Origin of the sequence: Pseudomonas parakoreensis (genome assembly GCF_021602155.1) — a bacterium.
Lineage (GTDB): Bacteria > Pseudomonadota > Gammaproteobacteria > Pseudomonadales > Pseudomonadaceae > Aquipseudomonas > Aquipseudomonas parakoreensis.
Window position 1 is genome coordinate 57672 of record NZ_BQHY01000009.1, and the last position, 115343, is coordinate 173014.

The 115343-nt window shown below is 58.3% G+C and carries 105 protein-coding genes, 2 pseudogenes and 1 riboswitch (2 of these 108 cut by a window edge); of the genes and pseudogenes, 53 read left to right on the plus strand and 54 right to left on the minus strand.

From position 1 onward, the window contains the following. The 5 genes from L6D63_RS15515 to L6D63_RS15535 form a co-directional block, all read right to left on the minus strand. A protein-coding gene (locus L6D63_RS15515; RefSeq protein WP_047297060.1) for a sarcosine oxidase subunit alpha crosses the window boundary here: on the minus strand, positions 1-582 show its start. The gene continues 2436 nt to the left of window position 1, outside the view; 582 of the gene's 3018 nt are visible here — the first part of the coding sequence; it begins with the start codon at positions 580-582; its stop codon lies off the left edge, out of view. After that, positions 579-908: a sarcosine oxidase subunit delta gene (locus tag L6D63_RS15520; RefSeq protein ID WP_003228964.1), complete on the minus strand. Its 330-nt coding sequence runs from the start codon at positions 906-908 to the stop codon at positions 579-581. The genes L6D63_RS15515 and L6D63_RS15520 overlap by 4 nt, the downstream gene beginning before the upstream one ends. A gap of 14 nt (positions 909-922) precedes the next feature. Next, complete coding sequence (locus L6D63_RS15525; protein WP_003206307.1) at positions 923-2173, minus strand: sarcosine oxidase subunit beta; 1251 nt, start codon at positions 2171-2173, stop codon at positions 923-925. 20 nt (positions 2174-2193) lie between these two features. Then, on the minus strand, positions 2194-3447 hold the full coding sequence (gene glyA, locus L6D63_RS15530; RefSeq protein ID WP_131670556.1) for a serine hydroxymethyltransferase: 1254 nt from the start codon (positions 3445-3447) through the stop codon (positions 2194-2196). A gap of 284 nt (positions 3448-3731) precedes the next feature. After that, complete coding sequence (locus L6D63_RS15535) at positions 3732-4442, minus strand: TraX family protein (protein WP_131670557.1); 711 nt, start codon at positions 4440-4442, stop codon at positions 3732-3734. A gap of 126 nt (positions 4443-4568) precedes the next feature. Between L6D63_RS15535 and L6D63_RS15540 the strand changes: the two genes are divergently transcribed. Together L6D63_RS15540 and L6D63_RS15545 are read left to right on the plus strand one after the other, a co-directional pair. Then, a complete protein-coding gene (locus tag L6D63_RS15540; protein WP_047297063.1) occupies positions 4569-5609 on the plus strand; it encodes a threonine aldolase family protein in 1041 nt (346 codons plus the stop codon). 167 nt (positions 5610-5776) lie between these two features. Next, positions 5777-6601 (plus strand): SDR family oxidoreductase, encoded by an 825-nt coding sequence (locus tag L6D63_RS15545; RefSeq protein WP_131670558.1) that lies wholly within the window; start codon positions 5777-5779, stop codon positions 6599-6601. Positions 6602-6702: 101 nt separating this feature from the next. Here the strand turns inward: L6D63_RS15545 and gbcB are convergent, their stop codons facing one another. Then, positions 6703-7803 (minus strand): glycine-betaine demethylase subunit GbcB, encoded by a 1101-nt coding sequence (gene gbcB, locus L6D63_RS15550; RefSeq protein ID WP_041069889.1) that lies wholly within the window; start codon positions 7801-7803, stop codon positions 6703-6705. Between the two features lie 282 nt (positions 7804-8085). Here gbcB and gbcA point away from each other — a divergent pair, with 282 nt between their 5' ends. Then, positions 8086-9378 carry a glycine-betaine demethylase subunit GbcA gene (gene gbcA / locus L6D63_RS15555; RefSeq protein WP_047297065.1) on the plus strand — a complete coding sequence of 431 codons (1293 nt, stop codon included), beginning with the start codon at positions 8086-8088 and terminating at the stop codon, positions 9376-9378. Between the two features lie 115 nt (positions 9379-9493). Here gbcA and L6D63_RS15560 read toward each other — a convergent pair whose 3' ends face one another. The 9 genes from L6D63_RS15560 to L6D63_RS15600 form a co-directional block, all read right to left on the minus strand. Continuing rightward, positions 9494-10738, minus strand: coding sequence for a metallophosphoesterase family protein (locus L6D63_RS15560; protein WP_047297066.1), 1245 nt, complete (start codon positions 10736-10738; stop codon positions 9494-9496). A 25-nt stretch (positions 10739-10763) separates the two neighbouring features. Further along, a complete protein-coding gene (locus L6D63_RS15565; protein WP_131670559.1) occupies positions 10764-12632 on the minus strand; it encodes a c-type cytochrome in 1869 nt (622 codons plus the stop codon). Between the two features lie 198 nt (positions 12633-12830). After that, positions 12831-16283, minus strand: coding sequence for a GMC oxidoreductase (locus L6D63_RS15570; RefSeq protein WP_131670560.1), 3453 nt, complete (start codon positions 16281-16283; stop codon positions 12831-12833). 1041 nt (positions 16284-17324) lie between these two features. Then, a complete protein-coding gene (gene etfB, locus L6D63_RS15575; RefSeq protein ID WP_047297069.1) occupies positions 17325-18095 on the minus strand; it encodes an electron transfer flavoprotein subunit beta in 771 nt (256 codons plus the stop codon). A gap of 15 nt (positions 18096-18110) precedes the next feature. Next, entirely contained in the window at positions 18111-19331 is a 1221-nt protein-coding gene (etfA, locus tag L6D63_RS15580) for an electron transfer flavoprotein subunit alpha (RefSeq protein ID WP_131670561.1), read from the minus strand. Beyond that, positions 19331-21280, minus strand: a complete 1950-nt coding sequence (gene dgcB / locus L6D63_RS15585; RefSeq protein WP_131670562.1) for a dimethylglycine demethylation protein DgcB — start codon at positions 21278-21280, stop codon at positions 19331-19333. Before dgcB ends, etfA begins: the two co-directional genes overlap by 1 nt. Before the next feature lie 145 nt (positions 21281-21425). Continuing rightward, positions 21426-23486 carry a dimethylglycine demethylation protein DgcA gene (gene dgcA / locus L6D63_RS15590; RefSeq protein ID WP_095668140.1) on the minus strand — a complete coding sequence of 687 codons (2061 nt, stop codon included), beginning with the start codon at positions 23484-23486 and terminating at the stop codon, positions 21426-21428. Between the two features lie 15 nt (positions 23487-23501). Next, a complete protein-coding gene (locus L6D63_RS15595; protein WP_007926354.1) occupies positions 23502-24032 on the minus strand; it encodes a DUF5943 domain-containing protein in 531 nt (176 codons plus the stop codon). Positions 24033-24110: 78 nt separating this feature from the next. After that, positions 24111-25088 carry a dipeptidase gene (locus tag L6D63_RS15600; protein WP_131670563.1) on the minus strand — a complete coding sequence of 326 codons (978 nt, stop codon included), beginning with the start codon at positions 25086-25088 and terminating at the stop codon, positions 24111-24113. A 234-nt stretch (positions 25089-25322) separates the two neighbouring features. Here L6D63_RS15600 and L6D63_RS15605 point away from each other — a divergent pair, with 234 nt between their 5' ends. Next, entirely contained in the window at positions 25323-25724 is a 402-nt protein-coding gene (locus L6D63_RS15605) for a lysozyme inhibitor LprI family protein (protein WP_027610649.1), read from the plus strand. 45 nt (positions 25725-25769) lie between these two features. Here L6D63_RS15605 and L6D63_RS15610 read toward each other — a convergent pair whose 3' ends face one another. Further along, complete coding sequence (locus tag L6D63_RS15610; protein ID WP_047297073.1) at positions 25770-26735, minus strand: tyrosinase family protein; 966 nt, start codon at positions 26733-26735, stop codon at positions 25770-25772. Between the two features lie 233 nt (positions 26736-26968). On the opposite strand from L6D63_RS15610, the gene L6D63_RS15615 reads away from it, so the two are divergent. Next, positions 26969-27385 carry a DUF3010 family protein gene (locus tag L6D63_RS15615; RefSeq protein WP_095668139.1) on the plus strand — a complete coding sequence of 139 codons (417 nt, stop codon included), beginning with the start codon at positions 26969-26971 and terminating at the stop codon, positions 27383-27385. A gap of 143 nt (positions 27386-27528) precedes the next feature. On the opposite strand, the gene L6D63_RS15620 is transcribed toward L6D63_RS15615, so the two are convergent. Further along, positions 27529-28473 carry a GlxA family transcriptional regulator gene (locus L6D63_RS15620; protein WP_095121415.1) on the minus strand — a complete coding sequence of 315 codons (945 nt, stop codon included), beginning with the start codon at positions 28471-28473 and terminating at the stop codon, positions 27529-27531. Positions 28474-28665: 192 nt separating this feature from the next. Here L6D63_RS15620 and L6D63_RS15625 point away from each other — a divergent pair, with 192 nt between their 5' ends. The 6 genes from L6D63_RS15625 to L6D63_RS15650 all read left to right on the plus strand — a co-directional run bounded on the left by L6D63_RS15625 (position 28666) and on the right by L6D63_RS15650 (position 34154). Continuing rightward, on the plus strand, positions 28666-29610 hold the full coding sequence (locus tag L6D63_RS15625) for a choline ABC transporter substrate-binding protein (protein WP_047297076.1): 945 nt from the start codon (positions 28666-28668) through the stop codon (positions 29608-29610). Between the two features lie 75 nt (positions 29611-29685). Then, the gene (cdhC, locus tag L6D63_RS15630; protein ID WP_007962632.1) at positions 29686-30573 is read left to right on the plus strand and encodes a 3-dehydrocarnitine:acetyl-CoA trimethylamine transferase CdhC; all 888 of its coding nucleotides are present in this window, start codon (positions 29686-29688) and stop codon (positions 30571-30573) included. A gap of 156 nt (positions 30574-30729) precedes the next feature. Then, positions 30730-31695: an L-carnitine dehydrogenase gene (locus L6D63_RS15635; RefSeq protein WP_131670564.1), complete on the plus strand. Its 966-nt coding sequence runs from the start codon at positions 30730-30732 to the stop codon at positions 31693-31695. A gap of 179 nt (positions 31696-31874) precedes the next feature. Next, entirely contained in the window at positions 31875-32351 is a 477-nt protein-coding gene (locus L6D63_RS15640) for a thioesterase family protein (RefSeq protein ID WP_121187573.1), read from the plus strand. A gap of 23 nt (positions 32352-32374) precedes the next feature. Next, complete coding sequence (locus tag L6D63_RS15645) at positions 32375-33538, plus strand: gamma-butyrobetaine dioxygenase (protein WP_131670565.1); 1164 nt, start codon at positions 32375-32377, stop codon at positions 33536-33538. Between the two features lie 352 nt (positions 33539-33890). Beyond that, on the plus strand, positions 33891-34154 hold the full coding sequence (locus L6D63_RS15650) for a hypothetical protein (protein WP_007962640.1): 264 nt from the start codon (positions 33891-33893) through the stop codon (positions 34152-34154). A 114-nt stretch (positions 34155-34268) separates the two neighbouring features. Here the strand turns inward: L6D63_RS15650 and gbdR are convergent, their stop codons facing one another. Together gbdR and L6D63_RS15660 are read right to left on the minus strand one after the other, a co-directional pair. Continuing rightward, a complete protein-coding gene (gene gbdR / locus L6D63_RS15655) occupies positions 34269-35372 on the minus strand; it encodes a choline metabolism transcriptional regulator GbdR (RefSeq protein WP_007949927.1) in 1104 nt (367 codons plus the stop codon). 541 nt (positions 35373-35913) lie between these two features. Next, entirely contained in the window at positions 35914-37290 is a 1377-nt protein-coding gene (locus tag L6D63_RS15660; protein WP_041063379.1) for an L-serine ammonia-lyase, read from the minus strand. A 436-nt stretch (positions 37291-37726) separates the two neighbouring features. Between L6D63_RS15660 and L6D63_RS15665 the strand changes: the two genes are divergently transcribed. From L6D63_RS15665 to choV, 3 genes are all read left to right on the plus strand, one after another. Continuing rightward, positions 37727-38674, plus strand: coding sequence for a choline ABC transporter substrate-binding protein (locus L6D63_RS15665; protein ID WP_041063381.1), 948 nt, complete (start codon positions 37727-37729; stop codon positions 38672-38674). A gap of 66 nt (positions 38675-38740) precedes the next feature. Beyond that, positions 38741-39586, plus strand: a complete 846-nt coding sequence (gene choW, locus L6D63_RS15670; RefSeq protein WP_041063383.1) for a choline ABC transporter permease subunit — start codon at positions 38741-38743, stop codon at positions 39584-39586. Then, positions 39583-40761, plus strand: a complete 1179-nt coding sequence (choV, locus tag L6D63_RS15675) for a choline ABC transporter ATP-binding protein (protein WP_041063385.1) — start codon at positions 39583-39585, stop codon at positions 40759-40761. Before choW ends, choV begins: the two co-directional genes overlap by 4 nt. Before the next feature lie 197 nt (positions 40762-40958). On the opposite strand, the gene L6D63_RS15680 is transcribed toward choV, so the two are convergent. Then, the gene (locus L6D63_RS15680) at positions 40959-42899 is read right to left on the minus strand and encodes a BCCT family transporter (protein ID WP_230679398.1); all 1941 of its coding nucleotides are present in this window, start codon (positions 42897-42899) and stop codon (positions 40959-40961) included. Positions 42900-43384: 485 nt separating this feature from the next. Between L6D63_RS15680 and betI the strand changes: the two genes are divergently transcribed. The 9 genes from betI to yccS all read left to right on the plus strand — a co-directional run bounded on the left by betI (position 43385) and on the right by yccS (position 57353). After that, positions 43385-44005 (plus strand): transcriptional regulator BetI, encoded by a 621-nt coding sequence (betI, locus tag L6D63_RS15685; RefSeq protein ID WP_041063389.1) that lies wholly within the window; start codon positions 43385-43387, stop codon positions 44003-44005. Between the two features lie 62 nt (positions 44006-44067). Next, positions 44068-45540: a betaine-aldehyde dehydrogenase gene (gene betB / locus L6D63_RS15690; protein WP_047297082.1), complete on the plus strand. Its 1473-nt coding sequence runs from the start codon at positions 44068-44070 to the stop codon at positions 45538-45540. Positions 45541-45720: 180 nt separating this feature from the next. Beyond that, positions 45721-47424 (plus strand): choline dehydrogenase, encoded by a 1704-nt coding sequence (betA, locus tag L6D63_RS15695; RefSeq protein WP_047297083.1) that lies wholly within the window; start codon positions 45721-45723, stop codon positions 47422-47424. A gap of 256 nt (positions 47425-47680) precedes the next feature. Beyond that, positions 47681-49123: a TldD/PmbA family protein gene (locus L6D63_RS15700; RefSeq protein WP_131670566.1), complete on the plus strand. Its 1443-nt coding sequence runs from the start codon at positions 47681-47683 to the stop codon at positions 49121-49123. Continuing rightward, a complete protein-coding gene (locus tag L6D63_RS15705) occupies positions 49123-50460 on the plus strand; it encodes a TldD/PmbA family protein (protein WP_131670567.1) in 1338 nt (445 codons plus the stop codon). Before L6D63_RS15700 ends, L6D63_RS15705 begins: the two co-directional genes overlap by 1 nt. 140 nt (positions 50461-50600) lie before the next feature. After that, a complete protein-coding gene (mdtD, locus tag L6D63_RS15710) occupies positions 50601-52040 on the plus strand; it encodes a multidrug transporter subunit MdtD (RefSeq protein WP_047297086.1) in 1440 nt (479 codons plus the stop codon). A gap of 334 nt (positions 52041-52374) precedes the next feature. Beyond that, entirely contained in the window at positions 52375-53712 is a 1338-nt protein-coding gene (dbpA, locus tag L6D63_RS15715; protein ID WP_230679399.1) for an ATP-dependent RNA helicase DbpA, read from the plus strand. A gap of 146 nt (positions 53713-53858) precedes the next feature. Further along, positions 53859-55037 (plus strand): BaiN/RdsA family NAD(P)/FAD-dependent oxidoreductase, encoded by a 1179-nt coding sequence (locus tag L6D63_RS15720; RefSeq protein WP_131670568.1) that lies wholly within the window; start codon positions 53859-53861, stop codon positions 55035-55037. 132 nt (positions 55038-55169) lie between these two features. Then, positions 55170-57353 carry a YccS family putative transporter gene (yccS, locus tag L6D63_RS15725; RefSeq protein WP_131670569.1) on the plus strand — a complete coding sequence of 728 codons (2184 nt, stop codon included), beginning with the start codon at positions 55170-55172 and terminating at the stop codon, positions 57351-57353. Between the two features lie 127 nt (positions 57354-57480). Here the strand turns inward: yccS and L6D63_RS15730 are convergent, their stop codons facing one another. After that, the gene (locus L6D63_RS15730; protein WP_047297090.1) at positions 57481-58218 is read right to left on the minus strand and encodes a substrate-binding periplasmic protein; all 738 of its coding nucleotides are present in this window, start codon (positions 58216-58218) and stop codon (positions 57481-57483) included. A 257-nt stretch (positions 58219-58475) separates the two neighbouring features. On the opposite strand from L6D63_RS15730, the gene L6D63_RS15735 reads away from it, so the two are divergent. Continuing rightward, complete coding sequence (locus L6D63_RS15735) at positions 58476-58928, plus strand: GNAT family N-acetyltransferase (RefSeq protein WP_047297091.1); 453 nt, start codon at positions 58476-58478, stop codon at positions 58926-58928. Positions 58929-59051: 123 nt separating this feature from the next. Here L6D63_RS15735 and L6D63_RS15740 read toward each other — a convergent pair whose 3' ends face one another. The 3 genes from L6D63_RS15740 to L6D63_RS15750 all read right to left on the minus strand — a co-directional run bounded on the left by L6D63_RS15740 (position 59052) and on the right by L6D63_RS15750 (position 62078). Then, the gene (locus L6D63_RS15740; RefSeq protein ID WP_003229005.1) at positions 59052-59348 is read right to left on the minus strand and encodes a winged helix-turn-helix domain-containing protein; all 297 of its coding nucleotides are present in this window, start codon (positions 59346-59348) and stop codon (positions 59052-59054) included. A gap of 71 nt (positions 59349-59419) precedes the next feature. Continuing rightward, on the minus strand, positions 59420-59911 hold the full coding sequence (locus L6D63_RS15745; RefSeq protein WP_131670570.1) for a M48 metallopeptidase family protein: 492 nt from the start codon (positions 59909-59911) through the stop codon (positions 59420-59422). A gap of 43 nt (positions 59912-59954) precedes the next feature. Continuing rightward, complete coding sequence (locus L6D63_RS15750) at positions 59955-62078, minus strand: putative bifunctional diguanylate cyclase/phosphodiesterase (RefSeq protein ID WP_131670571.1); 2124 nt, start codon at positions 62076-62078, stop codon at positions 59955-59957. 334 nt (positions 62079-62412) lie between these two features. Here L6D63_RS15750 and L6D63_RS15755 point away from each other — a divergent pair, with 334 nt between their 5' ends. The 3 genes from L6D63_RS15755 to L6D63_RS15765 all read left to right on the plus strand — a co-directional run bounded on the left by L6D63_RS15755 (position 62413) and on the right by L6D63_RS15765 (position 64402). Further along, positions 62413-63081: a polysaccharide lyase family 7 protein gene (locus L6D63_RS15755; RefSeq protein ID WP_047297095.1), complete on the plus strand. Its 669-nt coding sequence runs from the start codon at positions 62413-62415 to the stop codon at positions 63079-63081. A 487-nt stretch (positions 63082-63568) separates the two neighbouring features. Beyond that, positions 63569-63931, plus strand: coding sequence for a DUF6124 family protein (locus L6D63_RS15760; RefSeq protein ID WP_047297096.1), 363 nt, complete (start codon positions 63569-63571; stop codon positions 63929-63931). Between the two features lie 219 nt (positions 63932-64150). Continuing rightward, positions 64151-64402, plus strand: a complete 252-nt coding sequence (locus L6D63_RS15765; RefSeq protein WP_041063421.1) for a helix-turn-helix domain-containing protein — start codon at positions 64151-64153, stop codon at positions 64400-64402. Positions 64403-64464: 62 nt separating this feature from the next. On the opposite strand, the gene fba is transcribed toward L6D63_RS15765, so the two are convergent. The 6 genes from fba to tkt form a co-directional block, all read right to left on the minus strand. Next, on the minus strand, positions 64465-65529 hold the full coding sequence (fba, locus tag L6D63_RS15770) for a class II fructose-bisphosphate aldolase (protein ID WP_003229012.1): 1065 nt from the start codon (positions 65527-65529) through the stop codon (positions 64465-64467). A 252-nt stretch (positions 65530-65781) separates the two neighbouring features. Continuing rightward, the gene (locus L6D63_RS15775; RefSeq protein WP_047297097.1) at positions 65782-66114 is read right to left on the minus strand and encodes an MliC family protein; all 333 of its coding nucleotides are present in this window, start codon (positions 66112-66114) and stop codon (positions 65782-65784) included. Between the two features lie 57 nt (positions 66115-66171). Next, on the minus strand, positions 66172-66393 hold the full coding sequence (locus L6D63_RS15780) for a hypothetical protein (protein WP_131670573.1): 222 nt from the start codon (positions 66391-66393) through the stop codon (positions 66172-66174). A 34-nt stretch (positions 66394-66427) separates the two neighbouring features. After that, positions 66428-67591, minus strand: coding sequence for a phosphoglycerate kinase (locus tag L6D63_RS15785; protein WP_131670574.1), 1164 nt, complete (start codon positions 67589-67591; stop codon positions 66428-66430). Positions 67592-67617: 26 nt separating this feature from the next. Continuing rightward, entirely contained in the window at positions 67618-68676 is a 1059-nt protein-coding gene (epd, locus tag L6D63_RS15790; protein ID WP_047297099.1) for an erythrose-4-phosphate dehydrogenase, read from the minus strand. A gap of 156 nt (positions 68677-68832) precedes the next feature. Continuing rightward, entirely contained in the window at positions 68833-70830 is a 1998-nt protein-coding gene (tkt, locus tag L6D63_RS15795; RefSeq protein WP_121187600.1) for a transketolase, read from the minus strand. Between the two features lie 258 nt (positions 70831-71088). Between tkt and L6D63_RS15800 the strand changes: the two genes are divergently transcribed. The 4 genes from L6D63_RS15800 to L6D63_RS15815 all read left to right on the plus strand — a co-directional run bounded on the left by L6D63_RS15800 (position 71089) and on the right by L6D63_RS15815 (position 75702). Further along, positions 71089-72084 carry an ArsR/SmtB family transcription factor gene (locus L6D63_RS15800; protein WP_047297101.1) on the plus strand — a complete coding sequence of 332 codons (996 nt, stop codon included), beginning with the start codon at positions 71089-71091 and terminating at the stop codon, positions 72082-72084. An 18-nt stretch (positions 72085-72102) separates the two neighbouring features. After that, positions 72103-73293, plus strand: coding sequence for a methionine adenosyltransferase (gene metK / locus L6D63_RS15805; RefSeq protein WP_027610621.1), 1191 nt, complete (start codon positions 72103-72105; stop codon positions 73291-73293). 243 nt (positions 73294-73536) lie between these two features. Continuing rightward, the gene (gene ligB / locus L6D63_RS15810; protein WP_131670575.1) at positions 73537-75213 is read left to right on the plus strand and encodes an NAD-dependent DNA ligase LigB; all 1677 of its coding nucleotides are present in this window, start codon (positions 73537-73539) and stop codon (positions 75211-75213) included. Between the two features lie 93 nt (positions 75214-75306). After that, the gene (locus L6D63_RS15815; RefSeq protein WP_047297103.1) at positions 75307-75702 is read left to right on the plus strand and encodes a DUF1090 domain-containing protein; all 396 of its coding nucleotides are present in this window, start codon (positions 75307-75309) and stop codon (positions 75700-75702) included. Positions 75703-75882: 180 nt separating this feature from the next. Here the strand turns inward: L6D63_RS15815 and L6D63_RS15820 are convergent, their stop codons facing one another. Next, entirely contained in the window at positions 75883-76332 is a 450-nt protein-coding gene (locus L6D63_RS15820; RefSeq protein ID WP_095668124.1) for a c-type cytochrome, read from the minus strand. 128 nt (positions 76333-76460) lie between these two features. Between L6D63_RS15820 and mltA the strand changes: the two genes are divergently transcribed. Further along, the gene (gene mltA, locus L6D63_RS15825) at positions 76461-77645 is read left to right on the plus strand and encodes a murein transglycosylase A (protein WP_131670576.1); all 1185 of its coding nucleotides are present in this window, start codon (positions 76461-76463) and stop codon (positions 77643-77645) included. 138 nt (positions 77646-77783) lie between these two features. Here the strand turns inward: mltA and L6D63_RS15830 are convergent, their stop codons facing one another. Then, the gene (locus L6D63_RS15830) at positions 77784-78167 is read right to left on the minus strand and encodes an MAPEG family protein (RefSeq protein ID WP_095668122.1); all 384 of its coding nucleotides are present in this window, start codon (positions 78165-78167) and stop codon (positions 77784-77786) included. 39 nt (positions 78168-78206) lie between these two features. Then, positions 78207-79040 (minus strand): EamA family transporter, encoded by an 834-nt coding sequence (locus tag L6D63_RS15835; RefSeq protein WP_131670577.1) that lies wholly within the window; start codon positions 79038-79040, stop codon positions 78207-78209. Between the two features lie 151 nt (positions 79041-79191). Here L6D63_RS15835 and L6D63_RS15840 point away from each other — a divergent pair. Beyond that, positions 79192-79704: pseudogene (locus tag L6D63_RS15840) on the plus strand (cation:proton antiporter domain-containing protein); the annotation flags it as partial. Between the two features lie 153 nt (positions 79705-79857). On the opposite strand, the gene L6D63_RS15845 reads toward L6D63_RS15840, so the two are convergent. From L6D63_RS15845 to L6D63_RS15855, 3 genes are all read right to left on the minus strand, one after another. Further along, positions 79858-80985 (minus strand): nucleotidyltransferase-like protein, encoded by a 1128-nt coding sequence (locus tag L6D63_RS15845; RefSeq protein ID WP_095023257.1) that lies wholly within the window; start codon positions 80983-80985, stop codon positions 79858-79860. Then, a complete protein-coding gene (locus tag L6D63_RS15850) occupies positions 80969-81613 on the minus strand; it encodes a Cap15 family cyclic dinucleotide receptor domain-containing protein (protein ID WP_095023256.1) in 645 nt (214 codons plus the stop codon). The genes L6D63_RS15845 and L6D63_RS15850 overlap by 17 nt, the downstream gene beginning before the upstream one ends. A 326-nt stretch (positions 81614-81939) precedes the next feature. Then, positions 81940-82194, minus strand: a complete 255-nt coding sequence (locus L6D63_RS15855) for a hypothetical protein (protein ID WP_011167585.1) — start codon at positions 82192-82194, stop codon at positions 81940-81942. Positions 82195-82968: 774 nt separating this feature from the next. Between L6D63_RS15855 and L6D63_RS15860 the strand changes: the two genes are divergently transcribed. Continuing rightward, positions 82969-83790 carry a hypothetical protein gene (locus L6D63_RS15860; protein ID WP_070414817.1) on the plus strand — a complete coding sequence of 274 codons (822 nt, stop codon included), beginning with the start codon at positions 82969-82971 and terminating at the stop codon, positions 83788-83790. Positions 83791-84060: 270 nt separating this feature from the next. Here L6D63_RS15860 and L6D63_RS15865 read toward each other — a convergent pair whose 3' ends face one another. The 5 genes from L6D63_RS15865 to arsN2 all read right to left on the minus strand — a co-directional run bounded on the left by L6D63_RS15865 (position 84061) and on the right by arsN2 (position 87871). Next, positions 84061-84813, minus strand: coding sequence for a hypothetical protein (locus tag L6D63_RS15865; protein ID WP_153338151.1), 753 nt, complete (start codon positions 84811-84813; stop codon positions 84061-84063). 423 nt (positions 84814-85236) lie between these two features. Next, positions 85237-85668 carry a hypothetical protein gene (locus L6D63_RS15870; RefSeq protein ID WP_227496826.1) on the minus strand — a complete coding sequence of 144 codons (432 nt, stop codon included), beginning with the start codon at positions 85666-85668 and terminating at the stop codon, positions 85237-85239. 75 nt (positions 85669-85743) lie between these two features. Then, positions 85744-86916, minus strand: coding sequence for a DUF3800 domain-containing protein (locus L6D63_RS15875; RefSeq protein WP_131670581.1), 1173 nt, complete (start codon positions 86914-86916; stop codon positions 85744-85746). 61 nt (positions 86917-86977) lie between these two features. Continuing rightward, positions 86978-87346, minus strand: coding sequence for a hypothetical protein (locus L6D63_RS15880; protein ID WP_131670582.1), 369 nt, complete (start codon positions 87344-87346; stop codon positions 86978-86980). Positions 87347-87418: 72 nt separating this feature from the next. Next, positions 87419-87871, minus strand: coding sequence for an arsenic resistance N-acetyltransferase ArsN2 (arsN2, locus tag L6D63_RS15885; protein WP_131670583.1), 453 nt, complete (start codon positions 87869-87871; stop codon positions 87419-87421). Positions 87872-88011: 140 nt separating this feature from the next. Between arsN2 and L6D63_RS15890 the strand changes: the two genes are divergently transcribed. From L6D63_RS15890 to L6D63_RS15920, 7 genes are read left to right on the plus strand one after another with little or no spacing between them, the layout of a single operon-like run. Next, positions 88012-88434 (plus strand): arsenate reductase ArsC, encoded by a 423-nt coding sequence (locus tag L6D63_RS15890; RefSeq protein WP_131670584.1) that lies wholly within the window; start codon positions 88012-88014, stop codon positions 88432-88434. Positions 88435-88442: 8 nt separating this feature from the next. Beyond that, complete coding sequence (locus L6D63_RS15895) at positions 88443-88787, plus strand: metalloregulator ArsR/SmtB family transcription factor (RefSeq protein WP_007247283.1); 345 nt, start codon at positions 88443-88445, stop codon at positions 88785-88787. 24 nt (positions 88788-88811) lie between these two features. Then, entirely contained in the window at positions 88812-90095 is a 1284-nt protein-coding gene (locus tag L6D63_RS15900) for an arsenic transporter (RefSeq protein ID WP_131670585.1), read from the plus strand. Between the two features lie 16 nt (positions 90096-90111). After that, positions 90112-90582: an arsenate reductase ArsC gene (locus L6D63_RS15905; RefSeq protein ID WP_131670586.1), complete on the plus strand. Its 471-nt coding sequence runs from the start codon at positions 90112-90114 to the stop codon at positions 90580-90582. A gap of 47 nt (positions 90583-90629) precedes the next feature. Further along, positions 90630-91343, plus strand: coding sequence for an arsenical resistance protein ArsH (gene arsH / locus L6D63_RS15910; protein ID WP_131670587.1), 714 nt, complete (start codon positions 90630-90632; stop codon positions 91341-91343). 20 nt (positions 91344-91363) lie between these two features. Then, the gene (gene arsC / locus L6D63_RS15915) at positions 91364-91786 is read left to right on the plus strand and encodes an arsenate reductase (glutaredoxin) (RefSeq protein WP_131670588.1); all 423 of its coding nucleotides are present in this window, start codon (positions 91364-91366) and stop codon (positions 91784-91786) included. A gap of 37 nt (positions 91787-91823) precedes the next feature. Next, positions 91824-92897, plus strand: a complete 1074-nt coding sequence (locus L6D63_RS15920; RefSeq protein WP_131670589.1) for an ArsO family NAD(P)H-dependent flavin-containing monooxygenase — start codon at positions 91824-91826, stop codon at positions 92895-92897. Between the two features lie 26 nt (positions 92898-92923). Here the strand turns inward: L6D63_RS15920 and L6D63_RS15925 are convergent, their stop codons facing one another. Beyond that, complete coding sequence (locus tag L6D63_RS15925) at positions 92924-93475, minus strand: arsinothricin resistance N-acetyltransferase ArsN1 family B (RefSeq protein WP_131670590.1); 552 nt, start codon at positions 93473-93475, stop codon at positions 92924-92926. Between the two features lie 1022 nt (positions 93476-94497). Between L6D63_RS15925 and L6D63_RS15930 the strand changes: the two genes are divergently transcribed. Then, positions 94498-95913 carry a methyl-accepting chemotaxis protein gene (locus L6D63_RS15930; RefSeq protein WP_372242222.1) on the plus strand — a complete coding sequence of 472 codons (1416 nt, stop codon included), beginning with the start codon at positions 94498-94500 and terminating at the stop codon, positions 95911-95913. 323 nt (positions 95914-96236) lie between these two features. Here the strand turns inward: L6D63_RS15930 and chrA are convergent, their stop codons facing one another. Next, the gene (chrA, locus tag L6D63_RS15935) at positions 96237-97457 is read right to left on the minus strand and encodes a chromate efflux transporter (protein ID WP_372242223.1); all 1221 of its coding nucleotides are present in this window, start codon (positions 97455-97457) and stop codon (positions 96237-96239) included. Positions 97458-98048: 591 nt separating this feature from the next. Here chrA and L6D63_RS15940 point away from each other — a divergent pair. From L6D63_RS15940 to L6D63_RS15950, 3 genes and pseudogenes are all read left to right on the plus strand, one after another. After that, positions 98049-99536: a SulP family inorganic anion transporter gene (locus L6D63_RS15940; RefSeq protein WP_131670592.1), complete on the plus strand. Its 1488-nt coding sequence runs from the start codon at positions 98049-98051 to the stop codon at positions 99534-99536. Between the two features lie 11 nt (positions 99537-99547). After that, the gene (locus tag L6D63_RS15945; protein WP_131670593.1) at positions 99548-100399 is read left to right on the plus strand and encodes a universal stress protein; all 852 of its coding nucleotides are present in this window, start codon (positions 99548-99550) and stop codon (positions 100397-100399) included. Between the two features lie 92 nt (positions 100400-100491). Continuing rightward, positions 100492-101025, plus strand: a pseudogene (locus tag L6D63_RS15950) (NUDIX hydrolase). A 112-nt stretch (positions 101026-101137) separates the two neighbouring features. Here L6D63_RS15950 and nhaA read toward each other — a convergent pair. The 6 genes from nhaA to L6D63_RS15980 all read right to left on the minus strand — a co-directional run bounded on the left by nhaA (position 101138) and on the right by L6D63_RS15980 (position 105567). After that, complete coding sequence (nhaA, locus tag L6D63_RS15955; RefSeq protein ID WP_106115699.1) at positions 101138-102340, minus strand: Na+/H+ antiporter NhaA; 1203 nt, start codon at positions 102338-102340, stop codon at positions 101138-101140. Between the two features lie 310 nt (positions 102341-102650). Beyond that, positions 102651-103181 (minus strand): inorganic diphosphatase, encoded by a 531-nt coding sequence (ppa, locus tag L6D63_RS15960; protein ID WP_131670594.1) that lies wholly within the window; start codon positions 103179-103181, stop codon positions 102651-102653. Positions 103182-103183: 2 nt separating this feature from the next. Beyond that, positions 103184-103537, minus strand: coding sequence for a DUF190 domain-containing protein (locus tag L6D63_RS15965; protein ID WP_131670595.1), 354 nt, complete (start codon positions 103535-103537; stop codon positions 103184-103186). A 10-nt stretch (positions 103538-103547) separates the two neighbouring features. Continuing rightward, positions 103548-103931: a fluoride efflux transporter CrcB gene (gene crcB, locus L6D63_RS15970; RefSeq protein WP_017337059.1), complete on the minus strand. Its 384-nt coding sequence runs from the start codon at positions 103929-103931 to the stop codon at positions 103548-103550. Positions 103932-104069: 138 nt separating this feature from the next. Further along, positions 104070-104131, minus strand: a riboswitch (Fluoride riboswitch). Positions 104132-104275: 144 nt separating this feature from the next. Further along, the gene (locus tag L6D63_RS15975) at positions 104276-104611 is read right to left on the minus strand and encodes a hypothetical protein (protein ID WP_131670596.1); all 336 of its coding nucleotides are present in this window, start codon (positions 104609-104611) and stop codon (positions 104276-104278) included. Positions 104612-105084: 473 nt separating this feature from the next. Then, the gene (locus L6D63_RS15980) at positions 105085-105567 is read right to left on the minus strand and encodes a helix-turn-helix domain-containing protein (protein ID WP_131670597.1); all 483 of its coding nucleotides are present in this window, start codon (positions 105565-105567) and stop codon (positions 105085-105087) included. 230 nt (positions 105568-105797) lie between these two features. On the opposite strand from L6D63_RS15980, the gene L6D63_RS15985 reads away from it, so the two are divergent. The 3 genes from L6D63_RS15985 to L6D63_RS15995 all read left to right on the plus strand — a co-directional run bounded on the left by L6D63_RS15985 (position 105798) and on the right by L6D63_RS15995 (position 107152). Then, entirely contained in the window at positions 105798-106190 is a 393-nt protein-coding gene (locus tag L6D63_RS15985; RefSeq protein ID WP_131670598.1) for a DUF6957 family protein, read from the plus strand. A 65-nt stretch (positions 106191-106255) separates the two neighbouring features. Next, a complete protein-coding gene (locus L6D63_RS15990; RefSeq protein WP_236170355.1) occupies positions 106256-106678 on the plus strand; it encodes a hypothetical protein in 423 nt (140 codons plus the stop codon). Positions 106679-106768: 90 nt separating this feature from the next. After that, positions 106769-107152, plus strand: coding sequence for a hypothetical protein (locus tag L6D63_RS15995; RefSeq protein ID WP_131670600.1), 384 nt, complete (start codon positions 106769-106771; stop codon positions 107150-107152). Positions 107153-107193: 41 nt separating this feature from the next. Here L6D63_RS15995 and L6D63_RS16000 read toward each other — a convergent pair whose 3' ends face one another. Together L6D63_RS16000 and L6D63_RS16005 are read right to left on the minus strand one after the other, a co-directional pair. Continuing rightward, the gene (locus L6D63_RS16000) at positions 107194-107802 is read right to left on the minus strand and encodes a hypothetical protein (protein WP_131670601.1); all 609 of its coding nucleotides are present in this window, start codon (positions 107800-107802) and stop codon (positions 107194-107196) included. Then, positions 107792-108922: an XRE family transcriptional regulator gene (locus L6D63_RS16005; protein WP_131670602.1), complete on the minus strand. Its 1131-nt coding sequence runs from the start codon at positions 108920-108922 to the stop codon at positions 107792-107794. The genes L6D63_RS16000 and L6D63_RS16005 overlap by 11 nt, the downstream gene beginning before the upstream one ends. Positions 108923-109157: 235 nt before the next feature. Between L6D63_RS16005 and L6D63_RS16010 the strand changes: the two genes are divergently transcribed. Together L6D63_RS16010 and L6D63_RS16015 are read left to right on the plus strand one after the other, a co-directional pair. Continuing rightward, positions 109158-111146: an ATP-binding protein gene (locus tag L6D63_RS16010; protein WP_131670603.1), complete on the plus strand. Its 1989-nt coding sequence runs from the start codon at positions 109158-109160 to the stop codon at positions 111144-111146. A gap of 126 nt (positions 111147-111272) precedes the next feature. Beyond that, on the plus strand, positions 111273-111920 hold the full coding sequence (locus L6D63_RS16015) for a transglutaminase-like domain-containing protein (protein ID WP_131670604.1): 648 nt from the start codon (positions 111273-111275) through the stop codon (positions 111918-111920). A 31-nt stretch (positions 111921-111951) separates the two neighbouring features. Here the strand turns inward: L6D63_RS16015 and L6D63_RS16020 are convergent, their stop codons facing one another. The 3 genes from L6D63_RS16020 to L6D63_RS16030 form a co-directional block, all read right to left on the minus strand. Further along, complete coding sequence (locus L6D63_RS16020; RefSeq protein WP_131670605.1) at positions 111952-112428, minus strand: hypothetical protein; 477 nt, start codon at positions 112426-112428, stop codon at positions 111952-111954. After that, positions 112425-112634, minus strand: coding sequence for a hypothetical protein (locus L6D63_RS16025; RefSeq protein ID WP_127649286.1), 210 nt, complete (start codon positions 112632-112634; stop codon positions 112425-112427). Before L6D63_RS16025 ends, L6D63_RS16020 begins: the two co-directional genes overlap by 4 nt. A 191-nt stretch (positions 112635-112825) precedes the next feature. Continuing rightward, positions 112826-113506, minus strand: coding sequence for a competence protein CoiA (locus L6D63_RS16030; protein WP_033898335.1), 681 nt, complete (start codon positions 113504-113506; stop codon positions 112826-112828). Between the two features lie 547 nt (positions 113507-114053). Between L6D63_RS16030 and L6D63_RS16035 the strand changes: the two genes are divergently transcribed. From L6D63_RS16035 to L6D63_RS16045, 3 genes are all read left to right on the plus strand, one after another. Further along, positions 114054-114461 (plus strand): hypothetical protein, encoded by a 408-nt coding sequence (locus L6D63_RS16035; RefSeq protein WP_038448081.1) that lies wholly within the window; start codon positions 114054-114056, stop codon positions 114459-114461. 18 nt (positions 114462-114479) lie between these two features. Then, complete coding sequence (locus tag L6D63_RS16040) at positions 114480-114695, plus strand: hypothetical protein (protein ID WP_007246723.1); 216 nt, start codon at positions 114480-114482, stop codon at positions 114693-114695. A 518-nt stretch (positions 114696-115213) separates the two neighbouring features. Continuing rightward, on the plus strand, positions 115214-115343 hold the 5' portion of the coding sequence (locus tag L6D63_RS16045; RefSeq protein ID WP_010203399.1) for a hypothetical protein. It continues 38 nt past the right edge of the window; only the first 130 of its 168 coding nucleotides appear in the window; it begins with the start codon at positions 115214-115216; its stop codon lies beyond the right edge, outside the window.

Genomic DNA, 115343 nt, shown 5'->3' on the forward strand with positions numbered 1-115343 from the left:
CGCACCGCTGCGCGCAGCGGCCAGGGCAGCCGCCAGACCGGCAGGGCCGGCGCCGACGATCAGCACGTCGCAGTGCTGGTTCATGTAGTCGTAGGTGTCCGGATCGACTTCGGTCGGCGAACGGCCCAGACCGGCTGCCTTGCGAATGTACTTCTCGTACGTCATCCAGAACGATTGCGGGTACATGAAGGTTTTGTAGTAGAAACCCGGCGGCATCAGCTTGCCGCCGACCTTGCCAAGAATCCCCATCATGTCGTTGTTGACGCTCGGCCAGCCGTTGGTGCTGGTGGCGACCAGGCCTTGGTACAGCGCCTGTTGCGTGGCGCGCACGTTGGGGATCTGCGTGGCTTCAGTGGCACCGATCTGCAGCACGGCATTCGGCTCTTCGGCACCGGCGGCGAAGATCCCGCGGGGGCGCGAATACTTGAAGCTGCGGCCGATGATGTCGACGCCGTTGGCGATCAGTGCCGAGGCCAGGGAGTCGCCCTCGAAGCCTTTGTAGCTCTGACCGTTGAAGGTGAAGCTCAGCACTTTATTGCGGTCGATCCGTCCACCGTTGGACAGGCGATTGGTCTGGCTCATACCTTCTCTCCCAGCGCCGTCGTGGCTGTTTTTGCCGTATCAGCCTTGTCGGTGAATTGCGGCTTGGTGCCGATCTTGTAGGTTTCGAGAATCTCGTAGGTCACGGTGTCGCGGGTGACGTTGAAGTACTGGCGGCAACCGGCGACGTGATCCCACAGCTCGTGGTGCAGACCGCGCGGGTTGTCGCGGAAAAACATGTAGTCGCCCCACTCTTCATCGGTGCAGGCGTTCGGATCCAGCGGACGCGGAATATGCGCCTGACCGGATGCGTGGAATTCCTCTTCGGAGCGCAGTTCGCCGCAGTGAGGACAGAAGATATGCAACATGGGAATTTCTCCTGTTAGTGGGCGACGGCAGCAGCGCCGTGTTCGTCGATGAGTGCGCCGTTGTGGAAACGGTCGATGGAGAACGGTGCTGCCAATGGGTGCATTTCACCCTTGGCCAGACTCGCGGCAAACACGTTGCCCGAGCCAGGTGTGGCTTTGAAGCCGCCGGTGCCCCAACCGCAGTTGAAGAACATGTTCGGTACCGGGGTTTTCGAAATGATCGGGCAAGCGTCCGGCGTGGTGTCGACGATGCCGCCCCACTGGCGGTTCATGCGCACCCGCGACAGCACCGGGAACATCTCGACGATGGCCTGGATGGTGTGCTCGATCACCGGGTACGAACCGCGCTGGCCGTAGCCGTTGTAGCCGTCGATACCGGCGCCGATCACCAGGTCGCCCTTGTCAGACTGGCTGATGTAGCCGTGCACGGCGTTGGACATGATCACGCTGTCGATAATCGGTTTGATCGGCTCGGACACCAGCGCCTGCAGCGGGTGGGATTCGATCGGCAGACGAAAACCGGCGAGCTTGGCCATGTGTCCGGAGTTGCCGGCGGTGACCACGCCGACACGCTTGGCACCGATGAAACCCTTGTTGGTTTCAACGCCGATGCACACGCCGTTTTCCTTGCGGAAACCGATGACTTCGGTCTGCTGGATCAAGTCCACGCCCAAGGCGTCGGCGGCACGGGCAAAGCCCCAGGCCACGGCATCGTGACGGGCAACGCCGCCACGACGTTGAACGGTCGCGCCCATCACCGGGTAGCGGGTATTCTTCGAGCAGTCGAGGTACGGGATCTCGTCCGCCACTTGCTTGGCGTTGAGCAGTTCGCCGTCGACGCCGTTGAGGCGGTTGGCGCTGACCCGACGCTCGGAATCACGGATGTCCTGCAGGGTGTGGCACAGGTTGTAGACGCCGCGTTGGGAGAACATCACGTTGTAGTTCAGGTCCTGGGACAGGCCTTCCCACAGTTTCATCGCGTGTTCGTACAGGTGCGCCGACTCGTCCCACAGGTAGTTGGAGCGAACGATGGTGGTGTTGCGCGCGGTGTTGCCACCGCCCAGCCAGCCCTTCTCGACCACGGCCACGTTGGTGATGCCGTGTTCCTTGGCCAGGTAGTAGGCGGTCGCCAGACCGTGCCCGCCACCGCCGACGATGACCACGTCGTAGACCTTCTTCGGCGTTGGCGTGCGCCACATGCGCTGCCAGTTCTCGTGGTGGCTGAGGGAGTGTTTGAAGAGGCCGAAGCCCGAATAGCGTTGCATAGTCATTTACTCCAAACCGCTCAGCGATAAACCGGGTAGTCGGCGCACAGAGCCGCGACGTTCTTGGCCACATTCGCTTCAACGTCGGCGTCACCGAGGTTGTCGAGGATGTCGCAGATCCAGCCGGCCAGCGCTTCGCACTGGGCGACCTTGAAGCCACGCGTGGTGACGGCCGGGGTGCCGATGCGCAGGCCCGAGGTCACGAACGGCGACTGCGGGTCGTTCGGCACGGCGTTCTTGTTGACGGTGATGTGCGCGCGGCCAAGGGCGGCGTCAGCATCTTTGCCGGTCAGGCCCTGACGGATCAGGCTGACCAGGAACAGGTGGTTGTCGGTACCGCCGGACACTACATCGTAGCCACGTTTGATAAACACGCTGGCCATCGCTTGAGCGTTGTCGATCACTTGTTGCTGATAGGCCTTGAAGCCGGGCTCCAGCGCTTCCTTGAAGCACACCGCCTTACCGGCGATGACATGCATCAGCGGGCCGCCCTGGGCGCCGGGGAATACCGCGGCGTTGAGCTTTTTCTCGATCTCTTCGTTGGACTTGGCCAGGATCAGCCCGCCACGTGGACCGCGCAGGGTCTTGTGGGTGGTGGTGGTGACCACGTCGGCATACGGCAGCGGGTTCGGGTACAGGCCAGCGGCGACCAGACCGGCGACGTGGGCCATGTCGACGAACAGCAGCGCACCCACTTTGTCGGCAATCTGGCGGAAGCGCGGAAAATCCAGTGTTTTCGAGTAGGCGGAGAACCCGGCAACGATCATCTTCGGTTTGCACTCGACGGCCAGACGCTCGACTTCGTCGTAATCGATCAGCCCGGTGTCGGTGTTGATCCCGTACTGCACGGCGTTGTACAGCTTGCCCGAGGACGACACTTTGGCGCCGTGGGTCAAGTGACCGCCATGAGCGAGGCTCATGCCAAGGATGGTGTCGCCCGGCTGGATCAGCGCCAGGTACACGGCGCTGTTGGCCGAGGAACCGGAGTGCGGCTGGACGTTGGCGTAATCGGCGCCGAAAAGCTGCTTGGCGCGTTCGATGGCCAGCGCTTCGACTTTATCCACATGCTCGCAGCCACCGTAGTAGCGCTTGCCCGGATAACCTTCGGCGTATTTGTTGGTCAGGCCGCTGCCCTGCGCTTGCATCACGCGTTTGCTGGTGTAGTTCTCCGACGCGATCAGCTCGATGTGATCTTCCTGACGTTGCTCCTCGGCATTCATCGCCGCCAGCAGTGCATCGTCGTAACCCTGGATCTGGTCTTGCTTGCTGAACATCGCGTCTCTCCCAGCGGCGTCGGTGCGCCATTTCGTCTTGGTCAGGCACGCGGCTTGCGGAGGTGCCCTTTGATGCGATGGTATGGCCGGCGCAGACAGCCCAGATGCCTACGGACGCCACACAAAGGTGCGTTTACGACATGACGGGAAATGGTCTTGCCAGACTCGATCTCGAAAACACTGAAGAACCCTGTGGGAGCTGGCTTGCCAGCGATGGCGAGAGCACATCTGGTATTGATGACGACTGACCCACCGCTATCGCTGGCAAGCCAGCTCCCACAGGGTTATGCGGCGACTTGGCGGATAAGTAGCAGCAGGAGGAAATGTGCAGGATAGAGGGCATAGCCCCAGCGTCGCATTGGCGGTGACTGAAGATGTCGCGCATGTCGCAACAGGAACATCCCGAGCAGTGGCGCAATCAGACACGCCGCGATACCAAACACCGCCACGTAGTTACCGAACTGCGCCGCCTCATACAGCACCCGCCACTGATTGCCCGCCAGACACACCAGCCCCGGCAGCACGCCAAAATACCAGGGGCGACGGATCACCCACAGCAGCGCCAGCGGCAACAGCACGCCAAACATGCCGAACATCAGCCACTGCGCAAACAACGCCGCCAGCAGCAAGGCGCCCGCGCCCAAAAGCCGCGACAACAAGCTGCGATCCTGCCAGCCCCGCGCCACCAGCAATCCGAGCGCCAGGGTGGGCATCACGTTCAAGGTGTCGGGATCAGGAATGTACAAACGGTAGGGAATTTCACTCACAGCGCTGAACAGCAGCAACCAGCCCAGATAGCGCCATTCGGTCTTGCGTGCGCCGTCCCGCGTCAGATTCGCCGCCATCGCCAGGCAGAACCACGGAAACGCCAGACGCCCCGGCACATACAGCCAATCGGCGCTGATCCCGACATATCGCAGGTGATCGAGCAGCATGCTCAGCAGCGCCAGCCACTTGAGCAGATCGAGTGCGCCGTCGCGCTGGCTCAGGTGCATAATCGGCTCGCATCCTTGTAAAGTTCTGACAGCGACATCCCGTGTGCTCCCCGGAAGATCTTCGGTAAAGTGCGCACCCTCATTGACCACGAGCCTTCACAAGAGTCTCGACCACGGAAGCCGGCCATGACCGACAAGAGCCAACAATTCGCCAGCGACAACTACTCCGGTATCTGCCCTGAAGCCTGGGCTGCCATGGAACAGGCCAACCACGGCCACCAGCGCGCTTATGGCGACGATGAATGGACCGCACGCGCGGCCGACCATTTCCGCAAGCTGTTCGAAACCGACTGCGAAGTGTTCTTCGCCTTCAACGGCACCGCCGCCAACTCGCTCGCGCTGTCGTCGCTGTGCCAGAGTTACCACAGCGTGATCTGCTCGGAAACCGCTCACGTCGAAACCGACGAATGCGGCGCCCCGGAATTCTTCTCCAACGGCTCGAAACTGCTGATCGCCGGTACCGAAAACGGCAAGATCACCCCGCAGTCGATCCGCGAAGTCGCGCTCAAGCGCCAGGACATCCACTACCCGAAACCACGGGTCGTGACCCTGACCCAGGCCACCGAAGTCGGCAGCGTCTACACCCCGGAAGAAGTCCGTGCCATCAGCGCCACCTGCAAGGAACTGGGCCTGCACCTGCACATGGACGGCGCGCGCTTCTCCAACGCCTGCGCGTTCCTCGGCTGCTCGCCAGCCGACCTGACCTGGAAGGCCGGCGTCGATGTGCTGTGCTTCGGCGGCACCAAAAACGGCATGGCGGTGGGTGAGGCAATCCTGTTCTTCAACCACAAACTGGCCGAAGACTTCGATTACCGCTGCAAACAGGCCGGGCAACTGGCGTCGAAAATGCGTTTCCTGTCGGCACCGTGGGTCGGCATCCTCGAAAACGACGCCTGGCTCAAATACGCCCGCCACGCCAACCACTGCGCGCAATTGCTGGCCGAGCTGGTCAGCGACATCCCGGGCGTGGAACTGATGTTCCCGGTGCAGGCCAACGGCGTGTTCCTGCAACTCTCGGAACCGGCCATCGCCGCACTGACCGCAAAGCACTGGCGCTTCTACACCTTCATCGGCAAGGGCGGCGCGCGTTTCATGTGCTCGTGGGACACCGAAGAAGAACGTGTGCGCGAATTGGCCCGTGACATCCGCGAAGTGATGTCCGCCTGATTCTTCCTCTGTAGGAGCTGCCGCAGGCTGCGATCTTTTGATCTTGATCTTAAAAACAAAATCAAAAGATCGCAGCCTGCGGCAGCTCCTACAGGGATTGCGATGCTCCTTGGTCTACATTGTCTGTCGAGCCCTCCGCTCACATAACAACAAGCAGGAGCATCGGCATGTCGCTACAAGGCAAAACCCTGTTCATCACCGGCGCCAGCCGTGGCATCGGGCGTGAGATTGCGCTGCGGGCCGCGAAGGACGGGGCCAATATCGTGATTGCGGCCAAGAGCGCCGAAGCCCATCCGAAATTGCCGGGCACCATCCACAGCGTCGCCGCAGAAGTCGAAGCGGCCGGCGGCAACGCCCTGGCGCTGCAACTGGATGTACGTGATGAAGACGCGGTGCGCCATGCGCTGGCCCAGGCTAACGAGCATTTCGGCGGCATCGATGCGCTGGTGAACAATGCCGGGGCGATCAAATTGACCGGTGTGCAGCACATCGAACTCAAGCGGTTCGACCTGATGCACCAGATCAACACCCGCGCCGTGCTGCTATGCAGCCAGGCCGCCCTGCCCTATCTGAAGAAATCCGCCGGACACATCCTCAACCTGTCGCCGCCGCTGAATATGGCGAGCAAATGGTTCGCCCAATACAGCCCCTACACCGTGACCAAATACGGCATGAGCATGCTGACGGTAGGCATGAGCGAGGAATTCGCCAGTTACGGCATCAGCGTCAATTCGCTGTGGCCGCAGACGATGATTGCCACGGCGGCGATCGAGTTTCAGCTGGGGAACCGCGAGTCGTTCAAGCAGGCGCGCCTGCCTTCGATCATGGCGGATGCGGCGCATGTGATTCTGAGCAGCAGCGGGCGACAGATCAGCGGACGGTTATTGATAGATGAGGAGATTTTACGCGAGAGCGGCGTGACCGAATTCGATCACTACCGATTTGATCCGGACAGCACCGCCCCCCTTATGCCTGACTTGTTCGTCGACTGAAAATACCTACCCCTGTAGGAGCTGCCGAAGGCTGCGATCTTTTGATCTTGTTTTTAGGATCTAAAGATCGCAGCCTTCGGCAGCTCCTACAGGGATCCGGCTCAGAATTCGATTCTGACGTCGCCTTTCGGCACGCTGCAGCACGACAGAATGTACCCCTCGGCCTCGTCGTCCTCGGTAATCCCGCCGTTGTGCTCCATCTCTACTTCGCCGCCCAGTTTCATCACCTTGCACGTGCCGCAGATCCCCATGCCGCAAGCTTTCGGGATCATCAGGCCCAGCTTGGCCGCCGCCGCATGCACGGTTTCGCCCGGGGCCACGCGAATGCTCTTGCCGGAAGCGGTGAACTCGACCTGATGCAGATCCGCCGCATCGATTTCCGGTGCTTCGGCCGCTTGTTCGGCTTGCTCCACTGCATCGGCGCGAGCTTCCGGTGGCGTGGCGCCGAAGGATTCCTCGTGATAACGCGACATGTCGTAGCCGGCGGCTTCGAGCAGGCGCTTGACGGCGGTCATGTACGGCGTCGGGCCGCAGCAGAACACTTCACGCTCGAGGAAGTCGGGAACCATCAGCTCCAGCATCTTGTGATTGAGGTAGCCGCGATAGCCGGCCCACGGCTCGCCCAGCCCGTGTTTCTCGCAGATCAGGTGCAGGCTGAAGTTGTCGATCCGCGACGCCATGTGCTCCAGCTCGCGGTGATAAATGATGTCTTTCGGCGAGCGGGCGCTGTGGATAAAGGTCATGTCGACATTGGCGTTGGTGTCGTAGAACCAGCGCGCCATCGACATGCACGGGGTGATCCCCACACCACCGCTGAGATACAGCACTTTCGGGCTCGGGAAGTCGATGGCATTGAACAGCCCGACCGGCCCGTGCACCGCCAGCTCCTGGCCTTCATGCAGGGTGTCGTGCAACCAGTTGGAAACCTTGCCGCCCGGCACGCGTTTGATGGTCACCGAGAAGCTGTACGGCACCGACGGCGAACTGGAAATGGTGTACGAACGCATGATCGGCTGACCGTCGATTTCCAGCTCCAGGGTTACAAACTGCCCAGGCTTGAAGAAGAACAGGATCGGCTGGTCGGCCATGAAGCAGAAGGTGCGTACGTCCCAGGTTTCCTGGATGACTTTGACGCAACGGACGATGTGTCGGCCATTGGCCCAGGTCTGGGTGGTGACCGGATTCAGGAAGCTGTTGGACATGCTGTTCTCCACGGCCGACTGTCGGCCTTCATGTGGCGATTCTGCGTATAGCGTGAACCGCCCGTTTACCTATCCGCGACATCGGCATACTTATCGCGACCAGCCCCTAACCACCGGGGGTTACGCGTCGGGAACAGATTGCACCATGTCGCCCATGGATAAGGTTCCGGGCAGCGCCGGCCCCACACTCGTCTCACACCAAGACAACTTCTTTACACCTTGCGTAGCAACCCTGATCAGCCACTTTCGCCGGCCACGCAGATGGCCTTGAGGATCACATTGATGGACACCGCAAAAATCAGCCTGGGCGACCCGCTGGAACCCGCACGCAAGGCCACCGCACAGATGCTGCAGGAGCGCGAACGTACCTTTTCGCTGCCGCAGCCGTTCTATAATGATGAGCGCCTGTTCGATATCGATATGCAGGAGATCTTCCAGAAGGAATGGTTGATCGCCGGCATGACCTGCGAGATCCCGGCCAAGGGCAACTACATCACCCTGCAGATCGGCAAGAACCCGATCATCGTCATTCGTGGCGCCGAGGGTGTGGTGCATGCGTTCCACAACGTCTGTCGCCACCGAGGCTCGCGCCTGTGCACCAGCGACAAGGGCAAGGTTGCCAAACTGGTCTGCCACTACCACCAGTGGACCTACGAGCTGGACGGTCGCCTGCTGTTCGCCGGTACCGAGATGGGCGCCGACTTCGACATGAAGCAGTACGGCCTCAAACCGGTGAACGTGAAGACGGCCGGCGGCTACATCTTCATCAGCCTGGCGGAAAACCCGCCGGCCATCGATGACTTCCTGTCGACGCTGAACCACTACATGGAACCGTACGACATGGAGAACACCAAGGTGGCGGTGCAAACCACCTTGATGGAAAAGGCCAACTGGAAACTGGTGCTGGAAAACAACCGCGAGTGCTACCACTGCGGCGGCTCGCACCCTGAATTGCTGAAAACCCTGCTGGAATGGGACGACGTGACCGACCCGCGCGCCGATCAGGCGTTCAAGGATCACGTCGCCGCGTCTGCTGCTGCCTGGGAAGCCGAGAAAATCCCTTACGCCCACGCCAGTTTCGGCCTGCGCAACCGCATCGTGCGCATGCCGCTGCTCAAGGGCACCGTGTCGATGACCCTGGACGGCAAACAGGGCTGCGCCAAGCTGATGGGCCGGATCAAGAATCCGGACCTGGGTTCGATGCGCATCCTGCACCTGCCGCACTCGTGGAACCACTGCATGGGCGACCACATCATCGTGTTCACCGTGTGGCCGATCAGCGCCCAGGAAACCATGGTCACCACCAAATGGCTGGTGCACAAGGACGCCGTCGAAGGCGTGGATTACGACGTCGAACGCATGCGCCAGGTGTGGGACGCAACCAACGACCAGGACCGGCGTCTGGCCGAAGAAAACCAGCGCGGGATCAACTCCACGGCTTATCAGCCGGGGCCGTACTCCAAGACCTATGAGTTTGGCGTGGTCAACTTCGTGGACTGGTACAGCGAGCGGATGCTGAACAACCTCGGGGCGGAGCCAGCGCCGTACCTCAAGGGCGTGCCTGTCCAAGGCTAAAAACATCGCTGGCAAGCCAGCTCCCACAGTGGTCGATGGTGTTCACAGATACCGTGTACACCGCAAAACCTGTGGGAGCTGGCTTGCCAGCGATGGCGTCAGAACATTCACCGCCTCACGTCGATGACCACCTCAAACTGCCATCCTCCCCAATAAACTCCTCAAAAATCTCCTCCCCCACCAACCTGATTTTCGCGTAGCCGTTCAACACCCGCAGCGGATAGTCCGGATCGTTCGCATCCTGCGTCTCCGAAAACAGCACCCGCGAATGGCCGTTCAGCTCGCTGGTGGTGCCGTAGGGAATCGCTCCGTGTCCGGCGCAGCGCGCATGCAGTCCACCTTGTGGCGCATAGACGATGCCGTTGTGCAGATGCCCCCAATACCAGTAATCCGGCTCGCGCCCCAGCGCATCACACACCGGTTGATACAGCGCGGTCTTGTGGTGCCCGGTGATGTCGAAGCCCTGATGGTGGCTGAGCACCATGAGTTTCTTGCGTTTCGGCAGGCCCTTCATCCACTCGATCTGCGGTTTGTTGAGGGTGCCGTCCATGTACAGGTTCATGACATCCGAAGCGTACGCGGTGTCCAGCCCGACAATCAGCCAGTCGTCGTTGATCAGGGCAAAGTAGCTGGTGCCTTGCTGCCGCGGAAAACGCGCGGCCAGTTCCTTGAAGTAACCGTGGGCGCCGCTGTACATCTCGTGATTGGAGTTGAGGGTGAACGAGCCGTGGGTGCCCATCGGCCAGCCGGCCATGTCGGTGTCTTCCTGGGAGTGGCTGCCGGCGTAATAAACATCCCCCAAATGAATGGTGAAATCAGCGTTCGCCAGTTGCATCTGATTGGCCACCGACACCGCCGGCGCGTGGCTGTTGAACGGCCCGGTGCCCCAGTCACCGGCAATCGCCAGCGTCACTTCGCGATCCATGGTCACCATCGCCGGGTCAGTGCCGAAAGTCGCGTGATGGCGCAGGTTTTCGATCCACTTGAGCAGCGCCTCGCTCCACAGCAGATCCAGCAGTTCCCATTTGCGACATCCCAGCAGCGTGCCGTCCTTGAGCACCTTGGTCTGCAATTGATCGGGCGATTGCGGCAACGGCGTGGCATTGCCGATGCGCAGGATCGACAGACCATGGGACAACTCCCACGGCACCGCCGGTTCGTCGTCCGGCAGCTCGCCATTTTTCAGCACGTATTGCGCCTGATCGTGGCCGCGCTGCAGCAGCTTGATGATTGCCTGAAACTCCTGCGGCTCCAATTCGCTGATGAGCTTCATCCAGGCCATTTCCATGCGCGTGAACAAGCCGTGAATGCGCACCTTGACCTTGTCGTATTCATGCTTCAGATGACCGACCGCTGACATGGCGTAATCCTCTATCCGTAAGGGTTCACAGGGTTTTCATGAATTCGATCAACGCACGCTTGTCGTCGTCCGACAGCGTGGTGCCATACAGGTGACCGCTGTTGTGGTTGCCCTCCAGCCGCGTGTCGTATGTGAAATCGGCCGAGGCTTTGGCCTGGGCACCCGTGGTAACGAAACCGACGTTGACCGGGTCGTAGACGTCGGAACCGGTGATGAACACCACCGGGCGTTTTTCCGGCGGTTGCAGCAGGTCCCACAGGGTTGGCACCGAACCGTTGTGCAGGTACGGCGCGCGCAGCCAGATGCCGTCGGTCGGCGTGTTGCTGTAGCTCTGGGTCTTGCGATACGCGCCGAAGTCGAACGGCGGTTTCTTGAAGGTGTGGAACGCCGTCACCAGACCGGTGGTGAATGAGTCCAGCCGATGTGGATCGGTGCCGAGCTGATCGATGTTGGTGGTCACTTGCCCGGTGTCGGCGCGACCGAAGTCGTGGCACGCGGCACAATTGGCGTCCCAGAGTGGTTTGCCCTGGACGACCTTGGCCTGATCCAGTGCCCACGGCCACGCCGGTGCCTTGTGCCCGAGCAGCCAGTTGGTCACCCGGTTGAAGCTTGGCGGCAGCACCGATTCCGGGGTCGCGCCCACGGCCATTGCCGCGGCGTAGTTGCGTTCGTGGATCTTGTTGTTATTGCCGTCCCAGTGCAGGTACATCGACTCCCGCGGTTTCTGGTTCCACACTTGCGGCAGGTCGACGGTGCCGATGGTCGAGTCATCCGGGAAGCCGAACACCACCATTTTCGTCGGATTGAAGGTGTCGGTGCGGCCCGGGCCCTGTTGCGGACGCAGCTTTTGCCAGGCGTAGGCCTGTTTCTGTTTGAGCAAAGCGCTTTTCGCCATCGGGATGATCAGGTAGCGGTTGTAGAGCTTCTCGAAAAAGCCCAGCTGGAACTTGCCGTTGATCGCCGCCATTACCGCATCGGTGGTGAATGTCGGATCGCTGGCGCAATCGTAGGCGAACCACTGGAAGGCCTGCAGTTGCAGGGTGTTGGCCGGCGCGCTGGGCACGTTGACCGCGACGTCGCTGGCATTGGCCCGATAGGATCCTGTGTGACACAGCGCGCAGTTCGGTTCCACGGTCGGGTAGCCGATCTGCCGTTTGGCCATGCCGATCGGCAGGTCCTTGCCGTTCTCATAGAGAAAGCCGAAGACCTCCCAGCCGCCGGGCTTGGGCAGTTTTTCCGGGCACATCTGCGGCAGTACGGCGAACAGGTAATACGGGATCCGCGCTTCGATACCCAGGCCAATCGCGGCGTATTTGTAGTGATCTTCGTCGGACGCGTATTCCTGCTCAGGCACAACCCGCAGCATCTGGTACCAGGTCTCGTAACCGATAAACCCCAACACCGCGACAACCACCAGCGTGCCGACCTTGAAGGCGTGACGCTGCCATTGCCGCGCCCAGGCCGCGCGCCACTCGCGCCAGCCGTCGCACAGCAGCTCCCAAGGCCGGTTCGCGGGCGTGGTGCCGAGGTACAGCAGAATGCCGAGGATCAGGAAAAAGCTCAGATCGCCCAGCAGCATCGGCACGAACACCGAGCCTTGGCTGCTGGTGTTGATCAGGTAAATCCAGAACACCACGGCGATCAGCCGCGTCAGTACGCACAGCCAGGAATGCACCACATAGCGCGGCGCGTTGAAGCCCGACGGCATGTAAAACACGCTGATGCCCACCAGCAGCATCCCGGCGTTTTCCAGCCACGGGTCGGAGAGTTGCGGCGGCAGACCGACCACCGATGTCAGCAACCCCGGCGCAAACAGCGCCGGGATCGCGAACACCATGTTCATCGCAATGCCGAGCCAGATGAAGCGTTGAAACCAGCGGATGTAGCTGTCCATGTCTTCCATTTCCTTGTGCAGACCTTGGGAGAGTCCCTCTGTGTGATGGGCTTTTGTGGCGAGGGAGCTTGCTCCCGCTCGGCGGCGAAGCCGTCGTAAACCCGGCAAATGCGGTGTTTCAGGAAAACCGCACGCTCAGATTTTGGGGCCGCTTCGCAGCCCAGCGGGAGCAAGCTCCCTCGCCACAGGAAAACCTCATCAACCGAGGGCCGTTTTCTCCAGGTGCTCAAGGATGATCGGATACACATCCACCACCGCGTTCTTGCCGAACATGCAATCGATGTGGCCGTAACCCGGCACCACATGCCGGCTGTAATGTTCCGGCCCGTGGACTGCGCAGACGCGCTGGTAGGTCTTGAGCGTGCTTTCCGGCAGGTAACACTGGTTCTCCGCGCCGCTGATAAAGCAGATCGGCATGGTCAGCCGCTCAAAGTGCGGCATGTACACATCGTTGCCCTTGAAATCCACCAGATGCCCTTTGCGCACGATCAGCGCCAAATGCTCGAAAGTCTCGATGTTCGACTCGCCGAACAGTTCGTGCAGGTTGTCGTGCAGGGTTTCGTTAAGGGTGTCGTGGCGATACAGCGAGGCGTACATGAAGGTGATGCGGTGGCACACCGGGTTGGTGCAGTAGCCCTGCGCTTCGATCCGCGCGTAGCCGTTGAGGGCCTTGTCATAGAGCCGGTTGAACCAGTTTTCCTTGCTGTCGGCGTAAGCGGTCATCGATTTGATACCGATGGCGTCGAGCATTCCCGGCAAGTGCAGACCCGCCTTCAGTCCCGTGGCCGTGGCGACCACGGTGTCAGCGGCAATCTGCGAGCAGACCACCGAACGCACGCCTTGCAACCCCGCCAACAGCGACATGAAGAACGTCGTCGCGCCGTAGCAATGCACCACGCATTGCACGTCTTTGGCCTGGGTTTCTTGCTGAATTTGCGCGATGGCAGCCTTGAAGTCGTACTGGGCGATCTGGTCGCCGTTCCATTCTTTCTTGCTCGCCGGCAGCAGAATGCTCACCCGGAAATCCAGCAGCCACACGTCGTAATCGTGCTTGCACAAATACTCCAGCAGGTTGGTCTGGATGGTGTCGGTGGAGAAGATATTCGAACCGACACCCAAGCCATGCACCAGCATCACCGGGCCTTTGCTGCCGGCCTGATAACGGGTCAGGCGCAGTTCGACGCCGTCCTCGGTGGGGAAGAAATGCACCGCCGGGGTTGGCGCATCCAGCGGCCGTTTCAGCCGTGGCGGCGCGTCGGGATTGAAGTATTTGTCCCCTGCAAACACCCCGCCGTAACTCTCCCAGAGAATCCCGGCGAAGAACTTGCCGAAGCGCGCCAGGCCTTCGATGCGCTCACGCTCGTTGCGCGCGTTGAGCACTTTCATGGTAGTCATCTGCTTGGCGAAATCGGTCGGATGAATGTGCATCACCCCGGAGCCGATCACCTCGCCCGACTTGTCCGGCCCGCGGTACAGCGTCACGTACAGGGTGCTGGTGTCGTGCCAGATATTCAGCACGCCGTTGTCTTCCGGCACGGTTTTGAAAGCGCTGAAGAAATAGTCGGTGCCGTCCTCGGCGCTCAGCTTCATGTCGTATTTCATGTGCCGCGTATCGACCTGCTGCTCGAACTGTTCGAACAGGTTGAACACGCCGTTGCTGGCGGTCAGCGGTTGCGGCGACAGCGCCGGGGCATTGACCGTACCGACAATGGTCGCGGCGTGCTCCGGCTCCTTGATCATCCGGTTGAGGTCGTTGGCGGTGATGGTCAGGGTGAAGTCGATCGGCGAGTTGTCCGCCTCACCGCGTTTGGCCGCCGCTTCGTAGACTTTCAGATCGGTGCTTTGTGCGGCGGTGAAAGCGCGGGAGAAATAGCCCTTCATGGTTTCGGTGAACTGCACGCCGAGGGTCGGCGGTGCCACCTGTTTGCGCGGTGCCGAGGGCAGTGTGTAGTCGATGTGCCAACCGCGGTCAGCGGCGAGCAGGCCCATGTTGCGCTCGCTCACGGCAGAGATGGTCAGCAGCGGATTGACCGCCAATGATGTCGGAATCACCGCGCCGTCCGTCACGTACAGATTGGCGTAAACATCGGTGCCACTGGCGCCGCTGAACACCTGACCCTTGTGATTGACCACGCCCTGCCCGGCGTCTTCACCCATCACGCAACCGCCCAGCGGATGCACCGAAACGATGCTGTGCTTGAGCAGCTGGGTCCAGATCGGGTTCTCGACCCAGACCCCGCCGAGTGCCTTGGTGCTCTGGTACAGCCGCTCGTTGCCGAGCTTGAAGTTTTCCTGCTCGCCGACACCCGGCCAGTCGATGCGCAACTGATCCTTGCTGTCGAGCAGCATCCGGCCCTGGCCACTGTCGTGGCTCATGATCAGGTAGGTCTGCATGTTGTGCAGCGCGCCGTAATACGGGCCGCGCAGGAAGCTTTCGGCCTCGCGCTCCTTGTAGCCAAGCTTGCCGCTGAAACTGTCGTCGGTGGCCTTGCCGATCATCTCGGCAAACCCGGCCATCGCCGGCACCATTGGCCGGCCGAGCGCGCCGGGGATCGAACCTTCCTCGATGACCATGCGGCTGCGCCAGTCACCTTCGGTGCGCATGTCGATGACCGAGGTGATGCACGGGCCAACGGGGTGCAGTTCCTTGGCCGAATGCGCGCCGAAGCCGATGCCGTTGATAGTCTGCTCGCAGTTGTGGCCGAAGCCGAGGATGTCGCCATTGCCGCTCATGTTCTCGCCGAGCTGGCCGGACATCACCAGGCCTTTGTCCCGCGAACGCAACAGAATCTCGGTGGAACCCAGGGTGCCGGCAGACACCACCACGATGTCGGCTTTCACGAACAGCGTCGGTGCGTCGAATTTCTCGCGCCCACTGTCGAGGTACTGGAAGTGCACGATCCAGCCATCGCCGGCGCGCTCCAGATGACGCACTTCGGCCTGGCAGAAAATCTCCGCACCGTGATTCCAGGCATCCGGCAGGTAGTTCATCAGCGTGGTGTTCTTGGCCTTGTTGTTACAGCCCGAGACGCAGTCGCCGCACTGGTTGCACGGCAACTGTTCAACGCCGACGTGGTTGAGATTGTTCGGCAGTTTGTCGAATGTCACGTTGATCGGTGGCTTGTAGAAGTGCGCGCCTTGCTTGAGGTAGTCAGCGGACTTTTTGTTGGCGTCGAGCTTGGGCAGGTTCGGTGCACTGTTCGGGTACGGATTGGGTTTGAGCATTTCCCGGGCGCGGGCGTAACCGTCCTTGAGCAAGGTATCGCGGTGTTCGCGTACCGCTTGCGGCCAGCGCGGGTCGTCGAACACCCCGGGCTCTGGCTCCAGTGCCACGTTGGCGTTGATCAACGACGTACCGCCGAGGCCACAGCCCACCACCACATTCTGCTGGGCATTCACGTGCAGATCGAACAGGCCGGTGCGCGAGCCAATGTGGCCGTCCGGGTCGTGGATCTGCAACTCTTCAGTCGCGGCAATCATGGTGTTGGGGTATTCACCGGGCTGAATTTCCCGCCCGCGTTCAAGCAGGCACACCTGCTTGCCGGCCCGGGACAGCCGCGACGCAGCAATGCCGCCGCCATAGCCGGAGCCGATAACGATCACGTCATAGTGTTCCTTGATCTCGCTGATGGGCGTTGCGATGCGTGTCATGAAGGTGTTCCTCTCTCAGGCAGATGGGGGGCAACTCTGCGGTTGCCTGCAATCAATGGGCGAACGGGCACCTGGCCTCCGGGCGAGCCCGGCGACAGCACAACGGTCGGAACAGCAGGTCGCTACAGACGAGCGTGTTGATTGGCCGCACGTCGTAACGTGCGCTTGCGGGGCGTGGGGGGATGGCGGTGTGGGCGGCTATCCATCATGCGTTCTCCCAGAACCTGATGTGGATAAGTGACGGCTGTCCTTGTGCCATTGCAGTGAAGACAGCGCAGGAATCGAAGTCAAGGCCGCGCCTTAGAACTGTATGAAATCTGATCAATTGCCGTTTGGACTATACCCGGCAAGGCCTGCAGGGTTTGGCGAACAAGTTATCCACATAGCCATGCACAGCAAATGGGGGTAACTGTGGATGAACCGAAAAATAACGGGCTGACTTATGAAGAAAAATCGTGACTTATCCAGAAGGATGGTTTGCACGAGTGATTGAGTGTTTTTTGATCAAGTCTCTACATGCCACGTTTCATAAGGCCTGCAGAGGATGGCGAACACGTTATCCACAGAAGCGCCAACAGAGTTCGGGGGTAACTTTGTTGCAGCTGTGGAAAAGCGCTGAGTGCTGCGCAATTCGTGGGATTGCGCGGGAATTATCAGCTTTAAAAGCCTAATCGATCATTTATTGAGCAATTCTCTACAAGCCATGTTTCATAAGGCTCACAGCGTATAGCGAACATCTTATCCACAGAAGCGCCAACAGAGATTGGGGGCAACTCTTGAAGTTATTCAGGAGAAAATGCTCTGGAAAACCGTGACTTAGGCTGGTTGTTTTTTGATCTCGGGCCTGGAGGGCTTGAACGGCGTGGGGTACAGGGATGGGCGAACACGTTATCCACAGATCCGCCAACAGGGATTGTGGGTAAACAACACCAAATCGTCGAACCACATCCTGTAGGAGCTGCGGCACGCTGCGATCTTTTGATCTTGATCTTGAAGATCTAAAGATCGCAGCCTCGTTTCACTCGACAGCTCCTACAGGGGTCAGCGGACGACGCCTTCTTCAATCAGCAGTTTGAGGATCGCTTCAGCGCCGGCCTGCGCGGTGACGCCTTTAAGCACTTGTCCCCCACCGCCACTGGCCTTGGCCGTCGCCGCTTTCATCCGGTCCGCACCGCTCTTGGCCTTGATCACCTTCAAACGTTTCGGCCGTGGTTTGGCCGGTTGCAAGGTGGCGACGGTCAGCAGTTCATCGTCCAGCACTGCCACATCTTCGGCATTGAGCACACCCCGCCGCGCCGGGCCGTAGGCGCTCTGGCGTGGCTTGGGTGCAGCGTTATCCACAGTTGCCAGAAACGGCAGCTTCACCTTGAGACGCCGCCGCTGCCCACGGGGCAAGGCTTGCAGCACCAGCGCCGAGCCGTCGCTGATCGATTCGACCTGCGCCAGTCCTACCACCAGCGGCCAGCCCAGTCCTTCGGCGAGCAGGAACGGCAACATGCCCGAGCCTTCGCCGGTTTCCGCCTGCGTGCCGGTCAGCACCACCTGGGCGCCGGCATCGCGCAGATACGCGGTCAGCGCCGGCAACGCGTCGGCGCCAGCGGGTTGCTCCAGCACGTGCATCTGCGCGAGTCCCATGCCCAGATAGGCGCGCAGCGCCGGTTCGGCAACGTCCCCGGCGTGCAGCACTTGCAGGTTATCCCCAGCCAGTTGCAGGCCCAGTTCCACGGCGCGCGCGTCCTGTTCGGCACGGCGTGGCCGGCCCGAGGTCGGGTGGGCGCCGATGGAAACCAGGCTGATGACATTGGTGTTCATAACTGTGTCCTTCCCTTAAGCCGCATCGCGCTTGGCGTCGTTGCGGTAAGCCGCTACCGCCGCGATCAAGGCTTGAAGAATCTCCGCGCTCTCGCCGATCACCGACAGGTCGGCGCGTTTGATCATGTCGCACCCCGGGTCGAGGTTGATCGCCACCACCTTGTCGCAGGCACCGATGCCCTGCAGGTGCTGGATCGCCCCGGAGATACCCACAGCCACATAAACCCGTGCGGTGACCCAGGTGCCGGACGCGCCAACCTGCCGGTCACGGGCCATGAAGCCATCGTCCACGGCCACCCGCGAGGCGCCTTCGGTGGCGCCGAGCGCCGCCGCCGTCTCGTGGAACAGCGCCCAGTCCTTGACCCCGTTGCCGCCGGAGAAAATGAACTCGGCTTCGGCCATCGGAATCGCCGCCGGGTCCACCGCCACCGCACCCAGATCCTCGATCCGCGACAGGCTACGCGCCACCGTTGTGGATAACTCCACTGGCAGGGCTTCGTGACGGGTTTCGCTGACCGGTTCGGCGCATTCGGCAGCAGCCAGAATCAAGCGGGCGACCGGCCGCGCCAGGTCTTGCAAGCCCGCGCCAGCGCGCCCGATGCATTGCTGATCCTTGACCTGCCAGACCCGTGTGGCCGGGCGATCGCCCAGTGCGGCAGCAAAGCGCCGACCGAGTTCACCGCCACCGCTGCGGCTGTCCGGCAGTAGCCAATGGCGCGGGTTGAACTGGTTATCCACAGCGCGCAAGCCCTGTACCCGTTGTTCCGGTGCATAACCGCTGAATTGGTCGCCCTCCAGTACCAGCAAACGATCGACGCCGGCCGTGGCGAAGGCGCTCTCTTTGTGTTCGCCAAACACCACCGCCAGCACCGCACCGTCCTTGCCGGCCAGTTGGTGAGCCAGGCCCAGCAGGTCGCGGTCGTGGCTGCTCAAACGCCCACCGACCATGTCCGGCACCACGCTGATGTAGAACGCCGGGGCCGGTACCTGATGCAGCGGCAGTTGCACTTCAACCGTGGCCGAGCGTTTGACCGCCCCGCCCTGTTGCGCGCCGCTGCGGTCAATACGCTTGATGCCGTTGGGGCCGATGAAACCGATGCCGTGCAGGTTCTTGCGGATGATCCCGTTGGGGCCCATCCAGCTGTGTTGCGCCGGTTGCATGGCCGCGTGCAGCGGGTGCAGACGGTTACGCGCAATCCATTCGGCGCGTGGGTCGCGGCGGATAATGTCGCTCATCAGTGGGCCTCCGCAGGTTCACGTTTGGCCGGCGTGGCAGGCTTGTCTGGCGCGGCATCTTCAAGCAGCGCGTCGGCCACCAGTTCGGCGATGTCCTTGATCAGCGGACGCGGTTCGACCACGCCTTCGAGCATCGCCGTGCATTGTGGACAACCCACCGCCACCAGCTCGGCGCCGGTCTCGCGGATGTCTTCCATGCGCATGTCGGGAATCCGCTGCTTGCCCGGAATGTCAGTGATCGGCGCACCGCCACCACCGCCGCAGCAGCGCGAGCGGAAGCCGGAACGCTGCATCTCTTTGACCTCGATGCCGAGGGCGCGCAGCACTTCACGCGGCGCCTCGTACTCGCCGTTGTAACGACCGAGGTAGCACGGGTCGTGATAGGTCACGCTGTTGCCTTTGTGCTGACCGAGGTTCAGCGCACCGGCCTGAATGATTTCCGCCATGTAGGTGCTGTGGTGCTGCACCAGGTAGTTGCCGTCGAACGCGCCGTACTCGTTTTTCAGCACATGGAAACTGTGCGGATCGCAGGTGACGATGCGGTTGAAGCGGTATTTGGCCAGGGTCTGGATATTGCGTTTGGCGAGCAACTGGAACGTCGCTTCGTCACCGAGACGCCGGGCCACGTCGCCGCTGTCGCGTTCTTCGAGGCCGAGTACGGCGAAGTCGATTTTCGCGGCCTTCAGCACTTTGACGAACGCACGCAAGGTGCGCTGGTTGCGCATGTCGAAGGCGCCGTCGCCGACCCAGAACAGCACGTCAGTGGACTTCTTCTCGCTCAGCAGATTGAGGTTCAGGTCCGCCGCCCAGTTCATCCGCCCACCCGGGGCAAAACCGCCGGGGTTGTCGGTGGCGATCAGGTTTTCCAGGACTTCGGCGCCCTTGTTCGGGGTCGCGCCTTTTTCCAGCGTCAGGTGGCGGCGCATGTCGACGATCGCGTCGACGTGCTCGATCATCATCGGGCATTCTTCGACGCAGGCCCGGCAGGTGGTGCACGACCACAGGGTTTCGGCATCGACCAGACCGTTGACGATCGGTTGATGCGGATTACCGCTGTGCTCACCAATTGGCTTGCCCGGATACGGACTGCCAGCAAACTTCGCGTCAGTGCCGCCAGCCAGGCCGACGACCATGTCCTGAATCAGCTTTTTCGGGTTCAGCGGCTGGCCGGCAGCGAACGCCGGGCAAGCTGCTTCGCACTTGCCGCACTGCACGCAGGCGTCAAAACCGAGCAACTGGTTCCAGGTGAAATCCTTGGGTTTTTCCACACCCAGCGGCGCCGATGGATCGTTGAGGTCCAGCGGTTTCAAACCGGTGGAACGACCGCCGCCAAAGCGCTCGGCGCGACGGTGCCAGGCCAGGTGCAGGGCACCAGCGAAGGCGTGCTTCATCGGCCCGCCCCAGGTCATGCCGAAGAACAGTTCCGACACGCCCCACAAAACGCCGAGCCCGAGAATCGCTGCCAGCAGCCAGCCGCCGAAGTTCTCTGGAAGGATCCCGGCCACCGGCAAGGTCACCAGAAAGAACGACGCCGAGAACGCCAGCAGGCTTTTCGGCAGACGCATCCACGGGCCTTTCGACAGCCGTGCCGGCGGGTTGAGCCGACGCCGATAAACGAAGATTGCCCCGACGAACATCAACGCCGTCATCAACAGCAGCGCGTAGCCGAGGATGCGGTTATGCAGGCCGAAACCGTGCACCAGAATCGCCAGCACAATCGACGCCACCGCACCACCGGCCGTGGCCACGTGGGTGTTGGCGATGTATTTGTCCCGCGCCACCACGTGGTGCAGGTCGACCATGTAGCGCTTGGGCATGGCGAACAGGCCGCCGATCAGATCGACCTTCGAGGCCCGGCCCCGACGCCACATGGCCACCCGCCGCAACGCGCCCAGCACCGCAAGGGCCAGGGCTGCGAACAACAGGATTGGAAGAAGGGTGTTCAACATGGTGAAGCTCCCACCAGTACAGCCTGGAGAAACACGGTCTTTGCGTAGGAGCTGCCGCAGGCTGCGATCTTTTGATCTTGCTTTGAACAACAAAAGTCAAAAGATCGCAGCCTTCGGCAGCTCCTACAGGGTTGTGTGCAAGCCGTCAGAAGTCTTTGCAGAGGCGCAGGGCGTCATAGATCGCAGCATGGGTATTACGCTGCGCCACGCAGTCGCCGATGCGGAACAGCAAGTAGCCGTCACCGGTGCTGCTCAGCGAAGGTTGTGGCTGGATCGCGAACAACGCTTCGACGTCGATCTGGCCCTTGTTGCGCGAACCCTCTTTGAGCGCGTAGTAGATTTCCTCATCCGGACGCACGCCGTTCTCCACCACCACCTGATCGACCACCCGCTCCTCTTTGGCGCCGGTGTACTCGTTCTCCAGCACCGCCACCAGCTTGTCGCCTTCGCGGTAGACCTTCTCCAGCATCATGTCGCCGGTCATGATCACTTCTTTCGGGTACATGCTGCGGTAGTAGGTCGGGAACGACGTACCGCCGATGGCCACGCCCGGTTTGATGTCGTCGGTAACGATCTCGACCTGGCTGCCCTTGTCGGCGAGGAAGTCGGCGACCGACATCCCGGTGAACTCGCAAATGGTGTCGTAGACCAGCACGTTCTTGCCCGGCGCGACCTTGCCGTCGAGCACGTCCCAGCTGCTGACCACCAAGCCTTCGGCGGCACCCCAGTGTTCGTTCTGCTCAAGGTATGGATGACCACCGACGGCCAGCACCACGATGTCCGGACGCAGATCCATGAGGGTGTCGGCATCTGCGGCAGTGCCCAGACGCAGGTCGACTTTCAGGCGCGCCAGCTCCAGCTGGAACCAGCGGGTGATGCCGGCGATCTGGTCACGCTGCGGCGCTTTCGACGCCGTGGTGATCTGCCCGCCGATGAATTCTTTCTTCTCGAACAGGGTCACGTCGTGGCCACGTTCGGCCGCCACACGCGCAGCTTCCATCCCGGCAGGGCCGGCACCGACGATCACCACCTTGCGTTTCGGCCCGGTGGACTTCTCGATGATGTGCGGCACGCCCATGTATTCACGGGACGTCGCGGCGTTCTGGATGCACAGCACGTCCAGACCTTGGTACTGACGGTCGATGCAGTAGTTGGCGCCGACACACTGTTTGATCTGGTCGACCTGGCCCATCTTGATCTTGGCGATCAGGTGCGGGTCGGCGATGTGCGCGCGGGTCATGCCGACCATGTCGACGTAACCGCCTTCAAGGATGCGCGTGGCCTGGTTCGGGTCCTTGATGTTCTGCGCGTGCAGCACCGGCACCTTGACCACTTCCTTGATTCCGGCCGCCAGGTGCAGGAACGGCTCCGGCGGATAGCTCATGTTCGGAATCACGTTGGCCAGGGTGTTGTGGGTGTCGCAACCCGAGCCGACGACGCCGATGAAATCGAGCATGCCGGTATCGTCGTAATACTTGGCGATCTGCTTCATGTCTTCGTGGGACAGACCGTCCGGGTGGAACTCGTCGCCGCAGATACGCATGCCGACGCAGAAATCGTCACCGACCTCGGCGCGCACTGCCTTCAACACTTCCAGACCGAACTTCATCCGGCCTTCGAAGCTGCCACCCCATTCATCGGTACGCTTGTTGACGCGCGGGCTCCAGAACTGGTCGATCATGTGCTGGTGCACGGCCGACAGTTCGACACCATCCAGGCCACCAGCCTTGGCACGGCGCGCGGCTTGCGCGTAGTTGCCGATCACCCGCCAGATTTCTTCCGGCTCGATGGTCTTGCAGGTGGCGCGGTGCACCGGTTCACGGATGCCCGACGGTGACATCAAGGTCGGCCAGTGGAAGCCGTCCCAACGTGAGCGTCGGCCCATGTGGGTAATCTGGATCATGATCTTGGCGCCGTGCTTGTGCATGGCGTCGGCCAGATTCTGGAAGTGCGGAATGATCCGGTCGGTGGACAGGTTCACCGAACTCCACCATTGCTGCGGGCTGTCGATGGCGACCACCGACGAACCGCCGCAGATCGCCAGGCCAATGCCGCCCTTGGCTTTCTCTTCGTAATATTTGACGTAGCGCTCGGTGGTCATGCCGCCGTCAGTCGCGTAGACCTCGGCGTGCGCGGTGCTGAGCACGCGGTTGCGGATGGTCAGTTTGCCGATCTGGATCGGCTGGAACATTGCTTCGAAAGCCATGGCGGGTTCCTCGACTTACAACGGCTTGACGGTGAACAGGCCGTCGTCATGGCCTTCTTCGGAGCCACCGTAGACTTGCTCGGCAACCGTACGAATCTTGCTGCCGCGAGCGGCGAGAATCTGATCCATGGCGCCGGCAAACCAGCCGGTGAACATGTAGTCGACCTTGCGCCCGACCTTGCCGTACACGTAGACGAACGCCGAGTGTTCGAGCTTGACGCTGGCGGTGCCTTTGTCGAGGTCGATGTCCTGAATCTTGAACAGGCCCCAGCCGCGTTGCGACAGGCGCTTCATGTAGTGCTCGAACACCGCGACGCCTTCCAGGCCGTGGCATTCCGCTTCTTTTTCGCACCAGTGCCAGGCGGACTTGTAGCCGGCCTTGTAGAGGATTTCGGCATAGGCGTCGGCGCCCAGCACTTCCTCGATGCCCATGTGGTTATTGACGAAAAAGTGGCGTGGCACGTAGAGCATCGGCAGGGCGTCGGAGGTCCAGACACCGGTTTCGCTGTCAACTTCGATTGGCAATTGCGGGGCGATCTTGGCCATGGAAACTTAACTCCAGAAAATTCGGTTTGTTGCCCCCGGCACGGACGGCCGGGGGAAAGGATTCAGAAGTGCGGCGGCTTATTCGCCCCAAACGTCCTTCAAGACGTTCACCCAGTTTTCGCCCATGATCTTGCGTACGACACGCTCGGAGTGGCCGCGCTTGAGCAGGGTTTCGGTCAGGTTCGGGAACTCGCCGACGGTGCGGATGCCCAGCGGGTTGATGATCTTGCCGAAGCTGGTCAGACGACGGGCGTAGCCCTTGTCATGGGTCAGGTATTCGAAGAAGTCCTGGCCGTGCCCCTGGGTGAAGTCGGTGCCGATGCCGATGGCGTCTTCGCCGACGATGTTCATGGTGTATTCGATAGCTTCGGCGTAATCGTCGATGGTCGAATCGATGCCCTTGGCGAGGAACGGCGCGAACATGGTCACGCCGACAAAACCGCCGCGGTCAGCGATGAACTTCAGTTCGGCATCGGACTTGTTGCGCGGGTGCTCTTTGAGACCCGACGGCAGGCAGTGGGAATAGCAAACCGGCTTTTTCGATTCGAGGATGACTTCTTCTGAAGTCTTGGAACCGACGTGGGACAGGTCGCACATGACGCCGACGCGGTTCATTTCGGCGACGATCTCACGACCGAAGCCCGACAGACCGCCGTCGCGCTCGTAGCAGCCGGTGCCGACCAGATTCTGCGTGTTGTAGCACATCTGCACGATACCGACGCCGAGTTGCTTGAACACCTCGACATAGCCAATCTGGTCTTCGAACGCGTGAGCATTCTGGAAGCCGAAGAGGATGCCGGTCTTGCCCTGCTCCTTGGCGCGACGAATGTCGGCGGTGGTGCGCACCGGCATTACCAGATCGCTGTTTTCGCGGATCAGCTTCTGGCTGGCGGCAATATTGTTCACGGTCGCCTGAAAGCCTTCCCACACCGACACGGTGCAGTTGGCCGCCGTCAGACCGCCCTTGCGCATGTCTTCGAACAGCTCGCGGTTCCATTTGGCAATGATCAGACCGTCGATAACGATGCTGTCGGCGTGTAATTCGGCTGGGCTCATCAGGCGTCCCCTTATTGGCGATTCATGCGCCGAATCGTCTGCCGGCGCTTTGGGGCCAGCATATGCCTCGGTGCCGGGGCGACCGGGTGCAAAAACGACAGGGGAATTGCCGAAAGCGTCAATCCGCGACAAAGGGTCGCCAGGCGCTGCGATCAGCTACCTGTTCAAGCCCGCCAGCTTGAGCCAGAATCTGGCGCATCTTGGATACACCACTGGATTAGAGCGGCGACAACCATGAAATCGATCTTCCTGGCTTTGGCACTGATGGCGACCGGCGTACACGCCGCCGAAGAGACCGACAACAACCCGTGCGACGCGGTGGAAAACGACGTCCAGACCCTGGAATGCTCGACCTACAGCCGCAGCACCGCCGAAGACCTGCTCAAGGACAACTACGCCAGCCTCAACGAGCGCATGCAGGCCACCTACGGCAAAAACGCCGCGCAACTGGCCGACATCACCGCCAAACTGAAAACCGCCCAGCAACAATGGCTGAAAACCCGCGACGCCGATTGCGCCGTGGAAGCCTTCCCCGCCACCGAAGGCAGCAAGGCTTTCAAGATTGCGCAGAATGACTGTGTGGCGCGGATGAGTGACGAACGGTCGGAGTTTTTGGAGTCGATTGGGCAGGAGTGAAGGAACACTCCCGCCTCGTCAGGCCAGAGCGCTCGTACAACAACGTCAGTGCGCCATGAACGGTGATCTGAACGGACTTTTTTCCAGCGGCTTGCTCGGCGCATATTCATAGCCGAGCTCGGCAATACTCATGACGTCCCTCACCCGCCGCGTCCAGGGCTTGAGCGTATCGTCATAGTTGTGACCCGACGGCCCGCCGGACAGCGGTGTGTAATGTGGAGTCCAGTCAGGATTGTCGACTTGCATCTGTGCCTGCCAATCCGCCCAGACCTTGTCGATAAAGCAGTGGTGCAGAAAAAACACCGGATCTTCCGGAGACGTCATCGCAAGCATGTTTCCGCCAATCCACAAATGCACCCGGTTATGCAATTGCGACCCCGGAGTGGTGACCTGCGGATCGCCTCTCTGGGTGACCCAGCCCTCCAGTCGATTGCGAAAGCCCCGGGTGTAGGGTCCGGCATCATACGGTGGCGTGTCGTATAGCCACTCGCGCATTGCCATTGCCAGGTCAGCCGGGGTTGGCAGCGAAGTCACCCGTTGTCCGAACTGACGCTTGAGGCCTGGCTCCGTCTCACCGTTTTCCGGGTAGGCTGGCACAGGCCACTTGCCATTCTGATAGGCAAACGGGCCGGTTTTTACCCGGTCGTGATCATTCTTGTCGCCATCGCCGCCCATCCACTGACTCGACCAGATCGGCGAATTCAGGGGGTCGGCCGCATCCTCGGTCCAATCCCAATATGGCAGGGTCACGCTTTCGTCCAAAGATTGCAGATCAAGCTCAAGTTGCATCAGCATTTCCCGGTGCCAGGGCAGAAATGCCGGCCCCAAATGTGCCCCGTTACGGTATTCCGGATCATGCGGTTCGTCTGGGTGAACCGTTGGGATCATCACACCATGATGCCAATGAACGTATTTGTCGTAATGCCCCCTGCGCTTGAGCTCCAGCAGACAGTTGATGAAGTTGTCGCGCTCGGTGGTGGTTAATGCACGAATGTTTTTCCTGATGTTCATTAGTCACTCCTTGTCTGTTGGATGCGGGTGTTCAGCCATGATCCGGGATGATTCCCGCCCCTATCTAGGAGGTGTTTCGCGGCAAGGTCTACTGTCAGAACTGTCAGGTAGGCCGATGTTTCCGACAAGCGGCCGATCTGTCAGAACAGTAAAAGCCGACTCTTGCTGCATTGGCAGATTGCAAAAAAAACGACCGGACCTATAGGCTGCCCTCTTCATTCAAAGGAATTCCCATGAACATCTGCGGCATCGAAATCAAAGGCAGCGAAGCGATCATCGCCGTGGCCTCCCTTGACGGTTCGGCCTTGAGCCACGTTGCACTGAGCACCAAGAAAATCGCCCTCGACGATGATGACGAGGCGGCCAACGTCAAACGCTTCGCGGCGCAGGTGGCGTCGTTTGTACGCGAGCATTCGATTGACCGGATTGCGATCAAGAAGCGCAGCAAGAAGGGTGAGTTTGCCGGTGGGCCGACCACGTTCAAGATCGAGGGGGTGTTTCAGTTGCTGGAGGGGTGTGAGGTGACGCTTTTATCGCCGCAGACGATCAATGCGCAGGCCAAGAAGCACAATTTCGAGCTGCCGGGGACGCTGAACAAGTATCAGCATGAGGCTTACAAGGCGGCGTGTTCGGCGTTGGTGAAGAAGTAACGCGATTCCCGACATCACATTGAAACCTGTGGGAGCGGGCTTGCCCGCGATGGCGGTGTGTCAGGCAATAACAATGTTGAATGTGCTGGACTCATCGCGGGCAAGCCCGCTCCCACAGGGTTCTATGACGTTGCTAAAACCCTTCAGGCCTGAGCGGTACGCCGGTCTTCGCGGGGGCAACGGGCGAAGCGTGCGCGGTAGCTGCGGGTGAAATACGACGGCGATTCAAACCCGCAGGCGATGCTGACCTCCAGCACGCTCATATCGGTCTGGCGCAACAGCTGCCGGGCCTTTTCCAACCTCAAGCGCAGATAGAAATTGCTCGGCGTGTCATTCAGATGCAGCCGAAACAAGCGCTCCAGCTGCCGCCGCGTGACCTTGATCGATTCCGCCAGTTGCAGCGTGGTCAGCGGTGGTTCGCTGTGCTGCTCCATCTCGCCAATCACCTGCACCAGCTTCTTGTTGCTGATGCCGTAGCGCGTGGCGACTTCCATGCGCTGGTGGTCCTTGCGCGGACGAATCCGTCCCAGCACGAACTGCTCGCTGACCTGGATCGCCAGTTGCGGGCCGTGGGCCTGGGCGATCAGATCAAGCATCAGATCGATAGACGCCGTGCCGCCCGCCGAGGTGATGCGCCGCCGGTCAATCTCGAACAGCTCCTGGGTCACGCTGAGCTGTGGATAAGATTCCTTGAACGCATCGATGGCCTCCCAGTGCAGGGTCAAGCGATGGCCGTCGAGCAAGCCGGCTTCGGCGAGGACGAAACTGCCGGTATCGATGGCGCCCAGGGTCACGCCTTCGTTGTCCAGCCGGCGCAGCCAGTGCTCAAGGGTTGGCGTGGCGAACTTCAGCGGTTCGAATCCGGCCACCACCAACAGCGTCGCACCTTTCTTCAGCGGCTCCAGCGCCGCGTCGGCGTTGACCGACATGCCATTGCTCGCCAGCACCGCCCCGCCATCGGCGCTGAGCACGTGCCAGCGGTACAACTCGCCGCGAAAGCGGTTGGCCACCCGTAGCGGTTCGATCGCCGAGATGAAACCGATGGCGGAAAAACCCGGCATCAGCAGAAAGTAGAAATCCTGGGACATGTGCGCACTCGGTTAGCGGGTAGCGTGGATCGTTGATACGCCGATTGTCGTCAGCGTTCAAGAGCACAGGTCGCTACAGTGCAAGAGCCAGTCGCCGCAGTGCGTTTTTACGGGGGCATTGCTGCGTAACTTGGCATCACCGGCGCATCAGACGCCGGGAACCACAATAAACGACCTGCCGAGGAACCCGACATGAAACGACTGATCAGCAGCTGTGTTCTTGCACTCAGCGGTACCGCTTTCTTGAGCGCCAGCGTCATGGCGGCCGAACCTGCGTCGTGCCAGAACGTGCGCATGGGCGTCGTGAACTGGACTGATGTGATCGCCACCAGTGCCATGACTCAAGTGCTGCTCGATGGCCTCGGCTACAGCACCAAACAAACCAGCGCGTCCCAGCAGATCATCTTCGCCGGGATTCGCGATCAGCGGCTGGATCTGTTCCTCGGCTACTGGAACCCGCTGATGACCCAGACCATCACCCCGTTCGTCGACGCCAACCAGGTCAAGGTCCTGCCGGCGCCAAGCCTGAAAGACGCCCGCGCGACCCTCGCCGTGCCGACTTATCTGGCGGACAAGGGCCTGAAGACCTTCGCCGACATCGCCAAATTCGAGAAAGAACTGGGCGGCAAGATCTACGGCATCGAGCCGGGCTCGGGCGCCAATACGCAGATCAAGGCGATGATCGCCAAGAACCAGTTCGGCCTCGGCAAATTCCAGCTGGTCGAATCCAGCGAAGCCGGGATGCTCGCCGCTGTCGACCGCGCCGTGCGCCGCAAGGAAGCCGTGGTGTTCTTCGGCTGGGCACCGCACCCGATGAACGTGAACGTCAAGATGACTTACCTCACTGGCAGCGAGGACGCCCTCGGCCCGAACGAAGGCATGGCCACGGTGTGGACGGTCACCGCGCCAAAATACGCCGAACAGTGCCCGAACATCGGTCGCCTGCTGAGCAACCTGACGTTCACCGCCGAAGACGAGAGCCGCATGATGCAACCGCTGCTCGATCACAAGGACGCGTTCGAATCGGCCAGGCAATGGCTCAAGGATCACCCCGAAGACAAGCAGCGCTGGCTGGAAGGTGTAACCACCTTCGATGGCAAACCGGCCGCTGAAAACCTGCAATTGACCAGCAAATAAAACACCGGAAATCAACGCTTCGCAGCCCCGAACAGGGCTGCGAACAGACCCATCACGCCTGAAGGAAACCGCACCATGAACCACGACGTCATCATCACCTGCGCACTCACCGGTGCTGGCGACACGACCGCCAAGAGCCCGCACGTGCCGGTCACCCCGAAACAGATCGCCGCGGCTGCCGTGGAAGCCGCCAAGGCCGGCGCCACGGTGGTGCACTGCCATGTGCGCGACCCGCAGACCGGCAAGTTCAGCCGTGACGTGGCGCTGTACCGCGAAGTGATGGAGCGCATCCGCGAGGCTGACGTCGACATCATCGTCAACCTCACCGCCGGCATGGGCGGTGACCTCGAAATCGGTGCTGGCGAGCACCCGATGGAGTTCGGCCCGAACACCGATCTGGTCGGCCCGCTGACCCGTCTGGCCCACGTTGAAGAACTGCTGCCGGAAATCTGCACCCTCGATTGCGGCACGCTGAACTTCGGCGACGGCGACACCATTTACGTCTCGACGCCGGCGCAACTGCGCGCCGGCGCCAAGCGCATCACCGAGCTGGGGGTGAAGGCCGAACTGGAAATTTTCGACACCGGCCACCTGTGGTTCGCCAAACAGATGATCAAGGAAGGCCTGCTCGACAACCCGTTGTTCCAGCTGTGCCTGGGCATCCCGTGGGGCGCTCCGGCGGACACCACCACCATGAAAGCCATGGTCGACAACCTGCCGGCGGACGCGGTGTGGGCCGGGTTCGGCATCGGCCGCATGCAAATGCCGATGGCCGCACAAGCGGTGCTGCTTGGCGGCAACGTGCGGGTCGGCCTGGAAGACAACCTGTGGCTGGACAAAGGCGTGCTGGCCACCAACGGCCAACTGGTCGAACGCGCCACCGAGATCCTCAGCCGCCTCGGCGCCCGGGTGCTGACCCCGGCCGAAGGCCGCAAAAAAATGGGCCTGACCCAGCGCGGCTAAATCTCAGCCCCAAAAATGGGGCCCTGACTGCACCCCAATTTCACCTGTAGGAGCTGCCGCAGGCGGCGATCTTTTGATCTTGCTTCAAACAATCAAAATCAAAAGATCGCCGCCTGCGGCAGCTCCTACAGGAAACACCTTTTTCAGGGAGTTCTTATGAGTTTTATCACCAACATCAAAACCTTCGCCGCCCTCGGCAGCGGCGTCATCGGCAGCGGCTGGGTCGCCCGCGCCCTCGCCCACGGCCTTGACGTGGTGGCCTGGGACCCGGCGCCGGGTGCCGAAGCGGCGCTGCGCAAACGCGTGGCCAACGCCTGGGGCGCACTGGAGAAAAACGGCCTGGCGCCTGGCGCCTCGCAGGATCGGCTGCGTTTTGTCGCGACCATCGAGGAATGCGTGCGCGATGCCGACTTCATCCAGGAAAGTGCCCCGGAACGCCTGGAGCTGAAACTGGAACTGCACAGCAAAATCAGCGCGGCGGCCAAACCCGATGCGCTGATCGGCTCCAGCACTTCCGGCCTGTTGCCGAGCGAGTTCTACGAGAGTTCGACCCACCCTGAACGCTGCGTGGTCGGCCACCCGTTCAATCCGGTTTACCTGCTGCCGCTGGTGGAGGTGGTCGGCGGCAAGCACACCGCGCCGGAAGCTGTGCAAGCGGCTATGAAGGTTTACGAGTTCCTCGGCATGCGCCCGTTGCATGTGCGCAAGGAAGTGCCAGGGTTCATCGCCGACCGTTTGCTCGAAGCGCTGTGGCGCGAGGCGCTGCACCTGGTCAACGACGGCGTGGCGACGACTGGCGAGATCGACGACGCGATCCGTTTTGGCGCCGGACTGCGCTGGTCGTTCATGGGCACGTTCCTGACTTATACGCTGGCCGGTGGTGACGCGGGGATGCGTCACTTCATGTCGCAGTTCGGCCCGGCGCTGCAGTTGCCGTGGACGTATCTGCCGGCACCGGAGCTGACTGACAAGCTGATTGACGATGTGGTCGATGGCACCAGCGATCAGCTTGGCCGCCACAGCATTTCAGCGCTGGAGCGCTATCGTGATGACTGCCTGCTGGCGGTACTGGAGGCGGTGAAAACCACCAAGGAAAAGCACGGGATGAGCTTCAGCGAGTAATCGCCTTCCCCTGTGGCGAGGGAGCTTGCTCCCGCTCGGCCGCGAAGCGGTCGTAAAACCAGCGAATGCTGTCTGACCGACGCACCGCGATCAGAGGTTTTGGGGCGGCTGCGCAGCCCAGCGGGAGCAAGCTCCCTCGCCACAATGTGTATTGCGCCAGCGATCTATGGAGTTCAACCATGCCAACCCTCACCACCTACCAAACCACCATCATCCCCGACTGGGTCGATTACAACGGCCACCTGCGCGACGCCTTCTACTTGCTGATCTTCAGCTACGCCACGGACGCCCTGATGGACCGTCTCGGCATGGACAGTAACAACCGCGAGGCCAGCGGCCACTCACTGTTTACCCTCGAACTGCACCTGAATTATCTGCACGAAGTGAAGCTCGACGCCGAGGTCGAAGTGCGCACGCAGATCATCGGTCACGACAGCAAACGCCTGCACCTCTATCACAGCCTGCACCTGGCCGGCGACGACAAGGAACTGGCCGGTAACGAGCAAATGCTGCTGCACGTCGACCTCGCCGGCCCGCGTTCGGCGCCATTCACCCCGGATACATTGAACCGTCTGCAAGCCATCGTCGCCGAGCAAGTCGATCTGCCCGCCCCGGCTTACATCGGCCGCGTCATCGCCCTGCCACCCGCCCGCTAATTCCTCCCACGCAAGGAGCCACTATGCACACCGCTGCCGCTGTTGCCGATTTCCGCAGTTATCCGTTGATCAGCGCGCTGAGCGGCGTGCAGAACCTGACGGATCGCGTTTCGCTGGCCTGGGCTGATGGCCGTGTCAGCCCGTTTCACCATGTCTGGTTGCGGGACAACTGCCCGTGTGAACAGTGCGTCTACACCGTAACCCGCGAGCAGGTATTCGAGATCGTCGATGCCGCGCCGGATCTGGCTCCCGTTAACGCGCACATCGACAGCGACGGCTGTCTGCAGATCGACTGGCAGGACGGCCACCACAGTCGCTTTGATCCGGGCTGGCTGCGCGCCCACGCCTATGACGACGAGTCCCGCGCCGAACGTCTGGCGACCAAACCCCAGCCCTATCTGTGGCGCAGCAATTTGCAGCTACCGGCATTCGACTATTCAGCGCTGATGAACGACAACGGTGCGCTGCTGCAATGGTTGATCGCGGTGCGCGACATCGGCCTGACTCAGGTGCGCGGCGTGCCCACCGAACCAGGTTCGCTGAAGCTGATCGCCCAGCGCATTTCATTCATCCGCGAGAGCAATTTCGGCGTACTGTTCAACGTGCAGTCCAAGGCCGATGCCGACAGCAACGCCTACACCGCTTTCAACCTGCCGTTGCACACCGACTTGCCGACTCGCGAGCTGCAACCAGGGCTGCAATTTCTGCATTGCCTGGTGAATGATGCCGAAGGTGGCGAGAGTATTTTTGTCGACGGTTTCGCGATTGCCGACGCGTTGCGTCAGGAAGCACCGGAGCTGTTTCAGGCACTGTGCGAAATCCCCGTGGAGTTTCGCAACAAGGACCGCCACAGCGACTATCGCTGCCTGGCGCCGATCATTGCACTGGACGCGTTGGACCGGGTGGCGGAGATTCGCATGGCAAACTTTCTGCGTGGCGCATTCGATACGTCGGTGGAGCAAATGCCGCTGCTGTATCGGGCCTATCGGCGCTTGATCGCCATGACCCGTGAGCCACGTTTTCGGCTGATGCAGCGACTCAATCCGGGTGAACTGTGGTGCTTTGATAATCGCCGCACGCTGCATGCGCGCAATGCGTTTGACCCGGCCACCGGGGCGCGGCATTTCCAGGGCTGCTACGTCGATCGGGATGAGTTGTTGTCGCGGATTCTGGTGTTGCAACGCTAGACCGCTAAAAGCAAAAGATCGCAGCCTGCGGCAGCTCCTACAGGGGATCGCATTTCAACTGTAGGAGCTGCCGGAGGCTGCGATCTTTTGACTTTCATAAAATTAAAAAAAGCCCCGATGCAAGCCGTGACAGGATCGGGGCAGAGGGTACTGTTGAGGAGCTGCCAGTCGAGGGTGACCAAACCGTCTGTAGCGAGCTAAGGCCAGTGTGCCCACTCCCCTTGGCACTGAGTTAGCCGAAAACGACCTGTTCATAGCCGTCGCGGCCACTGCGACAAATCACCCTTGCCGTGCCTGCGCATGCCCACCAGAATCGAGCCACGACCTCCATTGCCGAAGAAGGAAGCGCGCCATGATGTATGCCGATTTGATCGATCAGGAAGACCTGTTGGGCCAGCTCAAGGCGTTGGGTTTTCAGGTGCCGAGCGGTTCGACCGCCGAGCAGGCCTGTGAGTGTGCGGTGCGTGGTCTGGACAATGTTCGCGCGTTTGAACTGCGCAAAATGGTCAAGGACATGTACACCAGCGGCGCCAGTATTCAGCCTGCGGTGCGTCAGGCGATCGACAAGCAGTTGTTGCCCGCGTTGGCGGATTATCAGCAAAGCCACAGCGCCTGACAGACCGTCATCGCTGGCAAGCCAGCTCCCACAGGGATTTTCGGTGTGATCAAGATATCTGTATCACCGCAGAACCTGTGGGAGCTGGCTTGCCAGCGATAAGATCGACGCGGTCTACAGCCTTACGCTGGCAAACGTCGACTCATTGCGCGCCTGACTCAACGCCGACATCGGCCCCGACAGCGGCGACATCACGATGGCCTGCGGCAGCGGCAGCATCGCCACTTGCTGCGTGGTGTTGGAGCCTACGCGTTCGTCACGCGGCGGGATACCGAAGTATTCGCGGTAGCATTTGGAGAAGTGCGGCGTCGACACGAAACCACACACCGAGGCCACTTCGATGATCGACATCGGCGTCTGCTTGAGCAGTTGCCGGGCGCGGATCAGGCGCAGCTTGAGGTAGTAACGCGACGGCGAGCAGTGCAGGTATTTCTGGAACAGGCGCTCCAGCTGTCGACGCGACACGGCGACATACACCGCCAGTTCGTCGAGGTCGATCGGCTCTTCGAGGTTGGCCTCCATCAGCGCGACAATTTCCTGCAGCTTCGGCTGGTTGGTGCCGAGCATGTGCTTGAGCGGCACGCGCTGGTGATCCTGCTCGTTGCGGATGCGCTCGTAGACGAACATCTCCGAGATCGCGGCAGACAGTTCGCGACCATGATCGCGGCTGATCAGGTGCAGCATCATGTCCAGTGGCGCGGTACCACCGGAACTGGTGAAACGGTTACGGTCGAGGGTGAACAGACGAGTGCTCATCGCCACACGCGGGAAAGCTTCCTGCATCGCCGCCAGACATTCCCAGTGCACGCTGCAATCAAAACCGTCGAGCAGACCGGCGCAAGCCAAGGCCCAGCTGCCGGTGCACACCGCGCCCAGACGCTTGGACTGACGCGCCTGGCTCTGCAGCCATGACACATGTTCACGGGTCACGGTGCGTTGGATACCAATGCCGCCGCAGACGATCACGGTGTCCAGGGGCGGGGCTTTGTGCATGGAGGCATCGGGGGTGATTTGCAGACCGTCACTGGCCCACACCTGTCCGCCATCGACGGTCAGGGTGCTCCAGCGATACAGCTCACGACCGGACAATTGGTTGGCCATGCGCAGGGGTTCGACTGCGGAGGCCAGAGAAATCAGCGTGAAATTGTCCAGCAGCAGAAAGCCGATGGATTGAGGCGCACGGTTCTGGGGTTGGGCCCCGGAGTTGAACGACGTCATCGCGGTATCTCCTCACACAAAGCGGGTGATGGCCTCAGGCGGAGGCTCTTGTTATTGCCGGCGTTCTCACGTGGGAGACGGGCTTTGTTATGACAGAGCAAATGCCATGCCTAAAATTGAATGGCCGTTCAATAACTCCTGAAAACGACGTCGCGACGTGTCTATTCAAGACGTCGGCCAACAGCTGTTTCGAAGTGCCATCAGCGGCGGTGAGCGCCCTGCCCCGCTGCCTGTGAGCAGATCGGTAGCACTTGTGGGAACTGGCCTGCGCGCAGTTTGTGGGGAGTGTCACCGCAGGCACGGGTGACGGACGGTAGGGAGTGCGAATGGCGCACTGCGAGTGGGAAAAGGTCTTATCTGATTGCGACGCGCTAAAAGGTGGCGCCTGCGGTTATGTGTGTTCCGTTAGCGAGCAGTTTTGACTGGTCTGGCCTCATCGCTGGCAAGCCAGCTCCCACAGATTCTGTGGTGATACAGAAATCGTGATCACACTGAAAATACCTGTGGGAGCTGGCTTGCCAGCGATGGGAGCGATACGGTCTCAGCACTCAACCGCGCTGACCGCCAAACCACCGCGCGAAGTCTCTTTATATTTGTCATGCATATCCGCGCCGGTATCGCGCATGGTGCGGATCACCCGGTCCAGCGAGATGAAGTGCTGACCATCGCCGCGCAAGGCCATCTGCGCCGCGTTGATCGCTTTCACCGCCGCAATCGCATTGCGTTCGATGCACGGCACCTGCACCAGTCCACCGACCGGATCGCAGGTCAGGCCGAGGTTATGTTCCAGACCGATTTCCGCCGCGTTGCACAGTTGCTCCGGTGTCGCGCCCAAGATCTCCGCCAGACCCGCCGCCGCCATCGCGCAGGCCGAACCCACTTCACCCTGGCAGCCGACTTCGGCACCGGAGATCGAGGCGTTCTTCTTGCACAGAATCCCCACCGCCGCCGCACCCAGAAAGTAGTCGACGACGTTGGCGTCGGTGACCGCTTCGCTGAACTTCATAAAGTAGTGCAACACCGCCGGAATGATCCCCGCCGCGCCATTGGTCGGCGCCGTGACCATACGCCCGCCCGCCGCGTTTTCTTCGTTGACCGCCAAGGCGAACAAGTTGACCCATTCCATCGCGCTCAACGTCGAACCGATCACGTTGGGCTTGTTCAATTCCTGCAGGTTGCGATGCAACTTCGCCGCACGCCGACGCACATTCAAACCGCCGGGGAGGATGCCTTCGTGCTTGAGGCCCTGCTCGACGCAATCCTGCATCGCCCGCCACAGTTTCATCAGCCCGGCGCGGATTTCTTCTTCGCTGCGCCAGACCTTTTCGTTGGCCATCATCAATTCGGCGACGCGCAGATTGTTCTTTTGGCACAGCTGCAGCAGTTCCACCGCGCTGGAAAAGTCATAAGGCAATTCGGTGCGATCCAGATCGACCACACCGCTGGATGCCTGCGCCTGATCCACCACGAATCCGCCGCCGACCGAATAGTAGGTGTCACGATGAATCTCGCCGTGATCGCCTTCGGCAATCAGGGTCATGGCGTTGGGGTGGAACGGCAGGTTCTCGTCGATCAGGCGCATGTCGCGCGCCCAGACAAACGGCACCGACAAGCGGCCGTCCAGAAGAAGCGTGTGGGTTTCACGCAGGGCCTGGATTCGCGGGCCGATCTGCGACGGGTCGATTGCGTCCGGCCACTCGCCCATCAGGCCCATGATCACCGCGTTGTCGCTGCCGTGGCCGATACCGGTGGCCGACAGCGAACCGAACAGTTGCACTTCTATACGCCGCACCTGTTCGAGCAGGTGCCGGTCGCGCAGCGATTCGACAAACAGGGCCGCGGCGCGCATCGGGCCGACGGTGTGGGAACTGGACGGGCCGATGCCGATTTTGAACAGGTCGAAAACGCTGATAGCCATTGCTGCAGAGCTCCTGAGGATGCCGTTCCCGGGCATTAAGCGCCCGCTGGCGGAGCTGCTACGCTCAAGCTGCGATCCGCCGGAATGCCCGCATCATCAGGCTTTTGTCAGGTCGTCCGGCGTCTGACACCGACGCACTCATGCCCACCAACGCCGTGCCGGTTTGCTCCCGTGTTTTCGCCGTTTTTATGCGGTTCAGATGGCCAAACGGGGTAGAAAAAAGCTGTAAACGACGTCACTGACACTGGATGCGACCATCCCTGTACTGGATACGACCCACCCTGTAGGCGTCAGATTTTCACTGGTACATGATCGTTATGACTCGATTGCAAGGCGCCGTGGTAGAGCTGTCTCCAGAACGCCATCCAACCGCAACCTATAAGTGCGGTGGTCCACAGTCGGAACACTGCCAAAAAAAACACCAAGGAGTCCATCCATGAAAGGTTCCCCGTCGTTGTTGTTGGCCGCCATGCTGAGTCTGCCGTTACTGGCTCACGCTGCAGAACCCGCTCAGTGCAGTACCGTGAACTTCTCCGATGTCGGCTGGACCGACATCACCGCCACCACCGCCACCACTTCGGTGGTACTCGACGCCCTCGGCTACAAGACCAAGACCACCATGATCTCCGTGCCCGTGACCTACAAGTCGCTGGCCGACGGCAAGAACATGGACGTGTTCCTCGGTAACTGGATGCCGACCATGGAAAACGACATCAAGGCCTACCGTGATGCCGGCACCGTCGAAGTGGTGCGCACCAACCTCAAGGGTGCCAAGTACACCCTCGCCGTACCGCAAGCCCTGTACGACAAGGGTCTGCATGACTTCGCCGATATCGCCAAATTCAAGAAAGAGCTCGACGGCAAGATCTACGGCATCGAGCCCGGCAATGACGGTAACCGCCTGATCCAGAGCATGATCGACAAGAACGCGTTCGGCCTGAAGGACGCCGGTTTCAAAGTCGTCGAATCGTCCGAAGCGGGCATGCTCTCGCAGGTTGACCGCGCACAGAAACGCGACACCGCCGTGGTCTTCCTCGGCTGGGCGCCGCACCCGATGAACAAGCGCTTCAAGATTCAATACCTGACCGGCGGCGATGACTTCTTCGGCCCCGATTTCGGTGCTGCGACCGTGGCGACCAACACCCGCAAGGGTTACACCACTGAATGCAGCAACGTCGGTCAGTTGCTGAAGAACCTGGAGTTCACCGTCGACATGGAAAGTACTCTGATGGGCAACATCCTCGACGACAAGATGAAGCCTGAAGCGGCCGCCAAGGCCTGGCTGAAAAAGAACCCACAGGTGCTCGATACCTGGCTCGCTGGCGTGACCACCATTGACGGTAAACCTGGCCTGGAAGCCGTGAAAGCCAAGCTCGCACAGTAATTGCCTTACGCCGGGCGAGTTCGCTCGCCCGGGCTGTTTATTCCTTGCATGCGGACGTTCACTACCATGCTGATTGATCAGAAAATCCCTTTAGGCCAGTACATCGCGGGCTTCGTTGAATGGTTGACGCAACACGGCGCCAGCACCTTCGACGCAATCGCCGTGACACTGGAAACGATGATCCACGGCGTGACGTTTGCGCTGACCTGGTTCAACCCGCTGGTGCTGATCGGCCTCATCGCCCTGCTGGCCCACTTCATCCAGCGCAAATGGGGGCTGACGGTGTTCGTCATCGCCTCGTTCCTGCTGATCCTCAATCTGGGTTACTGGCAGGAAACCATGGAAACCCTCGCCCAGGTCATGTTCGCGACCCTGGTCTGTGTGGTCATCGGCGTGCCGCTGGGCATCGTCGCCGCGCACAAGCCGATGTTCTACACTTTAATGCGTCCGGTACTCGATCTGATGCAGACCGTACCGACCTTCGTTTACCTCATTCCTACCCTGACCCTCTTCGGGCTGGGTGTGGTGCCGGGCCTGATCTCCACGGTGGTGTTCGCCATCGCTGCGCCGATCCGCCTGACCTACCTGGGCATCCGCGATGTCCCGCAAGAACTGATGGACGCCGGCAAGGCCTTCGGCTGCTCGCGTCGCCAATTGCTTTCACGGATCGAACTGCCTCACGCCATGCCGAGCATCGCGGCCGGCATCACCCAGTGCATCATGCTGTCGCTGTCGATGGTGGTGATCGCGGCACTGGTGGGCGCCGATGGACTCGGCAAACCGGTGGTCAACGCACTGAACACTGCTGATATCGCCCTGGGCTTCGAAGCGGGCCTGGCGATCGTACTGCTGGCGATCATGCTCGACCGTATCTGCAAACAACCCGACGCCAAAGCAGGGGGTGACGCATGAGCATAATTCGCTTTGATAACGTTGACGTGATCTTCACCAAGGATCCGCGCGAAGCACTGAAACTTCTCGATCAAGGCTTGACCCGCAGCGAGATCCTGAAAAAGACCGGGCAGATCGTCGGCGTGGAAAAGGCCAGCCTGGACATCAACAAAGGCGAGATCTGCGTGCTGATGGGCCTGTCCGGCTCCGGCAAGTCGAGCCTGCTGCGCTGCATCAACGGCCTCAACACTGTGAGTCGCGGCAAGCTGTTCGTCGAGCACGAAGGCAAGCAGATCGACATCGCTTCCTGCACCCCGGCCGAGCTGAAAATGATGCGCACCAAACGCATCGCCATGGTGTTCCAGAAGTTCGCCCTGATGCCGTGGCTGACAGTGCGCGAGAACATCAGTTTCGGTCTGGAAATGCAGGGCCGGCCGGAAAAGGAACGGCGCAAGCTGGTCGACGACAAGCTCGAACTGGTGGGCCTGACCCAATGGCGCAACAAGAAACCCGATGAACTCTCCGGCGGCATGCAGCAGCGGGTCGGCCTGGCCCGGGCGCTGGCGATGGACGCCGACATTCTGTTGATGGACGAACCGTTCTCGGCACTCGACCCGCTGATCCGCCAGGGCCTGCAGGACGAACTGCTGGAACTGCAACGCAAGCTGAGCAAGACCATCGTGTTTGTCAGTCACGACCTCGACGAGGCGCTCAAACTGGGGAGCCGCATCGCGATCATGAAGGACGGCCGGATCATCCAGTACAGCGTGCCGGAAGAGATCGTGCTGAACCCGGCGGACGACTATGTGCGCACCTTCGTGGCCCACACCAATCCGCTCAACGTGCTCTGCGGTCGCAGCCTGATGCGCACGCTGGACAACTGCAAACGCATCAACGGTTCGGTGTGCCTCGACCCGGGCGGCGACTCGTGGCTGGACCTGGCCGAAGGCAACACCATCAAAGGCGCACGGCAGAACGGTTCGGTGCTGAACCTGCAGAACTGGGCGCCGGGCCAGGCCGTGGAAGGCCTGGAGCGCAAACCGACGCTGGTGGACTCGAACATCGGCATGCGTGACGCGCTGCAGATTCGCTACCAGACCGGCAACAAACTGGTGCTGCACGACAACAACCATGTGGTGGGGATTCTGGGCGACAGTGAGCTGTATCACGCGTTGCTGGGCAAGAACCTGGGGTAAGAACCCCGCACACAAAAACGCCGCGAGAGGATCGCGGCGTTTTTGTTGGTACAGAAATTGACTTGATACATGGACAACTTTGGCGAGGGAGCTTGCTCCCGCTTGAGTGCGCAGCACTCACAAATTCTTGGGGTCGCTTCGCAACCCAGCGGGAGCAAGCTCCCTCGCCACAAACAGCTTCGCCATTAACTTAAGGTTTAGCTATACACCCGGCCAAGGAGCTGCCGATGGCTTTCAAACTGATCGAGCACATCGCGTGTGATCTGATCCTGCGTGAAGCCCATCAGGTCGTAGTCCTGGCTGCCGTTGTGCAGGTACACCTCGGCACGGTAATAACGCTGGCGCGCCTCATCGGACTGGGCCGATTCGGTCGGGGTCGCCAGGTAACCGTCCAGGCTCACCTCGTAGACGAAAGGGTTGCCCTCTTCCATCTCGACGCGCACGCCCATGCAGCGTTTGGACTTGCCCAGCAGCGTCTGCACTTGCAGACCCTGTGCACGCATTTGCGCGGCCGCATCGTCCAGCGCAGGGCTGACCTGCTTGTCCATGAAGCGCTGCACCACCGATTGGCTCGGCTGCAGATCCAGTTGGGTCAGGCGCTCGCTGAAACCGCGACGACCGCGCTCAGCCAATTGCGCCTGCTCCTGTTCGATCTGCACGTCCTGACGCATCGCCTTGTGCAGGCCGAACATGAAGAACACCAGCACCACCGAGAACGGCAGCCCGGCCAGCACCACCATGGTTTGCATGGCTTCGAAGTTACCGGCGAACAGCAGACCGATAGTCACCAGCGTGATCACCACCGACCAGAAGATCCGCAGCCAGTGCGGCGCATCTTCATCGACGTTGCCGCCCTTGCAGGACAGATTCGCCATCATCACCGCGCCGGAGTCGGCCGGGGTCAGGAACAGCACGAAGCCAACAAAGATCGACACACCGATGACGACTTTCGACGCCGGGTAGTGTTCCAGCAACTGGTAGATCGCCATCGACGGCTGTTCCAGCGCCGTCTTGCCGAGTTCCACCGCGCCCTGGTTCATCACCAGATCCAGTGCCGAGTTGCCGAAGATCGACAGCCACGCCAGGGTGAAGCCCAGCGGAATCAGCAGCACGCCAGCCACCAGCTCACGCACGGTACGACCACGGGAAATACGCGCGATGAACATGCCGACGAATGGCGCCCAGGAAATCCACCAGGCCCAGTAGAACAGGGTCCACAGGCCCAGCCAGCGGTCGGACTTGGCGCTGTCGCCTTCATAGACGTACAGGTCGAAGGTCTTCAGCACCACGCCGTTGAGGTAATCGCCGATGTTCTGCACAAAGCCGTTGAGCAGGTGCAGGGTCGGGCCGAACAACAGGACGAAAATCAGCAGACCGCTGAACAGCACGATGTTCAGGTTGGACAGGCGACGGATGCCGTTTTCCACACCGGACACGGCAGCGATGGTCGCCACGGTGCTCATCACGATGATCACGATCAGCAGGTTGGTGTTGCTGTGCTCCATGCCGAACAGGTTTTCCAGGCCGGAGGACACTTGCAGCGAGCCGATCCCCAGGTTGGTCACCAGACCCAGCAAGGTCACGAACATGCCGAAACCGTCCACCGCATGACCGGCGGCGCCCTTGACCCAACGCTCGCCCACCAGCGGATACAGCGCCGAACGCAGGGCCAGCGGCTGGTTATGACGGTAAGCGAAGTACGCCACGGCCAGACCGACCAGTGCGTAGATCGCCCAGCCGTGCAGGCCCCAGTGCAGGAACGTCAGTTGCACCGCCTGACGCGCAGCCAGGTTGCTGGCCGCTGCGCCTTCCGGCGGATTGAAGTAATGGTCCAGCGGCTCGGACGCGCCGAAGTACAGCAGCGAAATACCGATACCCGACGAGAACAGCATCCCCGCCCAGGCGCCGTAACTGAAATCCGGGGTATCGTCCTTGCTGCCCAGTTTGAGTTTGCCGTAGGAGGAAAACGCCAGGCCCACCACAAACACCAGATAGGCGGCGATCACCACCATGTAGTACCAGCCGAAGCTGCGCGACAACCAGGCCTGAGCCATACCCAACATTCTGCCGGCCTCTTGCGGGGCGATGATCAGAATGGCGGTCAACAACAGAATCAACGCGGTCGAGGTGTAAAACACCCAACCGTTGACCGTCACCTTCTCGGGCGGGGTCTTTATTAGCGAGGCAGAACTCATGGCACAAATGCTCCAGGCAGTGCGAGAGAAGAACACAAGGCAACACGGAACCCGACCAATCGGTTAGTTGGCAGCCGACCGGCGGGTGATATAAAGACACCCCGAAAAAAGCCCGAACCTGCCGAAATGGCGTTGCGAATCGCTTTCGTAGCCAAAGCTGTGCGGACGTTCATCCGAAACCTGGCCCCGAGCGTCTTGCCCATTCAACACGTCCATCGAATAGCGAACCGCGCCATGCCCCACGCAGGTTTCAAGAATTTCCGGAGGTCGTTTTATCGCCATTTACAAGCAGAAAAAATCTGTAGGCAGCGACGATTTGTCGCAGATCTTATTCTTTGTTGATTGAACGTTCAATCAAAACAAAATAGACTGGCCCTCAATCCGATCGGCGTTTATCGCCCGTCGGAAGGCCTAAGGAGATGTGCAAGATGCCCAAGGTCGGTATGCAACCCATCCGCCGCCAACAACTGATCGAAGCCACGTTGCAGGCGGTCGATCAGGTCGGTATGGGGGACGCCAGCATTGCGCTGATCGCCCGTTTGGCCGGTGTCTCGAATGGCATCATCAGTCACTATTTTCAGGACAAGAACGGCCTGATTGCCGCCACGATGCGGTATCTGATGAATGTCCTCAGCGAGAACGTCACCGCGCGCCGGCAGGCGCTGGCAGACAGCAGCCCACGGGCGCATCTGCAGGTGATCATCGAAGGCAACTTCGACGCCAGCCAGGTCAATGGCCCGGCAATGAAAACCTGGCTGGCCTTCTGGGCCACCAGCATGCACCAGCCGTCTTTGCACAGGTTGCAGCGGATCAACGATCACCGTCTGTATTCCAACCTGTGCTGCGAGTTCCGCCGTGTGTTGCCGCTCGAAGATGCGCGCAGCGCAGCGCGTGGACTGGCAGCGTTGATCGACGGTTTGTGGTTGCGCGGCGCGCTGTCGGGAGACGCTTTCGACACCGCGCAGGCGCAACAGATCGCTTACGAATACATGGATTTCCAATTGGCCAAGCAGGTGAGCCAGAGCACACAGAAAACGCTCGGTACCTGAACCGCCACCGCAGTTTCAGCGCGGTGGTCGACGCCAACCACTAATGCACTTGCGAGGACACTATGGCCCGTTTCGAACTGCAAAAACTCTACATCGATGGCGCGTACTCCGACGCTGGCAGCGATGCCACTTTCGAAGCCATCAACCCGGCGAACGGTGAAGTCCTCGCCAAAGTGCAACGTGCGACCAAGGAAGACGTCGAGCGTGCCGTGGTCAGCGCTGAAAAGGGCCAGAAAATCTGGGCCGCGATGACCGCCATGGAGCGTTCGCGCATCCTGCGTCGCGCCGTCGACATCCTGCGCGAGCGCAACGATGAACTGGCTGCTCTGGAAACCCTGGACACCGGCAAAGCCTTCTCCGAAACCAAGTACGTCGACATCGTCACTGGTGCTGACGTGCTGGAATACTACGCAGGCCTGGTGCCGGCGATCGAAGGCGAGCAGATCCCGCTGCGCGACACGTCCTTTGTCTACACCCGTCGCGAACCGCTGGGCGTGGTCGCCGGTATCGGCGCGTGGAACTACCCGATCCAGATCGCGCTGTGGAAATCCGCACCGGCCCTGGCCGCTGGTAACGCGATGATCTTCAAGCCAAGCGAAGTCACCTCGCTGACGACCTTGAAACTGGCCGAGATCTACACCGAAGCCGGCCTGCCAAACGGCGTGTTCAACGTCCTGACCGGCAGCGGCCGTGAAGTCGGCACCTGGCTGACCGAGCACCCGCGCATCGAGAAAGTTTCCTTCACCGGCGGCACCGACACCGGCAAGAAAGTCATGGCCAGCGCTTCGGCTTCGTCGCTCAAAGACGTGACCATGGAACTGGGCGGCAAGTCGCCGCTGATCATCTGCGACGACGCCGACCTGGATCGCGCCGCCGACACCGCGATGATGGCCAACTTCTACAGCTCCGGTCAGGTCTGCACCAACGGTACTCGCGTGTTCGTACCGAGCCACCTGAAAGCCGCTTTCGAAGCCAAGATCGTCGAGCGCGTAGCGCGCATCCGCATCGGCAACCCGGAAGACGAAAACACCAACTTCGGCCCGCTGGTCAGCTTCGCCCACATGGAAAGCGTGCTGGGTTACATCGCCAAGGGTAAAGAAGAAGGTGCCCGCGTGCTGTGCGGCGGCGAGCGTCTGACCGACGGCGAATTTGCCAAAGGCGCCTTCGTTGCACCGACCGTGTTCACCGATTGCACCGACGAGATGACCATCGTCCGTGAAGAAATCTTTGGCCCGGTGATGGCGATCCTCTCCTACGAGACCGAAGAAGAAGTGATCCGCCGCGCCAACGACACCGACTTCGGCCTGGCCGCCGGTATCGTCACCAAAGACCTGAACCGCGCGCACCGCGTGATTCATCAACTGGAAGCCGGTATCTGCTGGATCAACGCCTGGGGCGAGTCCGACGCCAAAATGCCGGTGGGCGGTTACAAGCAGTCGGGCGTAGGCCGTGAAAACGGCATCAGCTCGCTGACCAACTACACACGCATCAAATCGGTACAGGTCGAGCTGGGCGATTACGTCTCGGTGTTCTAAGCCCCGAGTCTTGTATTGCCTGCGAGGGCCTCTTCGCGGGCAAGCCCGCTCCCACAGGTTTGGAGTCGTCCCTCAAATCTGTGGCAGCTCCCAATCCTTGTGGGAGCTGGCTTGCCAGCGATTCGAGTGCGCAGCACTCGCTGAGGTCCTGCCTGACCACATCTAAAGAGGGTGCATTCAATGTCCCAAGAGTTCGATTACATCATCATCGGTGCCGGCTCGGCCGGTAACACCCTGGCGACCCGTCTGACTGAAGACGAAGGCGTCACCGTGCTGCTGCTCGAAGCAGGCGGCCCGGACTATCGTTTCGACTTCCGCACGCAAATGCCGGCCGCGCTGGCATTCCCGCTGCAGGGTCGTCGCTATAACTGGGCGTACGAAACCGATCCGGAGCCACACATGGACGGTCGCCGGATGGAATGCGGTCGCGGCAAGGGCCTCGGCGGTTCCTCGCTGATCAACGGCATGTGCTACATCCGTGGCAACGCGATGGACTACGACGGCTGGGCGAAACTGCCAGGCCTGGAAGACTGGACCTACCTCGACTGCCTGCCGTACTTCCGTAAAGCGGAAACCCGTGACATCGGCCCGAACGATTACCACGGTGGCGACGGCCCGGTCAGCGTGACCACGCCGAAAGCCGGCAACAACCCGCTGTTCCACGCCATGGTTGAAGCCGGCGTGCAAGCCGGTTACCCGCGCACCGAAGACTTGAACGGCTACCAGCAGGAAGGCTTCGGCCCGATGGACCGCACCGTGACGCCGAACGGCCGTCGTGCTTCCACTGCCCGAGGCTACCTCGACGTCGCCAAAAAACGCTCGACCCTGACCATCGTTACCCACGCCCTGACCGACAAGATTTTGTTCGAAGGCAAGCGTGCGGTCGGTGTGCGTTACCTGGTCGGTTCGGCGGAAGAGCGCGTTGAAGCCAAGGCACGCAAAGAAGTTCTGCTGTGCTCCGGCGCCATCGCTTCGCCGCAGATTCTGCAGCGCTCTGGTGTCGGCCCGGCAAAACTGCTGGAAAGCCTCGACATCCCGGTCGTCCATGACCTGCCGGGCGTCGGTGAAAACCTGCAGGATCACCTTGAGCTGTACCTGCAATACGCTTGCACTCAACCGGTCTCGCTGTACCCGTCGCTGCTCTGGTACAACCAGCCAGCCATCGGTGCCGAGTGGCTGTTCAACGGCACCGGCATCGGCGCCAGCAACCAGTTCGAAGCCGGCGGTTTCATCCGTACGCGCGAAGAGTTCGAATGGCCGAACATCCAGTACCACTTCCTGCCGGTGGCGATTAACTACAACGGCAGCAACGGTGTGAAAGAGCACGGCTTCCAGGCGCACATGGGCTCCATGCGTTCGCCAAGCCGTGGCCGCATCCAGGTCAAATCCAAGGACCCGCGTCAGCACCCGAGCATCCTGTTCAACTACATGGCCACCGAGCAGGACTGGCAGGAATTCCGTGACGGCATCCGCCTGACCCGCGAAATCATGCAACAGCCGGCGCTGGACGCCTTCCGTGGCCGCGAAATCAGCCCGGGCATCGACGTGCAAACCGATGAGCAGCTGGACAAGTTCATCCGCGAGCACGCCGAAACCGCGTTCCACCCGTCCTGCTCGTGCAAGATGGGCACCGACGAGATGGCCGTAGTGGATGGCGAAGGCCGCGTGCACGGCATGCAGAGCCTGCGTGTGGTCGATGCTTCGATCATGCCGATCATCACCACCGGCAACCTGAACGCGCCTACGATCATGATGGCCGAGAAAATCGCCGACAAGATCCGTGGCCGCAAACCGCTGCCGCGCAGCACTGCTGCCTACTATGTTGCTGGCGGTGCGCCGGTGAAGGGCAAGCCGATGCGTGATATCACGCCTGTTGCCCAGTAAGGCGTAATACCGAGGCGCTACCTTCGCGAGCAGGCTCGCTCCCACATTGGAATGCATTTCAAAGGTGGGAGCGAGCCTGCTCGCGAAGGGGCCCTCACATTCAGCACAAATTCCCCTGCTGCACAGTAAATCCTCCTACACCCCCTCTTCACTTGATCCTACCCCCACGCAGGCCTACTCTAGACCTCGCGCAATCGTTTCACCCCTCCCCGCCGAATCGCTTCGCCCCGCAACTCCATGACAAGGAGGTTCCCGAATGTTCGATTTTCACCCCCAGCTCAAGCAGCGCTTCGCTGCCTTGCGCACGGGCGCCGAGTTTTTTTCCCTGCGGTATGTGCGCGAGTCCGGCCAATACCTGTCGGTGCGCAAGAACGTTGCCGAACCGCCCAGCCTGAGCCGTGACGAGGGTGCGATGTTCACAGTGCGGGTCAACGGCATCGAGGCTTATGCAGCGACCAACGACCTGTCGCAGCAAGGCCTGCAAGCCGCCCTGGAGCGCGCCGAACAGCAGGCCCGGCGACTGAAGCCCCACGCCTTGCTCGACCTGCGCGATCAGCCGGTATCGAGTGACCGCGCTGATTACTTTTCGCCCAATCTCGATCAACCCTTCCCGTCCCTGAGCGAATGTTTCGAACTGCTCGGCGCGGAATCCGCCTCGGTGCCAAAGGATGAGCGCCTGGTGCATTGGCAAGCGAGTATCGGCATCACCCACGTCGAACAGATTTACCTGAGCAGCGCCGGCGCCGAATTGCGCCAAGCCCAGCGCTTCGTTTATCCAAGTTTCGATGTCACCGCCTACGACGGCAACGACAGCCAGACCCGCTCCCTGGGCCGCGAGAACTTCGGTCAGCAGGGTGGCGCCGACGTGATCAGCCGTTGCGGTCTGGTCGGCGCCGGCCCGCAAGTGGCCGATCAGGCCCTGCAACTGCTGCTCGCGCCAAATACCCCGCAAGGCCCGCGCGATCTGTTGCTGATGCCCGATCAGATGATGCTGCAGATTCACGAGTCCATCGGTCACCCGCTGGAGCTTGACCGGATCCTCGGTGACGAGCGCAATTACGCCGGCACCAGCTTCGTCAAGACCAGCGACTTCGGCAGCCTGCAATACGGTTCGAAGCTGCTCAACGTGACCTTCGATCCGGACATTCCCGAAGAGCTGGCCAGCTACGGCCACGATGACGACGGCAGCAAGGCCAGCAAACAATTCCTGATTCGCCAAGGCTTGCTGTTGCGGCCATTGGGCGGCGCACTGTCACAGTTCCGCGCCGGCCTCGACGGCGTTGCCAACAGCCGCGCCTGCGGCTGGAACCGGCCACCGATCGACCGCATGGCCAACCTCAACATCGAGCCGGGCGATCAGTCGCTGACGCAACTGATCAGCGGCATCGAGCACGGCATTCTGATGAGCACCAACCGTTCGTGGTCGATTGACGATGCGCGCAACAAATTCCAGTTCGGATGCGAGTGGGGGCAGTTGATCGAGAACGGTGAACTCAAGGGTGTGGTGAAAAATCCGAATTACCGAGGTATTTCCGCGCAGTTCTGGAAGAGTCTGCGCGCGGTCGGCGATGCCGGCACCCGAATGGTGCTGGGCACGCCAAACTGCGGCAAGGGCGAGCCGAACCAGGTGATCCGCGTCGGCCACGCTTCGCCGGCCTGCGTATTCAGCAACGTTGATGTGTTTGGGGGAGACGCCTGATGAGCATTTCGAAGAGTCAGTCCGACGCCTTCAAGATCATGGTCAATTGGCTGCGCGACAGTGTGCGCGAGCCGGAACAATTCACCCTCAGCTATGCCGCGGAATCCTCGGCGTTCGTGCGTTTCAATCACGCCAAGGTGCGTCAGGCCGGTCAGGTGCAGCAAGCCGACGTCGGGTTAAAGCTGATCAACGACGGCCGTCATGCCGACCTGCACATCACCCTGTCCGGTGATCAGGAAGCCGATCTGCAGCGCCTCGCCGAAGGCCTGCAACAACTGCGCGAAACCCTGCCGCTGCTGCCGCAGGATCCGTACCTGCTGCTCAACCACAACGGCTGGCAGAGCAACAACGTACAGCAACATCCGCTGCCGGACACCGAGCTAGTGGTCGAGGAAATCTGCACCGCGGCTGAAGGTCTGGATCTGGTCGGCTTCTATGCTGCCGGCCCGATCAGCCGTGGTTTCGCCAGCTCCTCGGGAGCATTTGGCTGGCATCAGGCCAACAGCTTCAACTTCGACTTCAGCCTGTTTCACGACAACGGCGAAGCGGTCAAGGCCTGCTACGCCGGGCACGAATGGAGCAGCGAAGGCTTCGCCCGGCGTTTCCAGCAGGCGCGCGAGCAACTGGCGTTTCTCGGTCGACCGTTGCGCACCCTCGCACCGGGGCAATATCGGGCGTATCTGGCGCCAGCCGCGCTGGAAGAAATCATGGGCATGCTCAGCTGGGGCGGTTTTTCCGCACAGTCGATCGCCAGCAAGAGCAGTCCGCTGCAGAAGCTGTATGTCGGTGATCAGGCGTTCAGTCCGCTAGTGTCGCTGGACGAGCAAGTCAGCGGTTCGTTGAGCCCGGCGTTCTCCGGCGAAGGCTATCCGCGCAGCGATCTGCGGTTGGTGATTGAAGGCAAGGCCGGCGATCAACTGGTCGGCTCGCGCAGTGCTGCCGAATACGGCCTGACCGCCAACGGCGCCAGCGGCGGTGAAATGCCGAGTGCACTGAACATGGCGGCCGGTGATCTGTCACAGGCAGAAATTCTCAAGCAGTTGGGCACCGGGCTGTACATCAGCAACCTCTGGTACCTGAACTACTCGGATCAACCGGCGGCGCGCCTGACCGGCATGACTCGCTTCGCAACCTTCTGGGTCGAGAACGGCGAGATTCAGGCGCCGGTCAGCACCATGCGTTTCGACGACAGCGCCTACAGCCTGCTGGGTTCGCAGCTGGAAGCACTGACCGCCGAGCGTGAGTTGCTGCTGTCGGCGAGCACGTACAGCCAGCGCAATACCTCGTCGGCGTTGTTGCCGGGGGCGCTGGTGAGCCGATTGACCTTGACCCTGTAACAACGCAAAAAACTGTGGGAGCTGGCTTGCCAGCGATGAGGACATCAGATTCAACATCACTTTGTCTGAAAGTCCGTCATCGCTGGCAAGCCAGCTCCCACAGGGTAATGTTCCGCCTGACCCACACTCTAAGAGGTTCCATGCCCACTCGCCCGCCTCTCGACGCCATCACCGCCCGCTGGTTGCCGTGGGTCGTCGCCATTGCGTTCTTCATGCAGTCCCTCGACGGGACCATCCTCAACACCGCCCTGCCGGCCATGGCCCGGGATCTGGCCGAAGACCCGTTGCGCATGCAAGGCGTGGTCATCGCCTACATGCTCACCGTGGCCTTGCTGATTCCGGCCTCGGGCTGGATCGCCGACCGCTTCGGCACCAAGAAAATCTTCTTCGGCGCGATCCTGCTGTTCAGCATTGGCTCGCTGCTCTGTGCGTTATCGAGCAGCCTGAGCATGCTGGTTGGCGCACGGGTAATCCAGGGCCTGGGCGGCGCATTGATGTTGCCGGTCGGACGGCTGGTGGTGCTGCGTGCCTATCCGCGTTCGGAGCTGGTGCGGATCATGGGCTTCATCACCATTCCCGGCCTGCTCGGCCCGTTGATCGGTCCGACCATGGGCGGCTGGATGGTGCAATACCTGACGTGGCACTGGATCTTCCTGATCAACCTGCCGGTCGGCGCCATCGGCTGCTACGCGGTGTGGAAGTTCATTCCCGACCTGCGCGGCAGCGAACGCACGCGCTTCGACAGCCTCGGTTTCCTGCTGTTCGGCGCCGCAATGATCCTGATCACCATCGCCATGGAAGGCCTGGGCGAACTGCACTTGCCGCACCTGCGGGTGATGTTGCTGCTGTTCGGCGGTCTGGCCTGCCTGGCGGCGTACTGGCTGCGCGCCGGGCGTGTGGAAAATCCGCTGTTCGCCCCTTCGTTGTTCAAGACCCGGACCTTTGCCGTCGGCATTATCGGCAACCTGTTCGCCCGCCTGGGCAGCGGCGCCCTGCCGTTTCTGGTGCCGTTGCTGCTGCAAGTGGCGCTGGGTTATTCGCCGTCGCAAGCGGGGATGAGCATGCTGCCGCTGGCCGCTGCGGCGATGTTCGCCAAGTGGATGGCGCGACCGCTGATCGAACGCCTCGGCTATCGCATCGTGCTCACCGGCAACACCCTCGCGCTGGGGATCATGCTGGCGAGCATGGGCTTGGTCAGCGAGCAGACGCCGTACTGGCTGCTGCTGTGCCTGCTGGCGGTTCTCGGCGCGATCAACTCGCTGCAATTCACCGCGATGAACACCGTGACGCTGATCGACCTCGACGACGCCAGCGCCAGCAGCGGCAACAGCTTGCTGTCGGTGGTGGCGCAGTTGTCGCTGAGCCTGGGCGTGGCCTGTGCCGGCGCCTTGCTGGGCGGCTTCACGGCGGAAATCGGCAACGACGGCGTCGAGACCGTGCTGGGGGCGTTCCAGTTGACGTTTGTGACCGTCGGAGTGATGGCAATGCTGGCGGCGACGATCTTCTCGCAACTGTCGAAAGAAGACGGTCGCCGGGTCAAACGCCCGGATGAACATCCGGATGAGCACATCGAACACTGAACAGCGTCATGTCTGGTGGAGGCTTTTGTGGTGAGGGGATTTATCCCCGATGGGGTGCGAAGCGCCCCCTAGAAAGGTTGAATGCGATCAGCCTGATGTACTGAGGTGACAGATTCCGGGGCTGCTTCGCAGCCCATCGGGGATAAATCCCCTCACCACAGATGAATCCACTCACCACAGTTTAACCACCTCGCCTTGGGTTTCAGGCACTGTTCGTCCAGAACTTTCGAGGAAAGTGGCACGGGGCTGCTACACTGCGCGACATTTTGTTTTGCAGGCCAGTCCCGTGACCACCATCGCCACCGCTTTTAATACTCTGCCGCTGTCCGCCGCCATGCTGGCTAACCTCGAATCCCTCGGTTATGCCCAGATGACGCCGATCCAGGCGCAGAGCTTGCCGGTGATCCTCAAGGGGATGGACCTGATCGCCCAGGCCAAGACCGGCAGCGGCAAGACCGCCGCGTTCGGCATCGGCCTGCTCAACCCGATCAACCCGCGTTACTTCGGTTGCCAGGCGCTGGTGATCTGCCCGACCCGTGAGCTGGCCGACCAGGTCGCCAAGGAAGTCCGTCGTCTGGCCCGTGCCGAAGACAACATCAAAGTCCTGACCCTGTGCGGCGGCGTGTCGTTTGGCCCGCAGATCGCTTCGCTGGAGCATGGCGCACACATCATCGTCGGCACCCCGGGACGTATCCAGCAGCATCTGCGCAAGGGTTCGCTGGTCCTCGATGGCCTGAACACGCTGATCCTCGATGAAGCCGACCGCATGCTCGACATGGGCTTCTACGACGCGATCGAAGACATCATCGAGCAGACCCCGTCGCGTCGTCAGACCCTGCTGTTCTCCGCCACGTACCCGGTGGGCATCAAGCAATTGGCGTCGAAATTCATGCGCGATCCGCAAACGGTGAAAGCCGAAGCGTTCCACGACGACACGCAGATCGAGCAGCGCTTCTACGAGATTTCCCCGGAAGAGCGCATGAGCGCAGTGACCAAAGTCCTGCACCACTTCCGCCCGGCCTCCTGCGTGGCGTTCTGCTTTACCAAGCAGCAAGTGCAGGAAACCGTCGACCACCTGACCGCCAAAGGCATTTCTGCCGTTGGCCTGCACGGCGATCTGGAACAGCGTGACCGCGATCAGGTGCTGGCAATGTTCGCCAACCGCAGCACGTCGGTTCTGGTCGCCACCGACGTGGCCGCCCGTGGTCTGGACATCGATGCGCTGGACATGGTGATCAACGTCGAGCTGGCCCGCGACTCGGAAATCCACATTCACCGCGTTGGCCGTACCGGTCGCGCTGGCGAAAAAGGCATCGCGGTCAGCCTCGTCGCACCGTCCGAAGCGCATCGTGCGCAAGCCATCGAACAGTTGCAGAAAGCCCCGTTGAACTGGGATCAGGTCGATAACCTCAAGTCCCAGGGCGGCGCCCCGCTGCAGCCACCGATGAGCACGCTGTGCATCGCCGGCGGGCGCAAGGACAAGGTACGTCCGGGCGACATCCTCGGCGCCCTGACCGGTGACGCCGGCATCCCGGGTGCCCAGGTCGGCAAGATCGCGATCTTTGACTTCCAGTCATATGTGGCGGTTGAACGCACCGTGGTCATGCAGGCGCTGCAGCGCTTGAACAACGGCAAGATCAAGGGCCGTTCGCTGCGCGTGCGGGTCTTGTAAGAACAACGCCTCCCCTGTAGGAGCTGCCGCAGGCTGCGATCTTTTGACTTTGTTTTTAAAGAGCAAGATCAAAAGATCGCAGCCTCGTTTCACTCGACAGCTCCTACAACAGTTGGTTTTGTGGTGATATTTCAGAGGACACCGTTTTGCGCTCTACCGAAGTCGTGATTATTGGCGCTGGCGCCGCAGGGTTGATGTGTGCACTGACCGCCGCCGGGCGTGGGCGTCAGGTATTGCTGCTCGACCATGCCAACAAGGCCGGCAAGAAAATCCTGATGTCCGGTGGTGGCCGCTGCAATTTCACCAACATGTACACCGAGCCGGGCAATTTCCTTTCGGGTAACCCGCATTTCTGCAAATCGGCACTGGCACGTTATACCCAGTGGGATTTCATCGGCATGGTCGCCAAGCATGGCGTGCCGTACCACGAGAAAAAACTCGGCCAGCTGTTCTGCGATAACAAATCCAGCGACATCCTCGGCATGCTGCTCGACGAGTGCGATCAGGCCGGCGTCGAGTTGCACCTGGACACCTCGATCCAGTCCATCGAAAAGGTCGAAAGCGGTTACCTGCTCGACACCACCCTCGGCCAGGTTCAGTGCCAATCGCTGGTGATCGCCACCGGCGGGCTGTCGATCCCGACACTGGGCGCCACCGGCTTCGGTTATCAGGTCGCCAGGCAGTTTGGCCATGAACTGCTGCCGACCCGTGCCGGCCTGGTGCCGTTCACTATCACCGATCAGCTCAAGGAACTGTGCACCGAGTTGTCCGGTACGTCGGTGGATTGCCTGGTCAGCTGCAACGAGCAGAGCTTTCGCGAGAACATCCTGTTCACTCACCGCGGCCTCAGCGGCCCGGCGATTCTGCAGATCTCGTCGTTCTGGGAGCCGGGCGACACCGTGGAGATCAACCTGCTGCCGGATCACGACACCGCCGCATGGCTGCAACAGCAAGTGGCCGAACGCCCGAACAGCGAACTGAAAACCCTGCTCGGGGAAATCTTCACCAAGAAGATGGCCAACCTGTTGGCGGACAACTGGTTCGTCTCCAAACCGATGAAGCAGTACACCCACGCCGAACTGGCGCAGATCGCCGACAAGCTCTGCAGCTGGAAAGTTGTCCCGGCCGGCACCGAAGGCTACCGCACCGCCGAGGTCACGCTGGGTGGCGTCGATACCCGCGAAGTGTCGTCCAAGACCATGGAATCGCTGAAAAGCCCAGGGCTGTATTTCGTTGGCGAAGTGCTCGACGTCACCGGGCATCTGGGCGGTTTCAACTTCCAGTGGGCCTGGGCCTCGGGGTACGCGGCTGCGCAGTACGTCTGACTGAAACAACACTCCCCTGTAGGAGCGGGCAATCAAGGAACACTTTTTGCTGTCAGATGTGATCGGCGCCATTGCGTCGGCGTCATTACTGGCTCAATTTAGCGGCATCGCCTCGGAAGGCCTTCGCACTTCATGTCCTCGACCTCGTTTCGTCAGTCTTTGCGGCGCCTGTGGGCGCTGGATAAATTCAGCTACAGCGTGCGGGTGTTCATCGCCCTGACCGGCAGCATGGCGCTGTGCTGGTATCAGGATGAAATGGGCCTGCTGATCCCGTTGTTCCTCGGGATTATCGCCAGCGCCCTGGCCGAGACCGACGACAGCTGGCAGGGCCGCCTCAACGCGCTGGCGGTCACTCTGGTGTGTTTCAGTATCGCCGCGCTGTCAGTGGAACTGCTCTTCCCCTACCCCATCGTCTTTGCCATCGCCCTGGCCTTGGCCAGCTTCGCCCTGACCATGCTCGGTGCGCTCGGCGAGCGTTATGGCGCGATTGCTTCGGCAACGTTGATTCTGTCGGTGTACACCATGATCGGCGTGGATCAGCGCGGCGGCGCGGTCACCGATTTCTGGCACGAGCCGATGCTGCTGGTGGCGGGCGCCGCGTGGTACGGCTTGCTCTCGGTGTTGTGGCAGGCGCTGTTTTCCAACCAGCCGGTGCAGCAGAGTCTGGCGCGGCTGTTCCGTGAACTGGGTTTCTACCTGAAGCTCAAAGCCTCGCTGTTCGAGCCGATCCGCCAACTGGACGTCGAAGGACGACGGCTGGAACTGGCACAACAGAACGGTCGGGTGGTGGCGGCGCTGAACAGCGCCAAGGAAATCATCCTGCACCGGGTCGGCAACGGTCGCCCGGGCTCGAAAGTCAGCCGTTATCTGAAGCTGTATTTCCTCGCCCAAGACATTCACGAACGCGCCAGTTCTTCGCACTATCCGTACAACGCCCTGGCCGAGGCGTTCTTCCACAGCGACGTGCTGTTCCGCTGCCAGCGTCTGCTGCGCCAGCAGGGCAAAGCCTGTCGTGCGCTGGCCGAGTCGATCCAGATGCGCCAGCCGTTTGTCTACGACGCCAGTTTTGCCGAAGCGCTGACAGACCTCGATGCCTCCCTTGAACACCTGCGCATCCAGAGCAATCCGGCATGGCGCGGCCTGCTACGCTCGCTGCGTGCTCTGGCCGCCAACCTCGGCACCCTCGACCGCTTGCTCAGCGACGCGAGCAACCCCGACGCGCTGGCGGATGCCACCGACAGTAGCCTGCTCGACCGCTCACCACGCAACCTCAAGGACGTGTGGATTCGTCTGCGCACGCAGCTGACACCGACCTCCTTGCTGTTCCGCCACGCCCTGCGTCTGCCGCTGGCATTGAGTATCGGCTACGGCATGGTGCACCTGATTCACCCGTCGCAGGGCTATTGGATCATTCTCACCACACTGTTCGTCTGCCAGCCGAACTACGGCGCAACGCGGCGCAAACTCGGACAGCGGATTCTCGGTACCGCCATCGGTCTGACCGTGGCCTGGGCGCTGTTCGATCTGTTCCCCAGCCCGCTGGTGCAGTCGTGCTTCGCCATTGCCGCCGGGGTGGTGTTCTTTACCAACCGCACCACGCGCTACACCGTGGCGACGGCGGCGATCACGATCATGGTGCTGTTCTGCTTTAACCAGATCGGCGATGGCTACGGGCTGTTCCTGCCGCGCCTGTTCGATACCCTGCTTGGCAGCCTGATCGCCGGCCTGACGGTGTTCCTGTTCCTGCCGGACTGGCAGGGTCGACGCCTGAACAAAGTGCTGGCCAACACCCTGACGTGCAACAGCATCTACCTGTGCCAGATCATGCAGCAATACGTCGCCGGCAAGAGCGATGACCTCGCCTATCGCCTGGCCCGACGCAACGCGCACAATGCCGACGCGGCACTGTCGACCACGCTGGCGAACATGCTGATGGAGCCGGGGCATTTCCGTAAGGAAGCGGATGTCGGTTTCCGCTTCCTGGTGCTGTCGCACACGCTGCTCAGCTACCTCTCCGGATTGGGCGCGCATCGCGAAACGCAGCTACCGGCGGAAGTCCGCGAACACCTGATTGACGGCGCCGGGGTGAAACTGGCCGCGAGCATCGATGAAATCGCCCAGGGCCTGGCGAACAAGCAGCCAGTGGCGATCCAGAGCGACGACGAGGAAGCGCTGGCCAATGAGCTGGAGCAGATGCCGGACGAGATCGATGAAGGGCAGCGGCTGGTGCAGACGCAACTGGCATTGATCTGCCGGCAGCTGGGGCCGTTGCGCACGTTGGCGGCGCATTTGATCAAAGACACCAGTGAGGCTTAAGGTGACCGGACTGGCCCCATCGCTGGCAAGCCAGCTCCCACATGATTTGTGTACACCGCAATACCTGTGGGAGCTGGCTTGCCAGCGATGAGGGCATCAGCAACAACGCAACTCCGGGATCAGATGCTCACATCCCATGCTGCCTCAGCAACTTGTCATAACTGCCATCCGCCTTCATCGCCGCAATCGCCTTGTCGAACCCGGCCACAATCTGCTCATGCTCGGGGTTCTTCAGGCTCACCAGAATATGCAGGCTGTTCTCGCTCAACGGCTTGGGCAGAAACTCCACGGCGTTGCGCACCTTGGGTGATTCGCGCGCCAGGTAATAGCGCGCGACATACTCATCTTCCAGGGTCAGCTTGACCCGATCCGCCGCCAGCATGCGCACCGCCATTGCAAAGTTGTGCACCGGGACTTTCTGCAACGCCGTGTCGGCATCGAACGCCTGCGAGTAGGCATAACCGCGCACCACCGCCACCGGGTAGGTGTGCAGTTGCTCCAGGCTGTTGTATTCGAGCGGAGTGTCCTTGCGCTTGAGAAAGCGGATGCGGTTAAGCAGGTATTCGCCAGAGAACTGGCCGATCCGGGTGCGTTCGTCGTTGTACCAGGCATTGACCAGAACGTCGTACCGGCCCTCGCCCACCCCCAACAACGCCCGCGCCCACGGCACCTGCTCATAGTCGCTGGCGTAACCGGCCCGCGCCAGCGCGGTGCTGACGATGTCGGTGGCCAGGCCACCGTTGACCAGCGTGTCGTCGGTAAAGGGTGGCCAGATATCAAATACCAGTCGCAGCTTGTCCGCAGCGGCGGGTTGGGCCAGCAAGAGCAGTCCGATCAAGGCAAAGGCTCGATGCAGTCGCGGCATGCTTGAAAATCCTTAGCGGGCGGTTGGCCCGGCGTGTTTTCCAGTCAAAACCCCAAGGCCCCGTACCGGCGGAACCCAGGCCCTAACAGTAGCTCATTGAAGCCCGTGCACAGCGCTTTCCAGCAGATTACACAAAGCGGCCGTCACCGCGAGAAAGGAATGATGGCATTTTGACCTTTGTCACAGACTCTTCCGCCATACAGACATTCAGCGCCTGTGCCCTTAGTATCGGGCGACGGAGTTCAAGGAGTCGGAAGATGACAATCGAGTGGATCTGCAAGCATCAAAGCGATCTGGGCAAAGAGCAGCTATACGCGCTGTTGAAGCTGCGCTCGGAGGTGTTCGTGGTCGAACAGCAATGTGCCTACCCAGACCTCGACGGCCAGGATCTGGACGGCGACACCCATCATTTGATGGGCTGGGAAGGCGATCAACTGATGGCCTATCTGCGCCTGCTGGACCCCGAATCCCAGGGCGGTGACGTGGTGATCGGCCGCGTGATCATTGCGCCGCAGGGCCGTGGCAAAGGGCTGGGCCATGTGCTGATGGAACACGCACTGAATCAGGCCGAGAAGCATTGGCCGCAGGTGCCGATCTATCTGTCGGCGCAGGCGCATTTGCAGGGGTATTACGGCAGGTACGGGTTTGTGGTGGCGGGTGAGGAATATCTGGAGGATGACATTCCGCATATCGGCATGCGTCGTCCTTGAGGCCCTCATCGCTGGCAAGCCAGCTCCCACAGGTTCATCCGTTGCTCACAACAACCGTGTTGACTGGAGACCCTTGTGGGAGCTGGCTTGCCAGCGATTGCGTCAGCTCAAACACTGCAAAACTCAGGGATATTCCAGCACAGCCTTGATCTGCCGCAGATTGCGCTCGATCCACCCGCGATCAATTGCCCCCCACTCGCGAATCCGATAGCGCCCGGCATGGTTGCGCGCACCCTCTTCCTGCTCGAATTCACAGACGATATCCAGGTCCGCCAGCGCGGCGATCGTGTCCTGCGCCGTGCGCCGGGGCATGCCGGTCACTTCGGTCAGCGCCGGGACGCTGGGGGCCAGGCCGCTGTCGATCAGGTAGGCCACGTACAGGCGCCGGTAAAAGCTGCTTTTGGTCTTGCTTACGTCCATCTAAACACTCCCAACGTTAAAAGATCGCAGCCTGCGGCAGCTCCTACAGTTGGAATGCGATCTTTTGATCTTCATTGCAGATCCCGCCACGTCAGGTACACCCGCAGATCGAACTCGACCTGGTGATACCCCGGCAGCATGTGTTCACACAACTTATAGAAGGCCTTGTTGTGATCCGATTCCTTGAAGTGCGCCAGTTCATGCACGACGATCATCTTCAGGAACTCGGGCGCCGCCTCCTTGAACAACGAGGCGATGCGAATCTCTTTCTTGGCTTTGAGCTTGCCGCCCTGCACCCTTGAGACCGTGGTGTGCAGGCCCAGCGCGCGATGCGTCAGGTCGAGGCGGTTGTCGAACAGCACTTTGTCGATGGCCGGCGCGTTGCGCAGGTATTCCTGCTTCAGGTCCAGCGCGTAGCTATACAGCGCCTTGTCGCTCTGCACATCGTGACGTCCCGGATAGCGTTGGCTCAGGTAGTCACCCAGACGCTGTTCGGTGATCAGTTGGCGCACCTGATCCTGCAATTGCGCGGGATAGGCCTGGAGGTATTTCAACGCAGTCATGGACACGGCAGCACGGTTCGAAAAGAGCGCCAGTGTAGCGAATTCAAACCGGCAGCGCGCTCCAGTCAAAGGGTTTGGCAAAGCTGATGGCGTCTTCGGAGGTCAGCGGACGCGCCACCAGGAAACCCTGTACGTATTCGCAGCCATGCGCCTGCAGCCATTGATACTGTTCAACGGTTTCCACGCCTTCGGCGATCACCAGCAACCCGTACTGCTTGCACAGATTGATCACGTTGCTGACCAGCGCCGCGTCGCGCGTCGAGTCCGGCAGCCGCGCAATCAGGTGTCGATCCAGCTTGAGCGTATCCAGCTCCAGATCACGCAGATACGCCAGCGAACACGGCCCCGAACCAAAGTCATCCAGCGCCACCCGCACCCCGAGATTACGCAGCAGGCGCAACTGTTTACGGGTCTCGTCGGGGTTGTGCATCAGCGCATCTTCGGTGACTTCCACCTCCAGTTGCCGCGGCTGCAGCGAATGCCGCTCCAGCACCTGACGCAACTCGGTGACCAGGTTCGGCAGGCCGAACTGGGTGTTGCTCAAACTCACGCCGAGCACCAGATCTTCGGCGAACAGGCTTTCCCAGGCTTTGCGCTGGCCGGCGCCACGGTGATAGATCCAGCTGCCGAGCCGACTGATCAGCCGTGCTTCCTCCAGCAATGGCAGGAACAGCCCCGGCGGCACATCGCCGACGCTCGGGTGCTGCCAGCGCAGCAGCGCCTCGAAACCGCGGATCTGCCCGCTGTCGATCGCCACTTGCGGCTGATACACCAGATTGAAATCACGATTCTCGATGGCGTTGCGCACGCTCTCTTCGAGCATCAGTCGCGAGCGGGCGCGGCCGTTCATTTCGTGATCATAAAAACGATATTGCTGACGCCCGGCGCGCTTGGCTTCATACATGGCGATGTCGGAGGCGCGCAGCAAACCGTCGAGGTTCGCGCCGCAGTCCGGGTAAGTGGCGATACCGATACTCGCGCCGAGGGCGATGTCCAGTCCTTCAATCTGCTGACAGATCGACACCCGTTCGATGAGCTTCTCGGCAATTTTTGCTGCCTGCTCGGGAAACTCCAGATCGAGTAGCGCGGTGAACTCGTCACCGCCCATGCGCGCCAGAATGTCGAACGGCCGCAGACAGGCTTTCAACTGCTCGGAGACCCAGCGCAGCACCCGGTCGCCGGCATCGTGGCCAAGGGAATCGTTGACCCGTTTGAAACCATCCAGATCCAGATACAGCAGCACCCAACTGCTGTCGCTGCGTTCACCGCGCAGCAGCAGGTTTTCCACCGTCTGATAAAAGCCCCGGCGATTGAGCAGACCGGTCAGCGGATCGGTGACCGCTTGAAATTCCAGCTGCTGATGCAGGTGACGCACCACCGACATGTCCAGCACCGTCACCACCATCGCCCGCTGCTCGGCGGGCAACGGCGCACAGGACAACGCCACCGGCACCTGCTGCCCCGGCGCCGTACGCAACAACGCATCGTGCAGACGCAAGGTCTCACCGCGTTTATAGCCGGCGAGCAACTCGGAACCGGCCCACAGCGGGATATGCGGTTTCTGCAGAAAATCGAGAAACTCCTTGCCCTCCAACTCTTTCACCGGCGCATTCAGCAAGCGCGAAATCGCCGGATTGGCGAAGCGGATCAGGCCGTCCTCGCCGAGCACCAGAATGCCTTCCGCCGCGTTATCCAGCACCGAGGCATTGAAGGCCCGCGCGACCTCCAGATCATGACTCAGACGCTGCAAGGCGCGGCGGTTGCGCTGGTGTTCGAGCAACGCCTGGACTTTCGGCTTGAGGATCTGCGGATCGAACGGCTTGAACAGGTAATCCACCGCGCCACTGGCGTAACCCTTGATCACGGCGTCCTGTGATTGCTCGTTGGCGGTGAGAAAAATAATCGGTGTGAGACGCGTGCGCTGGCTGCCGCGCATCAGCCGCGCGACTTCGAAGCCGTCCATGCCCGGCATCTGCACGTCCAGCAGCACCAGATCGACGTCGTGTTCGAGCAGCAGATTGAGCGCCTCGAAACCGGAGGCGGCGGTCATGACGTGCCAATCCTGACGCTGCAGCAACGCGCGCATGCTGATCAGATTTTCAGGGTAGTCATCAACGATCAAAAGGACAGAGCTGCCTTCACCTGGCTGGGGTTGCGCGCATTCCATGCTGCTTCTCTTGTCGGGACATCTCTTGTCGGACTATCGGCCGGTTTTTTGTGAAAACCGTACAGTTACTGAGCCATCACTCTAGTCCCGGATCTGTGAAAGCAGAAGCTGCCACGCCGCCATCATTTAGCCAAAGCTGTAATTTACCGACTAACGGTCACCCCTGCAGCCCCCGAAAACCGGCACAGATGGCATTTCGACAGGATGTTGACGCCAATCATCTGCCAAACGGGCGTTAACAAAAAACACCTCTACGCTTATAACTGCCGCCCGAAAAAGCGCGGGCTAGAGCTTCTGGCACTCGCGTACAGGAAAATTGAGTGGAAGAACCGACATGATCGATCTCGCAACCTGGAACCTCAGCGTTCCCGTCGGCAGTCCGCCGTACACCGTCGAAACCTCCAAACTGGTGAATGGCTTCAAGGATCAGTACTTCCATTCCGACACCGGCACCTTGTTCTTCTGGTCGCCGGTCACCGGGTCAAAAACCGAAAACGCCATTTACCCGCGCACCGAACTGCGCGAAACCTACAGCAACGGCACCCTGCGCAACTGGTACTACCCAGATGCCGACAACCTGCTGCGCGCGACCCTTTCGGTCAACAAGGTGCCCAGCTCCGGCAAGATTGTCATTGGCCAAATCCACGCTTATGAAAGCCAGCGCCCGATGGTCAAGCTCGAATACCAGTACAAGGAAAAAACCCAGAACGGCAACCTGGTGATCAAAGTGCGAATGCACCCCGACGACCAGGAAAGCCGCGTCATCACCCTCGCCACCGGGATCAAGCTGGATCGCGAATTCAACTACCTGATCCACTTGAGCCCCGGCGGTGCGCTTGGCGTAAGCGCGGCGGGTTACCAGTGGGACTCACAGATCAGCGCGACCTGGCGCAACAAGCCGCTGTACTTCAAGGCCGGGGTGTATGTGCAGGACAACACCGGCTATACCAGCGAAGGCGGCCAGGTCACCTTCAGCAAACTCGACATCGACCACGACAAATAAGGCTTCATTGGCACAAATCCCTGTGGCGAGGGAGCTTGCTCCCGCTGGGGCGCGCAGCGGCCCTAAAAAAGCGAGGCCTGCTGCGCAGTCCAGCGGGAGCAAGCTCCCTCGCCACAGTGTTATTTATTGCCAGTCGGACATCCTTTAAACGGTGTTGTTTAAATCGCTCGGCGGTTACTTCCCGATGCCTACAACAACTTGCGTGGATACCTACAGCTACGCCAGAATCCGCCGGCTTGTGCGCCTGGAGGGCCATCGGTAACTTGATTCGCGTCACTGATTTCCAGTGATCGGGTTTAGTAGCCCGAGGTTACGCGATGCGCATTGGCACCATTCAGTCGGACATTCATCCGCGCTTGATGGTAGCTGTACGCAGGGCGCCTTCGGGTGCGCCGGTCGCGTCTCCCCGGTCTACTAACCTGCGTTCAGCTGCCACCCCTTCGTTTAGTAGCGATCCGGTGCCGGCTCCATTTACCGGAGACGAGACATGACCAAATCAACGCCTCACCCGCCAGCCACCGACCTGGCCTCCCCCTACGAATCCCTCGACTCAAGAAAGCTCCACGACGCCGCCGAGCGCGCCCTCGACCACTACCTCAACCCGGCCGCACACATCATGACCAGCACCTGCGAACCAGAGTCCATGTACCTCGCCAACCCGAAGTACAACACCGAATCTCTGCTGGCCAACGCCAGCGAAACCCTGGGTTCAGCCAGCGAAATGCTCAACAACTTCGCCGCAACACTCGATATCTCCCACCGCAAGACTGCACTAGGTATCGCACAGGTGGTCATGCTCGGTGAATTGGCGGTAAATCAGGCACTGGATCACGTTGAACTGAAGGAGTAGTCCCTGATAACGGACTTTTCGTCGAAAAATCTTCCAAACTTCCATTACAGGTGCCATTCACCTAGCTGTGCCTTGTGAAGTGCCACTCTGCAGAAGGCGGCGCAAGCAGCTTGAAACAAAGCCTGGGGATCGAGTAGACGCGGACCCGCGCCGAGCGGACTCATAACGATCAAATGTAGCGTTTACGCCATTTAACTTTGAACGTTACAGAGACAGTAGATGGATCACGTTCTATTAATGAGCCGCCTCGCCACCCAATTACGCATAAAGCGTAGGGAGCGCGGACTAACGCAAGCGCAACTCGCCGACCTCGCGAGAGTGACGCCATACAAAGTCATCGCTATAGAGAAAGGCACCCTCTCCGTGGGCATGAACGCTTATGCACGTGTTATTGCCGCTCTGGATTGTGAGTTCACCGTCGTTCCGGCAGTGATGCCTACGCTTGAAGAGCTAGCGGAAATATTTGTTTAATTACGCCCACAAAAAACCCGCCTCTCGGCGGGTTTCTCATAAAAGCAGCTCAACACCCGGGCTTAGTTGACCTTCGCGTTCAACTCACCCTTCAAATACCGCTGGAACATCGCTTCCAGCGAAATCGGCTTGATCTTCGAAGCATTACCGGCAGTGCCAAACGCTTCATAACGAGCGATGCACACATCACGCATTGCCGTCACGGTCGCGCCGAAGAATTTACGCGGGTCGAATTCGCTCGGGTTGGTGGCCATCAGACGACGCATGGCGCCGGTGGACGCCAGACGCAGGTCGGTGTCGATGTTGACCTTGCGCACGCCGTACTTGATGCCTTCGACGATTTCTTCAACCGGTACGCCGTAGGTTTCTTTGATGTCGCCGCCGTACTGGTTGATGATCGCCAGCCACTCCTGCGGAACCGACGAGGAACCGTGCATCACCAGGTGGGTGTTCGGGATGCGCTTGTGGATTTCCTTGATGCGGTCGATCGCCAGTACGTCACCGGTAGGTGGCTTGGTGAACTTGTAGGCGCCGTGGCTGGTGCCGATGGCGATGGCCAGGGCGTCGACCTGAGTCTTCTTGACGAAGTCAGCGGCTTCTTCCGGGTCGGTCAGCATCTGGCTGTGATCCAGAACACCTTCAGCGCCGATGCCGTCTTCTTCACCGGCCATGCCGGTTTCCAGCGAACCCAGGCAGCCCAGCTCGCCTTCAACCGAAACGCCGCAGGCGTGAGCCATGGCGACGGTTTGTTGGGTCACGCGGACGTTGTATTCGTAGTCGGTCGGCGTCTTGCCGTCTTCGCCGAGGGAGCCGTCCATCATCACCGAGCTGAAGCCCAGTTGAATCGAGCGCTGGCAGACGTCAGGGCTGGTGCCGTGGTCCTGGTGCATGCACACCGGGATGTGCGGGAACTCTTCGATCGCGGCCAGGATCAGGTGACGCAGGAATGGCGCGCCGGCGTATTTGCGAGCGCCGGCCGAAGCCTGGACGATCACCGGGGAGTCAGTCTTGTCAGCGGCTTCCATGATGGCGCGCATCTGCTCAAGGTTGTTGACGTTGAAGGCTGGAACGCCGTAGCCGAACTCGGCTGCGTGGTCCAGCATCTGGCGCATGCTGATAAGTGCCATTGTGTGTGTCTCTCCCGGTTGAGGGTCGTTAATCGTGCCAGCCTGCCGGAGCGGCGGCGGCTATTCAAGTGATTGCAGATCGGGGGTTGAGGCCCGGTCTGGTGATTCGATAAAGCAAAATCCTGAGAACTGCACAGATCCCCTGTGGGAGCGAGCCTGCTCGCGAAAGCAATCTCGCAGTCGTTGATGCAGTGCCTGTCAGACCGCTTTCGCGAGCAGGCTCGCTCCCACATGAGAATCGCAGTGCTTCAATTACTCGGCCTTGCAGCCGCGGCCAATCAGGTCATTGGTGGCGACCCAGTACACCAGGCCTTCGTCACCCTTGACGTGAAACGCCAGCATGCCGTCGCTGTACAGCACGCCCGAGGCGCCCGGCTCTTCTTTCAGGCGATAGACCTGATCACCGCCACCGAGCCGGACATCGACTTCCTTCTGGCCGGCATCGGCGTAACGCCACAGCACTTTGGCCTGGCTGTCGCAGGTCCAGGTGGTCCAGCTATCCGCCGGCGCGGACGACTGAAACAGGTTCATCTGCGCGCAACCGCCCAACAATGCCAACGCCGCAATGGCGATCAAGCCTTTCATCCGTGTTCCTCGACTGACAGCGCACGCCGCCAGCCCTGCGTTAAAGAGTCAGACCGGTCAAGGACAACCATGTTCCTTGACCGGGGTTTGCGTCTCGTATTTGTCCAGGCCGTCCGGCCCCGAGCGCTTGTTCAGCACCGGATTGGTTTCGGCCTGCCAGTCGGCCTGGTAGCAGCCTTTCTGCGCGGCATCCGGCGCGGGCGTGGCCTCGGCCTTCGGGTTACTCCCGCAGGCCGCCAGCGTACCGGTCAGCAACAACAGCGCTAACGACTTGACCATCTGAACACTCCTTTGCCTGGCCAACCGGGCGGCCTCAGGCCTTGGCCCGGCTTTCCAGGACTTCAACGGCTGGCAGCACCTTGCCTTCGACGAATTCGAGGAACGCGCCACCACCGGTGGAAATGTAGGAGATTTGCTCGGCCACGCCATATTTATCGATGGCCGCCAGGGTGTCGCCACCGCCGGCAATGGAGAATGCGGCGCTGTCAGCGATGGCCTGGGCCAGCACTTTGGTGCCGTTGCCGAACTGATCGAATTCGAACACGCCGACCGGACCGTTCCACAGAATGGTTTTCGACGATTTCAGCAGTTCGGCGAAGTTGGCCGCGGTTTGCGGGCCGATGTCCAGAATCATGTCGTCAGCGGCAACGTCAGCGATCAGCTTGACGGTGGCTTCGGCGCTTTCGGCGAATTCCTTGGCAACCACCACGTCCACCGGCAGCGGCACGCTGACCTTGGCGGCGATGGCGCGCGCGGTGTCCAGCAGGTCCGGCTCGTACAGCGACTTGCCGACCGGGTGACCGGCGGCCGCCAGGAAGGTGTTGGCGATGCCGCCGCCAACGATCAGTTGATCGCAGATCTGGCTCAGGCTGTTGAGGACGTCGAGTTTGGTCGACACCTTGGAACCTGCAACGATCGCAGCCATTGGCTTGGCCGGCGCGCCCAGCGCCTTGCCCAGTGCCTCCAGCTCAGCGGCCAGCAGCGGGCCTGCCGCGGCGACCTTGGCGAACTTGGCCACGCCGTGCGTCGAACCTTCAGCGCGGTGAGCAGTGCCAAAGGCGTCCATCACGAACACGTCGCACAGGGCGGCATATTGCTGGGCGAGGTCGTCGGCGTTCTTTTTCTCGCCCTTGTTGAAGCGCACGTTTTCGAACAGCACGATGTCGCCGGCCTTGACGTCAACGCCATCCAGGTAATCGGCCACCAGCGGCACTTCGCGGCCCAGAGCCTTGCTCAGGTAGTCAGCGACTGGCTTGAGGCTGTTCTCGGCGGAGAACTCACCTTCGGTCGGACGGCCCAGGTGCGAACACACCATCACCGCCGCACCTTTTTCCAGGGCCAGCTTGATGGTCGGCAGCGAAGCCAGGATACGCGCATCGCTGGTGACAACACCGTCCTTGACTGGGACGTTGAGGTCTTCGCGGATCAATACGCGCTTACCTTGCAGATCGAGGTCGGACATCTTCAACACGGTCATGGGTCGCACTTCCTGAGTAACTGTTCTTAGAGAGCAGGTTTTTTTGAAATCGCTGTTTGCAGATAGTGGTCTGCAACGTCCAGCATTCGGTTGGCAAAACCCCATTCGTTGTCGAACCAGGCCAGGATGTTCACCAGTTTGGGGCCGGAAACACGGGTCTGACTGGCATCGACGATGGCCGAATGTGGGTCATGGTTGAAATCACAGCTGGCGTGCGGCAACTCGGTGTAGGCCAGCAGTCCCTTGAGCGGGCCGCTGGTGGCGGCTTCACGCAGGATCCGGTTGACCTCGCCCGCATCGGTCGCGGTGGCGGTCTGCATCGTGATGTCGAGGCAGGACACGTTGACCGTCGGCACGCGTACGGCTTTGGCCTGAATTCGCCCGGCAAGTTCCGGCAGCAGGCGCTCGATGCCACGCGCCAGACCAGTGGACACCGGGATCACCGACTGGAACGCCGAACGGGTGCGGCGCAGGTCTTCATGGTGATAGGCGTCGATCACCGGCTGATCGTTCATCGCCGAGTGAATGGTGGTGATCGACACGTAATCCAGGCCAATCGCCTTGTCCAGCAGACGCAACAGCGGCACGCCGCAGTTGGTGGTGCAGGAGGCGTTGGACACCAGCAGTTCGGCGCCGGTCAGGCAATCCTGATTGACACCGTAGACGATGGTGGCGTCGACATCCGCCTCGCTGGCCATCGGTTGCGAGAACAGCACGCGGGGCGCGCCGGCGTCGAGGAAACGCTGGCCATCTTCGCGGGTGTGGTAAGCGCCGGAGCATTCGAGCACCAGGTCGACGCCCAGCGCCGCCCAGTCGATGCCTTCGGGGGTGGCACTGCGCAGGACCTTCACGCAGTCGCCATTAATATGCAGACAATCGCCTTCTACACGCACTTCGCCGGGAAACCGGCCGTGAGTGGAATCAAAGCGTGTCAGGTATTCGATACTGGCCATGTCCGCCAGATCGTTGATCGCGACAATCTCAAACCCGGCCTTCTCGCCACGCTCGAACAACGCACGCAAGACGCAACGACCAATCCGGCCGTAGCCGTTGAGTGCAACTTTGTAGGGACGCGGTTGAGGCATGGGGTTCTCGATAGTATTCGCTAACAACACAACCCCATGTAGGAGCTGCCGAAGGCTGCGATCTTTTGATCCTGTTGTTCAAGATCAAGATCAAAAGATCGCAGCCTTCGGCAGCTCCTACAGGGAACGCGGCGACTTGGGTCGCCGCGCTATGTTTTAGTCTTCCAGCAGCTCTTCAGCCTGACCCAGGATGTTGTCCAGGGTGAAACCGAATTCTTCGAACAGTGCCGAAGCCGGCGCCGATTCGCCGTAGGTGGTCATGCCGATCACGCGACCTTCCAGACCCACGTACTTGAACCAGAAGTCGGCATGAGCCGCTTCGATCGCGATACGTGCGCTGACCTGCAGCGGCAGAACCGATTGCTTGTAGCCGGCATCCTGCGCATCGAACACGCTGGTGCAAGGCATGGAAACCACACGCACCTTGCGGCCTTGCCCGGTCAGCTTGTCGTAGGCCTGAACGGCCAGACCGACTTCCGAACCGGTGGCGATCAGGATCAGCTCAGGCTCGCCTGCGCAGTCCTTCAACACATAGCCACCACGGCTGATGTCAGCGATCTGGGCGGCGTCGCGTTCCTGATGCTGCAGGTTCTGACGCGAGAAGATCAGCGCCGACGGGCCGTCCTTGCGCTCCAGCGCGTTTTTCCAGGCCACCGCCGATTCAACGGCATCGGCTGGACGCCAGGTGTCGAGGTTCGGCGTGGAACGCAGGCTGGTCAGTTGCTCGATCGGCTGGTGCGTCGGGCCGTCTTCGCCCAGACCGATGGAGTCGTGGGTGTAGACGTGGATCACGCGTTTCTTCATCAGTGCCGACATGCGCACCGCGTTGCGCGCATATTCCATGAACATCAGGAAGGTCGCGCCGTAAGGCACCAGACCGCCGTGCAGGGACACGCCGTTCATGATCGCGGTCATGCCGAATTCGCGCACGCCGTAGTACATGTAGTTGCCGCTGGCATCTTCAGCGCTGACGCCCTTGCAACCTTTCCACAGGGTCAGGTTGGAACCGGCCAGGTCAGCCGAACCGCCGAGCAGCTCCGGCAGCAACGGGCCGAACGCGTTCAGGGTGTTCTGGCTGGCTTTACGGCTGGCGATGGTTTCGCCTTTGGCCGCGACTTCAGCGATGTAAGCCGAGGCTTTTTCCGCGAAGTCCGCCGGCAGTTCGCCGCTCAGACGACGGATCAGCTCGTTGGCTTCGGTCGGGAACGCCGCAGAGTAGGCAGCGAAACGCTGATCCCATTCGGCTTCGGCGGCGCGACCTTTTTCCTTGGCATCCCACTCGGCATAGATGTCGGCCGGGATTTCGAACGGGCCGTAGTTCCAGTTCAGCGCCTGACGGGTCAGAGCGATTTCCGCGTCACCCAGCGGGGCGCCGTGGCAATCTTCCTTGCCCTGCTTGTTCGGCGAACCGAAACCGATGGTGGTCTTGCAGCAGATCAGGGTCGGCAGCGGGCTCTTGCGCGCGGTTTCGATGGCGGTCTTGATCTCTTCCGGATCGTGACCGTCGACGTTGCGGATCACCTGCCAGTTGTAGGACTCGAAACGCTTTGGCGTGTCATCGGTGAACCAGCCTTCGACTTCGCCATCGATGGAAATGCCGTTGTCATCGTAGAAGGCGATCAGCTTGCCCAGGCCCAGGGTACCGGCCAGAGAAGCGACTTCGTGGGAAATGCCTTCCATCATGCAGCCATCACCGAGGAACACGTAGGTGTGGTGATCAACGATGTTGTGGCCAGGACGGTTGAACTGCGCGCCGAGAACTTTCTCCGCCAGCGCGAAACCGACGGCGTTGGCCAGACCCTGACCCAGCGGGCCGGTGGTGGTTTCGACGCCCGGGGTGTAGCCGAATTCCGGGTGGCCCGGGGTGCGGCTGTGCAGTTGACGGAACTGCTTGAGGTCGTCGATCGACAGGTCGTAACCGGTCAGGTGCAGCAGCGAGTAGATCAACATCGAGCCGTGGCCGTTGGACAGCACGAAGCGGTCACGGTCGGCGAACGACGGGTTGCTCGGGTTGTGCTTGAGGTAGTCGCGCCAAAGTACTTCGGCGATATCTGCCATACCCATGGGGGCACCGGGATGGCCGCTGTTGGCTTTTTGCACGGCATCCATGCTGAGGGCACGAATGGCGTTGGCACGCTCACGACGGCTAGGCATCGCTGATCTCCTGGGTGTGAATAGATTGAAACGGAAAAAAGGAGGGCATTTTCCCTCACCGGAGCGCCTCGGGGCAATGACAGATAGTCATCCGAGGGCGTTTTTCCCGTGCTGGACGGCGGTTTCGTCTGGTGAAACCTTTCCGCTGTTCGTTTGTAGAGTTAACCAGCCAGTGAGAAGTGCCATCTATCGAGCAATATCAAAACTTTTTGATATTGCCCTTGCGGCGATTTCCCACCGTCACTAGACTGCTGCCCCATGAACTTACGCGTGCCTTCCATTCGCCATGACGATTGCGACGAGCTGGCGGCCCTGTGCAAGGCCGGTGGCGACCCGCTGCGCCTGAATGTATTGCGCGCGCTGGCCAACGATTCGTTCGGCGTACTGGAGCTGGCGCAGATTTTCGGCATTGGTCAGTCAGGCATGAGCCACCACCTCAAGGTGCTGGCCCAGGCCGATCTGGTGGCGACGCGCCGCGAGGGCAACGCGATTTTCTATCGCCGCGCCCTGCCCCACACCGAATTGCTGGGCGGCAAGTTGCATGCAGCACTGTTAGAAGAAGTCGACAATCTGGCGCTGCCGGAGGACGTGCAGGCTCGCATCACTCAGGTCCACGGACAGCGTGAAGCCGCCAGCCAGGATTTTTTCGCCCGGGTTGCGGAAAAATTCCGCGCCCAGCAAGACTTGATCGCAGGTCTGCCGCAGTACCGCGACAGCGTGCTGGCCCTGCTCGACAAACTGAACTTCAATGGTGCTGCCACGGCCATTGAAGTCGGCCCCGGCGATGGTGCTTTTCTGCCGGAACTGGCCCGCCGCTTCGGCACCGTAACCGCGCTGGACAACAGCCCGGCGATGCTCGAACTGGCGCGTCAGGTATGTGAACGTGAACGGCTGGCTAACGTCAGCCTGCAATTGGCCGATGCATTGAATGGCTCCAGCCTTCAGGCCGATTGCGTGGTACTGAACATGGTGTTGCACCATTTCGCCGCGCCGGCCGAAGCGCTCAAGCACATGGCCGGCCTGCTGCAACCGGGCGGTAGCTTGCTCGTGACAGAGTTATGTAGCCACAACCAGAGTTGGGCCAGGGAGGCCTGCGGTGATCTGTGGTTGGGGTTTGAACAGGACGATCTGGCCCGTTGGGCCACCGCTGCGGGACTCGTTCCCGGGGACAGCCTCTATGTAGGCTTACGTAATGGTTTCCAGATCCAGGTTCGCCACTTTCAGCGACCGGCTGGCGACACTCACCATCGGTAAATTCAGGAAAACATCGAGATGAGCGAATACTCCCTCTTCACCTCCGAGTCCGTGTCTGAAGGACATCCGGACAAAATCGCCGACCAGATTTCCGATGCGGTGCTGGACGCCATTATTGCCCAGGACAAACACGCACGCGTTGCCGTGGAAACCCTGGTCAAGACCGGCGTTGCCATCGTGGCCGGTGAAGTGACCACCAGCGCCTGGGTCGACCTGGAGCAGATCGTTCGTGATGTGATCTGCGACATCGGCTACACCAGCTCCGAAGTCGGCTTCGACGGCGCGACCTGCGGCGTGATGAACATCATCGGCAAGCAGTCCCCTGACATCAATCAGGGTGTTGACCGTGCCAAGCCTGAAGATCAGGGCGCCGGCGACCAGGGCCTGATGTTCGGCTACGCCAGCAACGAAACCGACGTGCTGATGCCAGCGCCGATCACCTTCTCGCACCAGCTGGTGCAGCGCCAGGCCGAAGCCCGCAAATCGGGCCTGCTGCCGTGGCTGCGTCCGGACGCCAAGTCGCAAGTGACTTGCCGCTACGAAGGCGGCAAGGTGGTCGGTATCGACGCCGTTGTTCTGTCGACCCAGCACAACCCAGAAGTGTCGTACAAAGACCTGCGCGAAGGCGTGATGGAGCTGATCGTCAAGCACGTGCTGCCTGCCGAACTGCTGAGCAAAGACACCCAGTTCCACATCAACCCGACCGGCCAGTTCATCATTGGCGGCCCGGTAGGTGACTGCGGTCTGACCGGTCGCAAGATCATCGTCGACAGCTACGGCGGCATGGCCCGTCACGGCGGTGGCGCGTTCTCCGGTAAAGATCCATCGAAGGTTGACCGTTCGGCGGCCTACGCTGGCCGTTATGTTGCCAAGAACATCGTCGCTGCCGGCCTGGCCGAGCGTTGCGAGATTCAGGTGTCCTACGCCATCGGTGTCGCTCAGCCGACTTCGATCTCGCTGAACACCTTCGGTACCGGCAAGATCAGCGATGACAAGATCATCAAACTGGTGCGTGAAGTGTTCGACCTGCGTCCATATGCAATCACCACCATGCTCGATCTGCTGCACCCGATGTACCAGGAAACTGCAGCCTACGGCCACTTCGGTCGTGCTCCGCAGACCAAGACGGTTGGCGAAGACACCTTCTCCACCTTCACCTGGGAAAAAACCGACCGCGCCGACGCTCTGCGTTCCGCCGCAGGTCTGTAAGCCCTTCCCGGCTGCAAAAAAAGCCCCGCACGGTTCGCGCCGTGCGGGGCTTTTTCATGCTTGCCAGGATTAAAAGATCGCAGCCTTCGGCAGCTCCTACACAACGCATCCCCCTGTAGGAGCTGCTGAAGGCTGCGATCTTTTGACTTTAACGCTGCGCAACACCCCGCAAAACACCCAGGCTACCCGACCCGCAATCCTCGCCTAGCCTTCAAACATTCCCCCTGAGCAAGGACGCTCAAAATGCTTGCCACGCTGCGCCTGTTTTCCGCTGTTCTGCTGAGCTTCATCCCTCTGATCGCTTACTCAGCCTGCCCCGACTGGTCTACCAGCAGAGCAAAAACTGAAATCTCGGCCCTGCAACTGCAGATCGATCAATGGGACAACGCCTACCACCGCCAAGGTCGCTCGCTGATTGCCGACGAGCTCTACGATCAATCGCGCCTGCGGCTCAACCAATGGCGCCAGTGCTTCCAGCAGCCCGCAGCGCCCGAACCGTTGCGCAGCGTGTCTGGCTCCGTCGCGCATCCGGTCGCCCACACCGGTCTGGACAAGCTTCACGAAGCCGCCGCCGTTCAAGCGTGGTTGAAGAATCGGCAGGATGTCTGGGTACAACCCAAGGTCGACGGTGTGGCCGTCACGCTGATTTACCGTCGCGGCTTGTTGCAGCAAGCGATCAGTCGCGGTGACGGCATCAGCGGTCAGGACTGGACAGCGTCGGCGCAAAAGATCGGCGCCATTCCGCAACGACTGACTCAACCGCTGGACTTGCTGGTGCAAGGCGAACTCTACTGGCGCCTGAATCAACATGTGCAAGCCAGCGCCGGCAGCGTCAACGCCCGCGCCACGGTTGCCGGGCTGATGAGCCGTAAAACCTTGAGCACAGATCAGGCGTCCGGGATCGGTCTGTTCGTCTGGGACTGGCCGCAGGGGCCGGCGAATCTGCCGGAAAGAATATCGACGCTAGCGACATTGGGCTTTGCCACGACAGCGCCATTCAGTCAGGCCATCACCAACCTTGCCGACGCGCAAAAATGGCGGGAGTACTGGTATCGATCGCCCCTGCCGTTCGCTACTGACGGCATTGTCCTGCGCCAGAGCCAGCGCCCACCGGCCGAGCGCTGGCAGGCAAGCGCGCCCTACTGGGCCGTCGCCTGGAAATACCCGTTTACCCGAGCGCTGGCAGAGGTGCGCAAAGTGAATTTCAAGGTCGGCCGCAGTGGACGCATCACGCCGGTATTGGAGTTGTCGCCGGTGATGCTCGATGACCGCGAGATCAAACGCGTCAGCGCCGGTTCACTCAAGCGCTGGCAGGCGCTGGATATCCGCCCCGGCGATCAAGTAGTAATCAGCCTGGCCGGGTTGACCATCCCGCGACTCGACAGTGTGGTGCTGCGCACTACCGAACGAGCCGCCCTCGACATTCCCGACACGCGCGACTTCCACGCCTTGAGTTGCTGGCAACCGACACCCGGTTGTGAAAGCCAGTTTCTCGCGCGCCTGACCTGGCTCAGTGGCAAACAAGGCCTGGCGCTGCAGAATGTCGGGCGCGGCACCTGGGAGAAACTTCTGGAAACAGGCCGCCTGAACAACCTGCTGGATTGGTTGACCCTCGACGAGCCAGAGCTTGCTAACATTGCCGGCTTCGGCGAGCGCAGCAGCGCACGTCTGATCAACAGTTTTCACAGCGCCCGCCAACGACCGTTCACGCAGTGGCTCAAAGCATTGGGTTTACCGCCCACCGGTCAGGCACAACTGGCCGACTCGTGGCAGGCGCTGGCACAACGCAACACCGAACAATGGCAAGCAGAAGCCGGAATCGGCCCGGGCCGCGCGGCGCAATTGAGCGCATTCTTCCGCGACCCGCAGGTGCTGGCCTTGAGTGACACATTACGCGCCGCCGGAATCGACGGCTTCTGATCACGCAATCCCGGCAGCCGGGAACCGAAGGAACGTCAGACGCTCAAACAGCGCAGTGCCACCGACCCGATTGCCTTCGCACATGGAGCTTTTATGAAATTTCTTGCACCGCTCGCCTTGCTGACCCTCTGTGGCGTTTTGGCCGCACCTGCGATGGCCGACGAAGATGCACCGGGCCTGACCGGTTGCGCCGCGAAGAAGCAGGGCATCATCAATCAGATCGAACAAGCCAAATCCCGAGGCAACACCGACCAGCAGGCGGGTCTGCAAACCGCTCTGGAGGAAGTGACGAAAAACTGCACCGATGCGGGCCTGAAGAAAGAACGCGAGAACAAGGTGCTGGAAGCCAAGCACGAAGTCAGCAAACGTCAGGCTGATCTCGACAAGGCGATGAAGAAAGGTGATCCGGAGAAGATCGACAAGCGCAAAAACAAACTCGCCGAGTCGCGCAAAGAACTGCAGGATGCGCTGGACCAGATTGACAAGTAACCGAAGGTTTGGTGAGGGAGATTTATGTGGTGAGGGGATTTATCCCCGATGGGCTGCGCAGCAGCCCCAAAACCATTCAACCGAGTCTTTCAGAAAGAACAGCAGGTTCACGACGGCTTCGCCGCCGATCGGGGCGGTGCGACGTTTCGCTAAATCCCCTCGCCACAATTGCTCAGCAGTTCAATGATCGCGAAACTCTTTATGGCAAGCGCTGCAGGCATCTTCAACCTTCTGCACGGCCGGCCCGAGGTTACTGGCCTTGTACGGCTCAACCTTGCTGGCGATCACCAGTTCACCGGTGGCCGCCTCAAGGTTGCGGGCCAGTTCCTGAAAGCGGGCCTGACGCAGCCAGACATCGTCCCTGGCGCTGGTGTGATCTTCTTCGCGCACCTGCGGGAAATGCTTCCACGGTTCATGGGACAACGCATCAAGTTTCACCGCACCCTCGGCGAATTTCGGCCCGTCGAACGGAATGCGCCCGCGCAACATGCCGCCCAGGTCTTCACCGGTCTTGAGCATCTGCTTGAAGATCGCCTTGCGTTGACCCAGCGGCGAATTCGGATCGACTCCGCCACAGGCGGACAAGGTCAGACAGGCCAGCAATACAACAGCAATTCTTTTAAGAGTCATGGTGGCTTCAGGTCACGGAATTCGGCGGCCAGTATCCTCGCGTCGCCGTCAAACACCAATAGCCCTATTAAAAATACGGGTTGCCCGAGCGCATGGAGCACTCGGGCAACCGGCACAGGAATCACTCCATGAACCGCCGTTTCAAGGCCTGGCGTCACCCGCTGATCGCAACCCTGCCGCTGCTGGCTATCCTTGCTGGCTGTACGGGCGGCGACAATGCCAAACCGAAAACCCACGCCTTGGCGACTTATTCCAGCGCCACCTGGGAAGCCCTGCCGGCGGTGTCCGACAGCGACCTGGTCGCCGGCTTCGGCTCGTGGCGCAGCGCCTGCATCCGACTCAAGGCTGATCCGATCTGGGGTGGCACCTGCGCGGCAGCCGCCAGCGTGCCGCAAAGCGCCAACGAGATTCGCGCGTTCCTCAAGCAGAACCTCGACGTGTTCGGGTTGCGCGCCGAACACGACAACCCCAACGGCCTGATCACCGGTTACTACGAGCCGGTCTACCCCGGCAGCCTGACCCCCACCGAAACAGCCAACGTGCCGGTCTATGGTGTGCCCGAAGACATGATCATCGTGTCGCTGGACAGCATTTACCCCGAACTCAAGGGCAAGCGCCTGCGCGGTCGCCTCGAAGGTCGGGTGCTCAGGCCGTATGACGACGCCGCAACCATCGAATCCAAAGGCGTCAAAGCCCCGGTGGTGGCGTACCTGACCGATCCGATGAACCTGCAATTCCTGCAGATTCAGGGCTCCGGGCGGATTCAGACAACGGACGGCAAACAACTGCGCATCGCCTACGCCGACCAGAATGGCCACCCGTACCGGCCGATCGGCCGCTGGCTGGTGGAACAGGGCGAGTTGAAGAAAGAAGACGTGACCATGAGCGCGATCAGCAATTGGGCCAAGGCCAACCCGTCGCGCATTCCGGAGCTGCTGGGCAGCAACCCGAGCTACGTGTTTTTCACTCGCAACCCGGACAGCAATGAAGGCCCGCGCGGCTCGTTGAACGTACCGCTGACGGCCGGCTATAGCGCGGCGGTGGATCGCAAGGTGATTCCGTTGGGCAGTCTGCTGTGGTTGTCGACCACCCGTCCGGATGGCACCGCTCTGGTTCGCCCGGTCGCGGCGCAGGACACTGGCGGCGCGATTGCCGGCGAGGTGCGCGCGGACTTGTTCTGGGGCACCGGCGACGCAGCCGGGCAACTGGCCGGGGACATGAAACAGCAGGGGCAGATCTGGATGCTCTGGCCTAAAGGTGCGGCGTTGCCGCAAGTACCGCAGGTGGCCGATACGGTTAAGGACAAGCCTTAAGCGCCTCGGCGCCAGAGCTACCGCCTTCGCGGGCAAGCCCGCTCCCACAGGTATCCATGGCGAGCACAAATCCTGTGTACACCCAAGCCCTGTGGGAGCGGGCTTGCCCGCGAAGAGGCCGGCAGCAGCACCCGAGAATCAGACAGACACAAAGAAGAACGCAGCAATCAGCCCCATCCCGACGAACCACACCAGCGACCGCAAGATCGCCCAGTCCGCCAGATAGCAAATGATGTACAGCAGACGACTGGTGATAAACAGCACCGCCAGCACATTCACCGTCACCAACTGCGCCGTGCCCACCAGATGCGCAACAATCACTGCGGCAGCAAATGCCGGCATCACTTCGAAGCTGTTCAGCTGCGCCGCATGCGCCCGTCGGGCGACGCCGCCCACGCTATCGAGAAAATCCCGAGGATCATGATTGTCACTGAGCCGGAAACCGCCCGAGATCTTGGCCACGATCGTGCACACATACGGCAGGAAAATCGCGATCAATACACACCACAGAGCCACCGTCATAACGCCGTCCTTTTTTCGAGTGTTGGAAATGGCGGGCCGTCAGAACTTCATCACCAGCATGCCGATCAGCACCAGCCCACAGGCTAAGAGCCGCGGCCTGCCGAAAGGTTCTTTCAGGTAACGCATACCGAACAGCACCACCAGGATCACGCTGATCTCACGCAAGGCCGCCGCCTCGGCAATCGAGCCCAACTGCATCGCCCACAACACCAGAGCGTAGCTGAACAACACGCAGAACCCGACCGCCAGCCCCAGCTTCCATTGCTCGCGCCAGAACACCAGAAACGCCGGGCGCTTGGCGACCCACGCCAGCAACGGAAACGGCCAGGCGCTGAGCAGCGTGACCCAGACCAGGTAATCCAGTGGATGCGACCAGCGCCGCAAGGCCTGGCCATCGATGTAGGTGTAGCAACCGATGCACAGCCCGATCAGCGCCACCACCGGCAGCATCGACCACGGCAAATGCTTACCACCACCGCCCTGCCAGAGCAGACAGACCATGCCCAGCGGAATCAGCATGATCCCGAGGATCTGCTGCGTGGTGAGCACTTCGCCGGCGAAGATCAGGGTCAGCGCCAGCACCACCAGCGGCGACAAGCCGCGCATCAAGGGATAGACCAACCCGAGGTCGCCGACCCGATAAGCCTGGATCAACAGATAGCGATACAGCAGCTCGAATGCTGCCGACGCCAGAATCCACGGCCAGATTTGCGCCTGCGGCAGGCTGATGAACGGAAAGGCCAGCGCCACGAACAACAGCGCCACCGTGTCCATGCACGCCACCACCAACAGCCGTTCGGCACTGAACTTGATCAGGGTATTCCACGTCGCATGCAACAGCGCCGCCATCAACACCAGAACTGTCGCCGCCACGTCCCACTCCTTGATTTTTTGTTGACCCTACACCAATGCGTACCGCTGACCAACCGAGGGATGCGATTGTGTCCCCATCCCGAAACAGCCCATCCAACATTCGCGCCGAAGAATCGGGGCGCCGTCTTTCCCCCCATCCAATGGAGCCCGGATGCTAGAACTTGTAGCCGCTTTTATCTGCCTCACCACCCTTCTCACCTTCGTCAATTACCGCTTCATCGGCCTGCCGCCGACCATCGGCGTGATGGTCACCGCGCTGATGTTCTCCCTGTTGCTGCAGGGCCTGAGCGTGCTCGGCTACCCCGGCCTCGAAGAACGCGTGCAGCAATTGATCGGCCAGATCGACTTCGGCGATCTGCTGATGAACTGGATGCTGTCGTTCCTGCTGTTCGCCGGCGCCCTACACGTCAACCTCAACGATTTGCGCAGCTATCGCTGGCCCATCGGCCTGCTGGCGACGTTCGGCGTGCTGATTGCCACCGCCGTGATCGGCAGCCTCGCCTATTACATTTTTGCCCTGTTCGGCTGGCACGTGAGCTTCCTCTACTGCCTGCTGTTCGGCGCGCTGATTTCGCCGACCGACCCGATCGCGGTGCTCGGCGTACTGCGCACCGCCAACGCTTCGAAGCCGCTGAAAACCACCATCGTCGGCGAGAGTCTTTTCCCCCCATATGGCCGTATGGACAGACACCTGAACGTCCCGTTTTCATTGGCCTGCGTCTAAATAGGCACTGTCCATACGATATTTGGTTTCTATGGACACCCGTCGTTGTCTCAAGGTTGCGTGCATGCTTCCTCAATTCCCCACTGACTGCCTTTAAAAAATTAGCGCGTTGGTCACCGCTGCCCTACTGGCATCCAAGAGTGGTTTCTCGGATAAGCTCAGCAGGAAGCTTTGCTCTTTAGCGACCTCCCGAAGGAGACTGTCCATGGCCACGGAGAGATGCATCAAGCCGTTAAACTTGTCTTCCGTGTTAAATATAAAGCGAGATCCATCTGGCACTATCAGTCGCCTCGCTTCTTCCTTGTTGTTCCACAAGTAATCCAAATATCTTTGGGTCTCAGCTAATATCGCTAATTCATAGTAGGCGCCAACGGAGAGACTATGCATGTTGGCGTGGTACATTATTGAGGCAATATCAAAGCTGGAGATCGTTACAGCTTTTCCTTCCGCCTCGAGATCTGCCTTTATGTTTTTACATAATCTTATTGATTTGCGGAGCCCGCCACTCGTGGTTTCACATCGTTCTCGTATTTTTTTGATGTGCAGGAAAGGCCAGTTTTCAATCGTGGTGTTTTTATGCGAATCTAGGATGGTGACAGCACGGTCGTGTTTCTGACCAGATGCTTGATAACTAATAGTGTCATGCCAGTGGGAAGGCACGACATCAACTGGACGCGCTAACGACCCTCCTTGCAATTTAATGGCCTTGGAGCCAGAGGTGTCAATTGTCGCTGCGGGAAACGCATCGCGAAGAGCTTTACTAATTTCCCCCCTGCGAGCAGTCAACACGCCAACTGAGGTGCGTGAGGTCGGTGAACGATACTGACCCGATGTACTCATGTACCCACGCGCATCATAGGTATGAAAGTCAGCTTCTATCGCTAAAAGGTCGACATCACTGACCCCTCGAATATGGACATTAAGCGGTACTGAACCCTGTAGCTCGAATTCAAGATTGCCGCTTGTCCTCTTCGACAACTGGTTGCTAACCCGTTCTGCGGTTTCGATGCTGATGCGTGTGTAGGTAGGGTCTACCTCTTGCATAGCGCCTAAAGCAAATGTTGTATTCGGCTTGTCTTTAACCCTATGTTCCCACGCCTCTTTTGTAAGGCTTCGGTTCACGATGAAATCCTTCGCATCCATCGCGATTACAGCGGATCTATCAAGGCCCGAGCGTCTGGAGCGCAGACGATTGATTCGTTCGTTAATTGGTGTGTTCATTTTTTCTCCTAAGCTCCATTCGCCCATAGGTGGGCCGACCGTAACCGTTAAAATAGTCACCCTTTGCGCAATCTAGTGATTTAGCAAACAAAAGGTTTGCGCTGCCAACATGTCCCCGAAGCTCAGGTTCGCCGGGGTTAGGATCATTCTGGTAGTTATAAAGAAGGCGGTATCCGTCAGCTTCATCGTGAACCAATGCCGCAGTGATACTGTTGGAGCCTGATTGATGTGTCTTCAATCGCACTCTAATCTTGTCCCAAGTTTGACAAATATATACATCGGCTTGCCAAGAACGAATCGGATTTCCTTCGGTGTCCAGTGTTGTTCCAGTGCACTGCCACTCTCCCGAAAGATCAGGAACTTTTAGATATTTAACTGCCCAGCGCCATTTCCAAACTGTCTTATTGAATAGTGCGTACAGCAGGGCAAAAACTATACCTGCGCCAATTAGTGACAGGGCTGTCGGTGGAAGATTTACAGGCAGGTCATACTTTTTAGCCAAATCTTCAGCTGACAGCAGCAAAAAAACCGCAATGCCGGAAATCGCGCTTGCCAGTAGTGTCAAGTACCGGCCAATCAGAGCTCGATTTACCCCGCCCAATAGGCTGTATTCATGATCGTGAATCATTAGACGCAACCTTCATCAGACGCAACTTTGAATAGACTTAATGTCCCGGAAGCCCATTAACCTGCAGAAGATGGGCAGCAGCAAAGCCGCCCAGAGCTTCCGATGAGACTTCAAAAATTACTGGGTATGGCATACCGAGGAACACGTCCGGCAACCGTTCGACTGCTGGTAGGTGTTGCGAGCCTGGCGAACAGCGGTCACACAGGTGGTGTGATAGCCAAGATCAAGGCGGTTATGGAGTGCCGGCAAATAGATGCACGTACTGGTATGCACCTCGTGGTCACCATTGGTCTGTGCATTACGGTTCACGAAATACTGAGCCATTTTTACTCACCCCGCTCTTTGTTCGATTGGGCGAGTACCGAGGCCGCTAGGGTCTTGGTGGTGGCGTTGTACTTGTTGCTGTCGAGGACATGACTGGCTTTAGTCTCCATATCGGCACCGGTTTGCTTGCCGGTCGAAGCTTGAGCCATGGCCGACCCTGCCAATTCCTTCTGGATGGCCGAGGAGCTATCACTACGCAGGATTTTGGAGGCCAAGCTGGCCACGTGAGACGAAGTTTGTTTAGGATTTTTCGGCACGATTAGGTGCTCCTGTATCTAGAAAAAATCGAGTAGGCAGGAGCAACCCTTGAGCGGAAAGCCGAGCTGAATGGTTGACATCCAAAGTCGGTTTTTCTCTAATGCGCGTCCCACCAATGTCCGCATTGGCTCAGGGATTGGCGGGTATGTGTGCTCGGCGTCCAAACTTTGCACGCATACCCGCTGTGTTCACTGAAACCTCAGCCTCTCGCCAAAAACACAACATGTAGTGTTGTTGTCGAGATGACCTACAAGATAATGGGGTCAAAATGACATTGCAAGGCAACAAGCCTGTGGATAACTTGTGCGCAAATCAGTGGTTGGATCCACTTTGCCCCTGTATGCATGCCCAGCCCTTCTAAATCGCGGGCTACGACGTTTCGTTCTTGAAATATTTTGAAACACACTCATTTCGCATGTCTCTGTTCACTCTCGAACAGTGCCCCTCAGCGTTTAAAAGTGACAATCTAGTGGCGTCATTTCTTCGTTAAATCTAGTTTGGTTTTACCATCAGTTGCTGTTCTTGAACTCTTTCCACTGCCAGTAGGTGACGCTAAAAAACCGTCCATTGAAAACATTCGGGCGGGGTATTGCGGGGCTATTTCCTCTGACCTATGATCCCAATAGGCGGTGATGGTCGCCTGGCGCCTGTTTCGCGAAGCAATAGCCCATCTGTGACACCCTTCAGTTTTACATCGGCATGTCCCTAACCAGACGCTGCCCGGTGAACAGGCAATCGGACACCTAAGCGTCGTAGATTTAGGAACCATTGCCATGTCTGATTTTTCCCCGCTAAACATCTTTAAATCCCAAGCTAAACAGCTTGCTCGTGATCAGGGCCTGAAGCTTTCTGTCGCTCAAGAAACCCTTGTGCAAAAAGCGGGCTTCGCTGATTACCATGAGTTTTCTGTCGTCGCCCAACGGAACCTCAAGGATCCGCGTCTGATGTTGGCCGTTTTTGGGATCAAAGACTTTTCCCAAGCGATCCATGAGGATGATGTCTACGCCAACCTGGATCTAGAATTGGAGGATCAGCTCTCCGGCGCGATTGCGGATACCAATGCGAGTGGATTCACTATTGATGCTCTTGAAGTTGAAACCGCTGACTACAGCGACGCAACCGGGAAGCTTTCTTTAGAGGTTTCCCTGACCTACCAGGGGCAGCAAGATCAGGAGAGGATGTATCACGGTGCAGCGTTCTATCTCAAAGCCACGGTCGAATTGCTACGCCGTGATGGTATATGGCTGCTTGCTGAGAAAGGTGTGGTCATCTCCAGCGGTGAATCTGATGCTGACCGCGACCGTAGATCTGAGCAGGAGTATTGGGCAACCGTGGAAGAAGCCCGGAGTAGTAACCGGATGTCCATGGCTCAAGCGCTTGCTATTGAGCTGGGGATATCTGTCGATGACGCCGAGCTTTTGTCCGGAGCAGAGATCACGACTAACGAATCGGATGACGGGCTCGTATATAGCTACTGGATCAATCTCGAACCGGAAGCTGAAGGCGAGCTGAGAGCAGACCTGCTTGCGCGATTCGGCTCTCTGGAGTACGAGTTAGACCCAAACTTCTTCGATGATGTTGAGCACGAGTTCTGAAATCAATGAGGAAGTGGCCAGCTGAAAGCTGGCCATTCAAAACAACCTCACTCACATCTCTGCTCACAAAAAATGGCCCCTCTTTACCGGATTTACCTATCTTCTGGCCGACAGCCAGCAGATAGTGATCGACCTTTCGTGAGCGTTCCACGCAGCAGATTCTGCCAATGCGCTGAAGGGCTGTGTGAGCGCTTCGATCCTGTCCACGGGAGACACCATCGACGCTTCCCGTCGTAACAAGAAACCGGCCCGGTAGACCGGCTTCCTGAGTCATCTAAACTTTACGAACTGGGGATGAGCTTGCTGAAGGTAGTCTTTGACAAGACCCGTGATGAACTGATGGCCTTCATCAATCGTCATTGATACCTGCGCGGGCTGTTGCATCATTTCTTGAAAGCCGTGCCTAGCATCGAACCCGTTCAAACTGAAATTGTTGGCTGAACAGGTGAATTTCTTCTCTTTTCGCTTGCTTCTAAAAGCCTTTAGACCCTTCCGCCTTTCCCATGTCTCAAGAGTGTCCAGTATCTTGTAGTAGGTGATCCAACTGCTGTCTTGGTCGAGAAATTTGAGGAAGAGGTAAATATCCTCATGCTCAGCGGCCAGCATCATAAGGCTGATTTTCTGTGATGTGCCAAGAGCCTTCCTGAGATCATCGGCCCAAGCTTGGCTGGAGACAGCAGGCTTGGTAAGCATCCCCGGAATGTTCCTTTTTTCTTGCCTAGCGAGCTCGCCCCCCTCAAGCAGGATCTTGTAGATACTCAGCTTGTATGGTTCGCGCTCCAACAGCGTCGATGCACCATTGAAAAGACTCAAAAGCTCATAGGTGATCTGCCAGACTCCTTCCTGAGTTTGACCCTCGAACAGATTTGAATTAAATCGGAAGTCGTCGTTAGGGCAGTCGTTCCAGTCATCTACTCCCCCCCAGAGCCTGAAGTAATTGATGCTGTGCCCCCATGTGCAAAGCTGCCTGATCTCCTGCGGGTCGCCGTTGAGCAACACTTCCCAATCACCTTGCATTTGCATCAGATCCCCCCAAACTTGAGATCCAGATGCTAGCAAAAAAAGCAGTCAGTAACCGGCCCTCCTGGGCTCCCAAAGTTATCCGTAGCTGGCAACCGGAGATGATTGATCAAGAGCATCCCGTTTCCCGAAGCACATTGGATTGGATGCAAGCTATCTAACCGCGCACCTTGAAATCAGGCTTCGGTCTGGTGTTGTTTGGTTAGGTGAGATGCCAGCTGAGCAGTCATGGTGCAGGTCGCAGCTGGTGAGGGATGTGAAGCCTTCCTCTCATCGTAGTCTGCATTCCGTCGCTCAGCTTAATGTGCCCAAATAGGGTCATTAAGCCTAAAAATTGTGGTTAATGTGCCGTATTAGGGACATTAGCCTGGCTCGTCACACGGGGCATATCCACAGCATTCTGCGTCCAGACGGCGGTTAATACTCTTAGTCGCTAGGCTCATGGCGAGCCCAGCGCAACGTAGCTATCGACATGAATTGCCTAATAGCCAACGCACCACGTTCATTTCTGGCTTTCGACCCAGGCACGGTCAGCGCTGCCTCTACCTTGGCACGACTTGCTTCGTACATTGCAAATGCGTTGAACTCAGAATCAAGCAGTACCAAGAGCACAGTATCAAAGGGTTGTCGTAGATCAATTGCACCCATACGGCCCGTAATCTTTTGCGGGTTCAGGATACAGCGCCCCTTGATCTTGATTCTCGCGACGCCAACTTCCAGCGTCTCTGTAGCGTCGTAACCTGCCTGCCTTGCAGGATGTAGTAACAGGCCGAGTCTAGTGGCAGCTTCGTACTCTGCGATCTCGCCTGTCACGCCCAGCGGCTTGCCGGTCAGGCGATAGAATCTACGCGCGAGCACCTGGCCTCTTTCAAGATCTCTAGGATTTCATCCTGGATCAATGCAGCCTGCTGAGGTTCGTTGCCATGACTGAGCTCAGTCATCTGCAAACGCCTCGAGCGCAGTGAGCAGCTTGGCAAGCTCAGTCAGGTTGGCTGCAGTCACGATGTCATATTCTCCTCGACTACTCAGCCGATACACCTCTCGAGCCTTTTTGACACGTTCCAGCAGAGGGACGACTATGCCTGACGCCCTTTCCAGAAACTCGTTGATGTCAGCCCGTGTCTGAGGAATTTTGTAGCCTTTGGCCGCGCTTGTGATAATCACGTCCGAATCGCGAAGCTTGGCGATGCCGCTGGAGCGGATCCTCTGGTCGTTGATATCTCCGAAGCCGCTATCTTTTAGGTGGCCGACTATTTCTGCGGTTGGCACGTAGTCTTTGGTGACGAATTCGCTTTGGAATCTCAGGAACCGCAAGATGCTCAGCTGCAGGCGCTCATCCTCATTAGGGTGCTCACCAGCCCGTTCGCTAAAAAGGTCAGCCTGGCGGAGAGCTTCTTGGTGTACCTGGTAGTCTGCATACCCAGATTCATCCGCCGGCGGCGGCAGAAGAGACTGGTACTTGGATGGCCACTCAAGCATTCCAAGGGTCAGGCTTCGTAGAATCTTTTTGTAGGCAAGAACTGCTTCTTCCGATGCTTTCTCTTCGTAGATCTGAGCGACTGAGCCAGCAAAAAAATCTGCAACCTGAACCAAGACGTTGTCCTTACTGGCCATCGTCTGGAAGGCATCCTTATCGCCAAATAGGTCGTCCACGAATCGTTCTGCAACGTAGCTTTTGAGGCTCTCCTGAAATTCCTGGCCACCATGTTCGTCTACGACCATCTGGAGGTCAGGGTATGCGCGGAACAAACGTTCATAGAGCAACCCGTTCACGTATTTTATGAACGAGGTCTTGATACGGAGGCCGCCGTCTTTGTGAATTCGAGACTTATCAACGACGGTGAAATAGAGCTTGAATGGCAGCTCAGCTAGCTCGTTGAGGATTCGGGCACGGCGATCTGAATCTTTGGGCTTCAGATTGCTAGATTTGATCTCGCCTGTTTGAAAATGACGCATGCGGAGTGCTTCAGCTTGGGCATAAGCAGCTTCCAGATCTTTCTCTGCCACCAGAATGGAGCACACGATGAAGAAGCCCGAGCTTCCTCCCTTTGACGTATCAAGGTCGGAATTCCCGGACTCATCCACGAATGCATACGTTCTGTCCATGAGCTTGCTCCATCAACAACGTACTGAGTGCGGTGGGTCGCCCAATGGCAAGGTGGCGAACTTAGTTCGTCGCAGTGGTACTGCCTGGAGCGGGGCCTTCGCTGAACGTGTAGTTGATGACCACGTCATTTCGGATCAAGACGTCGAGAGTTTTCTGGGTGCCCCTAGTCGTCACCTTCATGGTGACCACGTAGCTTTGAGCATGGGCTGAGCCATTGGTGTAGGTGTAGATCCACTTTTCGTCAGTCTCGCTGACTGCGCTCTTGGCGTAGGGCTCACCAAACAGGGACTTCAACTCGGTAGTCGTCGTTTTGCCTTTGGTGATGCTAGCTACACTGGCCGACGGAAAGTCTCGTCCTGCGGTGTAGTGGGACGTAGCGCAACCGCCGAGCGCGACACACACACCCATTACTGCGATGAGCTTTTTCATATCCTTCCTTGATCGTAGAAAGCTTTAAATCTAGCTGGCATCGAGGCTAAAAGCCATCACCAAGGTGATCAGCTACTTTCGTGCATTCGCAGATAATGCTTTGCACATGTAGCAAGCCGAGCCAGGGCAAAGCCCCCTGAACTGCTCCGTCTGAGAAATAAGAGGTGGCGCAGAGCCTTGTTGATTTACTGCATAGCCCTGCTGCTTAAAAAAGCCTGAAGCAGTTGTTGTCAGCAAATGAAATCGAGCGATTCCCTGCTCGGCGGCTTTCGCTTCAATGACCCGAAGCACCGCGACACCGACCCCCTTCGATCTGAATGTCGACACTACGACCAGAGAACGCAACAACCCGTCCGTACCATGCGTTTCGAATCCTCCCCATGCGACCGTCTCGCTATCCAGTGTGAACTCAAAAAAGGTTCGGCCTGGAAGATCAATATCGCCTGCTGGAAGGTCAGCAGATTTCAGTGCATCGCGAAAGCGCTGCGACTGCCCTCCGGCTATTTCCGTTGCCTGGATCATCATACCCCCTCCCTCCTCTGATCACCGTTATGCCGACACGCATGGAACGTTAGAGCACATGCCGAAACAGCAGACATCATATTCGCTTTACCGAATATTCGCCAAAGCGTATATTCGATTTTCCATATGCGTCGAGTTCCACAATGAGCCCTGCTATCAAAGTGCTTTTCGTGTGCGTTGCCAACTCAGCCCGCTCCTTGCTTGCAGAGGCTTTGCTGCGGCACACCGACCCGCGCTTCGAGGCCTTCAGCGCAGGGTCTGAACCGTCTGAGGTTGATCCGCGCACGACTCAGGCATTGGAGGCAGTTGGAGCCGATGCAACGGGCCTGCGCAGCAAGTCCCTCAGCGAGTTTCAAGCTGATCGATTCGATTACGTAATCACTCTTTGTGATAAATCCGCAAGCGAGTGCCTACCAATGCCTAATGCAGGTGAAATCATTGCCTGGGATTTTCCTGACCCAGTAACCAGCGATGATCCTGGCGCATTTCGCCACACGCTCCACGACATCCACGAGCGCATCAAGCTCTTCGTTTTGGTCAAGACCAAACACCTGGAGGATCTGTGACAGAACCTATGAACCCCACCACCTTATTCAAGTGCCTGGCGGATGACACCCGAGCAAAAATTTCGCTGCTTGTCGTGAGTGAAGGTGAGCTGTGTGTTTGCGAGCTAACGGCAGCACTCGACCTGAGTCAGCCAAAGATTTCTCGTCATTTGGCGCTGCTGCGCTCTGCCGGTTTGCTGTTGGATCGTCGCCAAGGCCAATGGGTGTACTACCGGCTGAATCCTGATTTGCCCACGTGGGTGACTGCAGTTTTGAAGGAAGTGGTAGACGCCAATCAGCAATGGCTGGAAACCGAGGCTAAGCGCCTCTGCGGCATGAACGACCGTCCGATCAACCAAGCCGTGTGTAGCTGATTCACGCCCAACCGGATTAATGAAATGCTGATTGCCGTATTGATCTTTATCGCCACCATCGTCCTTGTCATCTGGCAGCCCAAGGGGCTTGGGGTGGGCTGGAGTGCGATGTTCGGTGCCATCGTGGCGTTGCTGGCAGGTGTCGTTACCCTTGCCGACATACCAGAGGTTTGGCGCATTGTCTGGAATGCCACTGGGACTTTCATCGCGGTCATCATCATTAGTCTGCTGCTTGATGAGGCAGGTTTTTTCAAGTGGGCTGCGCTGCATGTGGCCCGATGGGGAGGCGGGAGCACCCGCAAGCTGTTCGCATTTATCGTCCTGCTGGGCGCAGCGGTGTCGGCCCTGTTCGCCAATGACGGAGCAGCATTGATCCTCACACCCATTGTGATCGCGATGTTGCTGGCGTTGCGTTTTTCTCCTGCGGCCACTTTGGCATTCGTCATGGCAGCTGGTTTTATCGCCGATACGGCGAGCTTACCGCTGGTGGTTTCCAACCTGGTCAACATCGTCTCTGCCGACTACTTCGATATCGGCTTCAACGAATATGCTTCGATCATGGTGCCGGTAAACATCGTCAGCGTGGCGGCGACATTAGCCATGCTGTTATGGTTTTTCCGCAAGGATTTACCAAAGACGTATGACCTCAACCAACTGGACAATCCGGACGAGGCAATCCACGACCGGGCCACTTTCGTAGCTGGCTGGTGGGTGTTGGCACTACTCCTGATCGGCTTCTTTGTCATTGAGCCACTGGGGGTGCCAATCAGCGCCATTGCAGCAGTCTGTGCATTCATTCTTTACATCATCGCGGCTCGTGGTCACGCCATCAATACAAGCAAGGTACTCAAAGAGGCGCCATGGCAGGTAGTGATCTTTTCTTTGGGTATGTACCTGGTTGTTTATGGTCTGAAGAACGCCGGTCTGACCGACCACATTGCACAGATCCTGAACGTGTTCGCCGGTTATGGCGTTTGGGGCGCGTCCCTTGGTACAGGGCTGCTAACAGCGTTGCTGTCTTCGATCATGAACAACATGCCCACCGTTCTGGTAGGTGCCTTATCCATTCATGCCGCTGAAGTCGATGGTGTAGTCCAGCAAGCGATGGTTTACGCCAACATCATCGGCTGCGATTTGGGCCCGAAGATCACTCCAATTGGGAGCTTGGCAACTCTGTTGTGGCTGCACGTGCTCGCCCGGAAAAACATAACGATCAGTTGGGGTTACTACTTCAAGACTGGGATCGTGCTGACCGTACCCATCCTCGTCGCCACATTGTCCGCCCTGGCACTGCGCCTCAGTTTCTGAATCAAGGAATCGTCTGATGAAAGTCTTGTTCATGTGCACCCACAACAGCTGCCGCAGCATTCTGTCCGAGGCGCTTTTCAACCACTTGGCGCCCGAGGGTGTAGAAGCAGTCAGCTCAGGAAGCTTTCCCAGTGGCCGGGTGAATCAACGGGCATTGCAAACGCTGGAGGCGGCGGGTATCTCCACGGCGGGCTTGAGCAGCAAGGCTTCGGATGCTTTTGAAGGCTCACCTCCAGACATCGTGATCACTGTCTGTGACCGGGCAGCGGGTGAGGCATGCCCAATCTTCTTTGGGCCAGCTTTGAAGGCGCATTGGGGTCTGGCCGACCCGTCTGACGCTAGCGGTTCGCAAGCCGAGATCACCGCAGCGTTTGAAACCACACTCGCCAAAATTCACGAGCGCGTGAGCGCGTTTCTTGCGCTGCCACTGAAGACCATCAGCGCTGAACAGTTGAAAGCTGAACTGAACCGCATCGGTTCGCTTTAAAGATCAACCGAGGCGGCACCCAACCAGGCGCCGCCTTAGGAGTTTATATGCAAGACACATTGCCGAACGTACACGCCGACCTGATCGACATTCCGTCGCTGGAGCAACTGTCGCCTCGCACGCCTTCGCTCCATAAACCTCGCATTCTTCTGCTGTATGGATCAACGCGAGAACGCTCATTTAGCCGATTAGTCACGCAAGAGGCGGCACGCCTGCTGAATGAGTTTGGTGCTGAAACCAAGATCTTTGACCCAGCGGGTCTGCCGCTGCCGGATGACGCTCCCGACACACATCCCAAGGTCGCTGAGCTGCGCGAGCTGATGCAATGGTCTGAGGGGCAGGTATGGTGCTCCCCTGAGCGTCACGGCTCCATGAGTGCAGTATTCAAAGCCCAAATTGACTGGGTTCCGCTGGCGATAGGTGCTGTACGACCTACGCAAGGAAAGACCCTTGCAGTGATGCAGGTATGCGGTGGCTCGCAATCTTTCAACGTGGTTAATCAGCTGCGCGTACTGGGCCGATGGATGCGGATGTTCACCATCCCAAACCAATCTTCGGTTGCCAAGGCATTTACCGAGTTCGACGAGGCAGGTCGTATGAAGCCGTCCTCGTACTACGACCGTCTCGTGGACGTGATGGAAGAGCTGATGAAGTTCACCCTGCTTTTGCGGGATCGCCAGGATTATTTGGTTGATCGGTACTCCGAGCGTAAAGAGTCCGCCGAAGAGCTTTCCAAACGCGTCAACCAGCGCTCCATCTAACGTCATTACGAGGAAGCGATATGAGCCAGATCACGATCTACCACAACCCAGAATGCGGCACCTCTCGCAACACCTTGGAGTTGATCCGTAACAGCGGGGAAGAACCGACGGTTATCGAGTACCTGAAGACCCCGCCTGATCGCACCACACTTGCAAGGCTCATCGGGGATATGGGTATCGGGGTGCGGGCTCTTTTGCGTATCAAAGGAACTCCGTACGAAGAGCTGGGATTGGGTGAAGCTTCGCTGACGGACGAACAGCTCATCGATGCCATGATGGCTCACCCTATCCTGATCAATCGCCCCATCGTCGTGACGCCTTTGGGGACGCGTTTGTGTCGTCCGTCAGAAGCTGTGCTCGATTTGTTACCGCAAGAGCAGCATGGGAGTTTCGCCAAAGAGGACGGCCAAGTGGTCATTGATGAGCACGGTCGCAGAGTCTGATACGACGACGGTGAGGTGCCGCGATTGAGCCTGGAGGATGCTGGTGAGTCAGAATTCGAAACTTGATGTTGTGGTCATTGGCGGTGGTCAATCAGCGCTCACAGTCGCCTATTTTTTGAAGCGGTCAGGCTTGTCTTACGTGCTGCTCGATGCGGAGTCGGCACCAGGAGGAGCCTGGCGGCATGGCTGGGACTCGCTGCGACTCTTCTCTCCATCGGCGTGGAGCTCGATTGCGGGCTGGCCGATGCCTGCCGTATCAGAAGAAACGCCTCAACGTGATGATGTTATCGACTATCTGACTCTGTACGAGCGTCGATATGACTTCCCCATCATCCGATCCACCAGGGTGACCCGTGTCGAGAAAATCGAAGAAGGATTACGGGTTGTCTCCGGGGATAGATACTGGGATGCCAAAGCAGTTATCAGTGCAACAGGCACCTGGAGCCGCCCATTTACCCCAAGCTATCCCGGACAGGAGTTGTTCGTAGGGCAGCAGCTTCATTCCGCTCATTACGTTGGGCCGGATGAGTTTGAGGGGAAAACCGTCCTTGTCGTGGGTGGCGGCAACTCGGGAGCCCAGATTTACGCCGAGGTATCTAAAGTGGCTCAGGCAACCTGGGTGACTCAAGAGGCTCCAAAGTTTCTACCTGATGAGGTTGATGGGCGCGTCCTGTTCGAACGAGCTACTGCTCGATTGAAGGCGCAACAGGAAGGTGTGGAGCCTGAACAACCCGCTGGGGGGCTGGGCGACATCGTAATGGTGCCATCGGTGAAGGACGCTCGTGAACGCGGTGTATTGAGCGCAGTACGGCCATTCACGCACTTCACTTCAACAGGCGTTGTCTGGTCATCAGGAGGCGAAACAACGGCGGATGTCGTCATCTGGTGCACTGGGTTTTCCCCAGCGCTCGACCACCTAAACAGCTTGGGCATTGTAGGCCAGGATGGCAAAGTGGCTGTGAACGAAAACCGGAGTGTTGCTTCACCCAATCTGTGGCTGGTGGGTTACGGCGATTGGACGGGGCTCGCCTCTGCGACATTGATCGGAGTAACCCGCACCGCTCGAGATGTAGTCAAGCAAGTGCAAAGCTATCTCATAAGCGAATCCTAGTGGCTCGCAACGCAAATCGAGTGAGCCTACTGTAATGCGACTTCCAGCTGGGGGAAGAGAATAGGCTCCAGTGGCGGAGTTGCCTGGCACAGTCCGAGCCGCCAGTAGCCGACGTCGTGCCATTTCCCAAGCTTGAAGCCAACCTCCGGATATGTACCGATATGGACGAATCCCAGCGACTCGTGCAGACCCACACTGCCTTCATTGGGCTGAGCAATTCCAGCGTAAGCTGCGCGAAATCTCTGTTTTTCAAGTATAGGAAGCAAAGTCTCATAAAGCTTACGGCCAACGCGCTGTCGGCGAGCCGATTCAGCTATGTATACCGTCACGTCCACCGCCCACCTGTAGGCCGGACGTGCGCGGTGCTGGCTGGCATAGGCGTAGCCCTTGATCTCCCCACCGTCTTCGGCCACAAGGTAGGGATATGTCTGAAGCGTTGTAGCTATTCGCTGAGCGATTTCCTCAGCGCTTGGCGGAATCTCTTCGAAGGAGATCGCTGTTTTAGAAACGATGGGGGCGTAAATGCGCTGTATGGCTACAGCATCTGCTACCGCCGCCGTACGGATTTTCAAAGCCATGTATGTCGTCCCTGATTCGAAAGCTGAACATTACCCTTTTTAGATCAGCCTTGGACATGCTCGAGATAGAGAAATGTTACGGGCGCTGCCATTCGCCTAAGTAGGGCAGATGGGGCGTCTGCAACGATTTGGTCGGAACTACGTCCACATACTTGCATTTCTTCTTAGTAGCCTTTAGAGCCGCTTGCCCAGCAATCAACGAGATCAACGTATCAGCCTAGTGAATCAACTCAATAATTTCCCCTCAAACCCATCCCCAACCGGAGAGTGCACATCGAACTACGAGACGCTTTTCGATACCATCATATTGTTTACTGGGTTTGCTCCAACGCTCCATCATCTGGGCAATCTACGAATCGCTGGTAATGACGCCAAAGTCGTCGTGTATGAAATTCGAAGTGTCGCCTCATTTGATCTGTGAATGGTGGCTTATGGAGATTGGGCGGAGCTTGCCTGGTCTACATTGATCGAATTAACACTCGCCGCTCTGAATATAGTGAAGCAAGTGAAAATACCTCACTGGGTGATGGCGAAAGCACTCATATGCAATGCGAATACCCTATAAATGATTTACTAGGTTATTACTTGGTAAGCGCTAATTTAAAATTTCTATATGTTCAAATGAAGCATGCCCTAAATCCTATTTCGGTCGACGCCTCCGCATAAATCCTCAATGCTCACATTCAGAAACATAATATCTAAAATAGAAGGCCAGCCTTCTCGAGCTACATTGAATTGCCCGACGAACGGTGCTCAAGCTCGCGTGGCGATTGACGACATTGCTGATAATTCACACGAGGCTCTAATTATGATACTGCGCAAACTCAACCTTGCTCCGCGCTCGGCTCTATGCTTTGGTTTCTTTTGCCTTATGATTATTGCACTTGGGATCATCGCCCTTAAGCAGACGTCAAGTTTGAAGGATTCTGAAAGTTTCGTTGAAACGAATGTTGTTCCCAGCATATCCATACTTGGGATAATTGACAGGGAGTTTGTAAGCATCAGAGGTAGCAACGCTACGGTTGCGCAACCCTGTAGAGCCCGCAAGTCGCAAAACTCAAGCTCTAGAGGAATTAAATAAGGCTAGAGTTAATATCCAGAATTCGCTGACGAATTTGCAACCTCTAATCGTAACCCCGATAGGCAAGCAGAAAATTGATGAGCTTTCAAAAAGCCTTGCCAGCTATCAAACTGTTCAAGATCAATACTTATCTCTAATTTCCTCAGGAAGTTTAGATGAGGCAGTCAAGCTTTCCAGCGAGTCGATGAAACAATCTGCTGATGCTGTTGAAGGCCATATCGAAGAAATGATAGACGTTAATAATAACAAAGCTAAACGAGCCGGGGAGGAGGCGAGTCAAACTTATGAGCAAGCTAAGTTAATCGTTGGGGCATTTATATTGATAAGTACCTTGGCAGCTATTGCACTGGCCTTGATGTACACCCGGAGTATTACCAGCCCGATCAGCCAATTACTAGCTATTGCCGAGCGCATTGCTAAAAACGATCTCACCGGAGTTATCGAAGCTCAAGGACACGATGAGGTGGCTAGACTTATGCGAGCTTTAAGTGTAATGCAGCATGGTCTACGAAATACCCTTTCTTTGATATCTGATTCCTCCAACCAGTTGGCTTCGACGTCTGAAGAAATGCATGCTGTCACCGAAGACGCAAATAAAGGCATGCTGCGTCAAAATAACGAAGTTGAAATGGCAGCCACTGCCGTCACTGAGATGAGTGCAGCGGTAGAAGAGGTAGCTAGAAATGCCTCGCAAGCCTCTGAAGCAGCCAATCGATCCAACTCCGCCGCGTTGGCTGGTCGTGCACGCGTCGATGAAACCGTGCAGGCCATCAGCCTGATGGTCGCAAATGTTGAAGACGCATCCCAAGAGGTACAAGGGCTCGCCGTAATGGCCACCGACATCAGCAAGGTTTTGGATGTGATACGCGCTATCGCCGAACAAACCAATCTTCTTGCGTTGAATGCGGCTATCGAAGCCGCTCGTGCGGGTGAGGCGGGTCGAGGCTTCGCAGTAGTCGCTGATGAAGTCCGAGCTTTAGCTCATCGTACTCAGCAATCAACCAGTGAAATTGAGCAGATGATCAGCTCAATTCAAAAAGGCACTGGGTCTGCTGTGTCTGCAATGACTCACACAAACACCCAAGCCCAGAAAACACTGGACACTGCTCAAGGCGCTGGTTCCGCGTTGGTGGAGATTACCGAATCTATCGACAATATTACTGAGCGCAACGTTTTGATTGCGACCGCATCGGAGGAGCAGGCTCAGGTTGCAAGGGAGGTAGATCGCAGCCTGGTGAGTATCCGTGATCTTTCAAATCAAGCGGCAGAGGGCTCAAGTCAGACAGCTATTGCAACGTCCGAACTCACAAAACTAGCGGTCGAGTTGAACAGGCTGGTAAAGCAGTTTCAAATGTAGTTATAGCCCTCTTTACTGGAGCGTTACGTGCATAAACTATCAATTTTTATCAGGTAGTTCGCAACTTTCAAGTGGGGTTTAGGTGCTCCGGGCCTGCGGAGCACCGGTAGCTCGACTCTTTGATATCCGCCGTGGGATTGCCATCCTGTAGAAGTAGAACGTATCTGGGATTGATGAGCAGGCTGAGTTGGAGGATCGCTGGAGTCACTCACGCTGAGCTTAACAGTGTGTTGCAGTCAACGTCTGCTTGAGCGCGGTCGCAAAAATTGTGGGCACAGCGACTACCCAAAATTCGAGGCAAGCACATATCTGTTTAACCGACCTCAAAACTCTATGCTGAGTAACCATCCGAGAAGACCTCCCACCAGGACGACCAACCATGGAGGAACCTTCCAGAACATCAAAGCCACAAGCGCTATCAGCGCCAAGCCAAAGTCTGTAGGAGTCAATATGGCGCTCGTCCAGACTGGATTATACAAGGCTGCCAGGAGAAGACCTACAACTGCTGCGTTTACGCCTGAAAGTGCGGCTTGGGTGCGTAAGCTTTTCCGCAGTTGCTCCCAAAATGGCAACACGCCGATTACGAGCAAGAACGAAGGAGCAAAAATTGCAACGACGCACGCGGTAGCCCCGAGCCAACCAGAAGGTTGGGCATTCATGGACGCGCCAAGAAATGCTGCGAATGTAAAAAGCGGGCCTGGTACGGCCTGTGCTAAACCATATCCGGCAAGAAACGTGTCATTGGCTACCCATCCGTTCGGTACGGTAGCTGACTGAAGCAACGGCAGCACAACGTGCCCACCTCCGAAAACTAATGACCCAGTACGGAAAAAGACGTTTACCACAGCTAACGCTTGAGAGGGCCACACTTGAACCAGTAATGGCAAGCCAGCTAACAGGCCGAAGAACAGCAGCAATAACACCGCACCGACTTTCCTGCTCACCGATATCGGCAAAGACTCCGTAGTTTGGCTCTGATGGGTTTTGAAGAGCATCAATCCTATGACGGCACCGAAGAAAATCACGCCAATCTGCCCCCAAGCATGCGGCCAAAGCAGTGCAGCATAAGCAGCAAACACGGCGACGGCTATTCGAGGGGCATCAGTGCAAAGACTACGGCCCATTCCCCAGACGGCTTGAGCAACGACAGCCACTGCAACAATTTTAAGACCATGTAAAAGACCGCTCGGAAGAGCCCGTCCCCACGAGGACATGCCCTGAGCGAATAAAACCAGGATTGTTGCCGAAGGCAATGTGAAGCCTGCCCACGCAGCTACTGCTCCAGGAACCCCGGCACGAGATAGTCCTAAACCTATTCCAACCTGGCTACTGGCGGGCCCCGGTAAGAACTGGCACAGAGCAATCAAATCCCCATAACTACGCTCGCTCAGCCATTGGCGTCGAGCGACAAATTCTTCGCGAAAGTAAGCTAGATGTGCAATCGGGCCTCCGAAGGAGGTGAGCCCTAGGCGCAGAAACACCAGAAAAACCGCCCAAGGGGAGTCAGTCGTGACGGCCTTTACACTATCTTCGGCTGCCAATATCCATCCCTCCCAAAATGACTGCTGCACAAAACCAAATACTTTGGAGCCAACGGTATATAGGCTAACCGATGGCCTTCCTTAGGCATACGCGGCTAGCCCTGCGAGTGGATCAGAACTTGGTTTCATAATGATGTACCAACTCAGCGAAAACCAGTTCGAGCTCTAAGCGGGTCTCGCGAGATGCTTACCGCTTTCACCGTTGCCACCCGTAACAGAGCCATACTTGCAAATTAGACGTTGCTCAAAAACCAACTCTTCAGCTACCTCTCTTTTAGCATTAAATGTTCGTGGAGCTTGACACTGGGTCGCGATCAAGGGTGGATTTACTGTATACTGCCTGCTCTGCATACCCTTGAGCTACAGGAACACTCGCATGACTGTACTCCAAACGATCTACTGGCAGCCTACGCCGCCTTAGCGCTACGCCCCCTCGCAACATCCTGCTTCCGCTAGCCTCGCTCGCGGGTGCGCACTGCTGTACGCCTGGTTTTACACCTTAAGCACACAGCAAAAAATCCTCAAAATTTGAATTTGTATCGATTCGCTCGCCGTTCCCTTGGCGTGCGCGATGCTTTGCCTTGGATATTTTCTATGCTGCAAAAACTTAGACAAACGTGGTTTTCCAATGTCCGTGGCGACGTGCTCGCGGGGTTAGTGGTCGCACTCGCGCTTATCCCTGAAGCAATTGCCTTTTCCATCATCGCCGGTGTAGACCCCAAAGTCGGTCTCTACGCCTCATTCTGTATCTGTGCTGTCATCGCCTTTGTCGGTGGGCGCCCCGGAATGATCTCGGCGGCTACCGGCGCCATGGCACTGCTCATGGTTACGTTGGTTAAAGAGCACGGACTTCAGTATTTGCTGGCCGCGACCCTTCTATGTGGCGTACTTCAAATCCTTGCCGGCTACCTGAAGCTTGGCTCGTTGATGCGGTTCGTTTCACGGTCGGTAGTCACCGGTTTCGTAAACGCATTGGCGATCCTGATTTTCATGGCGCAGTTGCCGGAACTTACGAATGTCACCTGGCGCGTCTACGCCATGACGGCAGCGGGCCTCGGGATCATCTACCTGTTCCCATACGTACCGAAGATCGGCAAGCTGATTCCGTCACCGTTGGTGTGCATCCTGACGCTGACTGCCGTCGTCATTTACCTCGGTTTGGATATCCGCACCGTCGGTGACATGGGCCAACTGCCGGATACGTTGCCGATTTTCCTTTGGCCCGAAGTGCCGCTGAACTTTGAAACCCTGCGCATCATTTTCCCGTACTCGGCTGCCTTGGCCGTAGTGGGTCTACTCGAGTCAATGATGACCGCGACCATCGTCGACGACCTTACCGATACCACCAGCAACAAAAACCGCGAGTGCAAAGGCCAGGGTGTGGCCAACATCGCTGCCGGCATGCTTGGCGGCATGGCAGGTTGCGCCATGATCGGCCAGTCGATCATCAACGTGAAATCTGGTGGCCGCACCCGTCTCTCGACATTGTGTGCCGGCGTTTTCCTGCTGCTGATGGTGGTATTTCTTGGCGAATGGCTCTCCAAAATCCCTATGGCGGCACTCGTGGCTGTGATGATCATGGTGTCCATCGGCACCTTTAGCTGGGATTCTTTGCGTAATCTGAAAGAGCATCCGCTGTCGACCAACCTTGTCATGGTGGCGACCGTCGTGGTCGTCGTGGCTACTCACAACCTGGCCTACGGCGTACTGGTAGGTGTGCTGCTAGCTTCGCTGTTTTTTGCCAATAAGGTTGGGCACTACCTGGATATCAAGAGCACTCTGGAAGAGACGGAATCGCATCGGACTTACCACGTCGTGGGCCAGGTGTTCTTTAGCTCTGCGGACAAGTTCACTGAAGTTTTTGACTTCAAGGAAGCTCTCAACAAAGTCACCATCGATCTCACACAGGCGCATTTCTGGGATATCACCGCCGTCGCAGCCCTAGATAAGGTCGTGATCAAGTTCCGACGTGAAGGGGCTGAGGTTGAAGTGCTAGGTCTCAATGATGCCAGCGCAACAATCGTTGACCGCTTCGGCGTTCATGACAAACCCGGTGCCATCGACAAGCTCATGAGCCACTAAGGAGAACAACAATGACCCACGTAATGGCGTGCATTGATAACTCACAATCCTCACTGGCGGTCTGCGATTACGCAGCATGGGCCTCGCAACGACTCAGCGCTCCCCTGACCTTGCTTCATGTGCTGGATAAGGAGAAATATCCTGCATCCACTGACCTCAGCGGCAATATCGGTCTCGGTAGCAGAGAACATCTACTGGAGGAGTTGGCCACGCTGGATGCGCAGCGTGCAAAACTGGCCTTGGAGCATGGGCAGCACATGCTTGAAAAAGCTCGCGAGCGAACAGTCATCTCTGGCGCCATGTCACCTGATCTGAAGCAGCGCCACGGCCATCTCGTCGAGAGCCTGAGCGATCTCCAAGACGACATTCGATTGCTGGTGATTGGAAGAGTCGGTGAGGACAGCGCGCGCAGTGCCCAAAGTCTTGGCAGCCAGATTGAAGCGGTAGTCCGAACTATCCACCGCCCCATCCTGATTACAACCAGCCATTTCAGAAAACCTGAAACGGTCATGGTGGCATTTGACGGCAGCGCTGCAGGCCACAAGACCGTACAGATGCTTGCTTCAAGCCCGCTATGCGAGGGCCTGCCAATTCATATCGTCATGGTTGGTACGGACTCTGAAGAAAATCAAAACGAGCTGGAGAAAGCACGAGCCACACTTGCCTCTTCTGGCCTGCTAGTGCATGCCGAGATCCACCCAGGCGAAGTAGAGTCGGTACTGCATGCGTATCAGGCAGAGCATGGCATTGACCTCCTGGTCATGGGTGCGTACGGGCACTCACGCATCAGGCAGTTTCTTGTAGGCAGCACGACCACGACGATGCTGCGGACATCCACTTTACCCGTATTGCTGCTTCGCTGAGCCAGTGCCACTGGCCACAGTATTTCCAGAATTGCGGAAATGCCGTGGCCACCCTGGACGATGACTAACTGATCTTGCGGTAACGAAACTACATGCAACTCATAACTGAAATTGTTCACCCCGAGCTGAAATCCAAACAGGGCAGAGTATTCCGTCGACATGCAGCACGCGGCATCGTGATGCGGGATGAACAGATCCTGTTGCTGTTCACCGAGCGCTATAACGACTTCAGCTTTCCTGGAGGCGGTCTTGATGGTGACGAGAGCATTGTCACAGGCTTGAAGCGTGAGCTTGAGGAAGAGACTGGTGCCCGTGAAATACAGGTGCTCCAGCACTACGGTTACATCGAGGAGTACCGGCCCTATTGGAAGCCACAGTACGATCTGATGCACATGACCTCGCATTTTTATCAATGCGAAGTCGCGCCCCAGCTAGCGCCCGTAAGAATGGAAAGCCACGAAATCGCTAATGGTATGCGGCCTGTCTAGATCAACCTGCATGAAGCCATAACGCATAATGAAGCCGTGATGCAGCGTCAGGAGTCATCGATGGGGCAGTTCATTCAGCGCGAAACGTTCATGCTGAAAAAAATCGCGTCCGAGTTGATGCCGCCAATCAGCCTTTGAGGGGATATTTCAGCAACTTGTGGCGTAAAGCACGATGACCTCGCTTCGCGAGACGATGTTCCGGCCACAGGATTTCTGTCAGGGAGAAACTCCGTGGCCGGCTCGCTTACGCTTATTTAGAAACCGTGGCGGCGACAATGGCGGGCGCAGCGCTGCGTCGCAAAATCAGGACTCCACCGATTGCAGCCAGGGTCGAACCAATCAACACGCCGACTTTTACCTCATCGATCAGGTGAGCTGATCCAGCAAACGCCAGGTTTCCGATGAACAGGCTCATGGTGAAGCCGATGCCACACAAGAGCGCAACGCCGTAAAGCTGTGCCCAATTGCTGCCTTCCGGCAGTTTGGCCAAGCCCATACGAATGGCCAGAGCAGCCAATAGGAAGATGCCAATCTGCTTGCCCACCAACAAGCCGAGCGCAACACCCAGCGGAACCGGATCGACTAGGTTTTCCATCGAAATACCGGCCAATGAAACACCCGCATTGGCGAAGCCAAAAATCGGCACCACAGCGAACGCTACCCACATATGCAGCTTTTCTTCTAGGAACAGCAGTGGAGACCGGGCTTCCTCTTCAGGCTTACCCATTGGAACGCACAGCGCTACAGCGACACCCGCAAGGGTGGCGTGCACTCCCGATTGCAGCACGAAGAACCACAGCACACCACCTACCAGCAGATACGGGAACAATCGTCTGACGCCCAATCGATTCATTGCGATCAGAATGGCCAAGGTTGCAAGCGATGCCAGCAACATCGGCATGGAAAGACCAGAGGTGTAGAAAAAGGCAATGATGACTACAGCACCCAGGTCGTCAATGATCGCCAAGGCGGCGAGGAAGACCTTCAGCGACGTAGGGACTCGCCTCCCCAGCAACGACAAGACGCCCAAGGCGAATGCGATGTCGGTAGCGGCTGGGATAGCCCACCCCTTCAAAGTCTCAGAATTACCCCAGTTGATTGCGATGTAGATCAGCGCAGGCACAACCATGCCACCTAAAGCACCAAACCCCGGCAGGGCGCGCTGGCCCCAAGTAGAAAGCCCACCTGCCAGAACCTCTCTTTTGATCTCTAGGCCGACCATCAGGAAGAAGATGGCCATGAGGCCATCATTGACCCAATGCTCCACAGACATGCCCAACCAGACACTGTGCAAGGCGGCAAAATAACCTTGCGAGAGAGGCGAGTTCGCCACGATTAGGGCCGCGAGTGCTGCGCCCATCAGTACAAGACCGCCAGCGGATTCCGACGATAGGAAGCGAGCCAGAATCGCGGCTGCTCTAGGGGTTTCTGCGGGAGCTCTACTATGAGTCATCAGTGTCCTTGCGCTTTGATCCAAAGCGATTATTTTAACATCCGAGGTTTACCAGCGCGGCAGGGCACATAGCCTGTAACGATTTACACCGAGCCTTAATCAGCCTTCAGTGTGTTCCCAGGCACGGGCTCGCTCATGAAACGTAGGAGCGCGCTCCAAGCACATAGCCTCACTAGGCGAGCGAGCATCGATCCTTCTTTACAGGCGTGTGGCTCCTCGGATATTTGATGATTGAAGCAACTGAGGCCCAGCATAAATGCACGCACCTCAGCGCGATCCTACGACAGTGGCATTTGAATCTGGAGTAAGCCTATTTGGGGATATACGCCGCTACCGACTTGCGAATCTCTTCCCGCGCCTCATCCGCGCTCCCCCAACGCCCCATCTTCACCCACTTACCCGGCTCCAATGCTTTGTAGTTTTCGAAGAAGTGCTGGATCTGTGCGAGGAGTAACGCAGGGAGGTCTGAGCACTCTTTCACGTCGGTGTACATTGAACTAAGTTTTTCATGAGGCACTGCGATCACCTTGGCATCCGCACCAGCTTCATCCGTCATGTAGATCACACCAACCGGGCGACTGCGGATGACAACTCCAGGTGAGACGGGATATAGGCAAACCACCAGGACGTCCAGCGGATCGCCATCGTCGCTCAGCGTGTTCGGGATAAACCCGTAGTTGGCCGGGTAGAACATCGGCGTGCTGAGGAAGCGGTCAACAAAAATTTGTCCGCTCGGCTTGTCCACTTCGTACTTAATCGGCAAGTGGTTTGCAGGAATCTCGATAACGGTGAAAAAGTCATCGGGGATGGCGTTGCCAGCTGGGATGTCCGCGTAGCTCATGTTCATAGCTCCGAAGTTGTGGAGGGTGTTGAGCTGGAAGGTGTTTTTCCAAGGGTGCCCATCTCGATTGGCGTCTTCGTGAAAAACACCGATATTTCCTCAGAGTCCAATCGTTTGAACAATCGTTTTGCCTCATCTTCCGTGATTGCAAAGCGAATCTCCGTGGGTTGATCCGCCAGCTCAAAAAAGTGCGATGAATGCAGTTTTCCTGTGTGCCCAAACCCTTCGATTCCGGTGCAGAGCGTGGCGCCTCGCAACCCCATTTCTTTAGCCACGTCGACGATCCATTCGCCTAGCATCTTTCCCTGATAACGACGGTTTTGTTGGGTGAAGAAAACGACCATATAGCCTTTCATTTCTATCTCCTCAGCGAGTACCAATCATTTGGTAGGACAGAAGCCCGGCAGCGGTCATCGCTAACGAGCCTGCAACGTGCAACGAAATTGAGCCAAGCGCCCATACCAGTCTGCCCTCCTGAATCAAGGCAACCGTTTCGGCTGAAAATGTAGAGAAGGTAGTAAGCCCACCACAGAAGCCCGTGATGATCAGGAGACGCCACTCTGGACTAAGGGTAGGGGAAGCGGCCAAGAAGGCGATGGCCAGGCCGATGATGTAGCCCCCAACCATGTTCGCGACCACAGTACCTGGAGGAATCGTAGGAAACAGAGCATTCAGTTTCATGCCCAATATCCAGCGCAACCAGGCTCCAAGTGAAGCGCCAACGGCGATGACCATTAATGACTTCAGCATGGCGAGCCCACCTCATCAGACCTGAGTGGACTAACTCGCAAGCGGCTCGCGCTGAAAGAAAAGGGAAACTCGGAGGGTAAGATCATAGCCTGTCCTAAAATGGAGGACAGGGAGACGCACCTACGCACCCTGTCCAGGGTTCACGTAGGCATCATCAGCACGAAGGCGGTTAAAGGAGGAATGCCATCTCCTGATCTGATCCTATAGCATCAGCGCCAATGGCATCAAGAGGCATCAAGAGCAGTTGCATGTAAGCGATCTGAAGGCCCTTTAGCCATGCAAGATGTTTGATCAATGATCCATGTACGGGCCGACCCTTTGCACGATTAGGTCATTTGGCGCATTTACATGGATTTAACCGATACCACTTCCACGTACTTGTACTTCTTCCTAGCAGCCTTCACAGCCTCCTGCTCAGCAAGCAATGAGCTCAACGTATCAGCCTCGTGAATCAACTCGACCATTTTCCCTTCAAACTCGTTTCCAACGCGTAACGTGACCCTCAACCTGGGCGTGAATGCTTTCGCTACTTTCTTCTTGGCTGCTGGAGCGACCACCGGTTTCGCGAGCACAACTTCTTCCACTGGCTCCTCTACTACAGGAGCAGACATCTGCTCCTCGGACTGAGGCGTACCGAATAACGCACGACGCATTTCTTCTTCAGTTAATTCAGAGTTCATAGAACATCTCAAAGGGGGCCGTAATCAGCTCGACGAATTCTACTAGGATGGCTGCTCCAGCGTGTCCTCTGGAAGTATGTATGAATCACCCGTTGCTCGACCTACATTCCTAGATCGACCTCGAGCCTGGCCCCCTTCAAGCTGGGCGGCAGCTTTTCGACTGGCATGGCCTTCAACAACTTGTCGGCGAGATGCTCCGCGTGAGCCGAATAGATCGCGATCCTGTCTGGCTCTAGTGGCCTGTAAGGTACTACCGCACCGACAGATGCTTGGGCAATTCTCAGTATATTCAGCACGTCATTGCTAATGTGAAGACTTTCCAGGTACTCGACGGTTGCGCGTGCTCGCGGCTCTGCCTTTGTCCATAGTTCGACAACGATGTGATGAAGCCCTACGGGCCAAGGTGTTGCAGAGCACTCTTCCACAGCAAACCTTCTTGGGACATTTTCAGCCTGGTGCTGGTCATCCAGAAGTCACGGCTGTTCGGGCTTGGTTGTTTTCAAATACCTACGAACAGTCGCTTCAGAAAGCCCCAACCTTTCCGCGATCTCAGCAACAGAAATTCCCCACTGCTTCAATCGATTGGCCTCAATGGTATTTCTAGCCGCATCAGGACGAGCTGGCCGCCCAGGACGTGGCTTTCCAGTTCGAGCCTGCGACTCAATCTCAAGATCGATCCCTGCCTTCCTAATTCTTGCGAGTTGCTTCGTAAGACGTTTCTGACCGTCCTTGAATGACTCGTGATTTTGCATGGAGGTCGCCATCAGCAGGAGCGTAGCCGGATCGAGGTCTAGGATCCCGGCGAGCCTCACCAGGACGTCGAGTCCAATACTGACTTCTCCGCGCTCTATACGGCTGAAATGAGAGCGCCCAAGATTGTTGATGTCCTCTTGGGACAGACCTTGGCCTCTGCGAATTCCACGAACCACGACAGCCAGTGCTTCTGCCGCATCCATCGGTATTTTCCCCAACCAAATCTGAGGATAAAGCCACACCCAGTCGCTTCATAACACGCCCAATCAGGTTCGTTATGATTGCCTTGGGGCTTATCTAGAGGTTTAATAGCTTTACCCATGCGCCACGGCCACGAAAAAGCAGCCCTGTCGTGGATCAGCCAAGCCATCGTGAACGGCGGGCAGAGAGAGTTGAATTGTCAATTTGATGGTAATTACTGAGGGGAAGCCTTATGGCTAGCGTCGTAGAACCCGACTTTATGAAGGGGCCACGTACACCACTGGAAGGCCTGTCGAGCAGCTCTGATGCACGAGCGCTGGCGAACCAACGTTTTCCCGAAAAGCCTTACTGCTTGGTTCGAGACTGGACAATATTTCGCATTGAAGTCACCCGCGACGAACTCTTCAAATGCCAAGCAGCGGGCCAGCTCCCGATGATCCTGTTTGCTCACAACGTGGCAGAGGACAGCCAAGGTCGTTTCGAACGCGGCGATTGGGTTCGTTCAAGCATGTGCACAGGTCTCCACGACGGTGTTGCGTTCGAGACCAGAAACTCTATTTACGTGTTGATTGGCCCTGGTCATGAACAGCTCGCGAGCCTGAAAGACGTTTTCTCCCTCTTTTAACTGCGCTCTATATCGGAGCCCGTTCAGGCCAAGGACATACGATGTTTAGAACACACGACGCCGACATGCTCGGTCTACCAGGTATGTTTGGTGAAGGTCAGTACCAATGGCATCAGGTATCCAAAGTGCTTCGTAATCACTGGTATCACGTAACTGTCCAGGCCAAGTACGAGGACAGAATTTCAGAGGCGGTTCTGATGATCGACAGCGAACCACGGCTTCAGCAACTGCTGATTTCCCAGGACGCGGAGACGATCATCACAGAGGTGCAAGTAGTCACACCTGCCCACATGAATGGCACGGGAGTTTGGCGCATGGAGAAACTGACCAAAGTGACGCTTGGTGAAGACCAAAACGAGTGTGTTGTGTGCCTGCTAGAGGTGGAGACCGGCTCCAAATACCACAGCTCTCACCAACCTGGCTTCAACACTGATGTGCTGAGCAACCTTCGTCCGATCTATCACGCAAACATGATTCGTACAGCCTGAGATTTACCAAGATTCCTGCACGATACCAGCACAGTTGGTTGCGTGTGGTTTTCCTGGTAACGCCATACTGGCTGCGAAAGGAGCGCAATTATGCTGAACACTGTGGATGTGAATCTTCATGGAAAACGACATACAGATTTCGATCTTGCACGAATCCTAAAAGCACAGGCGCAAGGCTTCGACAAACCGATAACAGCCTATCTCTGCGGAGTATCCATAAAGGCTCGTGCTGGATTAGGCGTCGTGTTTGGTCACAACCGCAAAGACCAATATGGACGGTTCGGCGACGGTCACCTGATCCGGACTTCTGACGTGATTAAGGCGGAGCGCGAGGGCCGATTTTGGGTACTTACCACAGAGAATTCACGCTACGTGATCGCGACGTTTCAGCACGGTAATGGGCGTGCGAGTCTTCGCCAGTTTCTGCGATTGTCAGACGGCCAACACCATCTTTCCCCGCACTTACTGCAGTAGTGGCGCAGCCCTCAACGCCCTCATTCTGCGGTATGCCTTTTTCAAAGCAAGGCATCGAAATCTGGTGTCTTGTTGGAAGCATGGATGTTCAGCCGGCACTGCAGCGCCATACCGTAAGCTGTCTCCAGATGCGTAGCCAGCGAGCCACCCATTTCGATATGTTGAGATAAAACCACCTGGTGATCTGCATCTGTAAGAACATTGGTGAAAATGAGCCAGGAATGCATGTGTGGCGTTGTCTGGGTTATCGCTTGAGCAACACTTTCTGAGAGAGCTCTGGCCTTGCGATCATCAGTGATGAAGGCTTGGCGGATTCTGCTTGCGAAGGCGATTGACGACAGCTCGCCTTTTCCGAGTTTTTTTCGGCTTTCAAGGGCTGCGATGGCTTGGAGATCGTCAATGCTGCAGGAATGGGACGCGAATTTGCCCTTGGTCTGCTCTTGCTTGAGGCGCTCTCTCAACTCGAGGTCTGCTTCGGTGGCGGCTGTGCGGGGCTTGACCAGGCATTCGTATAGGACGAATCCAGTCATGCAGAACTCACACTTGGCTTCTTGAGCTGCCGCATACAGTCGGCGCGAAGACAAAATGTTCCACACCGAGCAGGTGTCGGCCACATTGATCTTGTGGAATTTCGATGGATCAATAGCCATGTATTGTCCTTCCATATAGAGAGGCAAGTGCTGCCAGTTCGCCATAGCCGCAGAGAAGAGCTTCGGCCAGCCTGCCGAGGCTGATGATGCCTTGGCTATGTGCGTCCAGGCAAAGCTTCACGTAATGGTCGGACAGACCGCGTTCGAGCAGAGCGACTTTTCTCGCGCGTTGCTGGAGGGTGAGGCTCTCAGGTAGTTCGGGGTCTATCTTGGCTTGTCGAGTAACACGGTAACCTCGGATTCGTCGACTGGTATCAATGTCGGCTCGCTTCGCGGCCTTCAAGGCTATACCCAAGGCGTCACAGCTCACTCGAAACTTATTAGCCCATCCTTGAGCTTCCTCTTCAGACCAAGTAGTTGGGTCAGGAAGCAAGCTGAGCGTTTCTGGAGGCATGAGGTAACAGGAGGCGAACCTATTCGCCCGCACCTCCCGGATGTCTTTGTCTCCCGGGATGGTTACGCTTGCTCCTTCTTCACTATCAAAAATGCAGTGAGCCATCTCGTGCGCTGCACTGAATCGCTGTCGGTAAACGTCCTCGGTGTAGTTAACTAAAATGCATTTGCCGGCGACGGGGTGCATCACAAAGAGGCCTGAGATTTTGGAGTTGTCTAGCTTTCGCCGGAACACATGCACACCGACTGAGCGAAACTCGGAGTAGATGTCTCGGGGCACCTCTCGGTCTGTATGACCCATTTGCCGGCGAAATGCCTTTGCCGCGCCCTCGGCATGAGATAGGAAGTAGTTACCCCGTGGGGTGTAGGCAAAGGTACTGACAGCACCACGGAGTTCTTGGGTTAAAAATTCTTCGGTTTCGCAGATGTACAGAAACTCTTGAATGGCAGAGCGATCTTCCTTCGAGAACTCACGGCCATGCGCCCGGTAGAGCGTTTCAGTTTGCTCAAATGGGGCGACCTGCTCGTTTGAAATAAAGAATTTGAAGTCGCATCGATAGTAGTCGGCAAGGATGAGCACCTCGTCTCCGGTAGGCTCCAACGCACCTTTCTCGATACTACTCAGGCGCTCAACGTTGATTGCTGTGAAAGCTGCGACTTCGTCAACGGTTCGCTGAAGCTGAATACGGTAGCGTTGAAGCTTGTCACCAAGGGCCTGGAGATTCATGCGCTGTTTGACGTCCTGTTAGGCAATGCACCGAGACATCATAGTCGGTTTTCAAGGCGCTCCACTTCTCGAGTCCACATCTATATCGCTTTATTGGAGCTTGAATCGCCGGATTGTTAGTTGGATCGCTGAGGGTGCGAGTCTTCCCCATCTCACCATTCGTTGAGGTAGCATCAGCAGCACAAACTGCGCTTACCAGCCCAAACCGCGCTATGCAATTTCCAGGAGGAAGTCCATGTCCGACGAATCTAGTCGTTTGTCTTTGTTTGAAGAGGACTATCTTCTACGTGAGCTTGGGCCTGTGGCCCATGTACCGCAGGTGGCGCTTACTGAGCTGGTCGCGAACGCTTGGGATGCAGGCGCAAGTCTAGTTGAACTGTTTCTTCCATCTGAACTGGGTGGCACCTTGACTGTGATCGACGATGGTCATGGCATGACGCCCAAACAGTTTAGTCGGCGTTGGATGACGCTTCGCTACAACCGACTGAAGCATCAAAGCTGGAAAGTGGAGTTTCCTAAAGGGAAGGATGGTAAAGCCAGAAAAGCTTATGGCCGAAATGGTGTCGGTCGCCACGGACTTCTCTGTTTCGCGGATGAGTACCGTGTAGAAACATGGCGAGATGGGATACTCAGCACATTTGTCGTGGGTACGGAATCAGGGCCGAGTCCATTTGTGGTTCGCTCTGAAGAGTTCAGTGAGCGAGAGGGTGAAGGCACTAGGTTGTCGGTTGTAGTCAATCGCAAAATGCCCGACCTTGAAGAAATCATCACCGTTCTTGCAGCACGCTTCATCCACGATCCTGGATTTCAGATCCGAGTTAATGGAACCCCCCTGACGTTAGCAAAGCTTGAGCAGCACGCCAGGTCGCACACGCTGACCCTCAGTGAGGGGCGGACGGCGAAGGTGATCGTTATTGATTCTACTCAGCAGAATCACTCATCGATTCATCAAGGCGTTGCGTTTTGGGTAGATCATCGACTTGTCGGTGATCCAACATGGGCTATCGGTCAGGTAGCAAATTTCGATGGCCGAACTCGATTCGCCAAACGGTACAAGATCATCGTCGACACTTTGGGTTTCGAGGATCACGTACTTGCGGACTGGACAGGATTTCGTACAACGCCAGCAGTAAAAGAGTTGTATCAGGCTACAGCCGACCACATCAGTCAGGTTGCTGATGAGTTAGCAGCAGAAGTTGTCGAGTCCACTTCAGAAGACGCTCTTGTCCAGAATCGTGCTGAACTCAAGTCGTTGGGCCAGGGGGCGCAGCTCGAAGTCACTGAATTTACCAAAGCTGTTGCTCAGGCGCATCCGATGGTATCTCCGGAGTTTTTGGCGACAGCAGTCAAAGCGGTGATCAATCTGGAAAAGTCCAAGAGTGGGGCTGCGCTCCTTCATAAACTCGCCAACCTAGATACAAAGGATGTTGAGGGACTCGATACGTTGTTGGCTGATTGGTCTGTCAAAGACGCACTTCGCGTGTTGGATGAGATAGATGACAGACTGAGCGTCATAGAGGCCATTGCTAGGCTGGCAGAGGATCCGAACACAGATGAGCTCCACACCCTCCACCCACTGATCCTGCGATCCCGCTGGCTTTTCGGCCCGGAGTTCGAATCAGTGGAATACTGTTCGAACACCACATTGCGAAGCGTAGCCAAACAGCTATGGGGCGACGGGGACGCATCGTTTCAGAACGAGAAAAAACGCCCAGACGTTGTTGTCTTGCCTGATCGCAGCATGGTGCAGCTGGTGGGTATAGAGCGATTTGATCCGCAAGACCCGACCATCGCGCAGATGCAGAACATCCTTCTGATCGAGCTGAAGAGAGGGGGATTCAAAATCAAGCGGGACGAGGTCAATCAGGCCGACGGTTATGTGCAGGATATTGCTAATTCTGGATATGTAAATGGCGCGCCCTTTGTCACGGCCTGGGTGGTCGGACAGTCAATTGCATCGGGAGTGGGTACCGAGAAAACTGTAGGTGATGACTCGCGCAAATATGGTCAAGTCAGAGCAACGACTTATGGGGCACTTGTGGGCACGGCTAACCTGCGACTGATGCGCTTGCGTAAGACGCTGGAGGAACGATATGACAACCTGCCAACCGACACGTTGCTCGCTAAGGTGTTATCGATCCAAGAACAGGCAACGCTCGATTTAAATACGTCAAACCCAGTGCAACATCAGGATGAGAGTGCTGCGCTGGCAGTCGCTCAGTGAAGCATCGTATCAATCTATGGGTTGATTACAGGTATTAGCGCCGTCGCAATTCCGGCCTGTCGTCAGCATCATAGATTTTTCCGCCTGTGCTGAAGCAATCAGCAAGGCTAGTTTTGCCAAAACCCAATGAAAGATACCTTCAAGCCGGTGTCAAATACTCAAGGACTCTTTGTGCCTTCAACTCTAGTAGACATTATCATCCGCGACCGAGGCGCGCAGGCTTATACCGATTACGCGGAGTTTCAAATTACCGATCCTGATGTGATCGTTAGTGCCGCTAGGCAAACGCTCGAATCGATCCCTCCATCATTTGGTTCTTGCGTCATGGTCAGTGCTGGCTTCACTGCAATTCTCAAATCTCAAGGGATACCCGCAGTTGTCGTCCTGGGAGACCTGCTGATTAACGGCCAGTATGCTTTCGAATGCAGGGGGAACATTCCAGGGGCAACCTACGAGGGAGAGTTTGTGGACGCCAAGTGGGACGGTCACGCCTGGGTAATGCTCGCAGGTGTCCTCTGCGACCTGTCGATCTTCCGAAGCGCCTACGCCACTAAAACGCCAAGCAACCTCAAAACCTTCATCAGCCAGCAGTTCGGTGAGGGTAAGGGAGCACTGATGTGTCCTCACGATAGCTTGCCGGTCGGCATGGAGTTTGTGCCCAAATTTGCGCTCAATGACGATCAGATTCTGGGGATTCTGGACGGTTTGTCCAGGCAGCACTTGAGACTAAGTGACGAAATTCGAGGCGGCATTCCCGGCTGTGTCGGGAGCTGAATACGGCTAGAAAATAAGGGCGGCGCTGACATCAGTGCGAGATTAGCCAGGCTTCCATTTTTTGCAGTCTGCCCATTTCGAGAAGCTTCGGTTTTCCTAAATCTAAAAGCATGAGTAGCTCTTGCCTGCACTCTGGTGATGAAAACCATTCAGCGACCTCGACATTGCAGTGCCTGGACTCACTCAGGGCCCATTTCACAACCATGTCCGCTGCTGCTCGGTAGTGATCCGCCATGAAGAGTCGTCGCCCCTCTGCAAACCAACCAAGCTTGGCTAGTTGTTCAGTGACGTCAATGACGCCCGCGTGATCAAAAAAACCGGTGGTGTCTGGATAGTGAATACCTGCCAGGGACACCTTCGCCGCCCCTGCTTCTCGGTCAAAGTAGGACAGAAAATGCCACCCACCTGTAGTGCTTCCAGCGTGCGGAAAGTTGATCGCGGCCTTGCCAGTGATGTAGTGCGTGCGGGAAACGCGTTTGAGATCAAAATCGAACAGTGGCTGCCTCATGGGAGCTTTTTGAGCCGGGCTAGACCCTGTTTGATATGACCAGCGTTCTCACCAATTGTGTAGAGCGCGCCACGAACGTTGTCCCCGACCTCCGCATGCCCCTGGGCTTCGACCTGGAGGGTCAGCTCCATGAGAGCAGCTTCAAGGGCGAGCTGATTTTGGTACATCCTTTCCAGCACATCTGATAGCGAGTATTCACTGGGCATCTACATGGACTCCTTGATGTCGACCCAGCATAGCTCGATGATGAGTCAGCAAGTGTCTTGCGGGTATAGGCATACCCTGAGAGCACCTTATGAGCGTCCCGTCCCTAAGTAGTCTCAAGGTGTTTGATTTGCAAGCTAGAACAGCAAGAAGCCCGAAGGACAGAGATGCCCGCTAGACACTTGGTCGGTTTTTATTGACCCGCCGTACCGGATTTATCAGAGGCCGGGCCTCCATTGAAGCTAAAATCGGTGGTGCCGTTGGTGATCCATTCGACCAGCTTTTCCTTGTGAGTGTAAGCCACCACTCCACGTTTTTGAGTCGGATCGAATCTTAAGACGCGCCATATACCGAAATCGGGGCCGAAGTCGATGAACACGGGTTTGGAAACCCACCAGCGAGCAAAAAGCTTGCTGCGGGAATGCCAGCTAAATGAAGCCAGTCCATTCTCCGACACTTTCGACAAACCCATTCTGAAGTTGTACCTGTCGAACTCAGTCCGCGTGCCATCGATCACCCAGATCATATTTTGATAGTAGTTTTGCCTCGCGATTACCTCTTCAGGATGTATCGTCGATCTCTGAAACTCAATAACCATCCCTGAAGGCGTTCGGACATCTGCTATATGTCTCTCCCCTGAGGACGCTTGCAACACAACTTCCTGCCACTCGGTTGGGAACATATTCTTCCAATCGCGATGCCATGCCGTTTCCGTTTCCCACCACGGATCGCAATTGTCCAAACGTTTATGAGCCCAATGCCAGACGACATGGTTCCCGCATTTAGCGACAGTCTGGGAACCACAAAAACTGCAAACACCACGTGCTTTTGGAGTGGCCTCTACACGAGCGCCTTCAAGCAATGAGTATTTCATTTTCTTCCTTGATGATAAAAATGAGGGGCGGTAGCTCTTAACTTCCTAGTTGTCAGTACCTTGTGACCCACAGGACGAAAGACAAATATCTGAACACGGTAGTCGTCGTGTCGCTCTGGCCTCTTTCAACAATTGCTCAGCGTACATAGCCGGATCATCATCTGGCAGCGGGTAGCCTGCAGCAGATAGAGCTTCGGCGCGCTCTTCAATGAGCAGACGCTCGGGATCGCGAACCGTTTGGTAGGCTCTGCCTGGTACGCGTCGAGTCGTGTCCATTCTCGGCTCCCCAGAAGGCTGATGGCTAAGAGCGACTAAATTACTTTTAGAACGATAACAGAACGCTCTGAATAGCGATGCTCCGCTGCGAGTCACGAGGGAGGGTGCGTTACGATCTATGTTTCACAGAGGCGCAAACACCAAGCAAGCGGAGCGCGCAGGCGTGAGGGATGCGAGCCCGCAGGGTCGAGACACGCCTTGGCGGGGCTCGATTTACGGCAGCCTGACGCCGCAGGCGGCACGCCATCAACGCCAACAAGAGGTAACTCAAATGCCCGACGATGAACTGCGCGAACTGGAGGCCAAGAGACGAAAGGCTTTGTGGATACTTGCGCACATATCTCCAGGCGATTCGAAGGCGTTCGATGCCTTATCCATCCTTGATGACCTTGACCTTCAAGAACGGAAATACTCCCCCAATGCTGACAAGGCACTTGATCTCAACCAGCTTCGGGATTGTGTCACGCTGCAGCATCACAACTCCGGAATCGACATCATTTTGGAGCAGACTATCCCCCAGCCCTGGAGGGAGCGCTTCAATCAGGCGAGTATCGGGTCGACCAGATTGTTAGATGGGCCTTACGCTGCGGACTGGTATAAATTCCTGGCTTGTTGGGAATCAGAGATGCAGCACCTCGAGGCACACAGAACTGCCAGAAGTAAGCCCAAGCTGGATTGATGCAGACGGAGAATAGACGTGGAACGAGACAGCGATGACACCGTGTATTGCGACATCCAAATGCCGGTGGCTCAAGGGCGTGAGCTATTGGCGTTAGTGAATGCCCTGCGAGAGTCGAAAGCTCATCCAAGTCTCGACAGAGTTTTTGAACACATGCAGGACGAGCTCAGCACCTCAATCGACATCGTTAAGAATCCTCCATCGTGGGGCCCATGGGGGCCGACGCATAACTGAGCCTTTAGTCGGCTATCCTTTCCATTCAGACGAGCAAACGCTGACTGGGAGCATGGAAGACTCAAAAAACGTCGCTCCGGCGCCCTATAAAGGGGCGAAAATAACGGCAAAATACACTTTAAGTGGGTGATTGCCATATGCCATACTCGGTTATCAACGATTTTTCGCCCAGCTTGGCCACCTCCCTGATGGAGGTTTTTGTCGCTATGGTAACGACTAGCAGGAGAAGAGCCTTAATGGCGTTCCTGAGAAGCGGAGCTGTGACGGGGCTGCCGTTTGCCGAGTTCTGAGGCTGCTTGTTTATTGAACCTTGGGGGCTTTCGCCAAGTCTGAACTATAGTCGTAAAGCCGCTTGTCGGCTGACGGCAGGTACTGCTTGTGAAGCTTGGTGAACGAGCTCGATAATCCGCACCGCTTTTGCTAGCGAGGCAGTATTACGTTTTTTTCCATTGAAAGCAGTGGTCGCGCATTGGAATTCGTTGATGCACCGTGGAACAAAATTCTTAGAGGATGGAGCTATGACTCTTGAGCGTATGATCGAAGAGGCCCGTAACCGTAACGGTTCTCATGAAGCCAGCCTAAAGGCGGCTCGTGATCGCATGGCCGCGACTAACCACCGTCTGGCACGTGAATTCGCTAAACAAGAAG

Excerpts from the sequence above, each read along its gene's own strand:
- L6D63_RS15520 (WP_003228964.1), bottom strand. The coding sequence starts at position 908 with ATGTTGCATATCTTCTGTCCTCACTGCGGCGAACTGCGCTCCGAAGAG.
- L6D63_RS15525 (WP_003206307.1), bottom strand. The coding sequence starts at position 2,173 with ATGCAACGCTATTCGGGCTTCGGCCTCTTCAAACACTCCCTCAGCCAC.
- glyA (WP_131670556.1), bottom strand. The coding sequence starts at position 3,447 with ATGTTCAGCAAGCAAGACCAGATCCAGGGTTACGACGATGCACTGCTG.
- L6D63_RS15535 (WP_131670557.1), bottom strand. The coding sequence starts at position 4,442 with ATGCACCTGAGCCAGCGCGACGGCGCACTCGATCTGCTCAAGTGGCTG.
- L6D63_RS15540 (WP_047297063.1), top strand. The coding sequence starts at position 4,569 with ATGACCGACAAGAGCCAACAATTCGCCAGCGACAACTACTCCGGTATC.
- L6D63_RS15545 (WP_131670558.1), top strand. The coding sequence starts at position 5,777 with ATGTCGCTACAAGGCAAAACCCTGTTCATCACCGGCGCCAGCCGTGGC.
- gbcB (WP_041069889.1), bottom strand. The coding sequence starts at position 7,803 with ATGTCCAACAGCTTCCTGAATCCGGTCACCACCCAGACCTGGGCCAAT.
- gbcA (WP_047297065.1), top strand. The coding sequence starts at position 8,086 with ATGGACACCGCAAAAATCAGCCTGGGCGACCCGCTGGAACCCGCACGC.
- L6D63_RS15560 (WP_047297066.1), bottom strand. The coding sequence starts at position 10,738 with ATGTCAGCGGTCGGTCATCTGAAGCATGAATACGACAAGGTCAAGGTG.
- L6D63_RS15565 (WP_131670559.1), bottom strand. The coding sequence starts at position 12,632 with ATGGACAGCTACATCCGCTGGTTTCAACGCTTCATCTGGCTCGGCATT.
- L6D63_RS15570 (WP_131670560.1), bottom strand. The coding sequence starts at position 16,283 with ATGACACGCATCGCAACGCCCATCAGCGAGATCAAGGAACACTATGAC.
- etfB (WP_047297069.1), bottom strand. The coding sequence starts at position 18,095 with ATGAACACCAATGTCATCAGCCTGGTTTCCATCGGCGCCCACCCGACC.
- etfA (WP_131670561.1), bottom strand. The coding sequence starts at position 19,331 with ATGAGCGACATTATCCGCCGCGACCCACGCGCCGAATGGATTGCGCGT.
- dgcB (WP_131670562.1), bottom strand. The coding sequence starts at position 21,280 with ATGTTGAACACCCTTCTTCCAATCCTGTTGTTCGCAGCCCTGGCCCTT.
- dgcA (WP_095668140.1), bottom strand. The coding sequence starts at position 23,486 with ATGGCTTTCGAAGCAATGTTCCAGCCGATCCAGATCGGCAAACTGACC.
- L6D63_RS15595 (WP_007926354.1), bottom strand. The coding sequence starts at position 24,032 with ATGGCCAAGATCGCCCCGCAATTGCCAATCGAAGTTGACAGCGAAACC.
- L6D63_RS15600 (WP_131670563.1), bottom strand. The coding sequence starts at position 25,088 with ATGAGCCCAGCCGAATTACACGCCGACAGCATCGTTATCGACGGTCTG.
- L6D63_RS15605 (WP_027610649.1), top strand. The coding sequence starts at position 25,323 with ATGAAATCGATCTTCCTGGCTTTGGCACTGATGGCGACCGGCGTACAC.
- L6D63_RS15610 (WP_047297073.1), bottom strand. The coding sequence starts at position 26,735 with ATGAACATCAGGAAAAACATTCGTGCATTAACCACCACCGAGCGCGAC.
- L6D63_RS15615 (WP_095668139.1), top strand. The coding sequence starts at position 26,969 with ATGAACATCTGCGGCATCGAAATCAAAGGCAGCGAAGCGATCATCGCC.
- L6D63_RS15620 (WP_095121415.1), bottom strand. The coding sequence starts at position 28,473 with ATGTCCCAGGATTTCTACTTTCTGCTGATGCCGGGTTTTTCCGCCATC.
- L6D63_RS15625 (WP_047297076.1), top strand. The coding sequence starts at position 28,666 with ATGAAACGACTGATCAGCAGCTGTGTTCTTGCACTCAGCGGTACCGCT.
- cdhC (WP_007962632.1), top strand. The coding sequence starts at position 29,686 with ATGAACCACGACGTCATCATCACCTGCGCACTCACCGGTGCTGGCGAC.
- L6D63_RS15635 (WP_131670564.1), top strand. The coding sequence starts at position 30,730 with ATGAGTTTTATCACCAACATCAAAACCTTCGCCGCCCTCGGCAGCGGC.
- L6D63_RS15640 (WP_121187573.1), top strand. The coding sequence starts at position 31,875 with ATGCCAACCCTCACCACCTACCAAACCACCATCATCCCCGACTGGGTC.
- L6D63_RS15645 (WP_131670565.1), top strand. The coding sequence starts at position 32,375 with ATGCACACCGCTGCCGCTGTTGCCGATTTCCGCAGTTATCCGTTGATC.
- L6D63_RS15650 (WP_007962640.1), top strand. The coding sequence starts at position 33,891 with ATGATGTATGCCGATTTGATCGATCAGGAAGACCTGTTGGGCCAGCTC.
- gbdR (WP_007949927.1), bottom strand. The coding sequence starts at position 35,372 with ATGACGTCGTTCAACTCCGGGGCCCAACCCCAGAACCGTGCGCCTCAA.
- L6D63_RS15660 (WP_041063379.1), bottom strand. The coding sequence starts at position 37,290 with ATGGCTATCAGCGTTTTCGACCTGTTCAAAATCGGCATCGGCCCGTCC.
- L6D63_RS15665 (WP_041063381.1), top strand. The coding sequence starts at position 37,727 with ATGAAAGGTTCCCCGTCGTTGTTGTTGGCCGCCATGCTGAGTCTGCCG.
- choW (WP_041063383.1), top strand. The coding sequence starts at position 38,741 with ATGCTGATTGATCAGAAAATCCCTTTAGGCCAGTACATCGCGGGCTTC.
- choV (WP_041063385.1), top strand. The coding sequence starts at position 39,583 with ATGAGCATAATTCGCTTTGATAACGTTGACGTGATCTTCACCAAGGAT.
- betI (WP_041063389.1), top strand. The coding sequence starts at position 43,385 with ATGCCCAAGGTCGGTATGCAACCCATCCGCCGCCAACAACTGATCGAA.
- betB (WP_047297082.1), top strand. The coding sequence starts at position 44,068 with ATGGCCCGTTTCGAACTGCAAAAACTCTACATCGATGGCGCGTACTCC.
- betA (WP_047297083.1), top strand. The coding sequence starts at position 45,721 with ATGTCCCAAGAGTTCGATTACATCATCATCGGTGCCGGCTCGGCCGGT.
- L6D63_RS15700 (WP_131670566.1), top strand. The coding sequence starts at position 47,681 with ATGTTCGATTTTCACCCCCAGCTCAAGCAGCGCTTCGCTGCCTTGCGC.
- L6D63_RS15705 (WP_131670567.1), top strand. The coding sequence starts at position 49,123 with ATGAGCATTTCGAAGAGTCAGTCCGACGCCTTCAAGATCATGGTCAAT.
- mdtD (WP_047297086.1), top strand. The coding sequence starts at position 50,601 with ATGCCCACTCGCCCGCCTCTCGACGCCATCACCGCCCGCTGGTTGCCG.
- dbpA (WP_230679399.1), top strand. The coding sequence starts at position 52,375 with ATGCTGGCTAACCTCGAATCCCTCGGTTATGCCCAGATGACGCCGATC.
- yccS (WP_131670569.1), top strand. The coding sequence starts at position 55,170 with ATGTCCTCGACCTCGTTTCGTCAGTCTTTGCGGCGCCTGTGGGCGCTG.
- L6D63_RS15730 (WP_047297090.1), bottom strand. The coding sequence starts at position 58,218 with ATGCCGCGACTGCATCGAGCCTTTGCCTTGATCGGACTGCTCTTGCTG.
- L6D63_RS15735 (WP_047297091.1), top strand. The coding sequence starts at position 58,476 with ATGACAATCGAGTGGATCTGCAAGCATCAAAGCGATCTGGGCAAAGAG.
- L6D63_RS15740 (WP_003229005.1), bottom strand. The coding sequence starts at position 59,348 with ATGGACGTAAGCAAGACCAAAAGCAGCTTTTACCGGCGCCTGTACGTG.
- L6D63_RS15745 (WP_131670570.1), bottom strand. The coding sequence starts at position 59,911 with ATGACTGCGTTGAAATACCTCCAGGCCTATCCCGCGCAATTGCAGGAT.
- L6D63_RS15750 (WP_131670571.1), bottom strand. The coding sequence starts at position 62,078 with ATGGAATGCGCGCAACCCCAGCCAGGTGAAGGCAGCTCTGTCCTTTTG.
- L6D63_RS15755 (WP_047297095.1), top strand. The coding sequence starts at position 62,413 with ATGATCGATCTCGCAACCTGGAACCTCAGCGTTCCCGTCGGCAGTCCG.
- L6D63_RS15760 (WP_047297096.1), top strand. The coding sequence starts at position 63,569 with ATGACCAAATCAACGCCTCACCCGCCAGCCACCGACCTGGCCTCCCCC.
- L6D63_RS15765 (WP_041063421.1), top strand. The coding sequence starts at position 64,151 with ATGGATCACGTTCTATTAATGAGCCGCCTCGCCACCCAATTACGCATA.
- fba (WP_003229012.1), bottom strand. The coding sequence starts at position 65,529 with ATGGCACTTATCAGCATGCGCCAGATGCTGGACCACGCAGCCGAGTTC.
- L6D63_RS15775 (WP_047297097.1), bottom strand. The coding sequence starts at position 66,114 with ATGAAAGGCTTGATCGCCATTGCGGCGTTGGCATTGTTGGGCGGTTGC.
- L6D63_RS15780 (WP_131670573.1), bottom strand. The coding sequence starts at position 66,393 with ATGGTCAAGTCGTTAGCGCTGTTGTTGCTGACCGGTACGCTGGCGGCC.
- L6D63_RS15785 (WP_131670574.1), bottom strand. The coding sequence starts at position 67,591 with ATGACCGTGTTGAAGATGTCCGACCTCGATCTGCAAGGTAAGCGCGTA.
- epd (WP_047297099.1), bottom strand. The coding sequence starts at position 68,676 with ATGCCTCAACCGCGTCCCTACAAAGTTGCACTCAACGGCTACGGCCGG.
- tkt (WP_121187600.1), bottom strand. The coding sequence starts at position 70,830 with ATGCCTAGCCGTCGTGAGCGTGCCAACGCCATTCGTGCCCTCAGCATG.
- L6D63_RS15800 (WP_047297101.1), top strand. The coding sequence starts at position 71,089 with ATGAACTTACGCGTGCCTTCCATTCGCCATGACGATTGCGACGAGCTG.
- metK (WP_027610621.1), top strand. The coding sequence starts at position 72,103 with ATGAGCGAATACTCCCTCTTCACCTCCGAGTCCGTGTCTGAAGGACAT.
- ligB (WP_131670575.1), top strand. The coding sequence starts at position 73,537 with ATGCTTGCCACGCTGCGCCTGTTTTCCGCTGTTCTGCTGAGCTTCATC.
- L6D63_RS15815 (WP_047297103.1), top strand. The coding sequence starts at position 75,307 with ATGAAATTTCTTGCACCGCTCGCCTTGCTGACCCTCTGTGGCGTTTTG.
- L6D63_RS15820 (WP_095668124.1), bottom strand. The coding sequence starts at position 76,332 with ATGACTCTTAAAAGAATTGCTGTTGTATTGCTGGCCTGTCTGACCTTG.
- mltA (WP_131670576.1), top strand. The coding sequence starts at position 76,461 with ATGAACCGCCGTTTCAAGGCCTGGCGTCACCCGCTGATCGCAACCCTG.
- L6D63_RS15830 (WP_095668122.1), bottom strand. The coding sequence starts at position 78,167 with ATGACGGTGGCTCTGTGGTGTGTATTGATCGCGATTTTCCTGCCGTAT.
- L6D63_RS15845 (WP_095023257.1), bottom strand. The coding sequence starts at position 80,985 with ATGAACACACCAATTAACGAACGAATCAATCGTCTGCGCTCCAGACGC.
- L6D63_RS15850 (WP_095023256.1), bottom strand. The coding sequence starts at position 81,613 with ATGATTCACGATCATGAATACAGCCTATTGGGCGGGGTAAATCGAGCT.
- L6D63_RS15860 (WP_070414817.1), top strand. The coding sequence starts at position 82,969 with ATGTCTGATTTTTCCCCGCTAAACATCTTTAAATCCCAAGCTAAACAG.
- L6D63_RS15865 (WP_153338151.1), bottom strand. The coding sequence starts at position 84,813 with ATGCAAATGCAAGGTGATTGGGAAGTGTTGCTCAACGGCGACCCGCAG.
- L6D63_RS15875 (WP_131670581.1), bottom strand. The coding sequence starts at position 86,916 with ATGGACAGAACGTATGCATTCGTGGATGAGTCCGGGAATTCCGACCTT.
- L6D63_RS15880 (WP_131670582.1), bottom strand. The coding sequence starts at position 87,346 with ATGAAAAAGCTCATCGCAGTAATGGGTGTGTGTGTCGCGCTCGGCGGT.
- arsN2 (WP_131670583.1), bottom strand. The coding sequence starts at position 87,871 with ATGATGATCCAGGCAACGGAAATAGCCGGAGGGCAGTCGCAGCGCTTT.
- L6D63_RS15890 (WP_131670584.1), top strand. The coding sequence starts at position 88,012 with ATGAGCCCTGCTATCAAAGTGCTTTTCGTGTGCGTTGCCAACTCAGCC.
- L6D63_RS15895 (WP_007247283.1), top strand. The coding sequence starts at position 88,443 with ATGAACCCCACCACCTTATTCAAGTGCCTGGCGGATGACACCCGAGCA.
- L6D63_RS15900 (WP_131670585.1), top strand. The coding sequence starts at position 88,812 with ATGCTGATTGCCGTATTGATCTTTATCGCCACCATCGTCCTTGTCATC.
- L6D63_RS15905 (WP_131670586.1), top strand. The coding sequence starts at position 90,112 with ATGAAAGTCTTGTTCATGTGCACCCACAACAGCTGCCGCAGCATTCTG.
- arsH (WP_131670587.1), top strand. The coding sequence starts at position 90,630 with ATGCAAGACACATTGCCGAACGTACACGCCGACCTGATCGACATTCCG.
- arsC (WP_131670588.1), top strand. The coding sequence starts at position 91,364 with ATGAGCCAGATCACGATCTACCACAACCCAGAATGCGGCACCTCTCGC.
- L6D63_RS15920 (WP_131670589.1), top strand. The coding sequence starts at position 91,824 with ATGCTGGTGAGTCAGAATTCGAAACTTGATGTTGTGGTCATTGGCGGT.
- L6D63_RS15925 (WP_131670590.1), bottom strand. The coding sequence starts at position 93,475 with ATGGCTTTGAAAATCCGTACGGCGGCGGTAGCAGATGCTGTAGCCATA.
- L6D63_RS15940 (WP_131670592.1), top strand. The coding sequence starts at position 98,049 with ATGCTGCAAAAACTTAGACAAACGTGGTTTTCCAATGTCCGTGGCGAC.
- L6D63_RS15945 (WP_131670593.1), top strand. The coding sequence starts at position 99,548 with ATGACCCACGTAATGGCGTGCATTGATAACTCACAATCCTCACTGGCG.
- nhaA (WP_106115699.1), bottom strand. The coding sequence starts at position 102,340 with ATGACTCATAGTAGAGCTCCCGCAGAAACCCCTAGAGCAGCCGCGATT.
- ppa (WP_131670594.1), bottom strand. The coding sequence starts at position 103,181 with ATGAGCTACGCGGACATCCCAGCTGGCAACGCCATCCCCGATGACTTT.
- L6D63_RS15965 (WP_131670595.1), bottom strand. The coding sequence starts at position 103,537 with ATGAAAGGCTATATGGTCGTTTTCTTCACCCAACAAAACCGTCGTTAT.
- crcB (WP_017337059.1), bottom strand. The coding sequence starts at position 103,931 with ATGCTGAAGTCATTAATGGTCATCGCCGTTGGCGCTTCACTTGGAGCC.
- L6D63_RS15975 (WP_131670596.1), bottom strand. The coding sequence starts at position 104,611 with ATGAACTCTGAATTAACTGAAGAAGAAATGCGTCGTGCGTTATTCGGT.
- L6D63_RS15980 (WP_131670597.1), bottom strand. The coding sequence starts at position 105,567 with ATGGATGCGGCAGAAGCACTGGCTGTCGTGGTTCGTGGAATTCGCAGA.
- L6D63_RS15985 (WP_131670598.1), top strand. The coding sequence starts at position 105,798 with ATGGCTAGCGTCGTAGAACCCGACTTTATGAAGGGGCCACGTACACCA.
- L6D63_RS15990 (WP_236170355.1), top strand. The coding sequence starts at position 106,256 with ATGCTCGGTCTACCAGGTATGTTTGGTGAAGGTCAGTACCAATGGCAT.
- L6D63_RS15995 (WP_131670600.1), top strand. The coding sequence starts at position 106,769 with ATGCTGAACACTGTGGATGTGAATCTTCATGGAAAACGACATACAGAT.
- L6D63_RS16000 (WP_131670601.1), bottom strand. The coding sequence starts at position 107,802 with ATGGCTATTGATCCATCGAAATTCCACAAGATCAATGTGGCCGACACC.
- L6D63_RS16005 (WP_131670602.1), bottom strand. The coding sequence starts at position 108,922 with ATGAATCTCCAGGCCCTTGGTGACAAGCTTCAACGCTACCGTATTCAG.
- L6D63_RS16010 (WP_131670603.1), top strand. The coding sequence starts at position 109,158 with ATGTCCGACGAATCTAGTCGTTTGTCTTTGTTTGAAGAGGACTATCTT.
- L6D63_RS16015 (WP_131670604.1), top strand. The coding sequence starts at position 111,273 with ATGAAAGATACCTTCAAGCCGGTGTCAAATACTCAAGGACTCTTTGTG.
- L6D63_RS16020 (WP_131670605.1), bottom strand. The coding sequence starts at position 112,428 with ATGAGGCAGCCACTGTTCGATTTTGATCTCAAACGCGTTTCCCGCACG.
- L6D63_RS16025 (WP_127649286.1), bottom strand. The coding sequence starts at position 112,634 with ATGCCCAGTGAATACTCGCTATCAGATGTGCTGGAAAGGATGTACCAA.
- L6D63_RS16030 (WP_033898335.1), bottom strand. The coding sequence starts at position 113,506 with ATGAAATACTCATTGCTTGAAGGCGCTCGTGTAGAGGCCACTCCAAAA.
- L6D63_RS16035 (WP_038448081.1), top strand. The coding sequence starts at position 114,054 with ATGCCCGACGATGAACTGCGCGAACTGGAGGCCAAGAGACGAAAGGCT.